This is a genomic window from Melissospora conviva (assembly GCF_049523535.1).
In the GTDB taxonomy this organism is placed as follows: domain Bacteria; phylum Actinomycetota; class Actinomycetes; order Mycobacteriales; family Micromonosporaceae; genus Melissospora; species Melissospora conviva.
Genome location: NZ_JBLLDT010000003.1, coordinates 350523 through 435075 on the forward strand (window position 1 = coordinate 350523; position 84553 = coordinate 435075).

Annotated in this window: 71 protein-coding genes, 3 tRNA genes and 1 pseudogene (1 of these 75 running past the window's edge); 40 read left to right on the forward strand and 35 right to left on the reverse strand. The window is 71.4% G+C overall.

Features of this window, described 5'->3' with window-relative positions; translation table 11 throughout:
- The 4 genes from ACK8GG_RS11040 to ACK8GG_RS11055 form a co-directional block, all read left to right on the forward strand.
- Nucleotides 1-611, forward strand: partial view of an outer membrane protein assembly factor BamB family protein gene (locus ACK8GG_RS11040; protein WP_440356220.1) — the final stretch only. Its footprint begins 703 nt before the window's first position; the window shows 611 of its 1314 coding nt (coding positions 704-1314); its start codon lies beyond the left edge, outside the window; its stop codon occupies nucleotides 609-611.
- Nucleotides 612-692: 81 nt separating this feature from the next.
- Nucleotides 693-2009, forward strand: a complete 1317-nt coding sequence (locus ACK8GG_RS11045) for a PQQ-binding-like beta-propeller repeat protein (RefSeq protein WP_440356221.1) — start codon at nucleotides 693-695, stop codon at nucleotides 2007-2009.
- A gap of 102 nt (nucleotides 2010-2111) precedes the next feature.
- A complete protein-coding gene (locus tag ACK8GG_RS11050) occupies nucleotides 2112-2783 on the forward strand; it encodes a response regulator transcription factor (protein ID WP_440350127.1) in 672 nt (223 codons plus the stop codon).
- The gene (locus tag ACK8GG_RS11055; RefSeq protein WP_440350128.1) at nucleotides 2780-3970 is read left to right on the forward strand and encodes a sensor histidine kinase; all 1191 of its coding nucleotides are present in this window, start codon (nucleotides 2780-2782) and stop codon (nucleotides 3968-3970) included. Before ACK8GG_RS11050 ends, ACK8GG_RS11055 begins: the two co-directional genes overlap by 4 nt.
- A gap of 179 nt (nucleotides 3971-4149) precedes the next feature.
- On the opposite strand, the gene ACK8GG_RS11060 is transcribed toward ACK8GG_RS11055, so the two are convergent.
- From ACK8GG_RS11060 to ACK8GG_RS11075, 4 genes are all read right to left on the reverse strand, one after another.
- Entirely contained in the window at nucleotides 4150-4941 is a 792-nt protein-coding gene (locus ACK8GG_RS11060) for a hypothetical protein (protein ID WP_440356222.1), read from the reverse strand.
- A gap of 147 nt (nucleotides 4942-5088) precedes the next feature.
- Entirely contained in the window at nucleotides 5089-7158 is a 2070-nt protein-coding gene (locus tag ACK8GG_RS11065; protein ID WP_440356223.1) for a 3-hydroxyacyl-CoA dehydrogenase NAD-binding domain-containing protein, read from the reverse strand.
- Nucleotides 7155-8348, reverse strand: a complete 1194-nt coding sequence (locus ACK8GG_RS11070) for a thiolase family protein (protein WP_440350131.1) — start codon at nucleotides 8346-8348, stop codon at nucleotides 7155-7157. Before ACK8GG_RS11070 ends, ACK8GG_RS11065 begins: the two co-directional genes overlap by 4 nt.
- 153 nt (nucleotides 8349-8501) lie before the next feature.
- A complete protein-coding gene (locus tag ACK8GG_RS11075) occupies nucleotides 8502-9812 on the reverse strand; it encodes a ribonuclease D (RefSeq protein ID WP_440356224.1) in 1311 nt (436 codons plus the stop codon).
- Nucleotides 9813-10133: 321 nt separating this feature from the next.
- On the opposite strand from ACK8GG_RS11075, the gene ACK8GG_RS11080 reads away from it, so the two are divergent.
- Nucleotides 10134-11249 (forward strand): S1C family serine protease, encoded by a 1116-nt coding sequence (locus ACK8GG_RS11080; RefSeq protein WP_440356272.1) that lies wholly within the window; start codon nucleotides 10134-10136, stop codon nucleotides 11247-11249.
- A 103-nt stretch (nucleotides 11250-11352) separates the two neighbouring features.
- Nucleotides 11353-12153, forward strand: coding sequence for a hypothetical protein (locus ACK8GG_RS11085; RefSeq protein WP_440356225.1), 801 nt, complete (start codon nucleotides 11353-11355; stop codon nucleotides 12151-12153).
- A gap of 139 nt (nucleotides 12154-12292) precedes the next feature.
- Here ACK8GG_RS11085 and ACK8GG_RS11090 read toward each other — a convergent pair whose 3' ends face one another.
- A complete protein-coding gene (locus tag ACK8GG_RS11090; RefSeq protein WP_440356226.1) occupies nucleotides 12293-12859 on the reverse strand; it encodes a DUF3000 domain-containing protein in 567 nt (188 codons plus the stop codon).
- A 125-nt stretch (nucleotides 12860-12984) separates the two neighbouring features.
- Here ACK8GG_RS11090 and hemE point away from each other — a divergent pair, with 125 nt between their 5' ends.
- From hemE to hemQ, 3 genes are read left to right on the forward strand one after another with little or no spacing between them, the layout of a single operon-like run.
- Nucleotides 12985-14088: a uroporphyrinogen decarboxylase gene (gene hemE, locus ACK8GG_RS11095; RefSeq protein WP_440356227.1), complete on the forward strand. Its 1104-nt coding sequence runs from the start codon at nucleotides 12985-12987 to the stop codon at nucleotides 14086-14088.
- A gap of 12 nt (nucleotides 14089-14100) precedes the next feature.
- The gene (gene hemG, locus ACK8GG_RS11100; protein ID WP_440356228.1) at nucleotides 14101-15510 is read left to right on the forward strand and encodes a protoporphyrinogen oxidase; all 1410 of its coding nucleotides are present in this window, start codon (nucleotides 14101-14103) and stop codon (nucleotides 15508-15510) included.
- Complete coding sequence (gene hemQ, locus ACK8GG_RS11105) at nucleotides 15507-16208, forward strand: hydrogen peroxide-dependent heme synthase (RefSeq protein ID WP_440350138.1); 702 nt, start codon at nucleotides 15507-15509, stop codon at nucleotides 16206-16208. The genes hemG and hemQ overlap by 4 nt, the downstream gene beginning before the upstream one ends.
- Here hemQ and ACK8GG_RS11110 read toward each other — a convergent pair.
- Both ACK8GG_RS11110 and ACK8GG_RS11115 read right to left on the reverse strand, forming a co-directional pair.
- On the reverse strand, nucleotides 16192-16809 hold the full coding sequence (locus ACK8GG_RS11110; protein ID WP_440356273.1) for a GNAT family N-acetyltransferase: 618 nt from the start codon (nucleotides 16807-16809) through the stop codon (nucleotides 16192-16194). The genes hemQ and ACK8GG_RS11110 overlap by 17 nt on opposite strands.
- Nucleotides 16798-17238, reverse strand: a pseudogene (locus tag ACK8GG_RS11115) (GNAT family N-acetyltransferase); the annotation flags it as partial. The pseudogene ACK8GG_RS11115 and the gene ACK8GG_RS11110, both read right to left, overlap by 12 nt.
- A gap of 274 nt (nucleotides 17239-17512) precedes the next feature.
- On the opposite strand from ACK8GG_RS11115, the gene ACK8GG_RS11120 reads away from it, so the two are divergent.
- Nucleotides 17513-19129 (forward strand): M20/M25/M40 family metallo-hydrolase, encoded by a 1617-nt coding sequence (locus ACK8GG_RS11120; protein WP_440356229.1) that lies wholly within the window; start codon nucleotides 17513-17515, stop codon nucleotides 19127-19129.
- Between the two features lie 248 nt (nucleotides 19130-19377).
- A complete protein-coding gene (locus ACK8GG_RS11125; RefSeq protein WP_440356230.1) occupies nucleotides 19378-20658 on the forward strand; it encodes an alpha/beta hydrolase in 1281 nt (426 codons plus the stop codon).
- Between the two features lie 202 nt (nucleotides 20659-20860).
- Here the strand turns inward: ACK8GG_RS11125 and ACK8GG_RS11130 are convergent, their stop codons facing one another.
- On the reverse strand, nucleotides 20861-21655 hold the full coding sequence (locus ACK8GG_RS11130) for a DUF4231 domain-containing protein (protein WP_440356231.1): 795 nt from the start codon (nucleotides 21653-21655) through the stop codon (nucleotides 20861-20863).
- 260 nt (nucleotides 21656-21915) lie between these two features.
- On the opposite strand from ACK8GG_RS11130, the gene ACK8GG_RS11135 reads away from it, so the two are divergent.
- Nucleotides 21916-23169, forward strand: coding sequence for a D-alanyl-D-alanine carboxypeptidase family protein (locus ACK8GG_RS11135; protein ID WP_440356232.1), 1254 nt, complete (start codon nucleotides 21916-21918; stop codon nucleotides 23167-23169).
- Nucleotides 23170-23203: 34 nt separating this feature from the next.
- Here ACK8GG_RS11135 and ACK8GG_RS11140 read toward each other — a convergent pair whose 3' ends face one another.
- The 3 genes from ACK8GG_RS11140 to msrB form a co-directional block, all read right to left on the reverse strand.
- Nucleotides 23204-23659: a MarR family winged helix-turn-helix transcriptional regulator gene (locus ACK8GG_RS11140; RefSeq protein WP_440356233.1), complete on the reverse strand. Its 456-nt coding sequence runs from the start codon at nucleotides 23657-23659 to the stop codon at nucleotides 23204-23206.
- A 106-nt stretch (nucleotides 23660-23765) separates the two neighbouring features.
- Nucleotides 23766-24026, reverse strand: a complete 261-nt coding sequence (locus ACK8GG_RS11145; protein ID WP_440353562.1) for a metallothionein — start codon at nucleotides 24024-24026, stop codon at nucleotides 23766-23768.
- Nucleotides 24027-24109: 83 nt separating this feature from the next.
- A complete protein-coding gene (gene msrB, locus ACK8GG_RS11150) occupies nucleotides 24110-24511 on the reverse strand; it encodes a peptide-methionine (R)-S-oxide reductase MsrB (RefSeq protein ID WP_440356274.1) in 402 nt (133 codons plus the stop codon).
- A 54-nt stretch (nucleotides 24512-24565) separates the two neighbouring features.
- Here msrB and ligD point away from each other — a divergent pair, with 54 nt between their 5' ends.
- The 5 genes from ligD (at nucleotide 24566) to ACK8GG_RS11175 (ending at nucleotide 33434) form a co-directional block, all read left to right on the forward strand.
- Nucleotides 24566-25603, forward strand: a complete 1038-nt coding sequence (gene ligD, locus ACK8GG_RS11155) for a non-homologous end-joining DNA ligase (RefSeq protein ID WP_440356234.1) — start codon at nucleotides 24566-24568, stop codon at nucleotides 25601-25603.
- A gap of 332 nt (nucleotides 25604-25935) precedes the next feature.
- Nucleotides 25936-29073 carry an FtsX-like permease family protein gene (locus ACK8GG_RS11160; protein WP_440356235.1) on the forward strand — a complete coding sequence of 1046 codons (3138 nt, stop codon included), beginning with the start codon at nucleotides 25936-25938 and terminating at the stop codon, nucleotides 29071-29073.
- Nucleotides 29070-31757, forward strand: coding sequence for an FtsX-like permease family protein (locus ACK8GG_RS11165; protein ID WP_440356236.1), 2688 nt, complete (start codon nucleotides 29070-29072; stop codon nucleotides 31755-31757). The genes ACK8GG_RS11160 and ACK8GG_RS11165 overlap by 4 nt, the downstream gene beginning before the upstream one ends.
- A 1-nt stretch (nucleotide 31758) precedes the next feature.
- Nucleotides 31759-32745, forward strand: a complete 987-nt coding sequence (locus ACK8GG_RS11170) for an ABC transporter ATP-binding protein (protein ID WP_440356237.1) — start codon at nucleotides 31759-31761, stop codon at nucleotides 32743-32745.
- A complete protein-coding gene (locus tag ACK8GG_RS11175; protein ID WP_440350152.1) occupies nucleotides 32742-33434 on the forward strand; it encodes an ABC transporter ATP-binding protein in 693 nt (230 codons plus the stop codon). Before ACK8GG_RS11170 ends, ACK8GG_RS11175 begins: the two co-directional genes overlap by 4 nt.
- A 62-nt stretch (nucleotides 33435-33496) precedes the next feature.
- Here ACK8GG_RS11175 and ACK8GG_RS11180 read toward each other — a convergent pair whose 3' ends face one another.
- From ACK8GG_RS11180 to ACK8GG_RS11190, 3 genes are all read right to left on the reverse strand, one after another.
- Nucleotides 33497-35107: an alpha/beta hydrolase gene (locus tag ACK8GG_RS11180; RefSeq protein ID WP_440356238.1), complete on the reverse strand. Its 1611-nt coding sequence runs from the start codon at nucleotides 35105-35107 to the stop codon at nucleotides 33497-33499.
- A 98-nt stretch (nucleotides 35108-35205) separates the two neighbouring features.
- A complete protein-coding gene (locus tag ACK8GG_RS11185; protein ID WP_440356239.1) occupies nucleotides 35206-36312 on the reverse strand; it encodes an ATP-dependent DNA ligase in 1107 nt (368 codons plus the stop codon).
- 91 nt (nucleotides 36313-36403) lie between these two features.
- Nucleotides 36404-36832 (reverse strand): nitroreductase family deazaflavin-dependent oxidoreductase, encoded by a 429-nt coding sequence (locus tag ACK8GG_RS11190; protein ID WP_440356240.1) that lies wholly within the window; start codon nucleotides 36830-36832, stop codon nucleotides 36404-36406.
- A 185-nt stretch (nucleotides 36833-37017) separates the two neighbouring features.
- Here ACK8GG_RS11190 and ACK8GG_RS11195 point away from each other — a divergent pair, with 185 nt between their 5' ends.
- Nucleotides 37018-37191 carry a hypothetical protein gene (locus ACK8GG_RS11195; protein WP_440350156.1) on the forward strand — a complete coding sequence of 58 codons (174 nt, stop codon included), beginning with the start codon at nucleotides 37018-37020 and terminating at the stop codon, nucleotides 37189-37191.
- A gap of 72 nt (nucleotides 37192-37263) precedes the next feature.
- Here ACK8GG_RS11195 and ACK8GG_RS11200 read toward each other — a convergent pair whose 3' ends face one another.
- The 7 genes from ACK8GG_RS11200 to ACK8GG_RS11230 form a co-directional block, all read right to left on the reverse strand.
- Nucleotides 37264-38184 carry a DNA-3-methyladenine glycosylase family protein gene (locus ACK8GG_RS11200; RefSeq protein ID WP_440356241.1) on the reverse strand — a complete coding sequence of 307 codons (921 nt, stop codon included), beginning with the start codon at nucleotides 38182-38184 and terminating at the stop codon, nucleotides 37264-37266.
- A gap of 49 nt (nucleotides 38185-38233) precedes the next feature.
- Nucleotides 38234-39091 (reverse strand): spermidine synthase, encoded by an 858-nt coding sequence (locus ACK8GG_RS11205; RefSeq protein ID WP_440356242.1) that lies wholly within the window; start codon nucleotides 39089-39091, stop codon nucleotides 38234-38236.
- A 3-nt stretch (nucleotides 39092-39094) separates the two neighbouring features.
- Nucleotides 39095-40045: a hypothetical protein gene (locus ACK8GG_RS11210; protein ID WP_440350159.1), complete on the reverse strand. Its 951-nt coding sequence runs from the start codon at nucleotides 40043-40045 to the stop codon at nucleotides 39095-39097.
- A complete protein-coding gene (locus ACK8GG_RS11215; protein ID WP_440356243.1) occupies nucleotides 40042-42516 on the reverse strand; it encodes an AAA family ATPase in 2475 nt (824 codons plus the stop codon). Before ACK8GG_RS11215 ends, ACK8GG_RS11210 begins: the two co-directional genes overlap by 4 nt.
- Nucleotides 42516-43664 carry an exonuclease SbcCD subunit D gene (locus ACK8GG_RS11220; protein WP_440356244.1) on the reverse strand — a complete coding sequence of 383 codons (1149 nt, stop codon included), beginning with the start codon at nucleotides 43662-43664 and terminating at the stop codon, nucleotides 42516-42518. The genes ACK8GG_RS11215 and ACK8GG_RS11220 overlap by 1 nt, the downstream gene beginning before the upstream one ends.
- A gap of 11 nt (nucleotides 43665-43675) precedes the next feature.
- Entirely contained in the window at nucleotides 43676-45430 is a 1755-nt protein-coding gene (locus ACK8GG_RS11225) for an ATP-binding protein (protein WP_440353572.1), read from the reverse strand.
- A 180-nt stretch (nucleotides 45431-45610) separates the two neighbouring features.
- Nucleotides 45611-46375 carry an AlkZ-related protein gene (locus ACK8GG_RS11230; RefSeq protein ID WP_440353573.1) on the reverse strand — a complete coding sequence of 255 codons (765 nt, stop codon included), beginning with the start codon at nucleotides 46373-46375 and terminating at the stop codon, nucleotides 45611-45613.
- Between the two features lie 816 nt (nucleotides 46376-47191).
- Here ACK8GG_RS11230 and ACK8GG_RS11235 point away from each other — a divergent pair.
- From ACK8GG_RS11235 to ACK8GG_RS11270, 8 genes are read left to right on the forward strand one after another with little or no spacing between them, the layout of a single operon-like run.
- Nucleotides 47192-48346 carry an ATP-grasp domain-containing protein gene (locus tag ACK8GG_RS11235; RefSeq protein WP_440353892.1) on the forward strand — a complete coding sequence of 385 codons (1155 nt, stop codon included), beginning with the start codon at nucleotides 47192-47194 and terminating at the stop codon, nucleotides 48344-48346.
- The gene (locus ACK8GG_RS11240; protein WP_440356245.1) at nucleotides 48346-49575 is read left to right on the forward strand and encodes an ATP-grasp domain-containing protein; all 1230 of its coding nucleotides are present in this window, start codon (nucleotides 48346-48348) and stop codon (nucleotides 49573-49575) included. The genes ACK8GG_RS11235 and ACK8GG_RS11240 overlap by 1 nt, the downstream gene beginning before the upstream one ends.
- Nucleotides 49572-51002: a coproporphyrinogen-III oxidase family protein gene (locus ACK8GG_RS11245; protein ID WP_440353575.1), complete on the forward strand. Its 1431-nt coding sequence runs from the start codon at nucleotides 49572-49574 to the stop codon at nucleotides 51000-51002. Before ACK8GG_RS11240 ends, ACK8GG_RS11245 begins: the two co-directional genes overlap by 4 nt.
- Nucleotides 50999-52255 (forward strand): MFS transporter, encoded by a 1257-nt coding sequence (locus ACK8GG_RS11250; RefSeq protein WP_440353576.1) that lies wholly within the window; start codon nucleotides 50999-51001, stop codon nucleotides 52253-52255. Before ACK8GG_RS11245 ends, ACK8GG_RS11250 begins: the two co-directional genes overlap by 4 nt.
- Complete coding sequence (locus tag ACK8GG_RS11255) at nucleotides 52239-53453, forward strand: ATP-grasp domain-containing protein (protein WP_440353577.1); 1215 nt, start codon at nucleotides 52239-52241, stop codon at nucleotides 53451-53453. Before ACK8GG_RS11250 ends, ACK8GG_RS11255 begins: the two co-directional genes overlap by 17 nt.
- Entirely contained in the window at nucleotides 53450-53839 is a 390-nt protein-coding gene (gene speD / locus ACK8GG_RS11260) for an adenosylmethionine decarboxylase (protein WP_440353578.1), read from the forward strand. The genes ACK8GG_RS11255 and speD overlap by 4 nt, the downstream gene beginning before the upstream one ends.
- On the forward strand, nucleotides 53836-55149 hold the full coding sequence (locus ACK8GG_RS11265; RefSeq protein ID WP_440353579.1) for a hypothetical protein: 1314 nt from the start codon (nucleotides 53836-53838) through the stop codon (nucleotides 55147-55149). Before speD ends, ACK8GG_RS11265 begins: the two co-directional genes overlap by 4 nt.
- Nucleotides 55146-56144, forward strand: coding sequence for a methyltransferase (locus ACK8GG_RS11270; protein WP_440353580.1), 999 nt, complete (start codon nucleotides 55146-55148; stop codon nucleotides 56142-56144). Before ACK8GG_RS11265 ends, ACK8GG_RS11270 begins: the two co-directional genes overlap by 4 nt.
- Nucleotides 56145-56238: 94 nt before the next feature.
- On the opposite strand, the gene ACK8GG_RS11275 is transcribed toward ACK8GG_RS11270, so the two are convergent.
- Both ACK8GG_RS11275 and ACK8GG_RS11280 read right to left on the reverse strand, forming a co-directional pair.
- Nucleotides 56239-56607 carry a VOC family protein gene (locus tag ACK8GG_RS11275; RefSeq protein WP_440353581.1) on the reverse strand — a complete coding sequence of 123 codons (369 nt, stop codon included), beginning with the start codon at nucleotides 56605-56607 and terminating at the stop codon, nucleotides 56239-56241.
- Nucleotides 56608-56750: 143 nt separating this feature from the next.
- Nucleotides 56751-57494 carry a pyrimidine reductase family protein gene (locus tag ACK8GG_RS11280; RefSeq protein WP_440356246.1) on the reverse strand — a complete coding sequence of 248 codons (744 nt, stop codon included), beginning with the start codon at nucleotides 57492-57494 and terminating at the stop codon, nucleotides 56751-56753.
- Nucleotides 57495-57920: 426 nt separating this feature from the next.
- Here ACK8GG_RS11280 and ACK8GG_RS11285 point away from each other — a divergent pair, with 426 nt between their 5' ends.
- From ACK8GG_RS11285 to ACK8GG_RS11305, 5 genes are all read left to right on the forward strand, one after another.
- Nucleotides 57921-59228 carry an ABC transporter substrate-binding protein gene (locus ACK8GG_RS11285; protein WP_440356247.1) on the forward strand — a complete coding sequence of 436 codons (1308 nt, stop codon included), beginning with the start codon at nucleotides 57921-57923 and terminating at the stop codon, nucleotides 59226-59228.
- 119 nt (nucleotides 59229-59347) lie between these two features.
- Entirely contained in the window at nucleotides 59348-60322 is a 975-nt protein-coding gene (locus tag ACK8GG_RS11290) for a carbohydrate ABC transporter permease (RefSeq protein ID WP_440350166.1), read from the forward strand.
- 20 nt (nucleotides 60323-60342) lie between these two features.
- On the forward strand, nucleotides 60343-61218 hold the full coding sequence (locus ACK8GG_RS11295; RefSeq protein WP_440356275.1) for a carbohydrate ABC transporter permease: 876 nt from the start codon (nucleotides 60343-60345) through the stop codon (nucleotides 61216-61218).
- On the forward strand, nucleotides 61215-62645 hold the full coding sequence (locus ACK8GG_RS11300; protein WP_440353585.1) for a GH1 family beta-glucosidase: 1431 nt from the start codon (nucleotides 61215-61217) through the stop codon (nucleotides 62643-62645). Before ACK8GG_RS11295 ends, ACK8GG_RS11300 begins: the two co-directional genes overlap by 4 nt.
- Before the next feature lie 80 nt (nucleotides 62646-62725).
- A complete protein-coding gene (locus tag ACK8GG_RS11305) occupies nucleotides 62726-63772 on the forward strand; it encodes a LacI family DNA-binding transcriptional regulator (RefSeq protein ID WP_440353586.1) in 1047 nt (348 codons plus the stop codon).
- A 134-nt stretch (nucleotides 63773-63906) separates the two neighbouring features.
- On the opposite strand, the gene ACK8GG_RS11310 is transcribed toward ACK8GG_RS11305, so the two are convergent.
- Both ACK8GG_RS11310 and ACK8GG_RS11315 read right to left on the reverse strand, forming a co-directional pair.
- A complete protein-coding gene (locus tag ACK8GG_RS11310; protein WP_440350169.1) occupies nucleotides 63907-65112 on the reverse strand; it encodes an acyl-CoA dehydrogenase family protein in 1206 nt (401 codons plus the stop codon).
- Nucleotides 65112-66191, reverse strand: a complete 1080-nt coding sequence (locus ACK8GG_RS11315) for a phosphotransferase family protein (protein WP_440356248.1) — start codon at nucleotides 66189-66191, stop codon at nucleotides 65112-65114. The genes ACK8GG_RS11310 and ACK8GG_RS11315 overlap by 1 nt, the downstream gene beginning before the upstream one ends.
- 150 nt (nucleotides 66192-66341) lie before the next feature.
- Between ACK8GG_RS11315 and ACK8GG_RS11320 the strand changes: the two genes are divergently transcribed.
- Entirely contained in the window at nucleotides 66342-67049 is a 708-nt protein-coding gene (locus tag ACK8GG_RS11320) for an ACT domain-containing protein (protein WP_440356249.1), read from the forward strand.
- 47 nt (nucleotides 67050-67096) lie between these two features.
- Entirely contained in the window at nucleotides 67097-68134 is a 1038-nt protein-coding gene (locus ACK8GG_RS11325; RefSeq protein ID WP_440356250.1) for a GNAT family N-acetyltransferase, read from the forward strand.
- Between the two features lie 115 nt (nucleotides 68135-68249).
- Here the strand turns inward: ACK8GG_RS11325 and ACK8GG_RS11330 are convergent, their stop codons facing one another.
- The 3 genes from ACK8GG_RS11330 to bioB form a co-directional block, all read right to left on the reverse strand.
- Complete coding sequence (locus ACK8GG_RS11330) at nucleotides 68250-69812, reverse strand: aldehyde dehydrogenase family protein (protein ID WP_440356251.1); 1563 nt, start codon at nucleotides 69810-69812, stop codon at nucleotides 68250-68252.
- Nucleotides 69813-70173: 361 nt separating this feature from the next.
- A complete protein-coding gene (bsaP, locus tag ACK8GG_RS11335; protein ID WP_440353591.1) occupies nucleotides 70174-70356 on the reverse strand; it encodes a biotin synthase auxiliary protein BsaP in 183 nt (60 codons plus the stop codon).
- Nucleotides 70357-70360: 4 nt separating this feature from the next.
- The gene (bioB, locus tag ACK8GG_RS11340; RefSeq protein WP_440350176.1) at nucleotides 70361-71356 is read right to left on the reverse strand and encodes a biotin synthase BioB; all 996 of its coding nucleotides are present in this window, start codon (nucleotides 71354-71356) and stop codon (nucleotides 70361-70363) included.
- Between the two features lie 180 nt (nucleotides 71357-71536).
- On the opposite strand from bioB, the gene ACK8GG_RS11345 reads away from it, so the two are divergent.
- A complete protein-coding gene (locus ACK8GG_RS11345; RefSeq protein WP_440356252.1) occupies nucleotides 71537-72676 on the forward strand; it encodes an 8-amino-7-oxononanoate synthase in 1140 nt (379 codons plus the stop codon).
- A 17-nt stretch (nucleotides 72677-72693) separates the two neighbouring features.
- Nucleotides 72694-73398: a dethiobiotin synthase gene (gene bioD, locus ACK8GG_RS11350; protein ID WP_440356276.1), complete on the forward strand. Its 705-nt coding sequence runs from the start codon at nucleotides 72694-72696 to the stop codon at nucleotides 73396-73398.
- Between the two features lie 115 nt (nucleotides 73399-73513).
- Here the strand turns inward: bioD and ACK8GG_RS11355 are convergent, their stop codons facing one another.
- From ACK8GG_RS11355 to ACK8GG_RS11365, 3 genes are all read right to left on the reverse strand, one after another.
- Nucleotides 73514-74719, reverse strand: coding sequence for a cytochrome P450 (locus ACK8GG_RS11355; RefSeq protein ID WP_440356253.1), 1206 nt, complete (start codon nucleotides 74717-74719; stop codon nucleotides 73514-73516).
- Nucleotides 74720-74728: 9 nt separating this feature from the next.
- The gene (locus tag ACK8GG_RS11360) at nucleotides 74729-75397 is read right to left on the reverse strand and encodes a class I SAM-dependent methyltransferase (protein ID WP_440350179.1); all 669 of its coding nucleotides are present in this window, start codon (nucleotides 75395-75397) and stop codon (nucleotides 74729-74731) included.
- A gap of 84 nt (nucleotides 75398-75481) precedes the next feature.
- Nucleotides 75482-78403, reverse strand: a complete 2922-nt coding sequence (locus tag ACK8GG_RS11365) for a M36 family metallopeptidase (protein ID WP_440356254.1) — start codon at nucleotides 78401-78403, stop codon at nucleotides 75482-75484.
- Nucleotides 78404-78607: 204 nt separating this feature from the next.
- On the opposite strand from ACK8GG_RS11365, the gene ACK8GG_RS11370 reads away from it, so the two are divergent.
- Nucleotides 78608-79822, forward strand: a complete 1215-nt coding sequence (locus ACK8GG_RS11370) for an alkane 1-monooxygenase (RefSeq protein ID WP_440356255.1) — start codon at nucleotides 78608-78610, stop codon at nucleotides 79820-79822.
- A 10-nt stretch (nucleotides 79823-79832) separates the two neighbouring features.
- On the opposite strand, the gene ACK8GG_RS11375 is transcribed toward ACK8GG_RS11370, so the two are convergent.
- Nucleotides 79833-80420, reverse strand: a complete 588-nt coding sequence (locus ACK8GG_RS11375; RefSeq protein WP_440350182.1) for a TIGR03086 family metal-binding protein — start codon at nucleotides 80418-80420, stop codon at nucleotides 79833-79835.
- 60 nt (nucleotides 80421-80480) lie between these two features.
- A complete protein-coding gene (locus ACK8GG_RS11380) occupies nucleotides 80481-81083 on the reverse strand; it encodes a TetR/AcrR family transcriptional regulator (RefSeq protein WP_440356256.1) in 603 nt (200 codons plus the stop codon).
- Between the two features lie 307 nt (nucleotides 81084-81390).
- Between ACK8GG_RS11380 and ACK8GG_RS11385 the strand changes: the two genes are divergently transcribed.
- The 4 genes from ACK8GG_RS11385 (at nucleotide 81391) to ACK8GG_RS11400 (ending at nucleotide 82054) form a co-directional block, all read left to right on the forward strand.
- Nucleotides 81391-81463, forward strand: a tRNA-Gly gene (locus ACK8GG_RS11385).
- A gap of 34 nt (nucleotides 81464-81497) precedes the next feature.
- A tRNA-Cys gene (locus ACK8GG_RS11390) sits at nucleotides 81498-81568 on the forward strand.
- A gap of 11 nt (nucleotides 81569-81579) precedes the next feature.
- Nucleotides 81580-81654, forward strand: a tRNA-Val gene (locus ACK8GG_RS11395).
- Nucleotides 81655-81895: 241 nt separating this feature from the next.
- On the forward strand, nucleotides 81896-82054 hold the full coding sequence (locus ACK8GG_RS11400) for a hypothetical protein (RefSeq protein ID WP_440353597.1): 159 nt from the start codon (nucleotides 81896-81898) through the stop codon (nucleotides 82052-82054).
- 173 nt (nucleotides 82055-82227) lie between these two features.
- Here the strand turns inward: ACK8GG_RS11400 and ACK8GG_RS11405 are convergent, their stop codons facing one another.
- Nucleotides 82228-82869: a GrpB family protein gene (locus ACK8GG_RS11405; RefSeq protein ID WP_440356257.1), complete on the reverse strand. Its 642-nt coding sequence runs from the start codon at nucleotides 82867-82869 to the stop codon at nucleotides 82228-82230.
- Between the two features lie 300 nt (nucleotides 82870-83169).
- Nucleotides 83170-84338, reverse strand: a protein-coding gene (locus ACK8GG_RS11410) for an IS3 family transposase (protein WP_440356258.1) whose coding sequence is annotated in 2 segments (ribosomal slippage) — nucleotides 83170-84051 and nucleotides 84054-84338 — 1167 coding nt in all. Because the reading frame shifts where the segments join, the coding sequence is not laid out codon by codon here.
- Nucleotides 84339-84553: the final 215 nt, after the last annotated feature.

The window sequence follows — 84553 nt, forward strand, 5'->3', positions numbered from 1 at the left end:
CGGGCGACCTGCCGCTGCCGCCGGACGTGACGCTGGGGATCTGGGGCGAGCTGCTGCTGGCCGACGACGGCCGGGGGCGGCTGGACGCGTACGGCCTCAGCGATCTGGCACACCGATGGCGCATGACCGGTCTTGGCCGGCGGGTGCCGTGGTTCGACGTGAGCGGTTGCCGAACGGACCGCTGCTATGTGGACGACGGCGGGCGGCTGCACGCCCTCGACGCGCGGACCGGACGGGTGATGTGGTCCACCGACCAGGGTGTGCTGCTCTGGGACGGCGGCGACCGGCTGCTGCTCAGCTCCGGCCGGGACAGCTGGGTCGACGGGCAGGTCGCAGTGGTGGCGGTCGACGCCCGTACCGGCGAGCCCCTGGGTGAGCTCGGGCGATGGTCCCCGCTGATGCCCCAGAACGGCGAAGCCGGTCGTCCGCTCGGCGTCCGGCAGCTTGCCGGGGACCGGACGCTGGTGGTGGCGCTGGACGGTGATCCCACCCGGCCGCAGACGCTGGCCGTGCTGGACGAGTCGCTCGGCGACTGCGCCCGGCACGGCAGCGCAGTCAGCTGTCTGCGCCGGGGTGGCTCCCGGGTGCTGGTCCCGGTGGCGCTGTCCTGATTGAGGAACGCGGCTGCCCCGGGCGGCCGGCGTCGTCTGCCGGGACCTCGGCGGATCCCGATCTGTGCCTATGCTCGGGGCGTGACCATTGATCTTGGTGAAATCGCCGAAGTGGAACGGACCCGCCCACGCCGGCCCGCCCGGCCGCTACGTCCGGCCGGGCCGGCGCTCGCGGTGCTCCTGCTGCTGGCTGCGGCCCTGCTCGGACCGTCCGGCCCGGCGCAGCGGCTGGCCGGCACCGAGGTGGTGCAGCCGGCCGGCTACGACAGCGCCGTCGTGGTGGGAGAGGTGCTGCTCGCGGTCACCACCGAGGCCGGGGGCGGCGGCGTCGCGAGCAGCATCCCCGAGCTTGCCGCCTTCCGGCTGCCGGAGCTCACCCGCCTATGGCAGATGGCCCTGCCTGCCGGAACCGCCATACCCGGAATCGTCGGCGACGCGGTGCAGGTGGGTGACGTTCTCCTCGTGACGATGCTGGTCGCCGACCCGGAGATGCAGTCTTGCACCACCTGGGCCCTGGCTATCGAGGACGGGCGGACGCTCTGGTGCGACGCCGGCTCCTACGCCATCACGGGCGAGGGCGGGCTGCTGCGTTACACCTTCGACGGGGAGCAGTCCATCATCGCCGCGCCAGATCCGCGGACCGGGGCGCCGCGCTGGTCGCAACCGGCGCCAGGGCAGGGATTACACCTCGTGCCGGCGGTGGACGGGCGGATCGCGACGTACCTGGTCTTCTCGGATGATCGACTGGAGATGCGCGATGCGCAGACCGGCGGACTGCTGCGCGCCCGCGCCGGGTTCAGCCCTGCCGTGGAACGGAGCTCCTTTGTGCAGGGCGAACTGTTCGTTCTCGTCGACAGCGGCGGGGTGCACGCGTACGGCCTGGCCGACCTGGAACACCGGTGGAGCCTGCCGCCAGGCACCGCGACCCTGCCGGCGTTCCACATGCAGCTCGTCGGATGTGACGGACGGCCCTGTTACCTCGTCACCGATCGCGGGGTGCTCGCGCTCGATGCGCGGACCGGGGAGGAGCTCTGGTTCGACGAGCGGTGGCGCAACATCCGCTTCGCGGGCGACCGGCTGCTGCTCGGTGAGGACTCGTACTGGGATGCCGGCCGCAGTGGCGCCCGGACGGTGCTCGCCGATGCCGACGGCACACCCATCGACGGTCTTGAAGCCTGGTCGCTGCTCGACCCGGGCCTGCGCCCTGGCGAGGAGGTGATCGCCGTACGTCCCATCGACGGCAACCGGATCCTGGTGGCGGACCTCGGTTCGGCCGGTACCGAGCCGCAGCCTCTCGGCGTGCTGCACGGTTCGATCAGCGACTGCCAATCGATCATTGGGGGAGTCAGCTGCCGGCGCCTGGACGGAGGCAGGTCCTTGCTGGTCCTTCCCCGCTGACCCGGCAGTCGGGCCTGTTCAGGGCCGGTGCGGTGCCGGCATTCCAGTCCTTGCCGGCCCCGGCTAGGTTGGCGGCGAGAAGAGAGACGGGCGGGTACGGACATGCGGGTGCTGGTGGTGGAGGACGAGCGCAACCTCGCCGACGCGATTGCGCGCGGGCTGCGCAGGCAGGGGATGGCGGTGGACGTCGCCTATGACGGCTCGACCGGCCACGAGATGGCATTCGTGACCCGGTACGACGTCCTCGTCCTGGACCGGGACCTGCCGGGCATGCACGGCGACGACCTCTGCGCGGAGCTGGCGGCCTCCGGCACGCTGACCCGGGTGCTGATGCTGACCGCCAGCGGCACCGTCGCCGACCGCGTCGAAGGGCTGCGCCTGGGCGCCGACGACTACCTGCCGAAGCCCTTCGCCTTCGACGAGCTGGTGGCACGGGTCCAGGCGCTGGGGCGTCGGGCGACCCCGCCGGCGCCACCGGTCTTCAGTGTGGCGGACCTGGTGCTCGACCCGGCGAAGCGCACCGTCACCCGCCGGGGGCTGCCGGTCGAGCTGACCAACAAGGAGTTCGGCGTCCTCGCCGAGCTGCTCAAGGCGCGCGGGGCGGTGGTCTCCAGCGAGGAGCTGCTGGAACGGGTCTGGGACGCCAACACCGATCCCTTCACCACGATCGTCCGGGTGACCGTGATGACCCTGCGCCGCAAGCTCGGCGACCCGCCATTGATAGAGACGGTGGTCGGGGCGGGCTACCGGGTGCTCGAAACGGCCGCGGCGTGACCGCGCCGTCCACCCGCCGATCCGGTCTGCGCCCCACCCTGCGGCTGCGCCTGACGCTGCTCAACGGAGTGCTGCTGGTCGGGGCCGGCGCGATCCTGCTGCTGCTGGCCTGGCTGCTGGTCCGCGACGCCCTCGCGCCCGCCGCCGACCTGCGGCCCGGCACCGAGGTGGTGCTCGACGACGGCACCCGGCTGGACGCCGACCAGTGGGAGGACCAGCTGCTCGCCGCAGCGAAATGGCAGCTGCTGGTCAAGGGGCTGCTGGCGCTGCTGGCCGTGAGCGTCGTCGGCGTCGTCGGGGCGTACCTCGTGGCCGGCCGCGCCCTGCGCCCGTTGCACCAGGTCACCACCACCGCCCGGCACCTCGGTGAGACGACGCTCGACCAGCGGATCGGCTACGCCGGCACCGACGACGAGGTGGCCGAACTGGCGAACACCTTCGATGCCATGCTGGACCGCATCGCCGCGGCGTTCGAGTCACAGAAACGCTTCGTGGCCAACGCCTCACACGAGCTGCGTACGCCGCTGGCGGTGATGCGGACCGAGATCGATGTGACGCTCGCGGACGACACCGCCGATGTGGCGGAGTTCCGCCGGATGGGCGCGGTGGTGCGCGACGCCTCCGAACGCGCCAACGGACTGGTCGACGCGCTGCTGGTGCTCGCCCGGACCGAGGCGCAGTCCGGGGGTGGACTGGACCGCCGGGTGGAGACCGACCTGGCCGGCGGCGCCGCGCGGGCGCTGTCGGCGATGCGCCGCGAGATCGAGCGCATCAAGGTACGCGTCAAGACCGACCTGGCGGACGCCCCCGTCGTCGGCGATCCGGGCCTGCTGGACCGGCTGGCCGGCAACCTGGTGGAGAACGCCGTGCGCTACAACCACCTGCACGGCACGATCTGGGTGAGCACCGGTAGCGACGGCGTGCATTCCCGGCTGGTGGTGCGCAACACCGGCTTCGAGGTCGACCAGGCCGACGTGCCGGGGCTCTTCGAGCCGTTCCGCCGGGGCGGCCGGGAACGGACCGGCGCCCGCGGTTCGGGCCTCGGGCTCTCCATCGTGCGGGCGGTCTGCGGCGCCCACGGCGGCACCGTCGACGTGATCGCGCAGGCCGGTGGCGGACTGGAGGTCACGGTGACCCTGCCGGCGGCCGGCGCCCCGATCGCCGCCACGACGGACGGCAGCGCCTGAAGGGTTCCTGCGCTGCCGCGGCGGCCATGCCAAAGAACGGCCGAACGCGTCGGCACGGCAACCGCCTGAGCCGGCACATCGCACAGTGCTGCAAACGCCTCGCGGCGACCGGGGCCTCCAAACGGAGGTGCCGGTCGCCGCGAGCGCGGTATCCGTACGGTGGGTGGTGAGGCTGTGCCTCAGCTCTTCTGTTCGATGTCGGCCCGCATCGCTGGCAGATCCACACCGGTCTCGGCGCCGGACCTGTAGTAGTCGATGATGATGCCGAGGCTGCCGGCGTCGGTCCAGATGCAGATGCCGAGTTTGCCGCCATCGCCATCGTCGCCGTCACCGCATTTCGCCTGGCCACCCAGCGGTCCCGGGTCAACCGTCGTGACGTTGGTCAGGCCCATGTTCGTGGTGGCGTCCTCGACGTTCGTATCGAGCAGCCGGGCCTGATCGGTGACGAGTCCCGAGACGGCGGCGAACATGACCATGTCCTCCTGGGCCAGGTCGCCGTAGAAGCCGGCGGCGTGGCTGGTGGAGTTTGGCATTTCGACCTTCAGTGCGTCGGCCATGTCGACGGCGATCGACGCGAGGTCCGCGTCGTCGATCTTGCTGCGTCCGCCGAGGGTCTCCGGCTCGACCACCCGGGTCGTGCTGGCTTCCTGGACCGTGTCGACGGCCTCCTTGACGTCGTCCTTGACCACGAGCCAGGTGGCGATGCCACCGCCGCAGCAGAGCACCAGCACCACCGCGAGCACGATCAGGACGATCTTGAGGGCGCCGGATTTCTTCTTCGGCGCGGCCGCCGCCGGGTCGAACGCGGGCGGGACGGGTGTTCCGTCCGGCTGCGACGGCGGGGTCGGGACAGAGGGGGGCTGGGTCATCTGGAACTCCACACTTAACCAACAGGAGGCGTGAGCATAGCCAAAGTTGATCTCGGCAATTGCCGTCGGCGGCTGTGTGGATGTTTCGCCGCGTCGATGCAACCGGATCGTTGCCCTACCGATACGCGGTCGGCCGGGACGGCCCCACCGAAGCGCGGTGGCCGGAGCCGAAAAAGCGGCGGCCGGAGTCAGAAACGCGGCGGCCGGGACGCCGAAGGACGTCCCGGCCGCCGCGTTCGCGGGAAGGGATCAGGCGGGCAGGCTCGCCACGCCCGGAGCCAGGAACCGCTTGCCGGTGACCCGCTCGCTGGTGCCGCTGCGGTCCAGGTACGGCGTGATGCCGCCCAGGTGGAACGGCCAGCCGGCGCCCAGGATCATGCAGAGGTCGATGTCCTGCGCCTCGGCGACGACACCCTCGTCGAGCATGAGCCGGATCTCCTGCGCCAGCGCGTCGAGCGCCCGCTGCCGCACCTCGTCGGCGGTGAGCTGCTGATCACCGGTGACCAGCAGCGCCTTCACCTCGGGGTTGATCTGCTTGTCGGCCATGATCGGCAGACCGGAGTCGGCGATCCGCTTGAGGTTCTCGCTGGCCGCGAAGCGGTCCGGGAAGGCATCGTGCAGGGTTCCGCCCACGTGGTACGCCACGGCCGGGCCGACGAGCTGCAGCAGCGCCATCGGCCGCATCGGCAGACCCAGCGGGTCCACCGCGGCATCGGCCACCTCGATCGGCGTGCCCGCGTCGACCGCGCCGATGATCTCACCCAGGAAGCGGGTGAGCAGCCGGTTGACCACGAACGCCGGGGCGTCGGAGACCAGCACGCACGACTTGCGCAGCTTCTTGCCCACCGCGAAGGCGGTCGCCAGGCTGGCGTCGTCGGTGCGCTCGCCCCGGACGATCTCCAGCAGCGGCAGCACCGCTACCGGGTTGAAGAAGTGGAAGCCGACGACCCGCTCCGGGTGTGCCAGCTCGGCGGCCATCGCGCTCACCGACAGCGACGAGGTGTTGGTCGCCAGGATGGTCTCCGGGGAGACGATCTTTTCGACCTCGGCCCAGACCTGCTTCTTGACGTTCAGGTCCTCGAAGACCGCCTCGATGACGAAGTCGGCGTCGGCGAAGGCGGCCTTGTCGACCGCGCCGGTCACCAGGCCGCGCAGCTTCGCCGCGGTGCCCTCGCCCATCCGGCCCTTGGCGACGGCCTTGTCGATCTCGGAGTGGACGTAGCCCACACCCTTGTCGACGCGGGCCTGGTCGAGGTCGGTCATCACGACCGGAACCTCGAGGCGGCGGGCGAAGAGCAGCGCCAGCTGCGAGGCCATCAGGCCGGCGCCGACGATGCCGACCTTCTTGACGTCGCGGGCCAGGCCCTTGTCGGGCGCGCCGGCCGGGCGCTTGGCCCGGCGCTGCACCAGGTCGAACGAGTAGAGGCTGCTGCGCTGCTCCTCGCTGAGCAGGAGGTCGGCGAGCGCCTCCTCCTCGGCCGCGGTGCCCTCGGCGAACGGGGTGTCCTTGGCGAGGGTGAGCAGTTCGAGCGCCTTGTACGCCGACGGGACGGCGCCGTGCAGCCGCTCGTCCAGAACGGCCTTGGCGAACTCGATAACGCCGTCCCAGCTGTCCCGGTCGATCTCCGGCCGGGTCACGGTGACCTCACCGCGCACCACACCGGCGGCCCACTCCAGCGAACGCTCCAGGAAGTCGGCCGGCTCGAGCAGGATGTCGGCGACGCCCAGCTCGGCGGCCTTGGCCGGCTTGAGCATCTTGTTCTGCTGCAGCGGGTTGGAGATGACGACCTCGGCCGCGCCGATGATGCCGATCAGGTTCGGCAGCAGCTGCGTGCCGCCCCAGCCCGGGATCAGGCCCAGGGTGACCTCGGGCAGCGCCAGCGCCGCCGCGCCACCGGAGAGGGTCCGGTAGTGGCAGTGCAGCGCCAGCTCCAGGCCGCCGCCCATCGCCGCGCCGTTGACGAAGGCGAAGGTCGGGATCTCGCTGTCCTTGAGCCGGGCGAAGACCTGGTGGCCGAGGCGGCCGATCTCCAGCGCCTGCTCACGGGTCTTGATCAGCGGCATGCCGGTGACGTCGGCGCCCACACAGAAGATGTACGGCTTGCCGGTGACCGCGATGAACGCCGGGTTCGCCTGCGTCGCCTCGGTGATGGCGGCGTCCAGGCTGGCCAGACCGGCCGGGCCCAGCGTGTTGGGCTTCTTGTGGTCGAAGCCGTTGTCCAGCGTGATCAGCGCGGCCGGACGGTCGAGGCCCGGTACGTTCACCAGACGCAGCAGCGCCTTGGTGACGACCTCGTTGGGGTTGCTCGGAGTCGTCACTTGTTGCCCTCCCAGTGCGGGTTCTCCCAGATGACAGTCCCGCCCATGCCGATGCCGATGCACATGGCGGTGAGGCCGTAGCGGACCTCGGGGTGCTCGGCGAACTGCCGGGCGAGCTGCGTCATCAGGCGAATGCCCGACGAGGCGAGGGGGTGACCGATGGCGATCGCCCCGCCCCACGGGTTGACCCGCGGGTCGTCGTCGGCGATGCCGAAGTGGTCGAGGAAGGCCAGCACCTGCACGGCGAAGGCCTCGTTCAGCTCGAACAGGCCGATGTCGTCGATGGTCAGACCGGCGACCTTGAGGGCCTTCTCGGTCGACGGGACCGGGCCGTAGCCCATGATCTCCGGCTCGACGCCGACATAGCCGTACGAGACGAGCCGCATGGCGACGGGCAGGCCCAGCTCGCGGGCGGTCTCCTCGTCGGCGAGGATGCTCGCGGTGGCGCCGTCGTTCAGCCCGGCCGCGTTACCCGCGGTGATCTTGCCGTACGGGCGGAACGGCGTCTTGAGGCCGGCGAGCTTCTCCAGGGAGGTCTCGCGGGGCGCCTCGTCGACGGTGGCCAGGCCCCAGCCGGTCTCCGGGTCGCGCACGGCGACGGGGACCATGTCGGGCTGGAGCTTGCCGTTGGCGTACGCCTTGGCGGTCTTCTGCTGCGAGGCGAGCGCGAACGCGTCGGTGCGCTCCTTGGTGATGCCGGGGAGCCGGTCGTGCAGGTTCTCGGCGGTGGCGCCCATGACCAGCGCGGACGGGTCGACCAGCTTCTCGGTCAGGATCCGCGGGTTGGGGTCGACGCCCTCGCCCATCGGGTGCCGGCCCATGTGCTCGACGCCGCCGGCGATGGCGATGTCGACCGCGCCCATGGCGATGCTGCTGGCCACGGAGGTCACCGCGGTCATGCCGCCGGCGCACATGCGGTCGATGGAGTAGCCGGGGGTGGTCTTGGGCAGGCCGGAGAGGAGAGCGGCGGTACGTCCGAGGGTCAGGCCCTGGTCGCCGATCTGGGTGGTGGCGGCGACGGCCACCTCCTCGACACGCTCCGGGGGCAGTTGCGGGTTGCGTCGCAGCAGCTCGCGGATGCAACGGATGACGAGGTCGTCGGCGCGGGTGTTGGCGTACATCCCACCCGCCTTGCCGAACGGGGTACGGACGCCGTCGACGAAAACGACATCCCGAACTTCACGGGGCACTGGAGCCTCCTTGCCGGTGGGGCTAGTCCATCGGATGCTACTCGTCGGTAACTATCGCTGGCATCGGGCGGTCCGTGGTCCGGGTCACACTACGGCCGCAGACGGGCGGGCCACCAGCGGCGATGGAAGGCCACGGGTGTCCCGCCCGGACGCTCAGCCCGCCGGCTCGTCGAGGGCCTCGGTCAGCTCCACGGCGAGCAGCCCCACCTGCCAGTTGCGGGCGCCGTAGCCGAGCAGGGTCTCCCGTACGGCGTCTTCGTCGATCTTCTCCGGCGGGGTCCAGGCGAGCCGCCGCACGGTGTCCGGGGTGATCAGGTTCTCGGCGGGGAGCTGGTGCTCATCGGCGATGCGGGTCACGACCGTCCGGCAGCGGGCCAGCCGCGCCGCCGCGACCGGATCGCGCTCGGCCCAGCGGTGCGCCGGTGGCGGCCCCTCCACCTGCGGGGTGACCGGCAGCTTGTCGTCGGTCAGCGCCCGCGCCTCGTCCAGCGCCGCCAGCCAGGTGCGGGCCAGCCGCCGCACCGACCGGCCACCGAAGCCGGGCAGGGTCAGCAGGGTCTGTTCGTCCTGCGGGTCGAGCTCGGCGGCGGCGATGATGGCCGAGTCGGGCAGCACCCGTCCCGGTGCGGTGTCCCGCCGGACGGCGATCTGGTCCCGGGCGTACCAGAGCGCGCGGACCCGGGCCTGCGCCCGCGGCCCACGGACCCGGTGGATCCCGGAGGTACGCCGCCACGGCTCGGCGCGCACCCGCGGCGGGCGGGTGCCCCAGAGCACCAGCGCGGCGAACTCCTCGGCGGCCCACTCCTGTTTGCCCTGGCGCGCCAGTTCGGCGGCGAGCACGTCGCGCAGGTCGGTGAGCATCTCCACGTCCAGCGCCGCGTACGTCAGCCAGGACTCCGGCAGCGGCCGGCTCGACCAGTCGGCGGCTGAGTGGTGCTTCTCCAACCGGTACCCGAGCAGCTGCTCGGTCAGCGCGGCGAGCCCGACGCGTTCGAAACCGGCCAGCCGGGCGGCCAGTTCGGTGTCGAAGAGCCGGCGCGGGCGCAGCCCGACCTCGGCCAGGCAGGCGAGATCCTGACTGGCGGCGTGCAGCACCCACTCGGCGTCGGCGATCGCCTCGTCGAGGGTGCTCAGGTCGGCCAGCGGGATCGGGTCGATCAGGGCGGTTCCGGCGCCGGACCGGCGCAGCTGCACGAGGTACGCCCGCTGGCTGTAGCGGTAACCGGAGGCGCGTTCGGCGTCCAGGGCGACCGGCCCGGCTCCGGCGGCGAAGCGCGCGACGACGTCGGCGAGCCGATCCGGTGTGGTCACGGGCTCCGGGGTGCCCTCGCGGGGTTCGGTCAGCGGCAGCGGGCCGTCAGGGGCGGGTTCGGATGCGGACGGCGCCGAGGTCGGGGGGCGCTGTGGTTCGTCTCCCACTCGCGCTTGCGCGGTCCGACGCGACAGGGGTGATTCGTCGGTCACCTGTCAACCCTAGTTCGCCCGCCGGATCGGTGTGGGCAGCCGGTCCGGCGCGTCGAAGATCACGGAGTCGTGGCACGCGCGCGCGGGGGCGACAAAGGCCGATCGGATCGGTAAGTTCCATCTGCTGTCGAAACAGGAGTTGACGCGGTATGGCATCGTGACCGCCGTCAACGGGAGGAAATGTCACTCATGAATTCTGGGTACCCGCCGGCTTCCGGCGCTCCGGCATCCGGTTCGGCCCCGGTACCCGCAGCGCCAGGATCCGCTCCGGCTCCGGCTTCCGGTTCGGCCTCGGTGTCCGCTTCCGGTGCGGCCGGGGCGCTGATTTCCGGTTCGGCTGCAGGACCGGCTTCCGGTTCGGCGTCCGTGCCCGTCTCGCCAGGTCGCCCCGGTCCGCTCCCGCCGCGCATCGAGCCACCAGCCCGCGCCTACCCGCAGGCAGCACCCGCCGGTGCCTACCCGCCGCCGGCCGGTGCCTATCCGCCTCCGGCAGCGCCGGGGCAGCCGCAGCCGGTCGCCCCGTCGCCGCCGACCGGGCCGGCGTCACCGCAGTTCGGCGCCGCTGCGGCGCCCGCCGGCTGGCAGTCGTCCAGCCCTCCGCAGCCGCCCGCGTTCCCACCGCCTGCGCAGCCCTCCGCGCCGCAGCCCTCCGCGCGGGGGTCCCGTCGCAGCTGGCCGGGGCTCGTCGCCTTCGTCCTCGTGCTGCTGCTCGCCGGTGTCGCCGGCTTCCAGACCTTCCAGCTTGATCGCCTCGGTGACCGGCTCGCCGAGCTCGACTCGCGGGCCGCCGCCGGGCAGGAGAACGACACCCTGCGCCTCGACGGCCTGGAGACACGCACCGAGGAGCTGGAGGAGGCAGCCGGCAGCGCCTTCAACCCGGAGGCGATCGCCGGTGCGGCGCTGCCGAGCGTCTTCCGGGTACGCGCCGGCGACTTCACCGGCACCGCCTTCGCCGTCGGCAAGCCCCGTAGCGGCGGCGGCACCAATCTGCTCACCAACCATCACGTGGTCGAGTCGGTCTGGGCGGCCGGCGGCCGCACGGTCTACCTGGAGCGCTCCGACCAGCGTTACCCCGCCACCATCGTGGAGGTCGACGAAGCCAACGACCTGGCCCACCTGAGCACCGACGCCGAGTTCAAAGGGCTGGCAGCCGCCCCCGAGCAGGTCAAGTCCGGCCAGCAGATCGTGGTGGTCGGCGCGCCGCTCGGGCTGACCGACACCGTGACCACGGGTGTGGTGAGCGCCTTCCGGACCGAGCAGGACGCCGGGCCGACGATCCAGTTCGACGCACCCATCAACCCCGGCAACTCCGGCGGCCCGGTGATCAACAGTGCCAAACAGGTCGTCGGTATCGCCACCGCCAAGGCCATCGACGCGGAGGGCATCGGACTCGCCGTTCCGATCAAAACCGCTTGCGACAGATTCACCGTCTGTTGACAGTAGGCCGAGCCTGCGGCCACCCCCCACGCAATTGACCCGCTTCGTCCCCGGCCAATGAACCTCAGTTGATCGGGGACAGATTCAACGGAGGAACAAACGAATGTCCTACCCGCCGAACGAGGGCGCGCAGGGCGGAAACGTCTACGGCGCGCAGCCGGGACAGCCGCCGTACAACCCCCCGCCATCCCAGCCCGGGTACGGCTCGGCCCAGGTGCCGCAGCAGCCGTCCTACGGCGCTCCCACGCCGCAGCCGAGCCCGCCGCAGTCCGGCCAGCCCTTCGGTGCGCCGGCGCCGCAGTCCGGTCCGCCCTTCGGTGGTCCCGGGCAGCAGCCGGGCCCGCAGTCCGGCCCGCCCTTCGGTGGTCCCGGCCCGCAGTCCGGCCCGCCCTTCGGTGGCCCCGGACAGCAGCCGCCCTTCGGCGGCCCGCAGTCCGCGCCGCCGTTCAGTGCGCCGCCGGCTGCCGGCTCCCCGGCCGCACGGTCGGGTGGCGGTGGCCGCAAGCTGCTCGTGGTGAGCCTCGTGGCGGTCCTGCTGCTGCTCGGTGTCGGCGTCATGTCGGTCCTCTACGTCACCAAGAACAGCGAGCTGGACAAGACCGAGAAGCAGCTCTCCTCGCAGATCGCGGAGCGGGACACGACCATCGGTGCGAACAAGACCGAGATCGAGCAGCTCCAGGGCGACCTGCAGTCAATGAAGGACAAGAACAAGGAACTGGAGCAGAACCTCTCCGGGACCAAGAGCGACCGCGACGAGCAGGCCCGCCAGAAGCGGGTCATCGGCAGCTGCCTGACCAAGCTGAGCAACGCGCTCGCCGCCGCGGCCGACAACGACCGGGCCGCGTACAACCGGGCGATGAAGGGCCTGGACAAGATCTGCGACGAGGCAGACAAGTACCTCTGATCCACCGGTGAGTGACAACCACCGCTGACCCACCGACGAGCGTGGCGGGCCCGGACGACCCCGGGGCCGCCACGCTCGTCGCGTAAGCGGGTCGCTCCCGGGGCGTGGCGCGGCATCGTCGGCGCCGGGGACGGTGCGGTCAGCCGCTGCGTCGCCGGTCCGCCAGCGTGCTCACCCCGGGCGGGGGGAGTCCCGCGCTGGAGGCGAGCAGGACACACCAGCTGAGCAGGTGCGGGGTCAGATCGTCGGTCACCGGCGTCCACGAGGCCCGGATCTCGATGTCGCCGGCGGGCGGCGGTCCGGCCAGCTCGCCGAAGCGGGTGGAGAGGGTCTGGGTGACAGTCCCGCCGAGCGCCCGGTAGCTCGCCTCGTGTGCGTCCAGCGCGTCGATGAGCCAGGTCCAGCCCACCGTCGGCAGCAGCTGATCCGCGGCCAGGTCGGGCTCCAGCTCCGCCGTGACGTAGGTGACCAGGCGCAGGGTGCCCTGCCAGGCCTCGTGCCCGGCCGGATCGTGCAGCAGGATCAGCCGGCCGGTCGTCATCTCGTCGGCGTCGTGGTGAACGGTGGCGCTCAGCGCGAAGGCGTACGGGGCCAGCCGGCGGGGCGCGCCGACCTCCTCCAGGACGATCTCGGCCCGCGGCGAGGGGACCCGCAGCCCGGCTACCGCACGGGCGAAGATCTCGGGGGTCGCGATCGGGGGGGCCATGAGCGCAGCCTAGGCCGCCAGGCGTCACCCCACCGATCGGCGCGCCGGACACCCACCCGGGCGCGGCGGGCCGAAGTTCACAAATGCCCGAGGTGCCCGCCGGGGCCGTCCCACACCGTGGCACGATGGCCCGGATGAGCACGAGCGCAACGGGTCCTGCGGCCCGAGACGACGACGCCCCCCGCCCGGCCGGTCTGACCGAGTCGGCCTTCGTCCGCGCCTGCCGGCGCCGGCCGGTGCCGCACACTCCGGTCTGGTTCATGCGCCAGGCCGGCCGGTCCCTGCCGGAGTACCGGCAGATCCGCGCCGGGGTGCCGATGCTGGAATCCTGCCGCCGCCCCGACCTGGTCACCGAGATCACCCTGCAGCCGGTCCGCCGCCACGGCGTCGACGCGGCCATCTTCTTCAGCGACATCGTGGTGCCGGTCGCCGCGGCCGGGGTGGACCTGGACATCGTGCCGGGGACCGGGCCGGTCGTCGCCGAGCCGGTGCGCGAGCTCGCCGACGTGGAGAAGATCCGCCCGATCACCGTCGAGGACGTCTCCTACGTCGACGAAGCGGTGCGGATGCTCGTGGCCGAGCTCGGCGACACCCCGCTGATCGGCTTCGCCGGCGCCCCGTTCACCCTGGCCAGCTACCTGGTCGAGGGCGGTCCGTCACGCAGCCACGCCAAGACCAAGGCGATGATGTACGGCGCTCCGGAGCTCTGGCACGCCCTCTGCGGCCGGCTCGTCGAGATCACCACCGCGTTCCTGCGGGTGCAGATCGCCGCCGGCGTCTCCGCCGTGCAGCTCTTCGACTCCTGGGCGGGCGCCCTCTCCGAGGCCGACTATCGCCGCTACGTCCTGCCGCACTCGGCGGCGGTGCTCGGCAGCCTCGCCGACGCCGGGGTGCCGCGCATCCACTTCGGGGTCGGCACCGCCGAACTGCTCGGCGCGATGGGGGAGGCCGGCGCCGACGTGGTCGGCGTCGACTGGCGTACGCCGTTGGACGTGGCCACGAAGCGCATCGGCCCGGAGCGGGCCGTGCAGGGCAACCTCGACCCGGCGGTGCTCTTCGCGCCCTGGCCGGTCATCGAGACCGAGGTACGCCGGGTCCTCGCCGAAGGGCGGGCCGCGCCCGGGCACGTGTTCAACCTCGGGCACGGCGTGCCGCCGGAGACCGACCCCGAGGTGCTGACCCGGGTTGTCGCTCTGGTCCACGAGGTCTCGGCGGAGTCAAACGGGTAAGGAAGGCACCTCATGCGTCAGCCGTGGCGGATCGCCGTCGTCGGTGGTGGGATCAGTGGGCTCGCCGCGGCGGTGCGGCTGCGTGACCTGACCCCCGCCGACACCGAGATCACGATCTTCGAACAGTCCGGAATGCTCGGCGGCAAGCTGCGCACCGGTGAGCTGGCGGGTTCGCCGGTGGAGTTCGGCGCGGAGTCCTTCCTGATGCGCGACCCGGCCGGCGCCGACTCCGCTGCGGTCGCGCTGGCCCGCCGGCTCGGGCTCGGCGACGCACTGGTGCACCCGACCGTCGGCCAGGCCGCGCTCGTCGTCGACGGCGCGTTGCGCCCGGTGCCGGGCGGGACGCTGGTGGGCGTACCGGGGGATCTGGGGCAGGTGACGGCGGTCGCGCAGCCGGCCACCGACGCCGACCGGGACACCGGGCGGCCGCTGCTCGCACCCGGGGAGGACGTCTCCGTCGGGGCGCTGGTGCGGTCCCGCTTCGGCGACGAGATCTGCGAACGGCTGGTCGACCCGATGCTCGGCGGCGTCTACGCCGGACGGGCCGACACCCTCTCGCTGAATGCCACGATGCCGGCGCTGTCGCGTACGGCGCGCACCGCGCACACCCTCACCGGGGCGGTCCGCGCCGCCCAGGCCGCCGCGCCGCGACCGACCGGCGCGCCGGTCTTCGCCACCGTCGACGGCGGACTCTCCCGGCTGGTCGCCGCCGCCGCGCAGGCCGCCGGCGCCACGATCCGGCTCAACACCGCCGTACGCGAACTCTGCGCCACCCGGGACGGCTGGCAGCTGACGGTCGGCCCGACCCCGGCGGCGCAGACCGTCACCGCCGACGCGGTGGTGCTCGCGCTGCCGGCGCGGCACGCGGCCCGGCTGCTGGCCGGGCTCGATGCGGCGTCGGCTGCAACCGTGGGGGAGCTCGACTACGCCAGCGTCGCCCTGATCACCCTGGTGCTGCCGGAGCCGCAACTGCCGAAACTCTCCGGTTTCCTGGTCCCGGCCGATCAGGGGCTGACCATCAAGGCCTCCACCTTCTTCACCACCAAGTGGGGACACCTGCGCCGCCCGGACGGGCTGGCGCTGGTGCGCGCCTCCGTCGGGCGCTACGGCGAGGAGGCGGCACTTCAGGTCTCCGACGCCGAACTGGCGGCCCTGGCGCACCGGGAGATCTCCCAGGTCGTCGGCGCGCCGCTGCCGACGCCGGTAGCGACCCACGTGCAGCGCTGGGGTGGCGCGCTGCCGCAGTACACGCCGGGACACCTGGAGCGGGTGGCCGCCGTCCGGGCGGCGCTGCGGCCGGCGTACCCGACGCTCGCCGTCGTGGGCGCCGCCTACGACGGAGTCGGCATCCCGGTCTGCGTGCGCTCCGGCGAGACCGGCGCCGAAGAGATCATCAAGGCCCTGGAGGAATCAGGATCATGACGGAACAGACGAACGCGGCGCGGATCCGGGAGCTCAACGACTCCATCCGTTACACCATGTGGTCGGTCTACCGGGCCACCGGCCCGCTGCCCGCCCTGCGCGACAACGTCGCGGGCGAGGTGGAGAACCTCTTCGAGGAGCTCGCCGGCGAGGACGTGGTGGTGCGCGGCACCTACGACGTCTCCGGCCTGCGCGCCGACGCCGACATCATGATCTGGTGGCACTCCGCCTCCAGTGACGCGTTGCAGGACGCGTACGGCCGGTTCCGCCGCACCGCGCTGGGCCGGTGCCTGACCCCGGTCTGGTCGCAGATGGCGCTGCACCGCCCGGCCGAGTTCAACCGCAGCCACATCCCGGCCTTCCTCGCCGGCGAGGAGGCGCGCGGCTACCTCTGCGTCTACCCCTTCGTGCGCTCCTACGAGTGGTACGTCCTGCCGGACGCCGAGCGCCGCGAGATGCTCGCCGAGCACGGCGCGATGGCCCGCGGCTACGCCGACGTGCGCGCCAACACGGTCGCGTCGTTCGCCCTGGGCGACTACGAGTGGATGCTCGCCTTCGAGGCCGACGAGCTGCACCGCATCGTGGACCTGATGCGCCAGCTGCGGGCCTCCAAGGCCCGCCTGCACGTACGCGAGGAGGTGCCGTTCTACACCGGACGGCGCCGCACGGTCGCCGAGATCGTCAACGACCTGCCGTAACCTGCCCCGCCACTTCGCCCCCGCCGCTTCCCGCAGTGGGGGCGGAGCTGTCTTCGGTTCGGCGGGCCGGCGTGGTCAGGCGCATGGCGGTCAGCGGGGCGAAGCCCAGCTCGCGGTAGAGGGGCGCACCCTCCTCGGTGGCAGCCAGGTCGACGGCGCCGACGCCCCGCTCGCGGTACCACCGCAGCAGCTCCTGCGTGCAGGCCCGGGCGTAACCACGGCGGCGTTGACCGGGGTCGGTGCAGACGTTGAAAAGGTGACCGCTCAGACCGCCCGGGTTGCCCGGTGTCCCCAGCCGCTCCTCGATCGTCCCGACCGCGCAGGCCGCCAGCTCGCCGGGGCGGTCCGGATTGTCGACGACGTACGCGGCCATCGTGGGCTCGGCCTCGGCGAGTCGTCGACGCAGCGTCTCCTCGGTGGCGGTCAGCCACGGGCCGGGTGGGGGAGCCGTGCCACCGGCCATGGCAGTCAGCATCAGCACCCGCAGCCGTACGAGCTCCGGGGCGTCCCCGGCGGTCGCCGCGCGGGGTGCGACGACGTTGGTCGCAGCGGGGTCGGCGAAGGAGGGCTGCGGGGACGGCTCGCCGGGATCGCGGCGCATCGGCAGGTGGGGGATGCCGTCCTCGACGAACTCCGGCCCCGTGTCGGTGAAGCCGTGAGCGCGGTAGAAGCCCGCCAGGTGCGACTGCGCGTCCAGCACGCAGGGCCGCTCGCCGACGAGAGCCAGCGCCTCGGTGAGCAGCCGGCCCGCGAGGCCTTGCCCGCGCGCTGCCGGCGCCACCACCACCCGGCCGATCCGCGCCACCCCGCCGGGATCGGCCAGGATCCGCAGGTACGCCACGATCGCACCGTCGCGCTCCAGCCAGAGGTGGCGGGTGCCGGGTTCGACGTCGCGCCCGTCCAGCTCCGGGTACGCGCACTCCTGCTCGACGACGAAGACATCGATGCGCAGTTTCAGCAGGTGGTGGAGGGTGCGAGCAGAGAGCTCGCCGAAGGCGGCGACGTGCAGCCGGAGGGCGGCGGTGGACATGCGCCGAGCCTAACGGCCACCGGCCCGGCCTCCTTTCGCGGCGGTGACCCTGCCGGCGCGGCCGGCGTCGGCTTCGGCCTCGCCTGCTGCGTCGGCTCCGGTCAGGGCGGGGTTCTGTCGCTGCCGGAGGTCGGGGAGCGGCGGTCGCGGTCAGGGGCCTTCGTGCATCCACAGAACTGGATATTGCTTGTCGATCGGAGCGGGGTGTATAGATAGCTGCCGCTGTAATGCGGCGTATCCCCCGACAGTCTTCCCATTCCCCCGAGGAGACCCCGTGAGAAGACGCCTGACCGCAGCCTTTGCCGTTGCGGTGCTCGCCGCCGGCCTCAACCCCCTGGCCGCCCCCGCCCAGGCGGCGCCGACCGCCGCCGGGTTCGCCGTGGCCCCCGCCGCAGCCCCCGCTGCGCTCGCCGCCGCCCCGAACATCTCGCTGGCGAACATCACCGGCCACCTGACCCAGTTCCAGAGCATCGCCACCGCCAACGGTGGCCGGCGCAACGCCGCGAGCACCGGCTACACGGCCTCGGTCAACTACGTCTACGACAAGCTGGTCGCCGCCGGCTTCACCGTCGTCAAGCAGCCCTGCGCCTCGGGCTGCATCAGCGGGGCCGGGCCGAACATCATCGCCGACTGGCCGGGTGGCGACGTCAACCAGACGCTGATGCTCGGCGCGCACCTCGACGGCGTCACCGCCGGGGCCGGCATCAACGACAACGCCACCGGCTCGGCGATGCTGCTGGAGGTGGCGCTGACCCTCGCCGCGCAGAACCCGCAGCTCACCCGGCACGTGCGCTTCGCCTGGTGGACCGACGAGGAGTCCGGCCTCAACGGCTCCGACTACTACGTCCGCTCGCTGAGCTCAGCCGACCGCGCCAAGATCACCGGCTACCTGAACTTCGACATGGTCGGCTCCGTCAACGGCGGCTACTTCATCAACCGGATCACCAGCAGCATCGGCCAGACCCTCAAGGCCTACTACGACTCGATCGGCGTACAGACCGAGGAGAACACCGAGGGCGCCGGGCGCTCCGACGACGCCTCGTTCAACGCGTACAGCATCCAGACCAGCGGGGTCGCCGCTGGGGCCAGCCGCACCAAGACCGCCGCCCAGGCGACGAAGTGGGGCGGGACCAGCGGGCAGGCGTTCGACCCCTGCTACCACCGGGCTTGCGACACGTACCCGAGCAACGTCAGCACCACCATCCTGGACCGGGCGGCGGACGCCTCGGCGTACGCGATCTGGACCCTCGCTGTCGGCGGCGGCACCCCGGCGAACAACTTCTCGGTCGCCGTCTCGCCGACGGCCGGATCGGTGGCCCCCGGCGGGTCGCTCTCGGCGACGGTGGCGACCGCGACCACCAGCGGCAGCGCCCAGACCGTGGCGTTGTCGGCCTCGGGCCTGCCGTCGGGTGCGACGGCTTCCTTCTCGCCCTCCTCGGTCACCTCCGGGGCTTCGTCGACGCTGACGATCAGCACCACCTCGGCGGTGGCGGCGGGGACGTACCCGATCACGGTCACCGGCACGGGCGCGGTGACGCGGACGGCGACCTACACGCTCACCGTCACCGGCGGGGCCACCACCTGCACCGGCTACCAGACGATCGTGACCGGCAGCCTGAACGCCGGGCAGAACGCCTACCAGCCGTCGGGTGGCTCGTACACGACCACCGTCTCCGGGCAGCACCGGGCGTGCCTGGACGGTCCGACCAGCCGGGACTTCGACCTCTACCTCCAGAAGCAGAACGGTTCGAGTTGGACGACGGTCGCCAGCTCCACCAGCTCCGGCCCGGACGAGACGGTGACCTACACCGGTACGGCGGGGACGTACCGGATCCGGGTGTACGCGTACTCGGGTTCCGGCAGCTACACGGTGGGCTTCACCCGCCCCTGATGAAGACCTTCAGGCGAGATCAGTAGTGGGGGCGGTGCGGTCCGATCGGAGCGCACCGCCCCTCTCGTTCACCTCGACGGTGCGGCCCGCGGCGACCTGATGTCCCGCCGGGCCGTGCCGTCGGCTGCTTTTCGTGCGGATCCTTGCGCTCGCGCTCGGTCGGTCCTTGCTCTTTCCGCCCGGCCGGGGTGAGTATGGTGCACCACCAGTGCACAATCATGCCCACCGATTCACCGGAGGTCCCCCGCATGATTCGCCGTCTCGGCGCGCTCGGCGTCGCCCTGCTCGTCGCTCTCGGTCTCGCCGCCGTCCCGGCGCAGGCCCACCCCGCACCCGCCACACCCCGGCCCGTGGTCTTCGTGCACGGCTCGGCCGGCTCCGGCCAGCAGTTCCAGACCCAGGCGAAACGCTTCGCGGTCAACGGCTACCCGATCGACCTGATCGAGGCCCACGAGTACGACTCCACCTTCACCCTCAACACGATGGCCGACGTCTGGGCCGGGCTCGACGCCCGCATCATCCGGCTGCTCGAGACCTCCGGCCAGCAGCAGATCGACCTGCTTGCGCACTCGCTCGGCACCTTCGTCGTGCAGGGCTACCTCAACAGCTCACCCGAGCGCGCGGCGCGGGTGGCGAACTACGTCAACCTCGACGGCCGTACGGCCGAGGCGCCGCCAGGGGGTGTGCGGACGCTCGCGATCTGGGGGGAGGGGGACCAGAGCCGTACGGTCGCCGGAGCCACCAATGCCTACCTGCCGGAACAGGGGCACACCGAGACCGTCACCTCACCGGAGAGCTTCCAGCACAGCTACCGCTTCTTCACCGGCCGGTCGCCGCAGACAACCGCCATCCGCACCGAAGCGCGGATCCAGCTCGCCGGGCGGGCGGTGCTCTTCCCGCAGAACGCCGGTGTCTCCGCCGGAACCCTGGAGGTCTACGAACTCAACGCGCTCGGGCTGCGTACCCGGCGGGTGGCCACCGTCGCGCTCAGCGGCGACGGCTCCTTCGGCCCGATCACCGCCAAGGGCGGCGCCCGGTACGAGTTCGCCCTGATCCGCGCCGGCGCACCCGTGCACCACTTCTACTTCCAGCCGTTCCGCCGTACCGACAACCTGATCCGGTTGCTCGCGAGCCCGCCCGGCGGCGGCCTCGGTGCGCTGGTGGAGACCAGTGACCGGCACGCGGCGATCGTGGTCAACCGCAACAAGGAGTGGTGGGGCGGCAGCGACCGGCTCTGGGTCAACGGCCGCGACATCCTCAACGAGGCGACCAGCCCGCGGGTGAAGCGGACCATCGGCATCTTCGCTTTCGACGCGGGCAGCGACCGGGTGACGGACCTGAGCAAGCCGCTGCCGGCGTTCTTCGCGCAGACCTTCATCACCGGCGTCGACATCCACATCCCGGCGCTGGGACTGACCACGGTGGTGAGCCGGCAGCGCGGCACGAGCGGTCTCCCGGACACGCTCGTGATCCCGGCTTGGCCATCAAGCGGTCACCGCAGCACTTTGACATTCGACGACTATGTGTGACGTCAAAGCGATAGGGCCAGCCAAACGAAGCCTGGCCCTATCGCCGCCTGGCTAGGAGCAGTGGAACCGTCACCACGAGGTGGCGGCAGGGCCTTTGAGTCGAGCACGTAGGCAGCTCTTCAGTGGAGCCGAAGCAGACCTTGTAATTTCTGTAGTGCGCGGCGACGGGAGGGTCAGTCCAGAACAGGGAAATCTGGCTTGATTATCGTTCTTCCTTATGGCCGGGGGACTGTTCCAGTTGCAGTTCTCGTTTGCGTTGTTCTTCGCGCAGTCGCTCCACATTGCGCGCAAAGAGTCGAAGTCTGTCGTCCTCGTCCTCTATTTCGCCGTACTCATCAATATGGAATTGTGCGGCATTGTAGTTTTTCTCAATCTCGTCGGCAGTTGATTGAAGGTTGTATCCGCGTTCACGGAACTTAAAGTAGGCGGCCATTCCTGCCGTGATGCTGACGAGGGCGGTCAGTCCAGTGGAAATCCAGCTCAACGGGTGTGAGCCAGCCATGATGGCGGTTGTTGTGGAAGCGGCGATCGAGCCAATGATGATTACCGCTTGGATAGAGTTGTGCGTTCTGAGATTCCTTGTGGCGCGAGCGCGGAACTGGGAAATGATGTCCTGCGAGGCTTCTCGGTAAAGCCTCAGGGATTCGATCGAGTCCGACGGAATCCGGGTGGCAGCGCTTTGCCTGTCGTGGCTGAGATTACGCACATCGAGATCGAATTCGACGATCCTGCGTCGGTTTTTGATCAGTAGGTTGCCGAACGTGATGCACAGTACGAGTAGTGCGATTAGGCCTACGTATCGGGTAAGGACCGGTTTTGATTCCCACAGTCCAACGACAACTGAGTAGGCGAGTAGGGCCGCCAGGGAAAATCCGGAAACCAGTATAACTAAGTATGTGACCTGCGCCGACCTGGCGGACCGGAGGCGGTCTGCGGCGAGTTCGTACTCTTTTGTGAGCTGGCGATATTTCTCTTGCTCGTCGTGTGGGGCGGTCACGGACTCTCCGAGTTGATTGCCGCGGGCTGGGAACGCGCAAGGTTCTCGAAAAATGTTCGTCTTGTCTATTGATGTGTCGTATACGCGACGGCCGCTTGATTTTGGCCGGACCTCGTTGCAGGCGGCCAGCCCACGCCCAAGCTTGGCTTACAGACGATGCATGGCGAGCAGCCGCAGGTCGGGCGCTTGTCTAGAAGTTGCTGCTGGCATCCGTTGCCCTGTCGAGGATTTGGTCCGGCCGTAACGCATAGGCTGTTTGTATGAAACCGCGGCTGCTGGTGACCACAGCTATGGCGGGCCTCCTCGCAGTCGGCCCCATCGTGCCGGCGTCAGCGGCGCCGCTGACGCCCCAAGGGCCCACCGTGTCGGAAACCGCCGCGCCGGTGCTGCCGTGTCCGCGCATGCCGGCACCGAAGGCATCCCGGCTGCCGCGCGCGACGCCGCCGCCCGTGATGGCCGAGGACCGGGCGCTGCGCGAGCCGGCGTTGGACACCGCCGGACTGGTGGTGCCGGCAGGAGCGCCCACGCCACCCCGTGTCACCGCGACGTCCTGGGTGGTCGCCGACCTGGACTCCGGGCAGGTGCTCGGCGGCTGCGGCCCGTACGAGCACGCCACCCCGGCGAGTGTGCAGAAGCTGCTGCTCGCTGCGACGATGCTGCCGAAGCTGGACCCGCAACAGGTCATCAGAGTCACCGCGGAGGACATGAACATCGAGCCCGGCTCGTCGGCCGTGGGTCTGGTCGAGGGCGGCCGGTACAAACTGGAGACCGTCTGGCTCGGGCTGCTGCTGAACTCCGGTAACGAGGCGGCGAACCTGATCGCCCGGCTCGGTGGCGGCGAGGACGGCGTGGCCGGGGGAGTGGTGGCCATGAACGAATACGCCCGCCACCTCGGCGCTCTCCAGACCCACGCGGTCACACCCTCCGGCCTGGACGCCCCCGGTCAGTTCGCCAGCGCGTACGACCTGGCGCTGATCGCCCGCGCCTGCTTCGACAACCCGGACTTCCGCCGATACGCCCGGACGGAGAGCACCAAGATCCCGGCCCAGAAGGCCAAGAAGGCCAGGGCGTTCCAGATCCAGAACGACAACCGGCTGCTCTACAACTACCCGGGCGCGATCGGCGGCAAGACCGGCTTCACCGATCTGGCCCGCCACACGTACGTCGGCGCGGCCGAACGCGACGGCCGCCGCCTCGTGGTGACGCTGCTAGGTGCGGAGGCACAGCCCAAGAATGGCTGGGAGCAGGGTGCCGCGCTGCTCGACTGGGGATTCGGGCTGCCCCGTACGGCTGCCGTGGGCCGGCTGGTCGAGCCGGGTGAGCTGGCCGAGCGGGCATCGCCCGAGCCCTCGCCGGAAGAGGCCGAGGAGCTGAACGCCTCCCCGGCGGCATCGAGTCCGCGACAGGCCGGGGGAGTGGATCTGTTCTGGCCACTGGTGGCCCTGGCCGTGGCGGCGACCGCTCTGATCCTCGTTGTGCAATTCAAGCGCCGGGGCGTCGGCCGAGGTCGTTGATCGAGTACGCCTCAGTGGAGAAGGCGGCAGGCCGTCAGGGAAGGTCGCTGTTGCCGCCCAGGTTGGCGATCATGCGGCGCAGGACGTTCAGTGCCGCCACGTACTCGTCGGTGCTGATCCCCTGGTGTGTCTGCTCGTGCGCCCGGGCACCCTGTGCCTTCGCGCGGAGGCGCCCGGCCTCGCCGGCTTCGGTGAGGGTCAGGGTGCCGGCCTGCTCGTCCAGCCATCCGCGCCTGACGAGGTCGTCGAAGACCCCGTCGAAGTCGATGCCGAGGTCGTCGAAGGGGGCCAGGCGCTCGGCGAGGGCGGCGCGGCTCCACGTGCCCGGGGCGCCCGCCACGTGGTTGAGGATCCACCAGTGCGGCTGGGTGAGTTGCTCCACGGCCAGGTCCGCCCGGATGCGTCCGACCACGGCGCGATACGCAGCGCCGCTCCAGTAGCCGATGGGCTGGGCGGCGAGCTCCTCCCGGGTGTACTCCTTTATGGCCATCCGTGAACTCCCTTGTCAGTGGCGATTGGGCCACCGTAGAAGTTCAAGCAGCGTTCAGGTCAAGCAGCGCCGAGTCAAGCCGCGCTGAGGTCAAGGCGGCGCGGTCTCAGAGGTGCGGGACGCCCACGGTGTCGCGGGCCATCTCGCCCTGTACGCCTTCGGCGTTGCGGGAGCAGTGCGCCGAGCAGAAGAAGCGCCCGTCGACCTCCATGCCGTGGCCGACGATGCGGACCTGGCAGTTCTCGCAGATCGGGGCGAGCGACTGGATGGCGCACTCGAACGAGTCGAAGACGTAGACGTCGTCGCTGACGGTGCGGACCTCGAACGCCATCAGGTAGTCGTTCCCGCAGGTCTGACAAACAGCCATGACAAATCCCCCTATCAAGTACGAATAGGGAAAGTCTGGCGCATCGATCAGACCCGCGGGACGAAACGGTAGAACTGGGACGTTCAGCTTTCGCGTGGGGCGAGGCGTACCGAGATCGAGTTCACGCAGTGGCGGGTGTCCTTCGGGGTAAAGCCCTCACCCATGAAGACGTGCCCGAGGTGGCTCTCGCAACGCGCGCAACGGATCTCCGTACGGCGCATGCCCAGGCTGTCGTCGGCGATCTCGACCACCGCACCCGGGATGGCGTCGTCGAAGCTCGGCCAGCCGCAGTTCGACTCGAACTTGGCGTCGCTGCTGAACAGCTCGGCTCCGCAGGCCCGGCACTGGTAGGTGCCCGGGGTCTTGGTCGAGACGTACTCGCCGATCCACGGCGCTTCGGTGCCGGCCTGGCGCAGCACCCGGAACTCCTCCGGCGAGAGCCGGACGCGCCACTCGTCCTCGGTCTTGGGCAGTTCGTTCTCCATACTCACCGCTCCACGGTACGCCGCGCCCGGCCCGATCTGGCCTATGGTCGGCAGATGGGTAGCACCGCGAAAGCCCCGGCTGCCGAGATCGAGGTCGCCGGACGCACCGTACGCCTCACCAGCCCCGACCGGGTGATCTTCCCGGCGCGCGGGTTCACCAAGGCCGACGTCTTCGACTACTACCTCGCCGTCGGCGACGGGATCATGCGTGCGCTGCGCGAGCGCCCCACCATGCTGCAGCGCTTCCCCGAGGGCGTCGAGGGGGAGATGTTCTTCCAGAAGCGGGTGCCGGCCCGCGGCGCACCCGAGTGGCTGCACTCGACCCGCATCCAGTTCCCCAGTGGCCGCAGCGCCGACGAACTCTGCCCGCTCGACCTGGCCCACGTGGCCTGGGCGGCGCAGATGGGGACCATCGTCTTCCACCCCTGGCCGGTACGCGCCACCGACGTCGACCGCCCCGACGAACTGCGCATCGACCTCGACCCGCAGCCCGGCACCGACTTCACCGACGCCGTCACCGCCGCCGCCGACGTCCGGGCCCTCCTCGACGAACTCGGCGCGACCGGCTGGCCGAAAACCTCCGGTGGGCGCGGCGTCCACATCTACCTGCGCATCGCGCCCCGCTGGACCTTCACCGAGGTACGCCGGGCCACCATCGCGCTGGCCCGTGAGGTCGAACGCCGCCGCCCCGACCTGGTCACCACCGCCTGGTGGAAGGAAGAGCGCGGCAAGCACGTCTTCATCGACTACAACCAGATGGCCCGCGACCGCACCATCGCCTGCGCCTACTCCCTGCGCGCCAACGCCCGCGCCACCGTCTCCACCCCGGTCACCTGGGACGAGTTGCCGCAGGTCGACCCCGACGACTTCGACCTGCGTACGGTGCCGGTGCGGCTCGCCGAGCGGGGTGACCCGCACGCCGGTATCGACGACTCACCGTGGGACATCAGTCCGCTGCTGGAGTGGGCCGACCGGGACGACGCCGCCGGCAGCGGCGACCTGCCGTACCCGCCGGACCACCCGAAGATGCCCGGCGAACCGAAACGGGTCCAGCCCTCCAAGGACCGCGACCGCAAACAGTCTCCCCGCTGAGGCGGGCCGCGGTCGTAAACGTCAGGGCGCGTCCGGTTGCCTGAGGCCGGCGAAGTGGCCCGAGCCGTATGGATGTGACGTTCTGTAACGGCCCCGGAAGTGATGCTCGCGGATTCCGCTACTACACAGCCGTAGTGGGCACAACTGCCGTGTTGTAGCCACCAAGGTGAAACATACTTCCTGGCACATCGACCTTCCGCGAACTCGGGCGGCGATGCGTCCGGTGTGATGTGCGCCGGGTGCGATAACGATGCCGTAACAGGGTGTGTGCGCGCGGTTCCCGGTCGCGTCTACTGAATCGTTCAGTTAACCGGTCGGGGGGAGGGCACGCGGTGAGACTCGTCCTGCGCCGTGCGCGCGAGGCACGCGGGCTGCTGCTGGCCGCGCTCGTGGCGGCCCTGGTCGCCACCACCTTCGTGACCGCGCTGACCGAGTACAACCGCCAAGCCCTCGACGCCGGACGCCGCAGCGTCCTCGCCGCCGCGCCCGTCGACGAGACCAGCCTGCTCATCACCGGCACCGCCGGGCGGGGCGCCGACGAGTACACCCGCCGCGACGACGCCGTCCGGGCCGAACTCGGCAACGGGCTCGGCCCCACAACGGTCGGCGTCGCCGCCGCCCGCCACGGCACCGGCCGCCAGCTCACCGGCAACCTTCCCGCGACCGTCGCCGTCGCCGAGGCGTACGCCACCATCGGCACCCTGGAAGGGCTCGCCGAGGCCGCGACCCTCCTCGACGGAGCCTGGCCGGCGGCCGGGCGGACGCCGATGCAGGTCGCCGTACCGGAAACCGTCGCCACCGCGCTCGGGCTCGCCGTCGGCGACCGGGTGCCGCTGCTCGACCGGGCCACCGGTGCACGGGGGACTGTCGTCGTCACCGGCGTCTGGCGCCCCGTCGACCCGGGATCGGCGTACTGGCGGCTCGCCCCGGCCGCCGTCGACCGCCCCACCGGAAGCTCGTACGGGCCGTTCGTGGTGGATCCGGCCGACTTCGACCGCACCTTCACCGGCACCACCTCCGCCGCCTGGCTGGCGCAGCCGAACCTGCGCGCCGTCGACCCCGCCGACCTCGGCGCGGTGAGCACCGCCGTTACGCGCCTGCGGGAGGTGCTGCCGGACTCGGCCGGACTCGGTGAGTCGTTGCAGATCACCACCGGCCTGGCCGGGCTCGCCGACCGGCTCGGCCGCGCCGACCTCGTCGGACGCTCCGCGCTGGTCACCCCGCTGCTGCTCATCGGCGTCCTCGCCGGCTACTCGTTGCTGCTGCTCGCCGGGCTGCTCGGCGGTGAGCGGCGCGCCCAGACTGCGCTGCTGCGGGCCCGGGGCGCGGCCCGGCACCAGATCGTCCGCCTCACCCTGCGGGAAGCCGTCCTCGTCGTGGCACCCGCCGTGCTGCTGGCGCCACCCCTGGCGTACCTGCTGCTGCGCGGCGCGGCCGCGACCGGCCTGACCGGCGTCGAACTCGACCCGGGCATCCTCGGCGGGGCACTGCCCTGGTGGGTGGCGCTCGCCGCCGGCGCCGGCTGCCTGCTCGCCATGCTCGCCCCGGACCTGCGCAACTCCGGCGAGCGCCTGCTCGTCGAAGGGCGTCCGGCGCGCTGGGCCGCCGCCCAGCGCGCCGGTGCCGACCTGCTCCTCGTCGGCCTCGCGCTGCTGGCCTGGCTGCAACTGCGCCAGTACGCCGCACCCGTCATCGGCCTCGGCATCGACCCGCTGCTGGCCGCCGCGCCGACGCTCGGGGTCCTCGCCGGAGCCGTGCTGGCGCTGCGGCTGCTCCCCGCCGTCACCCGGCTCGCCGAACGGCTCGTCGGCACCCGGCAGTGGCCGGGCGCCATGCTCGGCACCTGGCAGGCGGGTCGCCGCCCGCACGCCGGCCCGGTGCTGCTGCTGGCGCTCGCCGTCGGCGCGAGCACCCTGGCCTGGTCGCTCCTGGACACCTGGGAAAACTCCCAGACCGACCAGGCGGGCCACCGCGTCGGCGCCGACCTGCGCCTGACCGAGGTCACCGGCGACGCCCCCACCGGCCGCGCCGCCGAACTCGCCGCACTCACCGGGGTGCAGCGGGCACTGCCCGGCTGGCGGGAGAACACCAGCGTCGGCTCGGGTCAGGTTCCCACCACCCTGCTCGCCGTCGACGCGGCCGCCGCCGGTGACGTGCTGCTGATCCGCTCCGACCTGGCCGAGCCCGGCCCGCAGAACCTGCTGGACACCCTCGTACGGCACCGCAGCGCCTCCACCGCTATCCCGCTGGCCGCCGGATCCCGGCAGCTCTCCGGCACTGTCGCCGTGACCGCCCCCGACGCCGGTGGACCCGAGAGCGTTGCGGTGTCGCTGGTGCTGACCACCGCCGACGGGATCGTCCAACGGCTGCCCGTCGCCGAGGTCCGCACCGGCGCGCCGGAAGTGCCCTTCGCCATCGACCTGCCGGACCTGGGCGGGCGCCAGCAGCGCCTGGCCGGCTTCGAGGTGACCGCTGCCGACGTCATCGGGCCGGCGTACCGGCTGGAACTCGGCCGGCTGCGGGTCGATGCGGCCCCGCTTGAACTGCCGGCCGCCTGGGCCGTCGCCGACGCCACGGGACAGCGCAGCGAGGGCGTGACCACCGGAGGTGCCGGCGTCTCCGCCCCGGGGAAGCCGGAACAGCTCAGCCGCAGCAACCGGCTGCGGTTCATGGTGATTCCCGCCGGGACACCGCAGGCCGTACCGGCCGTCGTCACCCCCGCCGTCAGCGCCGAGCTGCGCGTCGGCATCGGCGACGTCACCCGGATCACCCTCGCGGGCACACCGGTCGAGGTGCGGATCGCCGCAGTCGCGCAGGCGCTCCCCAGCGCCGGTGCCGGCCCAGGGGTGCTGCTCGACCTGCCCAGCGCCGTCGAATGGCTGATCGCGCAGCACGGCACCGTGCGCCCGCAATCCGAGTGGTGGCTGTCGGTGGCCGACGCCGACCACGAGACCGTCGCCGCGGAGCTGACACAGGCCGGAGTCACCGTCGCCGACCGGGTCGCCGAAACCGGGGCAGCCGCGCGGGATCCGTACTGGCTGGGGGTGCGGACCGGGCTGCTCGCGGCGGCGCTCGGGGCGATCCTGCTCGCCCTGGTCGGGCTCGCCGTCGACGCCTGGGCCAACGGTCGCCGGCGGGTCGGCGAACTCGCCGTCCTGCACGCACTCGGCGCCGACCACCGGACGCTGCGCCGCTCGCTCCTGACCGAGCAGCTCTTCCTCGCCGTACTGGGAGTGCTGGTCGGGCTCGGCGTCGGCGCCGGGGTCGCCGCCGTCATGGCCCCGCTGGTGATCCTCGACCCCAGCGCCGCCCGGCCGGCCCCGGAAGCGCTGTTCAGCCTGCCCTGGCCGGCGGTCGGGCTCACCGCCGTCGCAGTCCTCGCGCTCGCGGCGCTCTTCAGCGCCGCGGTCACCGCGAGCCTGCGGGCCCGGATCGTCGCGGCGCAGTCACAGATCGGGGGCGAGCGATGAGAGCGACCCGACGCATCCGCGCCCACGCCGGATCGTTCCTGCTGCTGGCGGTGCTGACGTTGACCGCCGCCGTCGCCGTCACCGTCGTGCCGCGCCTCACCCGGGCGATGACGACCGACGGACTACGCCAGTACGTCGCCGACCAGCCCGCCGGGGCCCGGCAACTGGTGCTGCAGCAGGCGGGCTTCCGCGGCTTCAACGCCGGTCCGACGGATCTGCCCTTCGACGACCCGGAGGCGATGCGCCGGCGCGGGCCGAGCCGGCTTCCCGAGCTACGCGCGGCGATGCCGGCGCAGCTGGAACGTCTCGTCGACGGCAACTGGTACCACCATGGCCTGCCGGACGCGTCGGTCACCGGAGCGGACGCGCGCTTCTCCCTGGTCGCGATCGACGGCGTCGCGCAGGCCGCCGACCTGGTCGACGGAGCGTGGCCGGCGGCCACCGCGCCGCCGCTGGGCGTCACCGAGGACCCGAGCGCGCCGCACTTCAGCCGGCCCGCCGAGATCGCCCTCTCCGCGGCCGTCGCCGAAGCGCTCGGCCTGCGCGTCGGCAGCGAACTGCTCGTCTCCGCCAACGGGGACGTGCCGGTGATCGTGGTGGGCATCTTCACGCCCCACGACGCCGACGACGGGATCTGGCAGATCTGGGGGAACCCCCTGGAACTGACCCGGATCGACGACCGCCCGTCCCTCGCCGGCGCCGTCACCAGCGAGGCTGTCATCGAGAGCCTCGGCCGCGGATCAGTGCGGGAATGGCGCTACCGGCTCGCGGTGGAACGGCTCGACGCGGCCGAACTCGACGCTCTCATCAACGGCATCGAGCAACTGCGCCGTCAGACGGCCGGCGAGCTGGACCTCACCCAGGGCGTGGACCTGTCGCTGCGGCAGTTCGCCGAGAGCCATCGGGCCGCCGGCAATCTGCTCGCGATCATCGCCGCCGGGGTGGTCGCCGCGCTGGCCGGTCTGGTCGGCCTTGCGGCGGCCTTCGCCGCCCGGCGCCGTCAGGCCGAGTACGCGTTGCTGCGGGCCCGGGGCGCATCCAGGTGGAATCTGCTGCGCCGCAGCCTCGCCGAGACGGCGCTCGTGGTGGCGCCCACCGCGCTCCTCGGTGCAGGGATCGGCCTGCTCCTGCCCGGGCTGCCCGCCGGCAACCCCGCACCCGTCGCCGTGCTCGCCGTCGTGCTGATGCTGCTGCCGGCGCTCTTCGTGCTCCTGGCTCCCGCCACCGCCGGCCGAGGCGGGCTGTCCCGGCTCGCCGGCTCCACTGCGCGTCTCGCTGCCGAGACGGCGTTGCTGCTGGTCACGGGGATGGCGACGTACCTGCTGCTGGCCCGCGGGCTGGACACCGGTGCCGGGGTCGATCCGCTGCTGGCGGCGGTGCCGGTGCTGCTGGCCGCCGCCGCCGCGCTCCTGGTGCTGCGGCTTTACCCGCTGCCGATGCGGCTGGCCGGCGCGGTCGCGGCCCGCCGCCGCGGCGCGGTCGCGTTCCTGGGGCTCGCCCGGGCCGGCCGGGCGCCGGTCACCGCGCCGCTGGTAGTGGTGGTCGTCGCCGTCGCCACCAGCATCTTCTGTGCCGCCCTCGCCACCGGCATCACCGAAGGCCGGGCCCACGCCGCCCGCCAGCAGGTCCCGGCCGACATCCTGATCACCGGCGGCCGGTACGCCCCCGACACCGCCGACCGGCTCGCCGACCTGCCCGGGATCACCGGGGTGGCCCCGCTCATCAGCCTCACCGACCAGCGCGTGTACGCCGACGGTGTGCACGCCGAACTCGGCACCATCGACGTGCTGATCCTCGACGTCGACGCGTACGCCCGGGTCAGTGGCGGTGTCGACGATCTGCCTGGCGTGCTGCGGGAACCGCACCACGAGGGGCGGCCGGTGCCGGCACTGGCGTCGGCGTCGCTCGCCGCGGATCTCGCCGGGGCCACAGCGGCCGAGGTGGCCCTGCCGGTGGCCCGCCAGCCGATCGAGGTCGTGGGGGCGCTCGCCGAGTTCCCCCTGCTCGACCAGGCGGAGGGGCGTTTCCTCGTGCTGCCGTGGGCGGCGGCGGCCAGCGGCACCCGCGTACCGATGGTCCCCACCGGATTCCTGCTCTCGGGCGCGGTGGCCGACCCGGCTGCCCTGGCCCGGGCCGGCGACGAGGGGCAGCAACGCTTTCTGGACAGCCAGCAGATCCCCGATGGCGGACTCACCTCCCCGACGCAGGTGACGACCCGGGCCCAGGTCGACACCCGGCTCGCCGCCACCGGCGTCAACGCGCTGGTGCAGTTCGCCTTCGTCGCCGGCGCCGTCGGCGGGACGCTGCTCGCTCTGATCGCGGTGGCGTTCGCGGTGCTGGCCGGGCACCGGCAGCGGGGCGAGCTGCTGTCGCGGCTGCGCACCATGGGACTCTCCCGCGGCCAGGCCCGGGGACTGCTGACGATCGAGATCGCGCCGCTGGTGGTGACGGCCGTGCTGGCCGGTGCCGTGGTCGGCGCGCTCCTGCCACGACTGCTCGGCCCGGTCCTGGCGCTGCGCGCGGTGACCGGCGGTGTGCCGGTGCCGGTCGACCCGCGCCCGGCGCTGCTCGCCGGCGTCGCCGCGCTCGCCGTCGCCGGTCTGCTGCTCGCCTGGCTGGTGGAGTCAGTGAACAACCGCCGGACCCGTCTGGGTCAGGCGCTGCGGCTCGGAGAGGAGAGCTGAGATGGCCGACGTCACGCAGACTCCCTCGGTCCCCGACCTGTCAACCCTGCACCAGCGGGCGGCGCAGCGGGCGGCCGAGCGGGCCGGCGGCACCGACCGGTTGGGCGGGCACATCCGTTGCGACGGGCTGGTACGCATCTTCAAGACCGAGGGAGTGGAGGTCTTCGCCCTGCAGGGACTCGACCTGGTCATCGACTGCGGTGAGCTGCTGGCGATCGTCGGCGCCTCGGGCTCCGGCAAGTCCACCCTGCTCAACATCCTCTCCGGACTGGACGTGCCGACCGCCGGACTGGCCCGGGTCGGTGACTACGACCTGCTGGCCCTCTCCGCCCGCCGCCGGTTGCGCTACCGGCGCGAGGTGGTGGGTTTCGTCTGGCAGCAGACGGCCCGCAACCTGCTGCCGTACCTGACCGCCCGGCAGAACGTCGAACTGCCCATGCAGCTCGCCGGGCGGCTCGGAGCGAAGGCCCGGCGCAGACGCGCCGACGAGCTGCTGGAGCTGGTCGGCATGACCCACGGCGCCGACCGCGAACCGGCCCGGCTCAGCGGCGGCGAGCAGCAGCGGGTTGCCGTCGCCGTCGCCGTCGCCAACGACCCGGAGGTCCTCTTCGCCGACGAGCCCACCGGCGAACTCGACGAAGCGACCGGTGCCGAACTCTTCGCCACCCTGCGCGCCATCAACGCCGAACTCGGCGTGACCATCGTCGTGGTCACCCACGACCAGGCCGTCGCCGGGCAGGTGCACCGGGTGGTCGCCATCAGGGACGGGCGGACCGCCTCCGAGGTGCGGCGGACCGCGCGCACCGCCGCCGACGGCAGCACCGAACTGGTCAGTGAGGAGTACGCGGTGCTGGACCGCAACGGCCGGATGCAGCTACCCGCCCCGTTCGTCGAGGCGCTGGAGCTGCGCGACCGGGTCCGGCTCACCCTCGAACCGGACCACGTCCAGGTCCGTCCCGGCGCGACCGAGGAGGGGAAGCAGCCATGACCGACATCGTCACCCGGCAGGTCGTACACGCCGAAGGGATCAGCCGCGTCTACGGCCGCGGCGAACGGGCGGTGCATGCGCTGCGCCAGGTCTCCTTCACCGCCGGCGCGGGCGAGATCGTGGCGGTCCGCGGCCGCTCCGGCGCGGGCAAGACGACGCTGCTGAACCTGGTCGGCGGCCTGGACCGGCCCGACACCGGACGAGTGACCGTGGCCGGGCACGACGTCGGCGCGGCCGACGACCGGGAACTGATGCGGCTGCGCCGCGGCACCGTCGGCTTCGTCTTCCAGGGCTTCGGCCTGGTGCCGATCCTCACCGCCGCCGAGAACGTCGGGGTGCCGATGCGCCTTGCCAAGGTGCCGGCGGCGCAGCGGGAGGAGCGGGTGGCGGTGCTGCTGGAGCTGGTCGGCCTCGGCGGACACGCCGCGCAGCGCCCCACCGAACTTTCCGGCGGGCAGCAGCAGCGGGTGGCGCTCGCCCGCGCACTGGCCAACGACCCGCAGGTGCTCATCGCCGACGAGCCCACCGGCCAGCTCGACTCGGTGACCGGGCGCGCCATCATGGAGCTGATCCGGGCCGTGGTGCACGCCCGGGGCATGACCGCACTGGTCGCCACCCACGACCCCGCCCTGATCGAGATGGCCGACCGGAGCCTGCTGCTGCGCGACGGCCAGGTCGTCGACGAGTAGACCCGCCGAGGTCACAGGGTCAGCTTGAGCCCTTCGTGGGAGGCGACGAAACCGAGCCGCTGTCAGCGGGCCGGGCAGACGGTCCCCTCCGCCGGCACGGTCAGATTCAGCAGGTACGCGTCCACCGCCTGCGTCACGCAGGTGGTCTGCGGGTAGGCGGTGTGCCCTTCACCGTCCCAGGTCAGCAGCTGTCCCGCCCCGAGCATCTCGGCGAGCTTCGGGGCCTGCTCGTACGGGGTCGCCGGGTCGCCGGTGGTGCCGACCACCAGGATCGGCGGGGCACCCGCGGCCGGCCCGGTCGGGTACGGGTCGCGGCTGCCCGGCCACTCGGTGCAGGAGAGCATGCCCACGGCCAGCGGCGCACCGAAGAGCGGGTACTTCTCGCGCCACTGTGACTGGTAGTCGCGTACCTGCGCCACGGTCGGCACGTCGGCCTCGTCGGCGCAGTTGACGGCGAGGTTGGCGTCGAAGAGGTTGCTGTACTGCCCGTTTGGGTCGCGGTCGGCGTAGGAGTCGGCCAGGTCGAAAACGCCGCTCGGGTTGCCGCCGCGCAGCTGCTCGATCGCCTGGGCGAGCTCGGCCCAGCCGCTCTCGGTGTAGAGGGAGGAGATGACGGCGTAGAAGACCCAGCCGGCGGTCGCCTCCCGGCCGTCGGCGGCGCGCACCGGGTCGACGCGGGCCTTGTCGAGGGCGTCGACGACCGCCGCGCGGGCGTCCGGGGCGATGGGGCAGCGCTCCGGCGTGGCCGCGCACCAGGTGGTGAAGTTGCCGAAGGCCTTCTCGAAACCCTGGGCCTGTGACTCGGAGCCGGCGACCAGGTCGTCCTGCGGGTCGATCGCGCCGTCGAGGACCAGCGCCCGTACGTTCTGCGGGAAGAGCTGGGCGTAGACGGCGCCGAGCAGGGTGCCGTACGAGTAGCCGAGGTAGGTGAGCTTCGGGTCGCCGACGGCGCCGCGGATCGCGTCCATGTCCCGGGCCGCCTGCTCGGTGGAGAAGAGTGGCAGCTGGTCGCCGTACTCGTTGCCGCAGTCGGCGCCGATGGCGCGGCTGAGCGTCACCAGTTTGTCGAAGTCCTGCTGGCTGCGCGGGTCAGGCTCGGCGCCGAACATCAGGTCGAGGCGGGCATCGGAGATGCACTCGACCGGGCTGGAACGGGCCACGCCGCGCGGGTCGAAACCGATCAGGTCGAAGCGTTCGGTGACGGACTCGGAGACGCCGCCGTAGGCGGAGCCGAAGGAGAGGTAGACGGCGGTGTCCACGCCGGAGCCGCCCGGGCCACCCGGGTTGATCAGCAGTGAGCCGATCCGGTCGGTCTGCTTCGTCGAGCGCGCTCGCAGCAGGGCGATCTCGAAGGTCTCGCCGGCACCCGGCAGGTTCGCCGAGGCGTTCGGTCCCACCGTGTCCCAGTTGCGCGGCACCTCGATGGTGGCGCAGGAGTAGCGCATGTTCGGCGCTTCCCGGCCGACCAGCTCGCGGGCCACCTCCGGGCAGTCGCGCCACTTGGCCGGCGCGCCGTACGGGGTTACCTCCTCCTCGGTGTCGCCGGTGTTGGGGGCGAAGACCGGAAGTATGCAGCCGGCTCCGGCGACCAGGACGGCGACGAGAGCGGCGAGCCGGCCCCGCGAGGCCGTACGGGCGAGGGCCCCGCTCGCCGGGTGCTGGGTGGGGGTCACGACACGCCTTCCCTTGGCTGGATCACCGCTTGCCGCGGTCCTTCGGCCGTCGGGGCCGCATCGGCGTACCGTGCGGTCGGCCGCGGCCCGAGTGCCGATCAGCGTACGGTCCCCTCGGGGGTCGCCGCCGGATCACCCCGGAGCACCTCGTCGACGTCGTAGCGCACCGGCCGGTCGAGCTGGTCGTAGGTGCAGGAGCGGGGATCACGGTCCGGCCGCCAGCGCAGGAAACGGGCGGTGTGCCGAAACCGGTCGTCCTCCATCGCGTCGTACCCGACCTCGGCGACCAACTCGGGGCGCAGCGCCTCCCACTCGAGGTTCTTGCCGCCGCTCCACCGGCTCTGTCCACCGGGGATGCGCTGCCCGGCGCTGTGGTCGCCGTGCGTCCACGGATGCCCGGTCACGTTCTCCCGGTACGGCGCGAGCTCCTCCACCAGCTCGGCCCGGCGGGCCGCGGTGAACGAGGCGCAGACGCCGACGTGGTGCAGCACCCCGGCGTCGTCGTAGAGCCCGAGCAGCAGCGAACCGACGACCGGGCCGGACTTGTGCCAGCGGAACCCGGCGACCACGACATCGGCGGTGCGGGTGTGCTTGACCTTGAACATCAGGCGCTTGCCCGGCGCGTACGGCAGGTCGGCCCCTTTGGCGATCAGCCCGTCCAGCCCGGCGCCCTCGAAGATCTCGAACCACCGCCGGGCGGTGTCGACATCGGAGGTGACCTGGGTGACGTGGATCGGTGGCGCCACCTTCGCCAGCGCCGCGGTGAGCCGGGCCCGCCGGACCGGGTACGGCTGGTCCATCAGCGACTCGTCGTCGATGGCGAGCAGGTCGAAGGCGACGAAATCCGCCGGGGTCGTCTCGGTGAGCATCCGCACCCGGGAGGCGGCCGGATGGATGCGCTGGGAGAGGCGGTCGAAGTCGAGCCGGGGGCGGCCGTCCGGCCCGTCGCGGCGGATGATGATGATCTCACCGTCGACGGCGCAGCGGGTGGGGAGCTGACGGCGGGCCTGCGCGACGACGTCGGGGAAGTACCGGGTGAGGGTCTTGCCGCCGCGGCTGGCCAGCTCGACCTCGTCGCCGTCGCGGAAGACGATGCAGCGGAAACCGTCCCACTTCGGTTCGTAGGTCATGCCGGCGTCGGTGGGGATCTGCGGCACGCTCTTGGCGAGCATCGGCTCGACCGGGGGATCGACGGGGAGCTTCACCGGGCCAGTCAACCAGAAGCCCCCGACACGGTGCGGTAGATAGCCGCCACCGCCGGTCACATTTTCGGTTACCTGCGGCTGCGGCTGCGGATCAGGCGGCGGGCACGCGGGTGAGTTCGAGGACGGGAATGGTGCGGATCCCCGCGGTCTTCTGCGCGTACTCGGCGAAGCCGGGATAGCGGCGGGCCTGCTCGTCGTAGCGCTGGTCGCGTTCGTCTCCGGTCAGCTCGCGCACCCGGACGGGGTAGGTCTCGGTGCCGCGTTCGACGGCGGCCTCACCTGCGGCGATGAGGTTGCGGTACCAGTCGGGGTTCTCCGGGGCCCCGCCCTTGGACGCGAAGACGTAAATGATCTCTTCGTCGGTCTCATGTGGCAGGTACATCATCGGGCTGACGAGTTCGCGTCCGCTCTTGCGGCCCCGGTGGTGCACCAGCACCATGGGCGCCCCGGCGAACGGACCGCCCACCCGGCCCTCGTTGGCGCGGAACTCGTCGATGACCTTGGCGTTCCAGTCGCTCATCGGGCCTACCCCATTTCGTCGCGACCGTGGACGAGGGTGAATATATCCCGCCGCCGTGAGGCAGATCACCGGCACCAGCGGTCACGCCATTCACAGCAGCCTCAAACGTCCCGCTGGTCACGCCGGCCGGAGCTAGCTTCGCGGACGTGCACGGGTGGGTCTGTGACTGCTGCGGACGCTGGCAGGTGACGGTCGAGTTGATCGCCGGCCGTTACCGGTACCGGCTCGTGCACCGCTACCGGCCCGAGTTCGGCGGCGGCAAGGAGGTCGTCGGGGAGGTCGCCTCGGTCGCCGACCTGGAACGGTTGCTGCGCCGGCGCAGCCCGATCACCCTCGCCGACCTGCACGAGGTCGCCTGACGCGGACCCGGCCGTCCTGATCCGGCAGTCCCGGACCCGGTCGTCCTGATCCGGCTTGATCTGTCCTCTGGGTTAGTAGCGGGCGAACGAGCGCAGCGGCATCCGCGGGCCGAACTTCGGGGCCTGCACGCCCTCGGCCAGCAGCAGCCGGCAGACCCGGCCCCGGTGCCCCCGGAACGGCTCCAGCAGCTCCAGCAGCCGGGCGTCGTCGGCGCGCGCCTCACCGGCCAGCGCCCAGGCGACCATGTTCGGGATGTGGAAATCGCCCACGCTGACCGCGTCCGGGTCGCCGTGCACGATCCGGACCACCTCGGCGGCTGTCCACGCCCCGATGCCGCGGATCGCCACCAGCCGCCGGGTCGCTTCCGTCGCGTCGGCGCAGCGGGCAAGCCGCCCGGCCTCGGCCGCCGCCCGGCGCAGCGTCTCCGCCCGGCGCTGCTCGACCCCGAACGGATGAAAGACCCAGTAGGGCTGCGCGGCGATCACCGCCGGCTCCGGCGGCACCCAGAGCGGCTGCAGCGGCCCCGGCGCAGGCTCGCCGAAGCGGCGCACCGTCGCCGCGTACGCCCGGTACGCCTCCTTGCCGGTCACCTTCTGCTCGAAGACCGCCCGGAGCAGCCGCGGGAATAGCTCTCCGGTGGCCGGCATCCGCAGCCCCGGGTGGGCGCGAGCGAGGCGGTGCACCACCGGGTGGGCGGTGGCGAGCTCGGCGAAGCCGGTGACGTCGTCGTGCAGCCCGGCGATCCGGTCGGCGACCGCCACGACCGCTGCCGCACCCGGGCCGTACCCCTGCGCGAGCAGCTCACCGCCCTGGCGGTGCAGGCTCAGGGTGCCGGGGCCGTCGGGGGTGCGGGCGGTCCACCAGAAGGTGCCGGCCGCGATCCGGGCGCAGGGATCGTGCGCCCCCATTGCCAGCGGCGCCACCGTGCCGAGCAGGTCGTACTGCTCGGGCGGTCGCAGCGTCCGGGTGGCGGCAGGGTCGGCGGGGGACACGCTGCCACTCTGCCACGCACCCGGATGATCACTGTCGGCGGCGCTCCGGTCACCATTTGACGTTGAAGATCCCCTGCGGTGGGGCGGTCGAGTCGACCGCGTCGCTGTCGTGCACCACGGCGGCGCCGCCGGTGAAGCGGTTCAGCTCCTCGCCGTGCAGCACCCGTCCGGGAAACCAGTCCCCGGCCGCCCGCCGGGCCAGCTCCGCCACCGGCGGCTCACCCCGGCCGGCGACCAGGACCAGGTTGCCGTGCCGGCGGCCGCGCAGCACGGCCGCGTCGGCGATCAGGCAGGCGTGCGGCAGGACCGCCCGGACGGTGGCGACCTGCGCGCGGGCGTAGCGCAGCGGCGGCCCGTCGGAGATGTTCACCAGGAGCTGCCCGCCGGGGGCCAGCACCCGCGCCGCCTCGGCGGCGAACTCGACCGATGTCAGGTGCGCCGGCGTCCGGGCGCCGGCGAAGACGTCGGCGACCACCAGGTCGAAGCTCGCGTCGCGCATCGTGGCCACCGCGGCGCGGGCGTCGTCGACCCGTACGCGTACCCGGGCCTGGCCCGGCAGTGGCAGCTCACGCCGGACCAGCTCCACCAGCGCCCCGTCGACCTCCACCACCCGCTGCGCCGAGCCGGGGCGGCGCACGGCGATGTAGCGGGGCAGGGTCAGCGCCCCACCGCCGAGGTGCAGCACCCGCAGCGGCGTACCGGCCGGGGCGGCCAGGTCCACGGCGGAGGCGATCCGGCGAACGTACTCGAACTCCAGGTGGGTCGGATCGTCAAGGTCGACGTGCGACTGCGGCGCGCCGTCGAGCAGCAGCGTGTACGAGCCCGGCCGGTCCGGATCCGGCACCAGCTCGGCGAGCCCGCCGTCGACCTGCACGGCGGTGCGGTCGGTGTCGCGTCGGCGTCCCACCGGCTACCGCCGTACCGCGGCGGCGAGGACCCGGTGCAGCAGCCGGGCGTCGCCGAGCAGCCGGCGCAGCTGCCGTTCCAGCCCGGCGATCGGCACCAGATTCTGCGGTGCGCGCGGGTCCTTGTACGGGGTGGAGGCCAGCGACGGCAGCGTGGCCAGCGAGAGATCGGCCAGCTCGATCGCCTCGTCCGGATCCAGGTCCCGTGAGCACTCGACCCGCACGATCCCCGCCCACGGGGCGCCGGCCGCGACCGGCAGCCGCAGGTACCAGGAGTAGCCGCCCCAGGCGGTGCCGAGGGCGAAGACCGGGGAACGCTCCCCGCTGTGCAGCGCCGTCACCACCGAGGTCAGTTCGGCGTCGAGGTACTGGCTGTGCTGGGTCTTGATGTAGCCCAGGGTGCGCGGCAGCTGCCGCCGGTCGCGCAGCGGACCGTCGACGATCAGCAGATCCCCGTCGGTGCGCGCCGCCGCGGAGACCTCCACCTCCAGCGCGGTCAGCGGTGGCTGCACCGCCGTGGGGAGTTTGCTCAGCTCACCGCTGCCGTTGACCCGGTGCAGCCGGTAGCGGATCTGCCCCGCCACCACCTCCTCGGCCGACGGGCTCGCGGTGAAGAGCCCTCGCTCGACCCGGGTGCCGGCCAGCTGCGCCGCACCGTTGCCGAGGTCGCAGCGGACCACCCCGGCCGCGTACGAGGCGGCGATCCCCGGGTACGAGGTGCCGTCCTCCTCCGCGGTCCAGACGGTCGCGTCGATGCGCCGTACGCCGTCGACGAGCAGCACCACGTCGGGGCGGGTCAGCCCGGGCGGGGCGGCGATCGGGCGCCAGTTCTGCCGGGGCAGCTCCACCGTCGGGTCGACCTGGGCGCTGCTGGGTGAGGCCGGGGCGCCGGCCGAGGCCTCGAACGATGCGCCGTAGGCCGGGTCCCAGCTCTCGACGTAGAGCTGCGCGCTCATCGGCCGACCCGTTCGATGCGCGCCGACCGCGCGTCCTTGCGGACCTCGAAGCGGACCGGGACCCGTTCGGCGAGCGCCGGCACGTGGGTGACCAGCCCGACCATCCGGTCGCCGCGGGCGGCGAGGTTCTCCAGGGTGGCGGCAACGGTGTCCAGGGTGGCGGCGTCCAGGGTGCCGAAACCCTCGTCGAGCACGATCGACTCGAGGCTCGCCGAGGTGGTGGAGAGACCGGCGAGCTGTTCGGAGAGGGCCAGCGCCAGCGCCAGCGACGCCTGGAAGGTCTCCCCGCCCGAGAGGGTCCGCACCCCGCGGCGCAGCCCCGCGTCGTGGTGGTCGATCACATAGAACTCGCCCTTGTCGTGGACCAGGTCGTACTGGCCGTCGGAGAGTTCCCGCAGGATCGCCGAGGCCCCGTCGACGAGCAGGTCGAGCGCCTCGGCGAGCAGCCAGCGTTCGAAGTTGTTGGCCCGCAGGTGGCCGCCGAGCGCCTTGGCGACCCGGGCTTCGCGTTCGTGGCCGGCGCGCTGCCCGCGCAGCTGTTCGGCCTGGGCGCGCCGCTCGACGAGCCGGTCACGGGCCGCCTCGGCCCGCTCCACCGCCACGGTGGCGGCCCGGACCGGGTCATCCGGGGCGGAGAGCCCGGCGGTGGTGAAGAGCTGCGCCATCCGGGTGCCGGCGGCGGTGATCGCGTCCCGCGCCTCGGCGACGGCGGCGGCCCGGTCGGTCCGCAGGCCGCTGCGCTCCTGCGCGGCCGCGGCGGCCCAGCCGGTCAGGGTCTGCCAGGCGCCGGCCAGGTCCTCCCGGTCGGTGGCGGGAGGCGCCAGCCGCGCCACCCGGTCGCGGGCGGCGTCGAAGTCCCGCCACGACCCGCGCAGCCGTTCGTCGGCGGCCGCCACCTCGCCCCGCGCCCGGCGGGCGCCCTCCCGGGCGGTCCGCACGGCCGCGCCGGCGGCGTCGAGCCTGGTGGCGAGCGCGGCGAGGGTGTCGAGTTCCCGGCGCAGCGCCGCAGGGCCGGGGGAGTCGGCGAGCTGCGCCGACAACTGCAGGCCGCGCTCCTCCAGCTGCTCGACCTGGGTACGCGCCCGGGTCAGCGACCGCTCGGTGTCGCGTACGGCGGTGTCGTGCTCGCCGAGCCGGGCGCGGGCCGCGTCGGCGGTGGCCCGGGCGGTGTGCCCGGCGGACTCGGCGGCGGCGACGGCCGAGGCGTCCGGCAGCGGCGGCACGCTGGTCACCGGCTGGGCGCAGACCGGGCAGTCGTCGCCGGCGTGCAGCTGGGCGCGGAGCGCCACCGCCCGGTCGGCGGTCTGCGCCTCCTGGTACGCGCGGCGGGCCGCCTCCAGCTCCGCGTCGGCCTGCTCGGCCGCGGTCCGGGCTTCGGCGGCGGCGGCGAGCGCCGCGGTGTGCCTGCGTTCGACCTCGACGAGCGAGCGCCGTACGTCGATCAGCTCGGCCGTGATCCGGTCGCGCTCGTCGTGGGTGCGCAGCAGCAGGCGCAGCGCGTTGACGTCCCCGGCGGCATCGAGGCGGCCGCGCAGCTTCTCCTCGTCCTCCTCGGCGAGGGCGACGGCCGCCTCGGCGGCTGTCGCGGCGGCGCGGGCGGTGGCGGCCGCCGCGGCGATGCCCGCCACGTCCGCCGGCGCGCGCACCCGGTCCAGGTCGGCCAGTTCGGCGTCGAGGGCCGCGAGCTGCTCCTCGGCCCGGACGGCGTCCTGGCGGGCCCGTTCCAGGTCGGGGAGTTCGGCCTCGACGGCGGCGGCCAGCTCCCGCATCGCCGTCAGTTTCGCCTCCGCCACGGTCAGGGCGTTCTCGTCGGCGTCGGCCAGCCCGGCGAGGACCTGGTCGATCGCGTCGAGCCGCGCCTCGGCCTGGGTGGCCCGGGTGGTGGCCCGCTTCTGCACCTCCTCGTAGACGCCGAGGCCGAGCAGGTTGACCAGGATCTGCTGGCGGGTGGCGGGCTTGGCGTGCAGGAAGTCGGCGAACTGTCCCTGCGGCAGCACCACACAGCTGGTGAACTGCTCGTAGGGCAGTCCCACCGCCTCCAGCACCGCCGCCTCCATCTCGGCCGGCGTGCCGGCGAGCACCTCGCCGAGGTCCTCGGGGCTCATCCCGGTGTCGAGTTTGGTGACGTCGAAGCCGGGCGGCATCAGCTGCAGCCCGGCGTTGCCGGTCTTGACGTTGCCCCGGCCGTCGCGGCGCACCACCCGGGTGGCGACGTAGCGGGCGCCGGCGGACTCGAAGACCAGCCGCACCCGCCCCTCGGTGGCCGAGGGGGAGAGCGCGTTGGCGATGCCCCGGGTGCTGCCCCAGCGGGGCACGGTGCCGTAGAGGGCGAAGCAGATGGCGTCGAGCACCGTCGACTTGCCGGAGCCGGTCGGTCCGACCAGGACGAAGAAGTCCGCGTCGGTGAAGTCGATGGTGGTCTCGTCGCGGAAGACGGTGAAGCCGGCCAGGTCCAGGCGCAGCGGGCGCATCAGGACTCCACCTCCGCCAGCAGCTCGTGGAAGAGCTCCCGGACGCCGTCGTCGGCGTGTCCCTTGCTGTCCAGGTAGTCGCCGAAGAGCTGGCCGGGGGAGCGCCCGGCCCGCTGCGCGGTCCGGGTGGCGCTGCCCGCGACCGGCACCAGCTCCGGGTCGATGCGGACCTCCAGCGCGCGGGGGAGCAGGTCCTGCACCTCTTCGCGCAGCCCGGCGCGGGGCTGTTCGCGGACGATCACCCGCAGCCAGGCGTCCTCCGCCTCGATCGCACCCAGCTGCTCCAGGGTGCCGCGTACGGTGCGCAGCCGGGCGGCGGCGGCGACGGGGACCTCACGCACCTTCGGGGCGGTGGTCGCCGAGACGTCCACGATGCTCACCGATGGGACGTTCTCCTCCTCGCCGAAGTCGACGGCGAGCGGGCTGCCGCTGTAGCGGATGTGGCACGGACCGGGGACCTGCTGGGCCCGGTGCAGGTGCCCCAGCGCCACGTAGTGCGCGTTGCCGGGAAAGACCGTCGACGGTACGGCGTACCCCATGATGGTGTGCGCCTCCCGCTCGCCGCCGCCGACGGCGCCCCCGACCACGGTCAGGTGGGCGGTGAGCAGGTGCACCCGGTCCGGTTCGTCGAAGCCCTCGGTGAGTTTGCCGATCAGCCGGCCGAGGTGGTCGGCGTACGTCTGGGTCGCCTCGGCGGCGGTGAGGTCGTACATCTCCACGGCGCGCACGGCGTAACGCTGCGACAGGAACGGCAGCGCCACCACCTGCCAGCGCTCGCCGCCGGCGGTCTGCCCGTCGATGATGTGCTCGTCGGGGGAGTCTCTGACGCTGCCGCGCAGGGTGATGCCGGCCGCCTCCGCCCACGGCCGCAAGGCGTCCAGGGCCGCACCGTTGTCGTGGTTGCCGCCGACCACCACGACCGACTCCGCGATCTGGCTCAGCGCCTTCAACGCCCGCACCACCAACCGGACCGCCTGCGGGGAGGGCGCGGCCGTGTCGTAGAGGTCACCGGCGACGAGCACCAGGTCGGGGCGCTCGGCCTGGGCGATCTCCACCACCTGGGCGAGCACCGCCTTGTGCTCGTCGTAGCGGGACTGGCCCTTGAGGACCTTGCCGACGTGCCAGTCGGAGGTGTGCAGGATCTTCACGTCAGGCTCCCTTAGAACGGGATGTCGTCGTCGTCGGCCGACCCGCCGCCGGAGCCGACCACCGCGAACGGGTCGGCTGACTGGGTGATCGACCGCAGCGTGTGCGACGGCGCGCTGCCGGCCTCGGAGACCCGGGTCGCCCAGGCCGGGAAGGGGAACTCCAGGCAGAGCGGCACCGGGATGTCCGGCTGGTTGACGAACATGGTGCCGGGCTTGGCCAGCAGCGCCCGCTGGCGCTGGGCCGGAGGGAGGAAGCCGTACTCGGGGCGGGAGGCCTCGGCCGGGTCGAGCCGGCCCACCACCCGGATCGCCGAGTTGGTGACGATGCGCCGCTCCACCTCGCTGGCGGTCTGCTGCGCGCCGATCAGGATCACCCCGAGCGAGCGGCCCCGCTCGGCGATGTCCAGCAGCACGTCCTTGATCGGGGAGGAGCCCTCCCGTGGGGCGTACTTGTTCAGCTCGTCGAGGACGACGAAGAGCAGCGGCTTGGAACCCTGCTTCTCCTTGCGCTCGAATTCGCTCTTGAGGGTCACGCCGACCACGAAGCGCTGCGCGCGGTCTGGGAGGTTGTGCAGGTCGACCACGGTGACCTGGGCACTCTCGGCGGTGTTGATCCGGTGCGGGCGGCGGGTGGCCAGGTCGCCGCGGATCAGCCGGGCCAGGTCGCGCTTGCTGCCGATCAGCCGCCGGGCGAACGCGTTGACGGTGCCGAGGCCGACGGCGCTGCCGGCCCACTCCGCGCGGGTCTCGTCGTCGTTGAGCTGCTCGACGATGTGGTCGACCAGGTCGGCGTAGGAGCCGATGCGTACCCCGTCGATGCTGATTCCGCCGTCGGCGGGTTGCGCGTAGCGGGCCAGGTGGGCGGTGACGCTGTGCACCACCATCGTGTACTGCTGGCGTTCGTCGTCGGCGTCGGCGAAGACGTACGGCAGGAGCCGGTCGGCGCAGAACTCGGTCAGCGTCCAGTAGAAGCTGTCGACGCCGGCGAGGCGGCTGTGCACGTCGGGGGTGCCGCTGGAGTCACCGGCGCGCGGCGGGGCGTAGACGCGCACGTCGGGGAAGGCGCCGGCGGTGAGCCCCAACTTGGCGTACGCGGCGGTGGTGGCGTCGTCGAGGCGGTTGTTCGGGTGGTCGAGGAAGAGCAGGTCCTCACCCTTGACGTTGAAGATCAGCGCTTTGGCGTTGACCGCGTCGCCGCCGAGCTGTCCCGAACGGAAGACCGAGTAGAGCAGGAAGGTGGCGAAGCTGGTCTTGGTCGCCACACCGGAGATGCCGGAGATGGAGACGTGCGCGCCGCGGGTGCCGTCGAGGAAGTCGGCGTTGAGATAGACCGGCACCCCGTCGCGGCCGGTCCCCATCGGGATGCGCCGTTCCATCCGGTCGAAGTGCAGTGCGCGGGCGCGGGCGTCGCCTTCGGCGCGGCGCACCACGGCCCCGGGGGCGGGTGGCACGTAGAGCTCCGGGTCGACCCGGGTGGTGGTGATCTCGGCGGCTTCCTGGATCTGGGCGGGGAGGGTGCCGTCGGCGATGGCGAAGACGTCGGAGTCGAACTGGGCGCCCTCGTGCCGGGCGCGCACCTGGGTGACGACTCCGGCGATCGTCACCGGCTCGCGTCCGGGCAGCTCACGGCGGGTCACCACCACGTCGTCGAGCTGGAGGTAGCTGCCGGGGGCGACGGCGGTCCAGAACTGCAGCGGGGTGGCGTCGGCGGTGCCGAGCACCCGGCCGACCGCCTCGCCGGAGCCGTCTGACAGGTCGTCGGTCATCGGCGGGCTCCGGTCGGGTCGTCACAGGGGTCGGCAGGCACGCCCTGCATCCTGCCCGAGACATACGACAGGTTGCCACGTGACGCGGCGGACGCCACGCCACTGGTCCCTCCGTCTCCGTAGCGCAAGCTCGCAGTCACGCCGCGCGATGCCGTGAATCGTCATGTTGCCCCGGGGCCGTCACCTCTCGGCGAGGCTGTCCGTCTCCGTTGGCTCCGGCACGGTCGGTGCTGCCGCGAACGCGCGCTCGGCCCGTTCCTTGGACCATCCGAAGGCCCGTCGCAGTTCGATCGGCCGACTGCTGATCATGGTGTCGGTGAAACGGGCGGCCGCGGCCGCGTCCCGCTCGTCACGTCCGCCCGCCGACGGCACGTGGAACACCCGCGTGGTGAGCTCCAGGACACAGCTGTCCCAGCCGGCGCCGGCTTCGACGCCGTAGTTGGTGACCAGCAGGTGTCGCCCCAGTTCGGTGATGGCCCGGTCGACCGTTTTCGGCGCCAGCCCCAGGACGGCCCGCGCCACCCGGGTGGAGGTGGCGCCTTCGTCGAGCAGATGCCGCGCCAGCCGGTGGGCGGCCGGGGTGAGCTGTCGTACGTGCTCGAAGTCGTCCTCCGCGCCGGGCCACTCGTAGAGGTCGGCGAGCATCGCCGGTGCGAGAAGCGTCTGCTTGCCGGAGATGTAGCGGCCCAACCAGGCATCGCCACGTACCGGCAACTCGTCCTTCCAGGTCCACATCGCCTCGATGTCAGGGCCCCACCCCGAGGGCTGACGCGGCGCCGAGTAGTCCCGCGACGCCTCCCGCAAGGACGGATAGCGACCCTGCGCGCCGCCGAAGAGCAGCGAGAAGTGGACGTCGTGCACATACTCGCGAGCCTCGTCGATGGTGCGGATCGGCGGTCCGTCGCGCCACCACCGTTGCATTCGCGCTTCCTGCAGAGCTGTCATGTCCACTCACCCGTCGTCGTACACGCACACCCCGTGCGCGGAACGTGAGATCGACCGTAGTCGTACCCTGCGACTGTGCGCCGAGGGGCACGACGCCGCGGTCCGGGCGAAATGGGTCGGGCGCAGCCGTCGCCACCGATCCGGGCGGGCTCGGGATTACGTACGGCGGGGCCATGGGCAATTCTCACGCGACCCTCGGCGCAGGTGACGTGACGCAGGCCACGCCAGGTGTGGAGCGCGCCCGGGTGACGGGTGCGCGGGTGCGCCCGCGAAAGCAGGGTACGACTATCCGACTGCCGGGTCGGATCATTTTTTGCGGCCAGCATCCGGGCATTTTTTCGAGGCTTATTGACATCCCCACGATTTGATCATGCGATATCGTGATGCAATTTGCGGAATTGTATTCAAATGCGACGAGATGTGTGGGTGAACTGTGACGGTCTCGTTTCGCGGCCTGCCGGATTCCTGATGAGTCAAGGGCGAAGGGCGGGTGCCGTCGGACCTGGCGGGCAGGTGCCGGGCGACTGGTGAGGCGTCGCTCGCCGGCGGCTCCGCCTGTGGGTCAGGCGTTGTCGCGGTCGGAAAGAGAAGGGCTGGCCTCCTGGTCCGGGTTGGGGTCCGGAGTTGCCCAGTGGTGTCCGGTATCGACGTAGGTCGCTACCTTTGCCCTGGCTTCGTTTTGTTATTCGAATGATTCCTGACTATGTCTTGCGGGCTGTTGGTCAACCGGGGCATAGTCCCGTCAGTTGCCCATTGGGGCACCACTTCGGCGGGGGAGTTGCTTTGGTCAGACTTCTCATGGTCGGCTGCGGTTGGATGGGCCGGCCATATCTCAATCGTGCACACCGACGCGGTATGCGTGTCGCCGTCCTGGACACCGCCGATGCGCTTTCCTGGGACGAGACCCGTGCGGCGATGGGGCCCGACGACCGCGGCTATCCGGTCAGCGGGACCGACGACGAGGGCTGGCTCGCGGCCGCCACCGCCGCTCTTGCCGACGGCCCGGTGGACGGGGTGGTCGCGTTCTCCGAGCCGCACGTGGTGGCGGCTGCCCTGATCGCCGAGGAGCTCGGCCTGCCTGGGCCGGGTGTACGCGCAGCCGTCGTGTCGCGGAACAAGCTCATGCAGCGGGAACTGTTCCGCAGGTCCGGCCTTGCTCAGCCCGAGTTCTTCCACGCCCGGGACGTGGCCGCAGCCGTCGACTTCGCCGCGGACAGGTTCCCGGTCGTGCTCAAGCCGCTCTCCGGAATGGGCAGCCGCAGCGTGCAGGTGATCACCGACGAGGCCGGACTGCGTGACTGGGCGGCAAGCCAGGACGGCAGCTTCCTGGTCGAGACCTTCCTGGACGGGCCCGAGGTCAGCGTCGAGGCGGTGGTCGTCGACGGCGCCGTCGTCTTCAGTAACGTCACGGCCAAGACGGTGACCGAGCTGCCCTTCCGCGTCGAACTGGCGCACCACGTGCCCGCCGCTCTCGCGACCGGCGAGCAGGAGGCGATCCGCGCCGTCCTGACGGCGGTGGTCGGCGCGATGGGCATGAGCACCGGCATCGTGCACCTCGAGTTGATCGTCCGGCCGGACGGACCGTACATCGTGGAGATCGCCACCCGGACGCCCGGCGACTACCTGATGGACGTCATCGAGGCTGCCACGGGCATCGACCTTTATGACAAGGTCATTGCGGCAGCCTGCGGGTTGCCCCTGAACATCGGAGCGGTCCGCCCGGAGACCGCGTCGGTCTGGTTCCCGACGCCGGAGGCCGGCAAGGTGACATCGATCGACGGGGTCGAGCAGATCGAACGACTGCCCGGAGTGGTCAAGATCGAGATCGATGTGGCGCCCGGCGGTGAGATCCACCCGCTGCGATCGTCGATGGACCGGATCGGGATGGTGGTCTACCGCGCCCCGGACCGGCCGGCCCTCGACGCGCTTCTGTCGCAGATCTCCCGCGAGCTGCGGGTCTCGGTCGAGTGATGGCGGATCATCTCACCGAGGTCGTTCCCGCTCCCGTAGTACTCGTCAACCCGGCCATGACAGGCCGGGGGTTCAAAGACGCGTGCGCGCGACGCGGACTGCCGACGATCGCCCTCTACACACTCGATGACACCCTGCTGGCGGCCTACGACCATGACTACCGGCGCGGTGACGCAGAGGTTGTGCACGCCGGGGACTCGGTAGCCGCCAGAGCCCGCCTGCCGGCCGCTGTCCGCGCCGTCGTCCCCACCACCGAACCGTCCGTCGTGATCGCCGACGAACTGAGCGCGCAGCTGCGACTGCCCGGAAACCCTGCCCGCACCGCGATGGCCCGCCGCAGCAAGATCGAGATGCGTCGGTGGGCGCACCGGGCCGGCCTGCGGGTACCGGCGTTCGAGCTGGTGCCCGGCCCCGAAGTCTCGGCGGCGGCGGCGCGGATCGGGCACCCGGCGATCGTCAAGCCACAGCATGGTGCCGGCTCGCACGGAGTCGTGATGGTTCCGGATGCGACGGTGGCCCCGAACCTGATCAGTCACGACCTGTTCGGGAACCCGATCGGCGAATGGATGGTGGAGCGGTACGTCCGCGGCCGCGAACTGGCCGTCAACTCGTTCAGCCACGACGGCCGGCACCGGATCCTGGACATCTGGGAGTATCGGCAGCCGAGCTCGGCCGACTACGACCAGCCGTACTGGGACGTGGTGCAGTTGCGGCCGACGGACCCGGACTGGGCGCTCGCCGCCGAGTTCGTCGAGCGCGTGCTCGACGCTTACCAGGTGCAGCTGGGGCCGTGCCATACGGAAATCAAAATCGATCAGAGCGGCCCGTGGCTCATCGAACTTGCCAGCCGGCTTCCGGGCGCGCACATCGTCGACCATTGGCAGGCGCACAGCGCGATCCGGCCCTATGACGACACCTTGGCGGCGTACCTCGGAGAGGATCCGGGCCTGCTCGATCGGGAGCTGGGTTTCGACGCGGCTCTGGGAATCTGCTGTCTGCGCAACGACGACCGGCCGGGAGTGCTCGTCGACCTGCACGGCCTTGACGACGTGCGCCAGATGCCGGGGGTCGATGCGGTCTTCTCGTCCCTCGCGCCCGGTGACCACGTACCGCTCACCCGGGACCTCAACTCCCTGCTCGCTTTCGTGCTCGTCCACGGATCCACCGTCGAAGACGTCGACATCCTGTTCCGCACTATCCGCAACCAGGTGCGATTGGAACTCAAATGATCAATTTTGTTCCCGGCAAGACGCTCATGAAGTTCGACCGGCAGCTGCCCTTCTACAACTGGCTCTATCCGATGAAGGGCCAGGAACTCGACACGGTCAGCCACCACGACTTTCACCGCGGAGTCCGCACGGACGGTGTGCGGTCGCGCGCGCTGTACTTCCACATTCCTTTCTGCGACACGGTCTGCACCTTCTGCACCCTCAATCGAGGTTTGGGCAGCACCGGCGACGAGCAGATCGAGACCTACGTCCAGGCGCTTCTCAAGGAAATTGCCCTCAAGGGCAGGTACGCCGAGGTCACCTCCGTGCCCATCCGGGCGATCTTCTTCGGCGGCGGTACGCCGACCACGCTCACCGCTGACCAGATCACCCGCATCGGTCGCGCCATCCACGACAGCTTCGACCTGTCGGCGTTGGAGGAGTTCACCTTCGAGGCCGAGGTGAAGAGCGTCACCGAGGAGAAGTGCGCGGCGATGCGGGACATCGGCGTCAACAAGGCCCGTTTCGGCCTGCAGAGCTTCGATCCCCTGTACCGCGAGATCTTCAACATCACCGCGACGATCGAGCAGGAGCACGCTGCTGCCGAGATGTTCGCGCGCTATTTCGATTACACCAGCTTCGACATGATCTACGGCATGCACGGCCAGACGTTCGAGCAGTTCTCGCGGGACATCGAGTACGCCATCGGTATGGGAACGGCCACCATGGAGCTCTACCCGATCAGCAACGTCGTGACCCAGGCGCCGTTGCACCGCGGCTACGCCGCCCGGGGCCTGCAGCCGCTGAGCTTCATCGACAAGATGGCCATGACCATCTATCTCAATCAGTACCTGCGCGCTGCCGGCTTCCAGCAGCACAACGGCCACGGTTATCTGCGTCTCCCGGAAGGCGTCAAGCCCGGCCCGCATTTCATCTCGCGCGACTACGTAAACCTGTACAACACGCACACCTGGTCCCACCACGACGACGAGTTGATCGGCCTGGGCAACAGTGCCATCTCGCAGCTGGCCAACTTCACCGTCATGAACGACGACAACAGGGCGACCTACGTCAAGAACCTGCTCGAGTCGGACGACGTCAAGATCAATCTGAGCGTCGGCGACGGAATCCCGTACGAGCGCGGCATCATCCTGCACCTTCCCTACTTCGGGTGGCTGGCCAAGGACCGCATCGCCTGGGAGCACATCCCGGCTGAGATCACCGACAAGCTGGGGGTGCTGGTCCAGGAGGGAATGCTCGAGGAGGACGCCGCCGAGTTCCGGGTCACCGAACTGGGCTGGGTCTGGTACGTCAACATGATGTACCACCTGTCCCCGTCGTCGGATCAGAAGGTGCTGGACGAGTTCACCGCACTCAAGCGCCGGACCAAGGGCCTGACCGACGGTGACGACCGCATGCTGCCGCTGCTGCAGGTGGCGGCTCGATGACCGAGGCCCTCACCCCGGCCGCGAGCCGGAAGCCGCCGCCGTTGTGGCAGATGGAGGGTCCGCAACTGCTGCTGGTGATCGGCTCGTTCCTGAACGCGGTGGCGTTCTTCTCCGCGTTGCCGTTCGCCTCCCTCTACCTGGCCGCCTACACGCCGCTGTCGAACCCCGCCATCGGCGCGGTGGTCGGCGGCATAGCTCTCATCGCCTCCGTCGGCGGGGTCGTCGGTGGGATGCTGGTCGACCGGTTCGGCGCGGTCACCCTGATGGGCATCGGCCTGTCGCTCTACACCCTTTTGTACGCCTCGCTCAGCGTCGTACGCAGCACGCCGGCGATCGTCGCGCTCCTGCTCGGGCTCGGTGCGGCGAGACTCTTCGTCGAGCCGGGCGGGAAGAAGTTGATGTCGCTGGCCGCAGGGGCCGATGGCCGCATCTTCCGGCTGCGATACATGATTCTCTGTGGCGGCGCGATCGTGGGCCCAGCAATCGGTGGCCTGCTGTACGCGATCAGTCCGAAGGTCTTCTTCGCCGTACCCGCGGTCCTGTACGCCGTCTACCTGGCCTTGATCGTGTCGCGTCGCGCGCTCTTCGCGCAGCTGGAAGAGACGGCAACCGGTGACAAGACGCGTTTTCCGTTGAGCGCCGCCGTGCGGGACGTCCGCCTGCTGGCCGCCACCGGAGCCGGCCTGGCCATCTTCTTCGTCTTCGCGCAGATGGAGTCGATCGTCCCGCTCTACATCAAGGAGCAGTGGGGCGAGGATGCGGTCCGCTACTTCGCCGGGTTGTTCATCACCAATGCGGTGCTCGCGCTCGTCCTGCAGGTGCCGATCGTCTGGCTGTCCAACAGGATGTCCCGCGCGAGCCTGGTGGTGCTCGGCTGCTTCGGGTTCGCCGCGTCCTTCCTCTGCTTCTGGGCCAGCGGCTTCGCCGGACTCGCCTTGCTCTATGTCGGCATCGTGTTCTGGACCATCGGCGAGGGTGTGCTCCTGCCCATGCCCGACATCGCCGTACACGAAATTGCCACCGACGACCGCAAGGGTGCCTACTTCGGGTTTGCCGAGATCCGTTACCTCGGCTTCTTCGCCGGGCCTTTCATCGGCGGTCTGTTGTTGAGCGGGCGCAACATCACCTACTTCGCGGTGATGGCGGCCTTCATCTTCGTCTGCGCACCGCTGTTGCTGGCCCGCAGATTCTCACCATCGGCTCCGACGAAGGTCGGCATGCCCGAGGAGGTCGTCAGTGCCGCCAACCACTGAGGGCGTGATCCTGGTCGCCCACCGAATCCCTGCGGAGGTCACGCCGGTGGGGGACTGGCTGGCCGACGTCGCCGACCGGGTGGTCCTGGTGACCAGCAGCTCCGCCGCCGCCGGCTACGCCGGGCGGTTCGCCGAGGTGATCGCCGTGGAGGACTACAGCGCCTCCACCGAGGTGGTCGACCACCTGGACCGGTTGTGCCGAAGCCGCCGGGTCACGCACCTTCTGCACAGCACCGAGGACGACATTCTCCGATTGGCCCAGGTGCGGCAGCGGCACGGCATCGCGGGTCTGCTCGAGGCGGATGCGCTGGTCTTCCGGGACAAGTACCACATGAAGGTCGCCGCAATGGCGGCGGTACGGACACCGGAATTCCTGGCCCCGGGCACCGTTGACGCCGCAGCGGAGTTCGCCGAACGGGTCGGCTGGCCGGTGGTCGTCAAGCCACGGCTCGGCTTCGGCTCGCGCGGGGTGACCGTTGTCCGCGACGCGCCCGCGCTCGCCCGGCACCTCGGTGACCGGAACCTCGACGACGTGCTCGTCGAGGCGTACATCCCGGGCCTGGTGTACCACGTGGACGGGTTCATGCAGGCCGGCGAGGTTCTGCTGGCGGTACCGTCGCGTTACCTGAACAACTGTCTGTCCTTCGCCGACGGCGAGGCGCTCGGCAGCGTGCAACTCGACGACCACGATCCGCTGGCGGTCGAGCTGACGCGTTTCGCCGAACGCGTCGTCGCCGCCCTGCCTGCGACTGATGCGACCCCGTTCCACCTCGAGGTCTTCCGCCACGAGCAGACCGGAGAACTCTACTTCTGCGAGATCGGCGCGCGAATCGGTGGTGGTCACATCTACGAGATGCTCACCCGCGCCACCGGCCGGAATCCCGTGGAGTTCTGGTTCCGTCGGCAGGCCGGGCTGTCGTACGACGCGGCAAGCTTCACCCGTGGGACCGAGCGTTACGGATTCCTGCTGGTGCCGCCTCGGACGGGAACCCTGGAAGAAATCAAAGACATCCCCCTGCCCCCTGCGGTGCAGCAGTCGACGACCCCGCAGTCCCTTCCGCAGACGTACCAGGCGGCCACCGCGTCGACCGACAGCGTCGCGTCGTTCGTGGTGGTCGGCTCCAGCGCCGCCGATGCCGAAACGTCGGTGCGCGCCTGCATGCAGTGGTCTCAGGACGCGCTGAGGTGGTCGGAATGAGCGACTACGACTTCACCGGCACCCACGTACTGTGTGATGTCACCGGCGTCGCGCCCGAGCGCATCTTCGACAACGCCTTGATTCTCGACGCGATCCGTCGCGGTATCGAAGTCTCCGGCGCCGAACTGTGCGGTGTGCAGACGAAGACGTTCGAGCCGGCCGGTGTGACGGCGGTGTACGTGCTGTCGGAATCCCACGTCTCCGTGCACACCTACCCCGAATCCGGGTCGCTGTTCATGGATGCCTTCACCTGCGGGTCGCGGTGCGTGCCGCAGCGCATCGTCGAGGTGCTTCTCGACGCGCTCGGGCCGTGCGAGTACCGAACCAGCGTCATGAGCCGGGGACAGCCGGTGCGCTCCCTCGTGCCGGCCGGGGGACTGAAATGATCACCGCGGATCTCGTCGATGCGGAAGCGGCGCTGGCCGGGCGCTGCGTGGGCGTGGGCGGGATGAGCACACAGGCTGCGGGCGCGACAGGCGCAGAGCGTTCCGGCTCGGCGGCGTGTGCGGCAGTCGAGGCGTGGCGGCCGGGTGCGGCGCCGTTCCCGTACCAGGAAACGGCCGCGCACCTGTGCGCCGTGGGACGGATGCGCGCCGCCCCCGGTCTCGTCGCCCGGCTCTCCGCCCTGTTGACCGAACTCGCCGGCACCGGCCCGGGTGGTCCGGCCGTCGATCCGCCGCAGGACTGCCCCGGCCGGCTCACCGCCTGGCTGCCGATGACCTGTGACCAGAAGACCGGTGGATACGCCACGTACGCGGGCATCGACTCGCACCGGATACTGGTGGCCGCGCGGGATCCGCGCAGGTGGCCGGTGGTGACCGACGAGGTGTGCGTGGCGGCTCTCGCCGACCTTGCCGCTGTCGAGGCCGGGGCGCTCAGCCGGCACGGCTCCGCGGTGCGGGCGCGGCTGCGGGGTGTGGCCCGGTTGATCGTGCGGGCCGATGTGCTGGCGCCCACGTTCTCCCTGGACGAGTCGGTGGTCGGTGACGTCGCGGAGGCGCTCGCCGATCCGCAGGTGCCGTTGCCGGCGCTCGCGGCGGCAATGCAGCGGGCTGCCAAGTCGGTGCAGGAACAGGTGCCGGCTGACATCGCGACCGCGGTCGCGACGACTGTGCTGCCCACGACCCGGTTGCATGACGAGATCATGTTCATTCGCAGCATCCAGATCTTCGAGACCCTCTACGACCAGATCGGACGCTCCATAGCGGAATCGGTCGCGTTGGTGGACTGCGGGAACATCGACAAGGCCGCGGAGACGATCTCCGCCGCCACCGATCGACTGGCTGCGGTGCCCGCGCTGTTCCGGGTGCTGGGGACCATGCCGGTCGAGGTGTTCGCGGTGATCCGTGGGTTCACCTCCGGGCGCAGCGCGGTCCAGTCCCGGGCCTACCGGAAAATCGAGGAATCCTGCGCGGCGCCGGACGAGACAACGGTCGGCGAGGTCACGGCGCGAACGTGGACCCGACCGGTGTTGCAGGACGCGTACCTGCGCGTCCGGGGTGCTCCGTCGGCCGATCGGCTCGCCACCCAGATGCAGCGGCTGGATGCGGCGTGGCGGCGAATGAAGCGGGGCCACTGGGGGATCACCTTGCGCATAATCGGCACCGTGCCGGGGACCGGCGGCACGACCGGGGCTTCCTACCTGCGCGTCGCAGCCGAAACCCCGCTCTTCCCTCTGCTGGCGGACGCCTCATGACAATGGACGCCAACCGCGAGCTGCGCCGAAAGATCATGGGATACCTGGTTTCGCAGGCCATCTTCGTGCTGTGTGAACTGGGCGTACCCGACCGTCTCGCCGGCGGGCCGGTCCGGCTCGACATCCTCGCCGGCGCAAGTGGCGCAGAGCCTGATGCGCTCCGCCGCTTTCTGCGGGTGCTGGTCGGCGAGGGGTTGTTCACCGAGACCACCCCGGACAACTTCGGTCTGACGCCCATGGGTGAGCTTCTGCGTACCGATGTGGAGGGTTCGCTGCACCACCTCGCCGGCCTGATGGGTGGGGAGGCCTACGACGCCTGGGGGTCGGCGAGCCATTCGGTACGCACCGGGACGGCGGCGTTTGACCAGGTTTTCGGCCAGCCCTACTTCTCCTGGCTCGCCGACCATCCGGCAGCCGCCGCACGCTTCGACCTGGGGCAGGCCGGGCTGGTGGAGATGCGGCTGCTTCCGCTGCTGGACCGGGACTGGGCCGGTGTCACGTCGGTGGTCGACGTCGGCGGTGGGAACGGCGTGTTGCTGGCCCGGCTGGCGGCGCGGCATCGGCACGTTACCGGAGTGGTGTACGACCTGCCGCACGTGGTCACGACAGCAGGACCGCTGCTGCGCGACGTCGGCGTCGGCGATCGAGTCGTCACGGTGGGCGGTGACTTCTTCGAGAAGGTGCCGGCGGGTGCCGACGCGTACGTCCTGTCCCAGATTCTGCACGATTGGAATGACGAGCGCGCCGGGGTGATCCTGGCCAACTGCCGGCAGGCGATGCCAGATCATGCCCGTCTGCTGATCGTCGAGCAGGTGCTCGACGACGATGCGGGCGCAGACCCGGCCGCGTTGCTCGATCTGCACATGCTGGTGCTGCTCGGTGGCCGGGAACGTACCCGGTCGGACTGGGAACGTCTACTGGCAGGGAGCGGCTTCGTGCTCGATTCCGTAGCCCCGGGCCCCCGTTCGTCCCTGTTGACGGCACGGCCACGATGAGCCGCGCTGCCGCTCATCGTGGGACGCGGCCCACGCCCCGCCGACCAGGCTGCCCGTCTGCTCGGCGCGGTCATCGTGCGACGTCGGTGACGGCTCAACCCGGTCGGTGGCAGACCGCCTCGACGTTGTTGCCGTCCGGGTCGCGCACGAACGCGCCGTAGTAGGTCGGGTGGTACTCCGGCCACAGGCGCGCCGGGTGCAGCACCTCGGCGCCGGCCGCCTGCGCGGCCTCCTGGAAGGCCCGCACCGCGGCGCGGTCGGGCGCGACGAAGGCCAGGTGCAGCTCCCGGCCGGGGCCGGGGGCGTAGGTCGGGCCGACCCAGAACGAGGGGTGGTCCTGGCCGTAGGCGATCCCGCCCGGGCTCTCCATCACCCGGCGGAAGCCGAGCGGGGCCAGGACGGCGTCGTAGAAGGCCGTGCTGGCCGGCAGGTCGTCGACCTGGATGGAGACGTGGTCGAGCATCGGTTGCTACCTCCGGGGAAGGGTGGATCGACGCCGGTGTTCACCGCCGTATGCCCTGTATTCTGCCCGTCCCCTGTGACATTTCCGGCCGCGTCGCAGGACCCGGCGGGGATGGTGGGAGGCGTTACCGGGCGGGTGCACCGTCAGGACCGGGTGTGGCGCAGCAGCAGGGTGCCGTCATCGGCGGCGAGGACGTGGGCCAGCCGCATCGGCCGCGGTGGGCCGACCGGCCCGGCGATGATCCGGCCCGCGTCGGGACCGGCCAGCAGCGGTGAGATGGTCAGGCACAGCTCGTCGACCAGGTCGGCTTCGGTGAGGCTGCCGAACAGGTGCGGGCCCCCCTCGCAGAGCAGCTGGGTCAGGCCGCGTTCGTGCAGGGCGGCGAGCCCGGCGGCGAGGTCGACCTCGCCGTCACCGTGGCGCAGCACGTCGGCGACGGCGTCGAGGCCGTCGGGGGCCTCGGCGTCGCGGTGGGTGAGGACGACCGGACGCACCGGTGCTTCGGCGAAGACCGCGGCGGCCGGGTCGAGCTTGAGGGTGCGGGAGACCACGACCAGCACGGGGTACTCGGCGACGCCGTTCTCCCGGCGCCAGGCCCGGCGCTCCTCGTCCAGGCGCACCGCCCGGTAGCCCTCGTGGCGCAGGGTGCCGGCGCCGACGACCAGTGCGTCGCAGACCTTGCGCATGATGCCGAAGACCCGCTTGTCGGGCTCGCCGGAGAGACCCTCGGAGTAGCCGTCGAGGGTGACGGCGCCGTCCAGGCTGGTCACGAAGTTCATCCGCAGGTGCGGTGCGGGCGTACGGGGGTAGAGCGCGGTGAGCGCGGCGTTGTCCAGGACCGCCGTGCCGCCGTCGTCGAGCCGCCGTAGCGGCATCGGGGCGCTCATTCGCCCGGCCGGCCGGTGGCCGGCGGGGTCGGCTCGGGGTGGCGGTGTTGGCAGTCGCACCACTCGCGACCCTGGCACTCGTCGTGCCGCTTCTCCCGGCAGGCCTGGCAGATCATGCCCGTCAGCCTAACCAGCGCCGGCGGTGGCCGCTGGGTGAGCACGGCCGCCGGATGTGTTCCGTGTCTCGTTCCGGTAACGAAATGGGATCGCTCCCACGAACGTATTGACGGCCTCTCGTCTGCGGCGGCAATCTCATGGGAACGCTCCCGGGCGTCGCTCCACCTGTCACAGCGCATCCCGCACCACCCGTCCGACGGGCCAGCTGGACGAGGCCGCCGCACGGCCCCCCGGCCTTGCGACGTGTCCCCGTCGCGACAACCGCTCCACCCCCACCACCACCCACATCACGACCTGAGAGGGGTCACGATGCGCGTTACCAGACGAGGCGTACGCGGATTCACCGCGATCGCCCTCGCCGCCGGTCTGGTCGCCGGCGGCGCGGCATGCAGCAAGGACACCGGCGGAGGCGCCGACGCCGACGGTGTGGTCACCGTCGTCCTGCAGACCTTCGGCAACTTCGGCTACGACGAAGCGATCAAGGACTTCGAGGCTGCCAACAAGGACATCAAGGTCGACCACCAGAAGATGGGCGAGCTGCGCGACTTCCAGCCCAAGCTGGTGCAGTGGCTGACCGCGGGCAACGGTGCCGGTGACGTCGTCGGGCTCGAGGAGGGCGTGCTGCTTCAGTACGTGCAGAACTCCGACAAGTTCGCCAACCTGCTCGACCTCGGCGCCGCCGACCTCAAGGGCAACTTCCCCGAGTGGAAGTGGAACAACGCGCTGACCGCCGACGGCAGCAAGCTCATCGGCCTCGGCACCGACGTCGGCGGCCTGGCGCTCTGCTACCGCAAGGACCTCTTCGCCGAGGCCGGCCTGCCCACCGACCGCGACGAGGTCTCCAAGCTGGTCTCCGGCAGCTGGGACGACTACCTCGCGGCCGGGCGCAAGTTCAAGGCCAGCGGCGTCAAGGCGGCCTGGCTGGACAGCGCCACCGGCATCGTCCAGCCCTACGTCATGCAGAACTCCGAGACCTTCTTCGTCGACAAGCAGAACAACTTCATCGGCGACACCAACCCGGCGGTGCGCCAGGCGTGGGACCTGGGGCTGAAGATGGCCGCCGAAGGGCTCACCGCCAAGACCCAGCGCTGGAGCGCCGACTGGGACGCCGCCTTCAAGAACTCCGCCTTCGCCACCATCCCCTGCCCCGCCTGGATGACCGAGGGCAACATCGCCCCCAAGTCCGGACCGGCCAACGCCGGCAAGTGGGACGTGGCCACCATCCCCGGCGGCAGCGGCAACTGGGGCGGCTCCTACCTGGGCATCCCGGAGCAGAGCACCAAGAAGAAGGCCGCCTTCAAGCTGATGAAGTACCTCACCAGCAAGGAGGGGCACCTGGCGGCGTTCGAGCAGACCGGCGCGATGCCGTCCAGCCTGGACGGTCTCGCCGACCCGCTCTTCGCCGACAAGACCAGCGAGTATTTCAGCGGCGCGCCGGTCGGCAAGATCTTCGGCGACAGCGTCAAGGAGATGAAGCCGACCTACCTCGGCCCGAAGCACCAGCAGCTCTGGGAGGGCATCTTCGAGCCGCAGATGCAGGCCGTCGAGCGGGGATCCGCCAAGCCTGAGGACGCCTGGAACAAGGCCGTCGCCGAAGGCAAAAAGGCAACCGCCTGAGTCGAGCTCCGGCTGCCGTACCCCGCCTGAGTGGGGTGGCGGTGGCGCCCGTACCCCGAGCCGGGGGCGGGCGCCACCGCCGAGGTCGCCCACCGCTCGTCCTGCGAGAGGACCCCACCATGACATCCCTGGTCGACCCGGCCGCGCCCGCTCCGCCCGCCCCGCGCCGCGCTCCCGGCCCCGCCCGCCGCTACCGGCTCGCAGGCCTGGACATGCGGTACTCGCCGTACCTCTACATCGCGCCCTTCTTCGCCCTGTTCGCGATCTTCGGCTTCTTCCCGATCGTCTACACGGTCTACGTCTCCCTCTTCGACTACGACCTGCTGGCCGGCACCAAGGAGTTCGCCGGGCTGGCCAACTACCAGGCGGTGCTGGCCGACGCGCAGTTCTGGAACGCCACCTACAACACCGTCGGCATGTTCCTGGTCAGCACCGTGCCGCAGCTGCTGTTGGCCTTGATGCTGGCGAACCTGCTCAACCGCACGATGCGCGCCCGTACCGCTATCCGGATGGGCATCCTCATCCCCAACATCACCTCGGTCGCGGCCGTCGGAATCATCTTCGGGATGATCTTCGCCGACCGGTACGGCCTGGCGAGCTGGCTGCTGGAAGCCGTGGGCGTCGACCCGCCCGCCTGGCGTGACAGCCGCTACGCCTCCTGGTTCGCGGTGGCGTTCATGGTGGACTGGCGTTGGACCGGCTACAACGCGCTGATCTACCTCGGCGCGATGCAGGCCATCCCGAAGGACCTCTACGAGTCGGCCTCGCTGGACGGCGCGTCGCGCTGGCGGCAGTTCTGGCAGATCACCGTGCCGCTGATCCGCCCCACCATCCTCTTCACGATCATCATCTCGACGATCGGCGGGCTCCAGCTCTTCACCGAACCGCTGATGTACGGCTACGGCCAGCCCCGCGGCGGCGCGAACAACGAGTTCCAGACATTGGCGATGTACATCTACGAGCAGACCTTCACGGGAAGCTTCCGCTACGGCTACGGCGCGGCGATGTCCTGGCTGCTCTTCCTGATGATCATCGTCTTCGCGCTGGTCAACTTCCTGATGGTCCGCCGCTCCGTGAAGGGGGACGCGAAGTGACGACCTTGCAGACCACCCCGGTGCCGGCCTCCGCCGCTCCCGCGGCGGCCCGCCGCCGGCGTCGCCCCGGCACCGGGCTCTGGGAAGCCAGCCCGCTGACCTACCTCGCGCTGATCATCGGCATCGTGCTCTCGATCTTCCCGATCGTCTGGTCGTTCATCATCGCCTCGAAGGACAGCAGCGCCGTCTACGAGATGCCGCCGGTGCCCGGTTCGCAGCTGCTGGACAACGTCTCCCGGATGCTCGCCAACGAGGACGCCGCCTTCCTCTACGGCCTGGCGAACTCCTTCGTGGTCTCGGCCGTGGTGACGATCTCGGTGCTCTTCACCTCCACCCTGGCCGGCTTCGCCTTCGCCAAGCTGCGGTTCCGGGGTCGTGAAGGGCTGTTGCTGGGGATCGTCCTGACGATGATGGTCCCGACGCAGCTCGGCATCATCCCGCTCTATCTGATGATGGTGCAGCTGCAGTGGGCCGGCACCCTCCAGGCGGTGATCGTCCCCTTCATGGTGCAGGGCTTCGGCGTCTTCATGATGCGCCAGTACGCCGCCTCGGCGATCAGCGACGAACTGATCGAGGCAGCCCGCATCGACGGCTGCTCGACCTGGCGGGTCTACTGGAACATCGTGCTGCCGGCGCTGCGTCCGGCGATCGGCATCCTCGGCCTGCTGACCTTCATGCAGACCTGGAACGAGTTCCTCTGGCCCTTCGTGGTGCTCACCCCGAACACCCCCACCGTGCAGTACTCATTGAAGATCCTCTCCGCCGGTGTCTACTCTCAGGACTACGCCGTGCTCTTCGCGGGTACGGCGCTGGCCACCCTTCCCCTCCTGCTCGTTTTCGTGTTGTTCGGCCGCCAGATCATCGGCGGAATCATGGAAGGCGCTGTGAAGTCGTGACCAACATCAGTACCCCGACCCTGGATGCGATCGACCGCAGCAGCGCGTTGAGCTTCCCGCCCGGATTCCTCTGGGGCGCGGCGACCGCCGCCTACCAGATCGAGGGGGCGGCGGCCGTCGACGGTCGCACTCCCTCCATCTGGGACACCTTCAGCCACACGCCGGGACGGGTCGTCGAAGGGCACACCGGTGATGTGGCCTGCGACCACTACCACCGCTTCCGCGAGGACGTCCGGCTGATGGCCGACCTCGGGCTCAAGTCGTACCGGTTCTCGCTGTCCTGGTCGCGTATCCAGCCCGGCGGCAGCGGACCGGTCAACCCGGCCGGCGTGGACTTCTACCAGCGCCTCGTCGACGAGCTGCTCGCCCACGACATCGTGCCGTGGGTGACGCTCTACCACTGGGACCTGCCGCAGGAGCTGGAGGACGCCGGCGGCTGGCCGCTGCGCGACACCGCCGAGCGTTTCGCCGAGTACGCCACCGTGGCCCACGCCGCCCTCGGCGACCGGGTACGGCACTGGACCACCCTCAACGAGCCCTGGTGCTCGGCCTTCCTCGGGTACGGCTCGGGCACCCACGCCCCCGGCCGCACCGAGGCGGCATCGGCGGTACGGGCCGGGCACCACCTGTTGCTCGGCCACGGGCTGGCGACCCAGGCGCTGCGCGCCGCCGGCGGGCAGGCCGAGGTGGGGGTGACGGTGAACCTCTACCCGGTCAGCCCGCAGACCTCCGCGCCCGCCGACGTCGACGCCGCCCGGCGCATCGACGGGCTGGCGAACCGGTTCTTCCTGGACCCGATCCTGCGCGGCGAGTACCCGGCCGACCTGGTCGAGGACCTCCGGCCGGTCAGCGACATGGCGCACGTCCGCGACGGCGACCTCGCGACCATCTCCACCCCGCTGGACATGCTCGGCATCAACTACTACAGCCGCCACGTGGTGGCCGGACCGGATCCGCAGGCGCCGGCGCAGGGGTACTGGCGGCCGCCGTCGACCTGGCCGGGCAGCGAGAAGGTCCGTTTCGTCAACCGTGGGCTGCCTGTCACCGACATGGGCTGGGAGATCGACGGGGCAGGCCTGGTCGAGATCCTCACCCGGGTCCACCGCGACTACCCGGAGCTGCCGCTCTACGTCACCGAGAACGGCGCCGCCTTCACCGACACTGTCGTCGACGGCCGGGTCGACGACCCGCAGCGGCTCGCCTACTTCGACGAGCACCTGCGGGCGGCGCACGCGGCGATCAGCGCCGGGGTGCCGCTGCAGGGGTACTTCGCCTGGTCGCTGCTGGACAATTTCGAGTGGGCCTGGGGCTACACCCGGCGGTTCGGCATGATTCACGTCGACTACGACAGCCAGCGCCGCATCCCGAAGGCCAGTGCGAAGTGGTACGCGGAGGTCATCCGCCGCAACGGACTGCCCGCACAATAGGGTCGGTCGAGCCACAACCCGGTGTGGCCGCGCCGTCCCCGGCGGTCACGGCGCGCCACACCGATCCCGAGGAGCAGACGATGACCAGCCAGCACAGCCGTTCACCCGGTCGTCCGACCCTGGACGCCGTCGCGGCGCACGCGGGCGTCGGACGCGGGACAGTCTCCCGGGTCGTCAACGGCTCTCCCCAGGTCAGCCGGCAGGCACGGGAGGCTGTCGAGCGGGCGATCAGCGAACTCGGTTACGTCCCCAACCGGGCCGCCCGGGCGCTGGTCACCCGGCGGACCGACTCGATCGCGCTGGTCGTCTCCGAGTCGCAGGACCGGATCTTCACCGAGCCGTTCTTCGCCGGCATCGTGCGCGGCATCAACTCGGCGCTGCTGCCCACCCCGATCCAGCTCTGGCTGGCGATGGCCCAGTCGGCGGCCGAACGGGAACGGGTGGAGCACCACCTCACCAGCCAGCACATCGACGGCGTGCTGCTGCTCTCGCTGCACGACGACGATCCGCTGCCGACGCTGCTGGCCGAGCGGGACCTGCCGACGGTGCTCGGTGGCCGGCCCGCCCGGATGCTGCGCCCGGGGGCGCAGCCCGCGCACTTCGTCGACGTCGACAACGCCGACGGTGCCCGGCAGGCCGTGGAGTACCTCTTCGACCGCGGGTGCCGCCGGGTGGCGACCATCGCCGGACCGCAGGACATGGGGGCGGGGCTGGCCCGGCTCGCCGGCTACCGGGACGCGATGCGGGCCCGTGGTGTCGCCGTCAATCCCGGCCTGATCGCCCACGGCGACTTCAGTGAGGAGAGCGGGCAGGCCCGCATGCGGGAGCTGCTCGCCGCCCAGCCGGACCTGGACGGGGTCTTCATCGCCTCGGACCTGATGGCCTTCGGCGCGCTGCGCGCGCTGCGCGAGGCGGGCCGGCGGGTGCCCGAGGACGTCGCCGTTGTCGGCTTCGACGACGCGCCGATCGGGCGGCAGGCCGAGCCGGCGCTGACCACGGTCTTCCAGCCGGTGGAGGAGATGGGGCGGCAGATGGCGCAGCTGCTCATCGCCCGCATCCGCGGCGAGGAGCTCGCCGCGCCGTACATCCTGCTGCCCACCGCGATGGTGGTGCGCGACTCCGCCTGATTGCGCGGGGCGCGCGGCGCCTGATCCCACAGGGCAAGCGGCGAACGAACTCCCCGTCGGCGACGAGGCCGTCCGCCCCGGCCGGCGGCGGTGAGCGGCCGGCTCGGGGCGGGGGCCTCGTGCAGGGACCTGGATCAGGCGGTGGCGTAGCGGCGCAGTTCGCGGCGGGCCAGCGAGGCGCGGTGCACCTCGTCGGGGCCGTCGGCGAGCCGCAGCGAGCGTGCCGCGCTCCAGAGCGAGGCCAGCGGGGTGTCCTGGCTGACGCCCGCGCCGCCGTGCGCCTGGATCGCCTTGTCGATGACCCATTCGGTCATCGCCGGAGTGACGATCTTGATGGCCTGGATCTCGCTGTGGGCGCCCTTGTTGCCGACGGTGTCCATCAGCCAGGCGGTCTTGAGCACCAGCAGCCGGGCCTGCTCGATGCGGACCCGGGACTCGGCGATCCAGTCGCGCACCACACCCTGGTCGGCCAGCGGCCGCCCGAACGCCACCCGGTTCTGGGCGCGGCGGCAGAGCAGTTCCAGGGCGCGCTCGGCCATCCCGATCAGTCGCATGCAGTGGTGGATGCGCCCTGGCCCGAGCCGGGCCTGGGCGATGGCGAAACCGCCGCCCTGCTCGCCGATCAGGTTGCCCACCGGCACCCGTACGTCCCGGAACTCGACCTCGGCGTGCCCGCCGTGCCCGCCGTCGGTGTAGCCGAAGACGGTCATCCCGCGTACGACGGTGACGCCGGGGGTGTCGCGGGGCACCAGCACCATGCTCTGGCGGCGGTGCCGGTCGGCCTCCGGATCGGTCTTGCCCATCACGATGAAGATCTCGCAGGTCGGGTCCATCGCCCCGGTCGACCACCACTTGCGCCCGTTGATCACGTACTCGTCACCGTCGCGTTCGATGCGGGTGGCGATGTTGCCGGCGTCGGAGGAGGCGACCTCCGGCTCGGTCATGCAGAACGCCGAGTGGATCTCGCCTTCGAGCAGTGGCCGCAGCCAGCGCTCCTGCTGCTCGGCGGAGCCGAACTCGGCCAGCAGCTCCATGTTGCCGGTGTCGGGCGCGTTGCAGTTGAGCGCCTCGGGTGCGATTTGCGGACTGCGGCCGGTCAGCTCGGCCAGCGGGGCGTACTGGAGGTTGGTCAGCCCGGCGCCGTGGCGCGGGTCCGGCAGGAAGAGGTTCCACAGGCCGCGCTTGCGCGCCTCGGCCCGCAGCTCGGCCATGACCGGCGGCCGGCTCCACGGTTCGCCGTGGGCGGCGTAGAGCGGTTCGGCCGGGTAGACCCGGTCGACCAGGAACTCCTCCAGCGTCGCGCGGAGCTCTTCGGTACGGGCGTCGAAGCTGAAATCCATCATCTCTCCCCGGCAGCGGTGAGGCCGTGTGCGACCAGCGGTGCCACCATGTCGCCGATCCGGTCGAAGCCCTCGCCGAGCGTCTGCCCGAGCGTGTGGCGGTAGTGGATGCCCTCGCAGATGACCGCGAGCTTGAAACAGCCGAGCGCGATGTGCCAGTGCAGCGGGCCGACGTCGATGCCGCTGCGGGTCGCGTACCGCTCGATCAGATCGGCGCCGGCCGGGAAACCGGCGTGCGGGCCGAGACCGTCGGCGACCGGGTTGCCGGCGGCCGCCTCCTCGCCGCCCAGCACGTCCCAGTACGTCAGCAGCAGTCCCAGGTCGGCCAGCGGGTCGCCCAGCGTCGCCATCTCCCAGTCGAGCACCGCGCAGACCCGCACCGGGTCGACGAGGGTGAGCAGATTGTCCAGCCGGTAGTCGCCGTGCACGATCCGCCCCGGCCCGGTGTCGGTGGGAACGGTGGCGGCGAGCCGGTCGCGCAGCTGGTCGATGCCGGGCAGGTCGCGGCTGCGGGAACGGTCGAGCTGCCCGCTCCACCGGCGCACCTGCCGGGCCAGGAAGCCCTCCGGCCGTCCGAAGTCGGCCAGTCCGACCTCGGCCGGGTCGATGGTGTGCAGGGTCGCCAGCGTCTCCATCATCGCCATCGCCAGCTCCCGGCGCTGCTGCGGGGAGAGCGCGTCGGTCTGCTCGCGGCGGCGGTAGACGCTGCCCCGGACCCGTTCCATGAGATAGAACGGCGCACCGATGACCTCGGGGTCGGCGCAGAAGAGCACCGGCTCGGGGACCGGGACCGCGGTCGGCGCCAGCGCCGAGATGACCCGGAACTCCCGGGCCATGTCGTGCGCGGTGGCGAGCACGTGCCCCAGGGGCGGCCGGCGCAGCACCAGCTCGCGGTCCCCGGCGTCGAGCAGGTACGTCAGGTTGGACTTCCCGCCGGCGATGAGGGTCGCCGACAGCGGGGCGCCCGCCAGCGGCGGGCAGTGCGTGCGCAGATGCGCGCCCAGGTGGTGTAGGTCGAGGCCAACGGGGGAGACCGGGTCGGGCCCCGGCCGGAGGTGGGCGACGGCCGGTTCGTTCATCCAAGCAGTTGATTGCACTGAGCGTGCAAAGTCAAGAGCGATGTTCCCACCGGGGACACGGCACGGCAACCCCGGCGAAACGCCGGCCCGGCAGGCTGGGATCCGAGTTCGGCGGCGGGGCGCCGACCGCGTACGGGAGGAACGCACCACATGCTGCTCAGAGTCCGGGTGACCCTGCCCGACCGCCCGGGAACCCTCGGCCAGGTCGCGCGCACCCTCGGCGTCGCCGGCGCCGACATCGTCCAGGTGACCGTGCTGGAGCGCTTCGGTGGACGGGCGGTCGACGACTTCACCGTGGTCTGGCCCGGCGCCGCCCGCGTCGAGCGGCTGCTCGCCGGCCTGGGGGCCATCCCCGGGGTCCGGGTCGACGGCATCTGGCGGGCGATCGGCACCCCGAACACCGGGGGACAGGACGCCGAACTGCTGGCCCAGATCGCCGCGAATCCGGCCGAGGGGATCGCCATCCTGGTCGACGCGGTACCGGCGCTGATGGCGGCCGACTGGGCCGCGGCGGCGACCGTGCCGACGGACTGGGCGGCCCGCCGCGGAGTCGGCGGCGACGGCGCCACCATCGTCGCCAGCAGCTGGCGTACGCCCACCCCGTGCCGGCTTCCCGAGGTGACGCCGCTGCGCGCCCGCGCGCTCACCGGCCCGGACGCGAACCGCTGCGCCGTGGCGCCCTTCGGCCGGGCCGGCCTGGTGCTGCTCGCCTCCCGCGCCGACGCCGACAAGCTCGTCCCCGCCGAGTTCCACGCCACCGAGGTCGACCGGCTCGCGCAGCTGGTCCGCGCCGCCGCGGTGATCCTCGGTGACCGCCTCGACCTGGTGGCCGCGCCCGCGGTCACCGCCACCTCCTGATCCGGCGGGAACCACTGCCCACGCCCGCCGGCGCGAAAGGAGTGCCGATGTCCCTCTGGCGCATCCGGGCGACGGTCGACGACCGTCCCGGATATCTCTCCGTCCTCACCGCCGGCCTCGCGCTGAGCGGCGTGAACATCCTCGCGGTCCAGGTGCACACCACCGAGGCCGGCGCGGTCGACGACTTCCTCGTCGTCGCCCCGGACACCATCACGGCCGACGAGCTGATCGCCGCCGTGGAGAAGGGGCGGGGGCGGGACTGCTGGGTCGCGCGTACCGAGGTCCGCGGGCTTGTCGACCAGCCCACCTGGGCGCTGGCACAGGCCGCCCGGCTGGTGCGGGAGCCCGACGCCCTCGGCGCCGCGCTCGGCGAGCTGCTCGGCACCGAAACTGTCACCTGGCAGCCGGCGCCGGCCCCGCCGCGTTCGGGCGTCGGCACCGGCGCCCTCGCCGTCGCCGACCCCTCCGGCGGGTCGTTCGTGCTGCGCCGGTCCGCCCCGACCTTCACCCCCGCCGAGTACGCCCGCGCCCAGGCACTGGTCGAGGTGGCGGCGACGGTGACGCGCCAGGAGACCGAGCGGGTCACCCTGCTGCTCCCCGACGGCGCCGAGGTCGAGGTACGCCAGGCGGTGGCCGCCGACCTGCCGGCCGTGCTGGAGCTGCACGCCTCCTGCTCCGCGCAGAGTCTGCGCCGGCGCTACCACGGCTCCGGTACCCCCGCCCCGGGACGCCTGGGCCGCCTCATCGATCCCGGCTACGGGCTGACCCTGCTCGCGGTGACCGGGGCCGGCCGCGACGAGCGGGTGGTGGCGATGGCGAACCTGATCGGCGAGGGCGAACAGGCCGAAGGGGCCCTGCTGGTCCAGGACGACTGGCAGCGCCGCGGCCTGGCAACGGGGCTGCTGCGCCGTCTCGGCCGCCACGGCGAGCGGATCGGCTACGCCGCGCTGGTGCTGCACACCGGCGCCGAGAACACGCCGATGCTGCGCACCCTGCGCCGGCTGCACCCCGCGGCACCGCTGGAGCGCGACGCCGCGATGGTCACCGTGACGGTGCCGCTGGCCGGTACCCCGGCGCAGCTCTGACTTGAGACCGCCGGCGCCATGGTGCGCCGGCCGGATCCATCCGGGCGCGTACCGGATGGCCGGGTGCCGGGCCGGGCACAATGTCGTGCCCGGCCCGGCAGCACCGGCGTCGGGGTCAGGTGGCCGGGTAGCTGCTGTAATCCGGGAAGTTGCCGTAGAGGCGCCCGTCGCCGCCGGTGGTCACCGCCTGCACCAGCAGGTCACCGCCGACGAAGGCGCCCTTCCAGGAGGCGCCGCGGCCACCGAAGGGTTCGTCCCGGTCGCCCCGCGAGCGCGGCTTGTTGATGCCGACCTTGAACGCCTGCAGATCGACCGCGAGCTTCTCTGCCTGCTCGGTGTCGTCGCAGGCGAGGCTGGCGACGAGCGCTCCGTTGGAGGCGTTCATCGCCGCCAGCAGCTCCTCGGTGGTGTCGACAACGACGATCGTGTCGACCGGCCCGAACGGTTCGGCGTGCATCAGCCGGGAGTGGCCGGGCGGGGCGAGCAGCACCGAGGGCGCGACGTAGGCGGAGGTGTCCTGCCCGTCGAGGAACGGCGCGCCGTCGAGCTTGCCGCGGTAGAGCGGCACCGCGCCGCCGCGTACCGCCTCGTCGACCTTGCGGCGCAGCTCGTCGGCCTTGGCGGCGCTGATCAGCGGTCCGAAGTCCAGCTCCGGCAACGGGTCACCGGGACGCCAGTCCTCGTCGACGGCGAGCGGGTGCCCGAAGCGGACCGAGCGCACCACCGGCAGGTACATGTCGAGGAACTCGTCGACCAGGTCGCGCTGCACGACGAAACGCGGGTACGCGGTGCAGCGCTGCTTGCCGTACTCGAAGCCCTTCTTGAGGTGGGCGGCGAGGGTGTCCCACTGGGAGAAGTTCCAGATGCCCCAGGCGTTGAGGCCTTCCTGCTCGATGAAGTGCCGCTTGTCGGAGTCGAGCAGCGCGGCGGCGACCTTGCCGCCGTTGGAGCGGCCACCGACGAAGGCGACCGCGCCGATCTCGGGGGCGCGCACCAGCACCTCGGAGAGCTCCTCGCCGCTGCCGGAGAGGAGGGTGGCGGGCAGGCCGGCGCGGTGCATCACCGCGTGCGCCACCGTCAGGCAGACCGCTCCGCCCTGCGACGGGGTCTTGGCGATCACCGCGTTGCCGGCGAGCAGCTGCACCAGCTCGGCGTGGACCAGCACCGACATCGGGTAGTTCCACGAGGCGATGTTGCTGACCGGTCCCGGCAGGGGTTCGCGCCCGTCGGCGAGCATCCGGTCGATCTCGGCGACGTACCAGCGCACCCCGTCCAGGGCCCGGTCCACGTCGGCGCAGGCCAGCCGCCACGGCTTGCCGATCTCCCAGAGCAGCAGCAGGGCCAGCAGGTCCCGGTGGACGGTGAGCTCGTCAAGCGCGGCGGTGACCCGCGCCTTGCGTTCGGCGAGCGGGGTGGCGGCCCACTCCCGGTGCGCGGCGGCGGCGTGGGCCACGGCCTGACCGGCGGCGTCGGCGTCCAGCCGGGGCAGGTGCACGAGCAGGCTCTGGTCGACCGGCGTGCGGACCGCGCCGGGCGTGCCACCGGAGCGCCACTGGCCCTGGACGAGGTTGCGCAGGGTTACCAGGTCACCTGCGGTGTCGAAGGCCTCCGGTGCGGCGGTCCGGGCGCGGTTCAGGGTGTCGGCCCAGGCGGTTGTCTCGGCTGGTCGTAGAGCCATCGCAGTCTCCTCGGAATCTCCAGGGGAGCGGCGACGTCGATGGCACCGCTGATGTGCGGCGAAATCTGCACGCTGCGTTTACGGCCGGCAACCGTACGTTCGTATATCAGGACGACGAACGTACGGTACGGGAAGCGGGCTTCAGTGCGTTTGCGCTGGTGGCGGAGGGTGCTATGGAGTGGGGAATTGGCAGTCGTAAATGACATGCGTCACTTCCGCGGTGACGTCAGGCGTTCTTCGGATCGTTCGCCGAATCGGCTGCCGCAAACGAATCGGCCGCCGGGTGGTGTCCGGCGGCCGATCGTCGTGGAGCAGGTCGGGTCAGCTGATGGTCACCGCTCATCGTGATCCGCCGACGCGTTCAGCCCCGAATCTCGCCGTGCTCGACGCAGATCGCGGCCCAGCCGACCGGTAGCACCTGTACCTTCATTCGGCGACGGCACTGCGCGCAGTAGCGCGGCGGCTCGAGAAGCCGCGCCGCCGCGCACGTCTCGTGCGATCCCTCCGTCAGCGCCTCACCGCAGCGGTCACACCAGTTGGTCATCGGCTCAGAGCGTCGCCGAGAGGGCCTTGACCGGCATCTTCAGGTCCTCCAGCAGCGCGAGGTCCGAGTCGGCCGGCCGGCCCAGGGTGGTCAGGTAGTTGCCGACGATGACGGCGTTGATGCCGCCGAGCAGCCCGTCGCGGGTGCCCAGGTCACCGAGGGTCAGCTCGCGGCCACCGGCGTACCGCAGGATCGTGCGCGGCATGGCCAGGCGGAAGGCGGCGATGGCGCGCAGGGCGTCCTTGCCCTCGACCACCGGCTGGTCGCCGAGCGGCGTACCGGGGCGGGGGTTGAGGAAGTTCAGCGGCACCTCGTGCGGGTCCAGCTCGGCCAGCTGCGCGGCGAACTCGGCCCGCTGTTCGATCGTCTCGCCGAGGCCGAGGATGCCGCCGCAGCAGACCTCCATGCCGGACTCGCGCACCATCCGCAGCGTCTCCCAGCGCTCCTCCCAGGAGTGCGTGGTGACCACCTTCGGGAAGTGCGACTTGCAGGTCTCCAGGTTGTGGTTGTAGCGGTGCACGCCCATCTCGACCAGCTCGTCGACCTGCTCCTGGCTGAGCATGCCGAGTGAGGCGGCGACCTGGATGTCGACCTCGGCCTTGATGGCGGCGACACCCTCACGCATCTGCTTCATCAGCCGGGCGTCCGGGCCGCGGACCGCCGCCACGATGCAGAACTCCGTCGCACCGGTCGCGGCCGTCTGCTTGGCCGCCTCCACCAGCGACGGGATGTCCAGCCAGACCGAGCGCACCGGCGAGGTGAACAGCCCCGACTGGGAGCAGAAGTGGCAGTCCTCGGGGCAGCCGCCGGTCTTGAGCGAAATGATTCCCTCGACCTCGACCTCCGGGCCGCACCAGCGCATCCGTACCTCGTGGGCGAGCTGAAGGGCGGCGGGCAGGTGCTCGTCGGGCAGGTTGAGCACGGCGAGGATTCCGGCCTCGTCGAGGCCGACACCGCCTTCGAGGACCTGGGTACGAGCCCGGTCGAGGATCTCTGACATGGCCCGTACCCTACAAAACCTCGCCCCTGTCGGGAATGGCCCGGCAACGCTGTTCCAGATCCGCACCGGTACGGCCCGGCACGACGGCCGACGGATCAAGACGGCGACCGGGTGGTAATTTCGCCCGGCGGAGCGGGCCGGTCCGCCGGGGCCGGCGGCGGTCCGCCGAAAGGTGGGGACGTGACGGCAGAGTGGCTGGCGGCGCTGGACCGCAGCGCCCAGCGGCGGGCCAAGGCCGGACTGACCCGCCGGCTGCGTCCCCGTGGCCCCGCCGACGAGGTGATCGACCTCGCCGGCAACGACTACCTCGGCCTGGCCCGCCACCCGGCGGTCACCGCCGCGGCGGCCGACGCGCTGACCGCGTACGGGCTGGGGGCCACCGGCTCCCGTCTGGTCCGCGGCTCCACCGACGCCCACCGGGAGCTGGAGCGGCAACTCGCCGACTGGACCGGGACGGCCGGGGCGCTGGTCTTCTCCTCCGGGTACCTGGCCAACCTCGCCGCCGTCCGGGCGCTGGTGCGCGCCAACACCCTGCTCGTCTCCGACGCGCACAATCACGCATCGCTGATCGACGGCTGCCGCATCTCCGGCGCCCAGACGGTGGTGACACCTCACAACGACGTCGCCGCCGTCGAGGCCGCCCTCGCCGCGGCGCCGGGCCGGGACGCCGTGGTCGTCACCGAGTCGATCTTCTCGGTCGACGGTGACCTCGCACCCCTGGCCGAGCTGCACGCCTTGACCCGCCGCCACGGTGCGCTGCTCCTCGTCGACGAGGCGCACGCGCTCGGCGTCAGCGGCCCCGCCGGCGCCGGCGCGGTCGCCGAGGCCGGGCTCGCCGGCGCCCCCGACGTCATCGTCACCGCGACGCTGTCGAAGTCCCTGGGCGGGGCGGGCGGTCTCGTCGCCGGACCGGCGGAGTTCATCCGGCACCTCGTGGAGACCGGCCGCACCTTCATCTTCGACACCGCCCTGCCGCCGGCGGTGGCCGCCGGGGTGCTCGCCGCGACCCGGCTGGCCCGCGACGGCGACGATCTGCGCGCCGAACTGGCCGACCGGGCGGCGACCGCCACGACCCGGCTGCGCGCGGCCGGCCTGGCGGTCTGCACCCCCCGGGGCGGGGTGGTCTCCGCGACCGCGCCCGGCCCGGAGGCCGCGGTCGCCTGGGCAGCCGACTGCCTCGACCGCGGGGTCGCCGTCGGTTGCTTCCGGCCGCCCTCCACACCGGACCCCCGCTCCCGGCTGCGCCTGACGATCAACGCCGGCGTGCCCCGCGCCGACTTCGAGCGGGCCCTCGACATGATCGTGGAGTGCCGGCCGTGAGCCCGTGGCAGGGGCTGGTGCTGGTCACCGGCACCGACACCGGAGTCGGCAAGACCATCACCACCGCCGCGATCGTCGCCGCCGCCCAGACCGCCGGACTCAAGGTCGCCGTCGTCAAACCCGGCCAGACCGGCACAGCCACCGGCGAACCGACCGACGTGGAGACCATCGCCCGGCTCGCCACCCCGCACACCGCCCGGACGCTGGTGACCTATCCCGACCCGCTCGCCCCGCTCGCCGCGGCCCGGGTGGCCGAGCTGCCGGCACTGGACTTCGACAGCGTCGCCGACGCCGTACGCGCCGAAGCCGACACGCACGACCTGGTCCTGATCGAAGGGGCGGGCGGACTGCTGGTGCCGATGGGGTTGCGCCCCGCCGGGGAGGTCTGGACCTGTGCCGACCTGGCGGTGGCGCTCGGGGCCCCCGCCGTCGTCGTGGCCCGTCCCGGGCTCGGCACGCTCAACCACACCGCGCTGACCCTGGAGGCGCTGCGACGGCGGGAGATCCCCGCCGGGGTGGTACTCGGCAGCTGGCCCGCCCAGGCGGAGCTGGTGCACTGGTTCAACCTCAGCGAAATGGTGCCGAACCTGCTCGGTGTGCTGCCGGAGGGCGCGGGTGACATGGACGGTGGGGTCTTCCGCCGCTCCGCGCCCGGCTGGCTCACCCCGGAGCTCTACGGGGTGCTCGACGACTGGCGCGCCTGGGCCGAGGAGATCAGCTGAGTCGCTTGGGCATCCCTGCCTGACCGCGCCCCGACCGAAACACTTGACTCGTGGCCCGTGGCTGCGCACGAACGGCAACGTCACCCCCCACTTGCGTCAGTGCCCGCTCCCGCTTTCAGCCGCGGCGGATGACGAAGGCGTCCGGCATCCGGAAGGTGAGGTTGTCCGGGCACCAGGGCGGGCGGACCACCGTCGCCCCGGTCAGCAGCGGCGCCGTCTCGGCGACGACGACGGCCGCCTCCATCCGGGCGAGCTGATCACCGAGGCAGCGGTGCGGCCCGGCCCCGAAGGCCAGGTGCCGCCGCGATCCACGCCGGCCGGGCCGGAACTCCTCCGGCGAACCGGGGCCGGCCTCCTGAGGGACCAGCCCGGTCGGGGTGTCCACGATGGCCGGATCGCGGCCGGCCCGGGCCAGCCAGAGCACGATGCTCGTGCCCGCCGGCACGGCTGTGCCGTCGAGGGTGGTGTCGACGGCGGCAACCCGCCGCCAGGTGACGATCGGCGGTTCCAGCCGCAGCCCCTCCTCGACCACGTCGGCGACCGCGACGCTGCCGTCCCGGAGCCCTGCCAGCACGGCCGGCTCCCGGGTGAGCCGGTGCAGCAGCAGGGTGAGGAACTGTGAGGTGGTCTCCTGCCCGGCCACCAGCAGGAAGAAGAGCGCCCCGACGACCGTGTCGGGGCCGTGGCCGGCGGCCCGCAGGTCGGCGGCGAGCCCGCCGCCGGTGGCCGCGAACTCCCGCAGCACCTCGTGGAAGCGCCCCACCTCGGCGGCGAGGACGAGCTGCCGTTCGGCGTCCAGCGGCGCCCAGAAGAGCTCCAGCGCGGCCCGGGCGAAGTCCTTGACCGCGCTCACCGGGGCGTCGGGAAGCTCCACCAGCCGGGCCAGCACCAGCAGCGGCAGGTCCGCGGCGAGCCCGGCGTAAAGGTCCGCGCTTGCGCCCGCGTCCAGTTCGGCGGTGAGCGCGGCGACCCGCTCCCGCACCAGCCCGGTCAGCCACGGCCGCTGGGCTTCCACCCGGGAAGGGTGCAGCGCCGCCGCGACGATCGCCCGGATCTGCGGATGGCTCGCCCCGCCGTTGTTGGCCAGGGTGGGCGGCAGCCGGAACCGGTGCCGGGCCAGGATCCGCAGCGCCGCCACCGGCATCGGCGTCACCGCGTCCAGGGCGTTCTCCGGCCGGAACGTCACCGCGTCGGTGAGGACCTGGCGCACCAGCGCGTGCCGGGTCACCACCAGATGCGGTACGCCCACATGGTCGGCGACGGTGGCGACCGCCGGCCACGGGTCGTCGAGCAGGGCCGGCTCCCAGCTGCGGAAGAGCACGCCGCGACGCTAACCGGCCGCGCCGGGACGGCCGGGGTTCAGCTCCCAGACGGTGGTCTGCTTCACCGTGACGCTCTCCAGGGCCGGTGGCACGGGGACCTCATAGACGGCGAGTTCCCGGAAGCGCTCGCGGGGCAGGAAGGCCCGGCCCGGGTCGCCCACCAGCACCCGCGCACCGGCGCGCGCCGCCCGCAGCTGGAAACGGAGCATCCGCCGGGCCATCGCGTCGCTGTAGAAGACGTCCCCGGCCAGCACCACCTCCGCGTCGCCGGCGTCGCCGTCGAGCAGGTCGGCCAGCTCGGCGTCGACGGGTACGCCGTTGGCCTCGGCGTTGAGGAGTATCGCCGCCACCGCGCGCTCGTCGACTTCGACGGCGCGTACCGAGGTCGCCCCGGCCCGCATCGCCGCGATCGCCACCAGCCCGGAGCCGGCGGCGAGATCCAGCACCCGCCGGCCGCGGACGACCTCGGGGTGGTCGAGCACGTAACGGGCCAGGGCCTGACCGCCGGCCCAGGCGAACGCCCAGAACGGCGGCGGCTGGTCACTGCGGAACTCGCCCTCGGTCAGCTCCCAGAGCCCGATCGGCTCGTCGGCCTGGTGCAGCCGCACCTCTGGCACGAACGGCACCGGGGCGAGCGTGGCGTGCAGCCGGACGAAGTCGCTGGCGATGTCGGACACGCTCGGCATTCTGCCCGGCGCGTCTGCGGCACCAGTACGGGGTGGTCCGGGCCGGCCGTGCGTACGGCCGGCCCGGACCGGTCGTCACTTCGTGAAGACCTGGAACTCGCTGATGCGTACCTGGTCGCGCGACGGGCTGGCCGTCGCGCAGTCGGTCTGCGTACGCGGGTCGTCGTCCTGCTCACCGGCGTAGTGCGGGCCGCCGGTGCACTGGCTGTCCACCACCTCGATCTGCACGTGCGTCGCGATCGTCGGGAAGATCGTGAACGAGCGCAGGTTGATGTCGCGGGTGTAGGGCCGGTACGCCCCACCGGGGAACGCGTCACTGCGGCTGACGTAGACAGTGCGGAAGTTCGCCTGGTCCGTGCAGTCGCGCAGCAGCCCGTTGCAGGCGAGCACCTTGAACGACCGCAGCGCGCTGAGGGCGTTCTGGCTGCCGGCGTCGGCGTCGCCGGTGATCGCCGGCCGGAGCATGGCGCTGACGTTGACCTTGGAGACCAGCTGCGGCCCGTTTCCGGCCAGGTCGACCGTGATCCGGCGGCCCGCCACGCCGTCGCGGGAGGCCCAGTTGGTGGCCTCGGTGTCGTCGGCGATCTGCTCCAGGTTCAGCCCGTCACCGCTGACCACGGCGCCGGAGGCGATGGAGGCGAGGTTGCGGTCCAGCGCCAGGTTCAGCTTGAGCGGCACCCCGGCCCGTGCGGTCACCGTGAACCGCTCGTGCCCGAAGCCGGGTGCGACGGCGAGCAGTTCGTACTTGCCGGGCACCAGCTCGAAGTTCGCACCGAGCTCGGTCGCCGGGTCGGTGTCGGCGATCGGGGTGGCCCGCGCCTCGTACGCGCCGACGTAGAGCCGGATCGCCGCGTCCTTGCTCTGCCCGCGGCCGGCGAGGGTGACCTGCGCGTTGCGCCCGTGCGGGCTGGCGAAGCTCGGCGTGGGGTCGGTGTCACCGGCGCCGTTGGTGACGGCGTCGCGGCCCATCCCGGAACGGGCGAACTCGGCCCAGATCAGCTCCTGGTTCGCCCCGCCGAAGCGCAGCAGGTCGGCGGTGAGCATGTTGTCGCGCATGTCGAGCATGCTCACCTGACTGGCGGCCTGCAGCAGGAACGAGTCGAAGACCAGCTGCGACCAGCGCCGGTTGCCGGGGCACTGGTCGGCGTCCCGGCGCCCCTGGGCGCAGTCGAGCTGGATCTGCGGGGTGCCGAGTCCGTAGCGCTTGACGAAGGCCGTGCGGATGCGGTGGTTGGTGGCGCCCCAGATCTCACCGTCGGCGTGCACGGCCGGACCGCCGGTGTTGTAGCCGACGTCGGAGTAGTTCAGCGGGCTGCGGCTCAGGTCGTAGTTACGGATGCCGCTGACCAGGTTGCCGGTGACGTAGCCGCCGGTGACGAAGGGCGTCTCGCCCGGCGCCCGCAGGCCGTTCTGGAAGAGGTACTCCGCGGCGAGCAGGTCGCTCCACGACTCGCCCATCGAGCCGCCCTGGTGGCCGCCGATGCCGCTGTTCGGGCCGGCGATCATGCGGTTGGTGATGGCGTGGGTGTACTCGTGGCCGATCACCGTCATGTCGTAGTCGCCGTCGACACACGGCGGGTACGGCCCACCGGCGACCGGCTGCCAGAGGTACATGTTCGTCGTCGGCGGCAGACCGTCACGCGGGGTGCCCTGGTTGGCGTTGTTGCGGTTGCCGCTGATCGCGCCCTGCTGGGCGCGCCCCTGTTCGGCGTCGCCGCCGAGCCCCTCGGGCGTGAGGTTGACCGCCTGCAGGTTCCAGGTCGCCTCGGTGAAGCCCAGGTGGTACGACCAGTCGTGCATCCGGTTGTGCATGGCGAAGAGGTTCGCCATCGCGGCGTCGTCGTCGTTGCGCTGGGCGGAGGTGAAGACCTCCGGGTTGCAGCGGGCGGCGTGCCACTGGTCGGTGAAGGCGTACTCGTAGGTGCGGTCCGGGCTGGTCGTCGCCGGGATCGACGGGGTGCCACCGCCCCAGGCGCGTACGGTCGCGGCCGAGTTGCCGCTGGTGGTGAAGGTCGGCTCGCCGGTGGTCAGGTCGATGTCCCAGGCCTGGCCGCTCGCCGGGTCCCGGTAGGCGCGGTCGCAGTCCGGGGCCGCGTCGGCGCACCAGCGTTCCCGGTTGTCCGGGGCGGGGTTGCCGGGCCGGGGAGCAGCGGGGAAGACCGCCCAGCTGGGGTTGTCGGAGTCGAAGTCGACCAGGTCCTCGCGGATCAGCACCGTGCCGTCGATGCCGTCCACATAGGTGGTGAAGGCGGCGGGCTCGTCGGTGCCGGCGGCGATCAGCGTCACCTCGTAGGCGCTGCGCACCCCGTCGAGCGGCGTGGGAACCGCCACCTCCCGTACGGCGTGGCTGGTGAGCTGCTCGGCGGTGAGGCCGGCGTCGGCGAGCGCAGCCGCGTACGCCTGCTCGGAGGTGAGGGTGGCCGCGGCGGGCGCGCTGGTGTCGCGCGACAGCGACGAGCTGACCGACAGGACGGTGCCGTTGGTGACGGCGACGGTGACGAGGCCGTCGTGTCCGGCGGGCAGGTCACCGAAGACCTGCTGCAGGGTCACCACGGCGCCCGCGCCGATGTCGCGGACCAGCACGGTCTTCATGGCGCCGACGGAGGCCTCGTCGAGACCGAAGAGGTCGTTGTTCTCGATGAGGTACTGGCGGGCGGTCTGCTCCGGATTCTTCGGCAGTCCCTGGGCCAGGGGGGTCTCGGCGGGGCCGAGGGCGTGCGGGGTGCCGAGCCGGTTCCAGCGCACGCTCGGGTCCTGCCGGGTGGCCAGCCCGCGCTGCCGGGCGTCGGGAGCGGCGGAGCCGCGCCGGTTGTCGATGTCGCGGTGGGTGTGCCCGTCCGCTTCGGCGAAGGGCCCCGACGTTATTTCCAGGCCCGCGCCGCCGGGGGCGGCGCTGGCGGTGGCCCCGACCGGGACGAGGGCGATGAGGAGGGTGGCGGCGGCGAGGGCGGGAAGTGTCGGGCGGAAGGGAAAGCGGTGTGAATCCGGTCTGCGCACGGGGCCTCCTGTGGCCGTCGGCAGCGGCACGCCCGCGCCGCTCGGACGAGCGGCGGACGTGATCACATGGAGACCCTTGGATATCATTCACCTTCGGACCTGGCAAGGTCCTCGATGCGTCACATCGAATTCACCCTTGTGAAACCTGTGAGGTTCGTGACACGCTTTCGCCAAGCGGCTCCGTACCCCCCCGGAGGTTTGGCGATGGCCACCGAGACTGCTCAGACCCCCGCACCGAGCTGGCAGGACACCCGCAAGCCCTTCTGGCCACTGGCGCTCGGCGTTCCGCTGCTGCCCTTCCTCGGCTTCCTGGTGTGGCAGGGCACGGGCGGCTCCTGGTGGGCCTGGTGGCTGGCCCCCGTGATCGTCTTCGGGGTCATCCCCGCCGTGGACCTGCTCATCGGCGACAACCGGGACAACCCCCCCGACGAGGAGTTCTCCCGCCTCCAGGGCGAGGGCTACTACCGCTGGCTGACCTACCTCTACCTGCCGCTGCAGTACCTGGGGCTGCTCGTCGGCTGCTGGGTCTGGGTCAACGGCGATCTCTCCCTCGCCGGCGCCGCCGGGCTGATCGCCACCCTGGCGGTGGTCAACGGCATCGCCATCAACACCGCCCACGAGCTCGGCCACAAGCGGGAGAACGTCGAACGCTGGCTGTCGAAGATCGCCCTCGCGCCCACCGGCTACGGCCACTTCTACGTCGAGCACAACCGCGGCCACCACACCCGCGTCGCCACCCCGGAGGACCCGGCCAGTTCCCGGCTGGGGGAGAGCTTCTGGGCCTTCTGGCCGCGTACGGTGATCGGGAGCCTGCGCTCGGCGTGGCGGCTGGAGACCTCACGCTTCCGCATCCGCGGCCGCAGCCCCTGGACGCCGCGCAACGACGTCCTCAACGCCTGGGCGATGACGGTGCTGCTCTTCGCCGCCCTGGCGGTCTTCTTCGGCCCCGGCGTGCTGCCGTTCCTGCTGCTGCAGGGGATCTTCGGCTTCTCGCTGCTGGAGGTCGTCAACTACCTCGAGCACTACGGCCTCTGCCGGCAGCGCAACGCCGCCGGCCGCTACGAGAAGGTCGACCCGCGGCACAGCTGGAACAGCGACCGTACGGTCACCAACGTCTTCCTCTTCCAGCTCCAGCGGCACAGCGACCACCACGCCAACCCGCTGCGCCGCTACCAGACGCTGCGCAGCTTCGACTTCTCGCCGCAGCTGCCCGCCGGCTACGCCAGCATGATCGTGCTCGCGCTGGTCACGCCGCTGTGGCGGCGGGTGATGGACCCCCGGGTCGTCGCCCACTACGAGGGCGACCTCGCCCTGGCCAACGTCTCCCCGCGCGCCCTGCCCGGCCTGCGCCGCCGCTTCGCCGCAACCGGCCAGACCCCTACGGCGCAGGGTACGGCCGGCGGGGCCCCGGCAACCTGAATCGTCCGTCTCAGCTGTCGGGGGCCCAGTCGGGATCCCGGCCGAAGGCGGCGAGCAGACGGTCCTGTTCGTCGGCCCCGGCGGGCACGTCGACCCCGGTCCGGATCAGCTGGCCGGCCTGATAGTTGGCGACGCGGCTGGTGAACCAGTCGGCGCACTCGTGCACCACGGCCGGGTCCAGCCCCGGGTCGACACCGATCGCCACCGCCAGGTCCCAGCCGTGGATCAGGTGCTCGGCGAGCATCTGGTGCAGATACTCCTCCGCGGGGATCTCCCCGGCCGGCCCGCGCACGGTCCGGTCCAGCACGTCGGCGCTGCTTACCGCCCCGTCCGCCGCGGCGGCTGCCTCCTCGGCGGCCCGGACCGGATCCGGGCCGAGCAGATCCTGACCCTGACCGTCCTCGTGGCCGATGTCTGCCGCCGTCTCCCCGGCCAGCACCGGAGCGGTCTGCCGGTCCACCCCGACGACATGGTTGACCAAGGCGCGGACGTCCCACTCGCGGCAGGGTGTCGGTGCCGACCACTGCGCCGGGTCGACCTGGCCCACCCGGTCGGTGAACTCACGCAACCCTCGTCGGTACGCCTCAAGCAGTTCCATGTCCCCGTCGTTCCCGCGCTCCGCCCGGTTACGCCCGGCCGGGCCGAACTGCCGGAAGAGTCAGGCCAGCCTGGCGGGGTCCAGCCCGACCTCGCGGGCAGTGGAGAGGCGGACCCACTCGGTCACCTGCCGCCGCGAGATCATCCGCTCGTGCACGGCGTACTGCAGGGCCAGGCCGTCCATCACGGCGTTGATCCGCCAGGCGGCGCCGGTGGGATCCGGGCAGTCGAAGACCCCCTCGGTCACCCCGTCCTCGATGACCCGGCTCAGGTCCTGCCGCCAGCGCAGGTCCAGCCGCCGGCAGACCTTCTCCAATTCCGGCGTACGCATCGACTCCGCCCAGCCGTCGATCCAGAGCGACCAGGCGGGGACACGACCGACGGGGGAGTAGAGCTTCACCAGCCGCTTGAGCCGGGTCAGCGCGTCGGCGCCGGAGCGGGCAACGGAGTCCAGCCGGGCGATGTCCTGCTCGGCGGCGTACTCGAAGGCCTGCGCGAGCAGGCGCTCCTTGGTGGTGAAGTGGTAGAAGACGAGGGCCTGACTCACCCCGGCGGCCTCCGCGACGTCCGCGGTGCGGGTGTTGGAGATGCCCCGGCGCACGATCACCTCGCAGGCGGTGCGGAGCAGGGAATCCAGGCGTACCTCGGCCAGACTTCTCGTCACGGCGTCACCGTAACTTACACAACCGACCACATGGGGTAACGAACGCCTTCACGGGACCTGCATGTCGCGAAGGTGACCAAGCCGGGCGGAACGGACGCTGAATGTCTCCCGGTATCTGGATCTCCGACGTCAACGTTTCGGCCGTCGCCTGGCCCGCCGCTCGCCGTACGCCGGGGCCCGCGTGGCCCCGGCGCGCGGCCCGAACGCGCGGGTGGGGGGCCGGATTTGGCAACTGATCCTCGACCGGCTAAAGTTCTCATCCGTCACCGGGAAACGCCGGAGACAGCCGCCGGGGCACCGGCGGCACGCGGACGTAGCGCAGCTGGTAGCGCATCACCTTGCCAAGGTGAGGGTCGCGGGTTCGAATCCCGTCGTCCGCTCGGAGAGATCATCACGCAAGTGAAGGTCTGGCTCGGTGGAGTGGCCGAGAGGCGAGGCAACGGCCTGCAAAGCCGTGTACACGGGTTCAAATCCCGTCTCCACCTCGCAACAACGAGGGCGATTGGCGCAGTGGGAGCGCGCTTCCTTGACACGGAAGAGGTCACTGGTTCAAACCCAGTATCGCCCACCAGATGAGGGGCCATGTCCGGCAACGGACATGGCCCCTTTGGTGTGTCCAGTTGTCTAACTGAGTGACTACTCCTCAGGCTTCCGGTCAACATCAAAGATCCAATCCATGACGGCGGCGCCGGTCGGCAAACCGGTCGCAGCTGATGCCGGTAGACCTTCTCAGTGACGCTGGTGCCGGAGTGACCGCAGAGATCAGCGATGTCGGGCGGGGAACCTTCTTGTACCTGGCTGGTGTCCACGCCATGGGAACTATCGGCGTCACCCAGTACCTCGAAGAGCACCTGGACGAGCTGTACCGCGAGCTGAAGAACCGCCGGTTCTCCCTGCTGGTGCGCTGCGCGTACGACCCGGCCAGCCGGGCGGTGACGGGGGTCGAGGCGCTGACGTCCGTACCGCAGTGAGGGTGTGGCCTGATGCGTGTCTCGACCGCCTCGGAGGCCGGCAACCCGTCCTCGCCCAGCGAGGATTTGGGCGATGGTCAGCGAGAATCTGATCGTGGTTCTCGACGGCGCCACCGCACGCACCGACACCAGGTGCGTCCACGGCATTGCCTGGTATGCGGTCAAGCTCGCCATCAATCGGGGTCAGGTAGGGGTCGGTCGCTGGCTGCCGCGAAGATGCGTGCAAGGATCCGGTCGATGACGTCGTTCTTCGCCAGGCTGTAGTCACCGGCTCGGTGGACCGTGTCCCGCGCGAGGCTCCGCTTGGTCGCGGCGTAGAGCTCCCGGTCTTCTGGATGCGAGCGCAGCCAGTCGCGGAAGAGCCTGTGCCTGATCGGTTCGGGCGCGTCCCGCGGCCAAACGTGAAGATTGATGTCTTCCGCAGGGCCAACCAGCATCCGGTGCCCGTGCCACCACGGCTGGTGGAGAACGAGTCGGTACCCGATCCCTTCAAGGGCGGGGATGTAGCGGGACTCGTCCGCCGTGTCTTCAAGCAGGAGATCGATGTCGATGATGGGCTTGGCTGCCAGGCCCGGCACCGATGTGGATCCTACGTGTTCGGTGTTGAGGATCAGCTCGCCCAAAACCTCCTTGAACAGGGAACTGGTAGCAGCGTATCGAGCAGCCCATGCCGGGTCGTAATCCTCGATGATGATCGACTGCCAATTCTTCGGAGCTTCTCCTACCAAGCCGTCATCTACTTGCTCAGGCGGTGCATGGAAGCGTTGTACAACTTCCTGCGGGTACTCAGCCGACCCAACCTCCCGAAGAATCAAAGTCGGCCAGCATACGACACGGGGACTGCTGAAGCGAGCCGGTTCGTCCGCTGATCGGCTAGAAGCGGATAAGATCACCCACCTCAGGCGGCCCATGCTCACGGCGGGTAGCCAACGAGCCGGGACGTCGTGTCACGGATCTAATGAAGCCACGACGTAACGCATCAAGCGGAGTACGACAGCCGACTGCCGGTGAAGTGGTGAGAACCTTTCTGTACGTCTTCAAGGCGGCCCTGAACGGGCCGCACGCGTCGCCACCTGGGCGCGCGGGTCTGCTGCACCGATAGGTGACAGTTGTAGTCACGCGGCCTGACTGGCCAGTGGGGTCATGATGGTCTCGTACTCGATAGGGGTCAACCGGGACAGGGATCGTTGGCGTCGACGGCGGTGGTAGGTCCGTTCGACCCAGGTCACGATCGCGATCCTCAGTTGTTGCCGGGTCGTCCAGGTTCGGCGGTCGAGGACGTTGTTCTGCAGCAGGCCGAAGAACGACTCCATGGCAGCGTTGTCGCCGGCGGCGCCGACTCTGCCCATCGACCCGATCATGTGGTGCTGGTGGAGGGCGTGGACGAATTTTCGGCTTCGGAATTGCGACCCGCGGTCGGTGTGCAGCACGCAGCCGGCCACGTCACCACGGCGGGCTACGGCGTTGTGCAGGGCGTTGACGGCCAGGCGCGACTTCATGCGTGAGTCGATGGAGTAGCCGACGATCCGGTGGGACCACACGTCCTTGATCGCGCACAGGTAGAGCTTGCCTTCGCCGGTGCGGTGCTCGGTGATGTCGGCCAACCACAACCGGTTCGGGCCGTCGGCGGTGAAGTCCCTGCGCACCAGGTCGTCGTGCACCGGCGGGCCGACCTTGCCGCCCTTGCCTCGCCTGCGTTTCTTGCCGAAGGTTGACCACCAGCCGTTGCCGGAGCAGATCCGCCACGCGGTCCGGTCCGTCATCGGCTGCCCGGCCGCGGCCGCCTCATCGACCAGGAACCGGTAGCCGAACTCCGGGTCATCGCGGTGGGCGTCGAACAACGCGTCCGCCCGATACGCCTGCGCCAGTTCAGCGTCGGTGACACGGCGGACACGCCACCGGTAGTAGGGCTGACGAGCGATCTTCAACACCCGGCACGTCACCGCCACGGGGATCCCGTCGGCGGCCAGCTCGCTCACGAGCGGGTAGAGCCTTTTCCCGGCAGGTTCGCCTGCGACAAGTACGCAGCGGCCCGACGCAGGACCTCGTTCTCCTGCTCCAACAACCGGATCCGCTTGCGCGCCTCACGCAGCTCGGCCGACTCACCACGGGTCACACCCGGCTTGGCGCCGACCTCGACGTCGGCCTGGCGCAGCCACTTGAACAACGTCATCGGGTGGACCCCGAAGTCCTTGGCGATCTGCTCGACCGTCACACCCGGATCACGGTCACGAGCCACACGCACGACGTCATCACGGAACTCTCGAGGGTAGGGCTTGGGCACAGCAACATCCTTCCAGCCCGCCACCAGGGCAAGCCATCTCAGATGTCACCTATCGGTGCAGCAGACCCATCTATCCGCGTCTGCCGGGTGACTAGCTGGGTGACGATGGGAGCGGTCGCCAGCGGACGACGGTGGACGTGAGGTTCCCCCGGTAGCTCGGAGGCTTTCGATCATGCTCTGATGGAGCTGAAGGGAGTCATTCGTGGCAGCACCGA

Coding starts and splice junctions, on each gene's coding strand:
- ACK8GG_RS11050 (WP_440350127.1), top strand. CDS start 2,112: ATGCGGGTGCTGGTGGTGGAGGACGAGCGCAACCTCGCCGACGCGATT.
- ACK8GG_RS11085 (WP_440356225.1), top strand. CDS start 11,353: ATGTCCTACCCGCCGAACGAGGGCGCGCAGGGCGGAAACGTCTACGGC.
- ACK8GG_RS11090 (WP_440356226.1), bottom strand. CDS start 12,859: ATGGCCCCCCCGATCGCGACCCCCGAGATCTTCGCCCGTGCGGTAGCC.
- hemE (WP_440356227.1), top strand. CDS start 12,985: ATGGCCCGGATGAGCACGAGCGCAACGGGTCCTGCGGCCCGAGACGAC.
- hemG (WP_440356228.1), top strand. CDS start 14,101: ATGCGTCAGCCGTGGCGGATCGCCGTCGTCGGTGGTGGGATCAGTGGG.
- hemQ (WP_440350138.1), top strand. CDS start 15,507: ATGACGGAACAGACGAACGCGGCGCGGATCCGGGAGCTCAACGACTCC.
- ACK8GG_RS11110 (WP_440356273.1), bottom strand. CDS start 16,809: ATGCGCCGCGATCCCGGCGAGCCGTCCCCGCAGCCCTCCTTCGCCGAC.
- ACK8GG_RS11125 (WP_440356230.1), top strand. CDS start 19,378: ATGATTCGCCGTCTCGGCGCGCTCGGCGTCGCCCTGCTCGTCGCTCTC.
- ACK8GG_RS11135 (WP_440356232.1), top strand. CDS start 21,916: ATGAAACCGCGGCTGCTGGTGACCACAGCTATGGCGGGCCTCCTCGCA.
- ACK8GG_RS11140 (WP_440356233.1), bottom strand. CDS start 23,659: ATGGCCATAAAGGAGTACACCCGGGAGGAGCTCGCCGCCCAGCCCATC.
- ACK8GG_RS11145 (WP_440353562.1), bottom strand. CDS start 24,026: ATGGCTGTTTGTCAGACCTGCGGGAACGACTACCTGATGGCGTTCGAG.
- msrB (WP_440356274.1), bottom strand. CDS start 24,511: ATGGAGAACGAACTGCCCAAGACCGAGGACGAGTGGCGCGTCCGGCTC.
- ligD (WP_440356234.1), top strand. CDS start 24,566: ATGGGTAGCACCGCGAAAGCCCCGGCTGCCGAGATCGAGGTCGCCGGA.
- ACK8GG_RS11165 (WP_440356236.1), top strand. CDS start 29,070: ATGAGAGCGACCCGACGCATCCGCGCCCACGCCGGATCGTTCCTGCTG.
- ACK8GG_RS11170 (WP_440356237.1), top strand. CDS start 31,759: ATGGCCGACGTCACGCAGACTCCCTCGGTCCCCGACCTGTCAACCCTG.
- ACK8GG_RS11175 (WP_440350152.1), top strand. CDS start 32,742: ATGACCGACATCGTCACCCGGCAGGTCGTACACGCCGAAGGGATCAGC.
- ACK8GG_RS11190 (WP_440356240.1), bottom strand. CDS start 36,832: ATGAGCGACTGGAACGCCAAGGTCATCGACGAGTTCCGCGCCAACGAG.
- ACK8GG_RS11210 (WP_440350159.1), bottom strand. CDS start 40,045: ATGAGCGCGCAGCTCTACGTCGAGAGCTGGGACCCGGCCTACGGCGCA.
- ACK8GG_RS11215 (WP_440356243.1), bottom strand. CDS start 42,516: ATGCGCCCGCTGCGCCTGGACCTGGCCGGCTTCACCGTCTTCCGCGAC.
- ACK8GG_RS11225 (WP_440353572.1), bottom strand. CDS start 45,430: ATGACCGACGACCTGTCAGACGGCTCCGGCGAGGCGGTCGGCCGGGTG.
- ACK8GG_RS11230 (WP_440353573.1), bottom strand. CDS start 46,375: ATGACAGCTCTGCAGGAAGCGCGAATGCAACGGTGGTGGCGCGACGGA.
- ACK8GG_RS11235 (WP_440353892.1), top strand. CDS start 47,192: ATGGGCCGGCCATATCTCAATCGTGCACACCGACGCGGTATGCGTGTC.
- ACK8GG_RS11240 (WP_440356245.1), top strand. CDS start 48,346: ATGGCGGATCATCTCACCGAGGTCGTTCCCGCTCCCGTAGTACTCGTC.
- ACK8GG_RS11245 (WP_440353575.1), top strand. CDS start 49,572: ATGATCAATTTTGTTCCCGGCAAGACGCTCATGAAGTTCGACCGGCAG.
- ACK8GG_RS11250 (WP_440353576.1), top strand. CDS start 50,999: ATGACCGAGGCCCTCACCCCGGCCGCGAGCCGGAAGCCGCCGCCGTTG.
- speD (WP_440353578.1), top strand. CDS start 53,450: ATGAGCGACTACGACTTCACCGGCACCCACGTACTGTGTGATGTCACC.
- ACK8GG_RS11265 (WP_440353579.1), top strand. CDS start 53,836: ATGATCACCGCGGATCTCGTCGATGCGGAAGCGGCGCTGGCCGGGCGC.
- ACK8GG_RS11270 (WP_440353580.1), top strand. CDS start 55,146: ATGACAATGGACGCCAACCGCGAGCTGCGCCGAAAGATCATGGGATAC.
- ACK8GG_RS11275 (WP_440353581.1), bottom strand. CDS start 56,607: ATGCTCGACCACGTCTCCATCCAGGTCGACGACCTGCCGGCCAGCACG.
- ACK8GG_RS11280 (WP_440356246.1), bottom strand. CDS start 57,494: ATGAGCGCCCCGATGCCGCTACGGCGGCTCGACGACGGCGGCACGGCG.
- ACK8GG_RS11285 (WP_440356247.1), top strand. CDS start 57,921: ATGCGCGTTACCAGACGAGGCGTACGCGGATTCACCGCGATCGCCCTC.
- ACK8GG_RS11290 (WP_440350166.1), top strand. CDS start 59,348: ATGACATCCCTGGTCGACCCGGCCGCGCCCGCTCCGCCCGCCCCGCGC.
- ACK8GG_RS11305 (WP_440353586.1), top strand. CDS start 62,726: ATGACCAGCCAGCACAGCCGTTCACCCGGTCGTCCGACCCTGGACGCC.
- ACK8GG_RS11310 (WP_440350169.1), bottom strand. CDS start 65,112: ATGGATTTCAGCTTCGACGCCCGTACCGAAGAGCTCCGCGCGACGCTG.
- ACK8GG_RS11315 (WP_440356248.1), bottom strand. CDS start 66,191: ATGAACGAACCGGCCGTCGCCCACCTCCGGCCGGGGCCCGACCCGGTC.
- ACK8GG_RS11320 (WP_440356249.1), top strand. CDS start 66,342: ATGCTGCTCAGAGTCCGGGTGACCCTGCCCGACCGCCCGGGAACCCTC.
- ACK8GG_RS11325 (WP_440356250.1), top strand. CDS start 67,097: ATGTCCCTCTGGCGCATCCGGGCGACGGTCGACGACCGTCCCGGATAT.
- ACK8GG_RS11330 (WP_440356251.1), bottom strand. CDS start 69,812: ATGGCTCTACGACCAGCCGAGACAACCGCCTGGGCCGACACCCTGAAC.
- bsaP (WP_440353591.1), bottom strand. CDS start 70,356: ATGACCAACTGGTGTGACCGCTGCGGTGAGGCGCTGACGGAGGGATCG.
- bioB (WP_440350176.1), bottom strand. CDS start 71,356: ATGTCAGAGATCCTCGACCGGGCTCGTACCCAGGTCCTCGAAGGCGGT.
- ACK8GG_RS11370 (WP_440356255.1), top strand. CDS start 78,608: ATGGCCACCGAGACTGCTCAGACCCCCGCACCGAGCTGGCAGGACACC.
- ACK8GG_RS11375 (WP_440350182.1), bottom strand. CDS start 80,420: ATGGAACTGCTTGAGGCGTACCGACGAGGGTTGCGTGAGTTCACCGAC.
- ACK8GG_RS11400 (WP_440353597.1), top strand. CDS start 81,896: ATGGGAACTATCGGCGTCACCCAGTACCTCGAAGAGCACCTGGACGAG.